Source organism: Colwellia sp. 20A7 (assembly GCF_009832865.1).
Taxonomy (GTDB): domain Bacteria; phylum Pseudomonadota; class Gammaproteobacteria; order Enterobacterales; family Alteromonadaceae; genus Colwellia.
In genome coordinates, this window is the sequence record NZ_CP047130.1 from 519,043 (window position 1) to 634,385 (window position 115,343).

The following is a 115,343-nucleotide window of genomic DNA, read 5'->3' on the forward strand; positions in this document are numbered from 1 at the left end:
AGCAATGAGTGATAATCTAGTTACCTATTTAAATGGCGCTTTAGTTGATGGCAAGATAAATCAAGCTCAGGTATTAATAAATGGAGAGCTAGGTAAATTTCCTTTTATTGATAATTCAGGCACATTTATTGTTGATGCTGAACTAGAAGAGGCAACATTCAAATTTGATGATAGTTGGCCAGCGATAAAGGATTTATCTGCAAATTTGAACTTTACTAATAATAGTATGTTAATTACTGGGCGTTCAGGTAGCCTAACCGGACTTAATGTGGCTGGAGTTCAAGTCGCTATAGATGATTTAACTCATGACAAAGTTTTAACAGTAGATACCTTAATTGAAGATTCTTCAGCCATTAATATTGCTAATTTAATGACTAAAAGCTCTCTTAAAAATAGTGTAGGTAGTGTCTTACAGCAATTAAATGTTGGTGGAAACATTAATGGTGAGTTTCATTTAGCTTTACCATTTGACGCAACTGAAAAGGTATTGGCTAGTGGTATTGTTAATTTTGTGAATAATACCGTTTCTTTACAAACGCCGAGAATGGATTTTGAGAAAGTAAATGGGCAATTAACGTTTGAAAATGATTTTATTACTACAAATAATTTGTCACTTATCTGGCGTGGTTTACCATTAGAAATAGTCGTGAACGGAATTGATAAAACAGATTATTATAATACAGATATAGCGCTTAAAGCTGATTGGCGTAACGATGCTTGGTTACAACATGTATCACCTGATTTGCAAAAGTATTTCGATGGACAATTGCAGCTTCAAGGCGATTTATCTTTGTATCAGCATCATGGTGGTGGTTTTTCTTATCAATTTAATCTTGATTCAAATTTAGAACCATTACAAATTAAGTTTCCTGAGCCCTATTATAAATTAGCTAAAACTAAGGTTCCTTTACAAATAGAAATAAAGGGGCAATTAGATGAATCAGTTTTTAACGCAACCTATGGTGATAACCTCAGTTTTTTTGGTGTTTTAGATCATAATACTAACCACTTTGCTAGAGCACATATTGTTCTTGGCAATGAAAAAATGCTCTTACCAATGAATGGTTTTCATATTACGAGCAACTTAGGTGACGTTATTGCTAGTGAATGGCAGCCCTTTATTTCTGATATTATTAGTAGTACTTCTCAAGTGAAAAAACCGCCAAATGTTGATGGTACGATTGAACCATCGGTAGGGTTATTTTCTAACCCTGAGCGTATTCGTGGAACGATAGAAAACTTAGCGGTACTAGGACAAAATCTTCATAATGTTTCTTTTAACTTATTAGATAAAACGAATTGGTGGTTATTAGAGCTTAATGCTAAAGAAACACGTAGTCAGATTAAGATTTATCCAAGCTGGCTCGAGCAAGGACTTGATATTAATGCAGACTTTCTTTATTTAACAAGTGGTACAACAATAAATACAAATGAAAAAGTAGCTCAAAAAGCAAATAGCTTAGCTATGACTGGATTAACCAGCGAAAATGTTTTTGCCAACATACCCAAGATGAATTTTGTTTGCGAACGTTGTTTAGTCGACGACTTAAATTTGGGAAGTGTTAAGTTTGATTTGATACGTACTGATGACAATGTGATTAAAATAGAAAACTTTCAAGCTAAGCGTGAACAAGCTGAATTTAGCTTATCAGGTGAATGGCAGAAGGTTGGTGACACTTCAAAAACCATGGTCTCGGGAATCTTATCGTTAAAAAATATTGAATATGAATTAGAACAGCTAGGTTATGCGTCTATTATACGTGATAGCGGTGGTAAACTTGATTTTGATTTAAATTGGCAAGGTGGTCCTCAAGATTTTGATTTAAGTCAACTTAATGGGGATCTTAAAGCTGATATAGATGATGGTTACTTAGCTGATGTGAGTGACAAGGCACGTATTTTTTCTGTATTAAGCTTACAATCTATTGTACGTAAGCTAACGTTAGATTTTAGAGATATTTTTAGTGATGGTATGTTTTATAAAGATATTGAAGGCGAATATCATATAAAAGAAGGTGTTTTATATACTGATAATACCCGTATGAATGGCTCCGCAGGGAATTTATATATTAAAGGTAATACTAGTTTTGTAAATAACACCCTTGATTATAAAATGTCTTATAAGCCTAACCTAACTTCTAGCCTACCAGTACTTGCATGGATAGCGACATTAAATCCAGTTGTATTTTTAGCAGGGGTAGCAATAGACCAAGTGATTACTTCACAAGTCGTTTCTGAATTTAACTTTGAGTTAACGGGGGATGTGAGTGATCCTAATTTTAAAGAAGTGAATCGCAAGAGTCGGGATGTCAGTGTTGGCCGTTCAAAGCCTCCAGAATTTGTGGATAATACAGATAAGGTTGAAGGTAAAACGAATACAAAGTCTTTTAAAGAACCTCAATCACCTAGCTTACTTGAGCAAGAATATAAACAAGACCCATATAATGACAATAAACCACTTGAGGAGTTAAATGATGATTAAACTCAGTGCTATTCAACTTAACTCTAAAGCAAATGTTGAACATAATTTACAAGTTATAGAGCAAGAGCTTATAAAGTTAACGAGTCAGAGTACATTAGCAACTAATCATAAGCATATTGTGGTTTTACCTGAATGTTGTTTGTTTTTTGGCGCAAAAGATAATGCTCAGTTATCACTTGCACAGGAGTCACACGCTAATAATGACCTGCAGGTTGCATTAGGTGCTTTAGCGAAAAAGTATGAAGTAACACTTATTGCTGGCTCAATTCCGTTGTTAACTGCTGAAGGCAATAAATTTACCAATAGTAGTTGTGCTTTTAATTCAAACGGAACATTAATAGGTCGTTATGATAAAATACATTTATTCGATGTAAATGTTGCAGACAGTGAAAAAACTTATTGTGAATCACGATTTACTCAAGCAGGTAATAAACTCTGTATAGTAAAAACACCTTCCGTGAATATAGGTTTAACGATATGCTTTGATCTACGTTTTCCAATACTATATCAAAAGCTAACAGTAATGGGAGCTGACATTATTACCGTACCGAGTGCTTTTACTCGTGTCACTGGTAAAGCTCATTGGCAAACCCTACTGCAAGCAAGAGCGATAGAAAATCAAGTTTATATTATTGCTGCAGGACAGGAAGGTGTACATGAAAATGGAAGAGAAACCTGGGGGCATTCAATGATTATTAGCCCTTGGGGTGAGATTTTAGCTTCCATTGAAGAAGGTGAGGGAATTATTAGTAGTGATTTCATCCCACAAGAAATTAAACGAATACGATCAAGTATGCCTTTAATGCATACTGCTGAAACCTAATGTTAAGTTGAGTGATAAATGAATAATGTTGAACAAGTTTTACTAGCTGATAGTCATATTGATGATGATATTTTATTTAAAACATTAAATAGTATGATGGGGCGTCAAGTTGATTTTGCTGACCTTTATTTCCAATCTAGTCAGCATGAATCATGGATGCTAGAAGACGGTATCGTTAAAGAAGGCTCTTATAATATTGAGCGAGGCGTTGGTGTACGTGCTATATCAGGCGAGAAAACAGGTTTTGCTTATTCTGATGATATATCACCGTTAGCCTTACAGCAGGCGGCAGATGCAGCTAAAGGTATTGCTGATGCAGGGCAAGGCGGACAAGTTCAAGCGTTTAAACGTCAGTCTCCAATTAAGGTTTATCAGTCAGTAGAACCACTAGGTAGTTTAACACAATCACAAAAAATTGATTTATTACATCAGGTCGAAGCACATGCTAGACAAGTTGATAGTCGAGTAAGTCAGGTAATAGTGAGCCTTTCAGGTGTTTATGAAAAAGTGTTAGTAGCAGCAAGTGATGGTACTTATGGCACTGATATTCGACCTTTAGTACGTTTGAATTGCTCTGTTTTAGTCGAAGATAACGGTAAACGTGAACGAGCAAGCTCTGGTGGCGGTGCTAGAACTGATTATAGTTACTTTTTTGAATCAGTATCAACGAATACAACGCAAGGAAAGCCTCGTTATTTAACTTACGCAGAAGAAGCAGTACGTCAAGCCTTGGTTAATTTGGTTGCTGTTGATGCACCTGCAGGCACTTTTCCTGTGGTACTTGGCGCAGGCTGGCCGGGTGTATTATTGCATGAAGCGGTAGGTCACGGTTTAGAAGGTGATTTTAACCGTAAAGGCTCTTCAACTTTTTCAGGTAAAGTTGGCAGTAAGGTGTGTTCAGAGCTTTGTACTATTGTTGATGATGGTACTATGGCAAATCGTCGTGGTTCAGTGAATATAGATGATGAAGGTACACCGGGACAATATAATGTCTTAATTGAAAAAGGAATTTTAAAAGGCTATATGCAAGATAAGCATAATGCTTCATTAATGGGTGTAAAACCAACAGGTAATGGCCGACGTGAATCTTATGCTCATTTACCTATGCCACGTATGACTAATACTTATATGCTAGCAGGAGAGTCTGATCCTGAAGATATTATTAAATCTGTTAAAAAAGGAATTTATGCACCTAATTTTGCTGGCGGACAAGTAGATATAACTTCAGGAAAGTTTGTATTTACTAGTTCAGAAGCTTATTTAATTGAAAATGGAGAAATTACTACACCAATCAAGGGAGCTACTTTAATTGGTAGTGGACCAGAAGCAATGAAGAATGTTTCTATGGTAGGTAATGATCTTAAACTCGATGCTGGCGTTGGTGTGTGTGGTAAAGATGGTCAAAGTTTACCTGTTGGTGTTGGACAGCCGACCTTGCGGGTTGATGGAATTACTATTGGTGGTACTCAATAGAAAAGAGCTATTAGTTACGAATTTTGAAAACCAAATATTCATCATATTTTGTTTTTGAAATTCGACCCTAATATAGCGTCTTCTTCTATCTTTTAGTCAGTTGCTTGCCGCTTTCTAATGCAACACTACTGTTAACTAGTCTCTTTTAGGTAATCAAATAAGTTTCTGTAATGCTTACCTAACTTTTCCGCTTTTTTCTCTTTAGCCGCATGGCGAACCAATTGTTTAAGTTTTTGGCGATCCATCTGTTCAAACTCTGCTAATAAACTTTCAATAGCGCCATTGCCTTGTTCTATTAATTCATCTCTTAAATTTTCTAAACGAACAAACTTAGCTGTTGCTTGTTGATGCTTATTTGCCATAACGTCAATGGCTTGATGAATAGGTTCAAGATCCGTTTCAAGTAATATTTTTGCAATATGTCGAATATGACGGCGAAGTGCTTCATGTTTGTTTCTAATTTTATCAGCAACGACCATTGCATCTTTTAAGTCGTCACTAAGTGGAATTAGGCTACGTTGATGTTTCGACATCTCCACCAAAGACTGAGCGAAATCTTGCAATCTATGCATTTCTCTCTTTATTTCTGTTTTACTTTTTAATTCTTCGTCCATTTCTGGTGTTAAGTCGTCGATATCGTTGGCTGACTGGGGCATAATGGTTACTAATGTAATTTATATAAATATTGCCTTTATTATAGCCTGATTTTAAATGCGCAAAAACTAATAAAGTAATATTTTAAATCTAAACCTTAGCTTAAATCTTAATTTAAACTCAAAACGCAGCAAATAAGTAGATAAAAACATTATGACGAAAGTAAATCAACCTATGGATCCATTAATTGAACAACTTGGCCAAGTAAAAAAACGAGTGGCTAAAGTTCTTGAACTTGCTAAATCTTTAGGCGCTGATGGTGCTGAAGTAGCTATGAGTCGTCAACAAGGGTTAAGTGTTGGTACACGTCTTGGTGAAGTTGAAAATGTAGAGTTTACTAATGACGGTGCTTTAGGCATAACTGTTTATCAACAAGGCCGTAAGGGGAGCGCATCAACGGCTGATTTATCAGAAAAGGCACTGACTCAAGCAGTTGAAGCTGCTGTTAATATTGCTAAATATACGTCTGTTGATGATTGCTCGGGTTTAGCCGATAAAGAATTGCTTGCAATGAAGCCACTGGACTTAGATTTATATTACCCTAAAGACCTAAGCACTGAACAAGCGATAGAAATAGCTAAGGAGTGTGAACGTAGTGCCTTAGATAGTGATAAACGCATAACAAATTCAGATGGTGCTAATCTAGATTGTTTTTCGGGTTTTAAAGTTTATGGCAATAGTCATGGTCAGTTGGTTGCTTACCCTAGTTCAAGACATAGCATAAGCTGTGTTGTGATTGCAGGTAGCGGTGATGACATGCAGCGTGATTATGCCTACGATGTTAATCGTGACTTTTCACTATTAGATAGCGGTGTAGATATTGGCGCAAAAGCGGCGAGCGAAGTTATATCACGCTTAAATCCACAAAAGTTATCTACTATGAAAGTTCCGGTGTTGTTTCGTTCTGATATCGCCAATACAGTTTGGGGACATTTTATTGCTGCAATTAGCGGCGGTAACTTATACCGTAAATCATCATTTTTGATGGATGCTATAGGCAAGGATGTTTTTCCTAATTTTTTATCCATTTATGAACGTCCTCATATTGCTAAAGCATTGGCTAGTAGCGCATTCGACAGTGAAGGTGTATTGACTCAAGACCGAGATATAATTACCAATGGTGAACTGCAAACATACCTTTTAACAAGTTACTCCGCACGTAAGCTAGGCTTAACGACTACCGGACATGCTGGCGGAATTCATAACTGGTTAGTAAAAGATAAAAATATAGCCTCAAAAGGCAGTAAAGCTGCAGATTTTGATGCTATGTTAAAAACGTTAGGCACAGGTTTATTAGTGACTGAGTTGATGGGACAAGGGGTAAACGTTGTTAATGGCGATTATTCTCGCGGAGCCGCAGGTTTTTGGGTAGAGAATGGTGTTATCGCTTATCCGGTAAGTGAAATTACTATTGCAGGTAACTTAGATAAAATGTTTAAAGGCATTGTTGCCGTTGGCTCTGATCTTGATAGACACGGTAGTATTAGTACTGGTTCAATATTAATTGATGAGATGCAAGTAGCTGGTCAATAACCTATAGATTGAGCTTTAAGCAGTAAGAGCCGAGTGTATTATGTTCTTACTGCTTATGATTATTACAACCAAAGTAAAAGGTTATGTCAAAAGTAGTGTAGCGGTACCTAAAAAGGCAAAAATACCAACAACATCAGTGACTGTGGTAATAATAACGCTGCCAGCAAGCGCAGGATCAATATTAAAACGCTTAAGTAATAATGGAATAGCAACACCGGCTAAACCTGCAGCGGTCATATTCATCAACATAGCGAAAGCTATTACGACTCCTAGCATTAAATCCTGTTTCCAAATAGCGACAACTGAAGCAATCAACAAAGCCCAAATTATGCCATTGAGGAAGCCGATAGCGACTTCTTTATGTAAGAGCGCGCGAGCATTGCTATTACCTACATGGCCCAATGCCATACCACGTATAACTAAGGTTAACGTTTGATTACCAGCAACGCCACCCATACTCGGCACTAACGAATTAAGTACTGCTAATATTGCTAACTGCTGAAATAGACCTTCAAACATACTAGTGACAGCTACTGCAAATAAGGCGGTAATTAAATTCACCCCTAGCCATAAAGAGCGTTGTTTTGTACTTTTTAATACTGGAGCAAATGTATCTGCTTCATCGTCTAAACCAGCCATGCTCATCATGGAATGTTCTGCATCTTCACGAATTATATCAATAACATCATCAATAGTGATACGACCGAGTAAATGGCCTTTTTTATCAATAACAGGAGCAGAAAACCAGTCATGCTTTTCAAATAATTGTGCAACATCATGCTCACTCATATTCGCTTGTACAGCTTGTATTTCCTCATCAATCAGCTTTGAAATTATAACTTCAGGGTTGGCGGTTATAATGGAGGCTAATGATACCGCGCCAATAAAGTGGTTACTTCTATCGACAACATAAAATGAATCTGTTGCTTCAGGTAGCTGACCTTTTAGGCGTAAGTAGCGTAGCACTACATCAACACTCACTTCAGGCTGTAACGTAATGGTATCAGTGTTCATGATACCGCCAGCGGTCTCTTTGTCATAAGATAAGGCGGTCTCGACGCGTGCTCTATCTTGTGAGTCCATAGAATCAAGAACTTTTCTATAAACTGTATCTGGTAGGGTACGTAATACTTCGGCTAAATCATCAACATCCATGCCTTCCGCAACAGCAGCCAATTTTTCAGGCCGCATGCTTTGTAAAATACCTTTTCGTACTTCTTCATTTAGTTCTTCAAGTACTTCACCATGGTGCTCAGCATCGATAAGTTGCCATAACACGGCTCTACTTTTAGCAGGAGATGACTCAAGGAATAGCGCTAGATCATAAGCAGACATGTCTTGTAATAATTTTCTTACATAGACAAACATACCGCTATCAAGTGCTTCATTGATTTGGTGTAGTCTTTCTTGAATGTATTCTTGTTCTATTAGGTCAGGCATAGATATCTTACTTGAACGTAGGGAATGATAAATACCAACGCTATTAAACACTTGAGAAGGGGTGTTTAATAGACTTAATATTTTTGATTGTGGCTAAGTTTATCGTAACTTAGTGCTTCTTTCAGCTTTTTTACTTATTTAACCTGAATTTGGTTTAAGATATTCTTAATTAATTGAGATTATTAAAATATTACTTTTGCTATACTCTAGCTTGATAGTGCTTCTACTTTAGAGCAGAAAGAAGTAAGGAAAATTTCGGGTCAATAGCTAGTCTATTACAAATAAATTTAATTATGAAGTCAGGAAAAACAGCTATTTGAGGAGCATTTATTAAGTCGAGTTCAGGTTATTTATTCATCTTCATCAAACTTATCTTCAATAAGCTGACTTATTGCTTCTAATGCTGCTGGTGCATCGGTTCCTTGTGCAGTGACTGTTACTCTTTTTCCTTGTCCACCAGCTAATAGCATAATGGCCATTATACTATTAGCGTCTGCTTCTTTTTCTTCAAGTGATAGCGTTATTTGGGCTGAAAACTTTTGGCACAGTACTGCTAATTTACTTGCAGCCCTCGCATGTAAGCCAAGCTTGTTAATTATAGTTAACTCTTTACTTAGAGTGAGATCGTCATTGTTATGCTTTTGAATAGACATAATAAGCTTTACTCTTTGGTTTTTTTAATGTCTCTGTGGTGAGTTTGTACATTTTTTTGTTCTTTACTAAAGTTTTTTGCTAGTAAATCAGCAATATAAACAGAGCGATGTTTGCCACCAGTACAACCAATCGCAATCGTAACATAACTACGATTATTACGTTCTAGATGCGGGAGCCAAGTCATCATAAAACTATTAATTTGCCAAATAAACTTTGTCACAATAGGTTGGCTAGAAAGAAAGTCTTTGACTGGTTGCTCTAAACCGGTAAAGGGCTTTAATTCTTTTTCCCAATGAGGATTAGGGAGAAAACGTGCATCGAAGACATAATCAGCATCAGTAGGAATGCCATGTTTAAAACCAAAAGATTCGACTACGAGTACCATATTTCCTGTTTTTTTCCCAAGAATTCGTTCTCGAACTAAGTCAGCTAATTGGTGTGGCGTTAATTGACTGGTATTAATATATAAATCTGCATTGGTAGAAATAGGCGCTAACAGCTTCTTCTCTAGTGATATTGCTTGGTCTAAAGGTATATTTTCTTTGATTAGTGGGTGTAAGCGTCTTGTTTCACTAAAGCGACGAATTAAATCATTATCGTCGGCATCTAAAAATAATGTTGTTACATCAACCGCATCGGGTAAATATTCAATGATTTCAACAATATCTTTAGGGTTATTAGGCAGATTACGAACATCTAAACTTACCGCGACATTATCATAATCATTAATTACAGTATGTGTTAATGCCGGGAGTAAATTAACAGGGATATTATCAACGCAATAATAACCTAAATCTTCTAATACCCTTAACGCAACCGATTTACCTGAGCCAGAACGGCCACTAACAATGATAAGCTTCATATTTTCAAGTTCCGCGTGAATAAGAGGGTTATTAAATTTGACTGTGCAGGAATGTATTCCAACTTATTTTTTAAGCCGTTTGTTGAATAAGATCAAACATTTCTTGTTGGTTTGTACATTTACGCACTTTTTTAGCTGTTTTACGATCACTAAATAACTTGGCGATACTCTGTAATGTTTCTAAATGCGCTTGTGTATTACCCTCTGGTACAAATAGACAAATGAATATATCAACAGGTCTATTGTCAATTGCGTCAAAATCGATGGCTTGTTCAGTAGTTAAAAATACAGCGATGGCTTTGTCTGTATTGTTTAGTCTGCCATGAGGGATAGCGATACCATTGCCAATACCCGTACTGCCCATTTTTTCTCGATTCATTAAGCTATCTAACAAATCGGTTGGGTTAGAGTCGATTAGTTCATTGGCGGCAAGTTGGCAAATTAGTTCAAGTAAACGTTTTTTACTCTGAACTGGAACTGCACATCGCGTGCAGTTCAGTGTTAATATATTTTGTAGTGTCATAATTATAATTGATAAAGCTAATGTTGTGTTATTTTGCCTTTGTATTTAAGTACTTGGCGATCTAATTTATCTACCAAAGTATCTATCGAAGTATACATATCAGCACTCGCTGCTGAAGCATGAATTTCACTGCCTTTTAAATGTATGGTTGCTTCAGCTTTCTGCTCTAACTTTTCAATTGTAAGTACAACGTGAACATTATTGATGTGATCAAAATGTCGCTCTAATTTAGCGAATTTTGTGTCAACACAATCACGTAATGATGAAGTTACTTCTACATGGTGGCCAGTAAGGTTAATTTGCATAAGTATATCCTTCTCTAGTTAAGTTCAGAAAATAAAGTCGCTGGTTATAGTAAACTCTTTCGTTGATTTGACGGTGGTATAGATAAAGACTCACGATACTTAGCTATAGTGCGCCTTGCAACGTTAATTCCTTGCTGTGCTAGTAAATCTGCCATTTTGCTATCACTAAGCGGTTTAGCTGGTGTTTCGGCTAAAATGAGTTTTTTAATTAATGAACGTATGGCTGTTGATGAACATTCACCACCATTTTCGGTACTAACATGGCTTGAAAAAAAGTATTTTAATTCAAAAATACCTCTTGGCGTATGCATGTATTTTTGTGTTGTCACTCTAGATATAGTTGATTCATGCATATCTACAGCTTCAGCGATGTCATTTAAAACCATAGGTCGCATAGCTTCTGCACCATGCTCTAAAAAGCCTTGTTGACGTTGTACAATGCAGTTAGATACTTTGAGTAATGTGTCATTACGCGATTCTAAACTTTTAATAAACCATTTAGCTTCTTGCAAGTTTGTTCGAATAAATTGGCCATCATTACTCGAAGACTTTGTCGTTTTTGTCATGGCTGCATATTGCTGATTAACTGATAACTTAGGAGCAGTATCAGGATTTAATTCCACAACCCAACGACCATTTTTCTTTTCTACTGAAACATCAGGGATAACATATTGATCATCACTTTTAACAACAACGTCACCAGGACGAGGGTTTAAACTTTGTATTAAACGCATCACTTCGCGTAATTGATCTTCCTTAAGGCGTGTTTTACGCATTAATTGACGATAGTCACGATTCCCGAGCAAGTCAATATGTTCACTGATAATTAATTTACTTTCTTTTAAGTAGGGGGTTTCAGGATCAAATTGATTTAATTGAATAATTAAACAATCAGCAATTGAGCGAGCGGCAACACCAACAGGGTCAAAGACATTAATACGTTTTAATACTGCTTCAACTTCATCAAGTTCAAGCCCTTCTATACCAACACTTTCTAAAATTTCATCACTTGATACCGTAAGGTAACCAGCTTCATCAACGGCTTCTATAATGGCGATAGCAACAGTGCGATCGGTTTCTGAAAAAGGTGTTAACTCCATTTGCCATAAAAGGTGGTCTTGTATTGAATCGATTGTTTCACCTTGATAAGTGTAATCTTCACTTGGGCTACTAATTGCACCTGTATTTGACGTGCCAGCACTGTAACTCTCTTCCCAAGTTGTATCAATATTCAGCTCTTCTGGAATGTCATTTTTTTCCATCGCCTCAGTAGTGCTTATCTCATCAATAGAGGCGGATGAATCTTCACTCCCATCACTAGTAGATTGTTCAGCAATTGTGGCTGAAAATGCTTCTTCAAGTGTATTTCCACTGTCCTCTGAATTGTTATCTGAGGCTTCTTGATCATTAATTTCAAGCAGGGGATTACTTTCAAGTACTTCTTGAATTTCTTGTTGAAGCTCTAACGTTGATAACTGCAAAAGCTTGATCGCTTGTTGCAGTTGTGGCGTCATGGTTAGTTGTTGTCCTATCCGGAGTTGCAGAGTTGGGCGCATCTACGTTGTCTTAATTCCTGTTATTATTATTTATAGTTACTCACTTAGCGTAAGTATAGTATAGGTATTTATTATATGTGTTAACTATAGCGTGAATTGCTCGCCTAGGTATACATCTCTTACCTTTTGATTAGCAAGAATTTGATTAGAATCGCCTTCTGCTATTATTTCGCCGTGACTAACAATGTAAGCATGTTCACATACATCAAGCGTTTCACGAACATTGTGATCAGTAATTAGAATACCAAGACCACGTTTTTTAAGATGAATAATTATTTTTTTAATGTCACCTACTGAAATGGGGTCTACACCTGCAAAAGGTTCATCAAGCAATATGAATTGTGGATCTGCAGCTAAAGCACGGGCGATTTCTACGCGTCTTCTCTCCCCACCGGACAAGCTCATGCCTAAATTGTCTTTAATATGGCTGATATTAAATTCCTCTAGCAGGTGCTCTAATTTCATTTGCCTTTCATTTTCATTAAGGCCTTTTCTAATTTGTAATATTGCCATAATATTTTCAGTAACGGTCAGTTTTCTAAAAATAGATGCTTCCTGAGGTAAATAGCCAATACCTCGACGTGCACGTTCATGCATAGGCGCAAGTGTAACATCTTCGTCGTTAAGTATTATTTGACCATTATCATTAGGTACTAAGCCAACAATCATGTAAAAAGACGTGGTTTTTCCTGCACCATTAGGGCCTAATAACCCCACGATTTGACCTGAACTTACGGTTAAGCTAACGTTTTTAACAACTTTTTTGCTTTTGTAAGATTTTGATAGATTTTTGGCTATCAAAATCGAGTTGTTTATTTCGCTGTTATTTTTATTGCTTGTTACTGTCATTACTTTTCTTATCTTGTTGAGCTTTTATTTGAGCTGGCTGCAAAATAGTGGTGACTGAGTCATTATCACTACTGATGGCTTCTAATTTCTCATTTAATGTATTGTAAGTGATTATTTCACCTGTCACCTTACTACCCGCTTGCTGCACTTGTGCATTACCTGAAATGGTAATGATATTTTGATCTGGTTGATAGGTTATCTCATTAGCTTGTAGGCTTATTAAGCTGCCATCTTCTAGCTGCTGTTTGAAAACAGCGGGCTCACCCTTAGCAAGATAAGTATCGTATTTTTGTTGAGTTTTCTCATCAACTTGACTATAAACTTGGACAATGTCAGCAATAATAGAGATAGAACCTTGATTTATGCTTACGTCATCTAAATAGCTTGCTATTTTGTTTTTTAAATCGGCTGATTGACGTTTCGATTTAATAGTGATTTCTTGCGTGAGGTCTTTTTTGGCTGCACTTACGGGTAACGCTAACGTGAGTAGTAGTGAGCTTAGTAATAAACCTGTGCTAATTGTTTTAATTGTCATTAAGGGATTAACCATTCTTTTTTTTGTAAATAGTACGTACATGTTCGGTTAATGTCATCTGTTTAGTGTTTAAGTCAATTATCAAACCAGAGCCATACATAGTGAAGTCTTTTCCTTGCACCATTACTGTTTGGTCTGAGCTAATAATATTAGTATTTAAATCGAGCTCTAAATATTTACAATGTATTTCTTGTATTAAACTATTCTTATCGGTTGCACTTAAGTGTACTCGATGATTTAAAATAACCCTATTATTTTTATATAGCGTTGCTTCTTGAGCGCTAAGCTTCCAAGGTGAGTTTTTTGTTAAATCATCATTAGTTAAAGCTATATTCGGTAAGTCTGTACTTGTAGTATTTGCTTTTACTGATGATGTTTGGGGATACAAAGTGTACTTAGGTAATTCAAAGTGTGTCACCTCCAGCTTGGCATAGTGCTCCATTCTGTCGGCAATAATTGCATGTGAGAGAACCCCTGAATCGGTATAAATATCGGTTTTAAGTGCTTCAGCTATAAAGTCTGGCGTGAGTTCACTGTCAATTACTTCACCTGGTATTACTTTCGATTGTCGCCACTCAATTATACCGTAAACCGTTGCGGCTAATAACAATAATAAAAAAGCTAAAAAATTTGTTCGTGTCATACACTCGTGCCTGTAGCATCATCAAGAGTACCTTGAGATTGCATTATCAAGTCGCAAACCTCTCGCACTGCACCAAAGCCACCATTAATAAAGGTTATGTAATTAGCTTTTGCTGATACAGCCGGGTGGGCATCGGATACTGAAATACCTAAACCAACGTGTAAAATACATGCTAAGTCTGGGATATCGTCTCCTATATAGGCTATTTCGTCAGGTGTTAAATTAAGTTGTTGAGCTAAGGTCATTAGTGCAGGTAATTTATCTTCCTGTCCTTGTACTATATGTTTAACATTTAAAGCTGACATTCGGTTGGCTACAATGGCCGAGCGTCGACCTGTTATTATTGCAACTTCTACACCGCTACTGCCAAGTGCTTTTATACCAAAACCGTCTTTAGTATGGAATGCTTTGAGTTCTTCTCCGTCATTACCTAAATAAATACGACCATCAGAAAAAACACCATCAACATCACAAACGAGTAATTTTATTTTTTTTGCACGCTCTAATACATCTAGTGAAACATCCCCATAAAGTGTAGTAGAATTTTTAATAGTGTTAGTGATATTTTCCATTTAAAGAACTCCTGATCTTAATAAGTCATGCATGTTCATTGCACCAATAGGTATTTGTTTTTCATCAACAATAATTAAACCATTAATCTTTTTGTCTTCCATTATATTTAACGCTTGTGCTGCTAGCATATCTGCTTGAGCCATCGTAGGCGATTTATTCATAACGGTTGTTATATTGTCCTGATGAATATCAATTTTCAGATCAAGAATTCTACGTAAATCACCATCAGTAAATAAACCAACAAGTTGTTTATTTGCATTAACAACGCCGGTCATACCTAAACCTTTGAGCGACATTTCTACTAAGGCGTCTTTGATTAATGCGTCTTCTGAGATAATTGGTATACGATCGCCTTGATGCATAATATCACTCAAGCGTAGTAATAAGCGTTTTCCTAAACTACCACCGGGGTGCGATAAAGCAAAATCATCGGCGGTAAATCCGCGGGCATTAAGTAAGGCAACGGCAATAGCATCACCCATGACTAATGTGGCGGTAGTACTTGATGTAGGAGCTAACCCTAAAGGGCAGGCTTCAGTAGAGATTTTGATGCAAATATGCGTGTCAGCTAATTTTGCTAATGTAGAGTTGGTGTTACCTGTCATAGCGATGAGTGTTGCCCCAATGCGTTTGATGACCGGGATTATTGCAAGAACTTCTCCTGTTTCACCTGAATTAGAGATAGTTAGCACCACATCATCTTTAGTGATCATACCTAGGTCCCCATGACTGGCTTCACTAGGATGAACAAAAAAAGCAGGGGTGCCAGTACTGGCTAATGTCGCTGCTATTTTACCACCAATATGGCCGGACTTTCCCATACCAATGACGATAACACGCCCCTGGCAATTAAACATTAATTGACAAGCGTATTCAAAGTTATGATCAATATATTGTAGCAACTCTTTAATTGCTTGTTGCTCAATGTTGATTACGCTTCTAGCAAGTTCTTTAAAGTTCTTCATAGTTCTGCTTAAACTAATTATGTGTGCTAGTTAATTGTTGTTTGGCTAAAGAGTAATGCTTGATAGCCAAAAAAACACACGAGTAATAATGCACCTTTTATACGAGTAAGTCTAAAACACCCAGCTTTACGACTAAAACATAATAAAAAGAGTAAGCCTGTAATTGCCAGCATGATAGGTATGTCGCGAATTGATGCCTCAGGGTTTATTGGCCCTGGTGCGATGATCCCCGCAAAAGGTAATACAGCTAAAATATTGAATAGGTTTGAACCGACAATATTGCCCATAGCTAAATCGTCTTCTTTTTTTAATATACTTGCAATACTTGCTGCTAGTTCAGGTAAGCTTGTACCAATAGCAATAATAGTTAAACCAATAACAAGGTCACTAATACCATAAGCTTTTGCAATAAATATCGATGAATCAACAAGGAAGTGAGCACTTAATACTAATAAAATAATCCCTGTTATTAACCAAAATATAGACTTAGATGTGGTAGTTGCATCAGGTATGTCTTGTTCAGCTTCAATAATTAAAGGGTCGTCGACTTTGCTAGCTTTTCTTTGTCGAATGGCCTTAATTAATAAAATGGATATAAAGCCAAAAAAACTGACCATTAAAATAATACCTTCAGTGAAACTAAAGAAATTATCAGAAATCATCCAGTAGGCTACTAAAGAAAATATAAGTAAAAGAGGTAGCTCTTGTTTAATCGTAGAAGAGGAAACAATTAAAGGCTTTATTAAAACGCTAAGACCTAATACTAATGCTATATTGGTAATATTCGAACCGACCGCGTTACCAATAGCTGTGTCTGGGCTTCCTTGTAAGGATGCTGCTGCTGCAACCATCATTTCAGGGGCTGATGAACCCATGGCAACTATCGTTAAACCAATGATCATTGGTGAAACGCCGATATTCCTAGCTAATGATGAGGCGCCTAAAACAAATTTATCTGCACTCCACACGAGTACAGTAAGGGCAATTAATAATATTCCAACGTGTTCTAACATTTATGACTCCAGTTTTGAGGTGCAAATTGTCGCTGTTTGTAGCAGAAAAAAAAAGGAATTAATTCGATTAAAGGAAAATAAGCGATATAAAGCGCTAAAAATATACCTTTTTACATTTTCTAACACTTAATGAAACTTATTCCTCACTAAATTGTGAATTTTTAGTGAAGAATTTGAGGTGGTCAGGTAAAATCATTTCTAATTAATAAGGCATAATTAATAATATGATCGAAAACGAGAAGCATGAGAATTTAGTTGATATACATAATCTAACCTTTAAACGAGGTGAACGGGTTATTTATAATGATATTAGTTTGTCTATCCCTACAGGAAAAGTTACCGCAATTATGGGGCCAAGTGGTATTGGAAAAACCACCTTGTTACGCTTAATTGGTGGGCAGATTAAACCTGAATCTGGAAAAATATTATTTGCAGGTAATGATATTCCACAGCTTTCTCGAAAAAAATTATATGAAACACGTAAACGTATGAGCATGTTATTTCAAAGTGGCGCGCTTTTTACGGATATGAGTGTTTATGACAATATTGCCTTCCCTATTCGTGAACACAGCCAATTACCTGAAGCTATTATTGAAAAAATAGTGCTCATGAAACTTGAAGCCGTCGGATTACGTGGTGCAAGAGATCTACATCCTAATGAACTTTCTGGCGGAATGGCGCGACGTGTTGCATTAGCTCGTGCTATTGCGCTTGATCCTGAATTAATTTTATATGACGAACCTTTTGCGGGACAAGATCCAATATCTATGGGCGTTATTGTTCGCCTAATTCGCTCGCTAAGTGATGCTTTAGGTTTAACATCCGTGGTTGTATCACATGACGTGCCAGAAGTGATGAGTATTGCTGATTATATTTATATTATTGCCGAGCAAAAAATTATTGGTCAAGGAACCCCTGATCAAATTAGAAATCATGACTCCTTGTTAGTTAAACAATTTGTGCAAGGCGAGGCCGATGGCCCAGTGCCTTTTCATTTTGAAGCGCCTAATTATCAAAATGAATTAATTAAAGATTCAAATGCGTTAAGCGAAAGAGGAAAACGTTGATGAATCAATTACAGCTATTAGGTCGAAATACTTTAGCGTTAATTAGCGGATTAGGGCGAGCTGTTATTGTCTTATTTTCTGCTTTATTACATATTCCTAATATTCGTAAAGGAACGCCCTTATTAATACACCAGCTTTATAGTATTGGTGTTATGTCGTTAGTTATCACGGTTGTTTCTGGTGGCTTTATTGGCATGGTCTTAGCGTTGCAAGGCTATACTATTTTGGTGAGTTATGGTGCGGAAGCAAGTCTTGGACCAATGGTTGCTCTCTCTTTATTGCGTGAACTAGGCCCTGTCGTTGCCGCATTATTATTTGCCGGCCGAGCTGGCTCAGCATTGACTGCTGAAATAGGTTTGATGAAAGCAACCGAACAGTTATCAAGTTTAGAAATGATGGCAGTTGACCCTTTACGTCGCGTGATTGCGCCACGATTTTGGGCCGGCTTTATTAGTTTACCTCTGTTAGCCGCGATATTCTCAATGGTTGGCATATTAGGAGCTCATTTAGTTGGCGTTGATTGGTTAGGTGTTGATGCCGGTACTTTTTGGTCTGTTATGCAGGCTCAAGTAGATTTTAATAAAGATATTTTAAATGGTATTATCAAAAGTGTAGTTTTTGCTTTTGTTGTTACTTGGATTGCTGTTTATAAAGGATTTGATTGTGAACCTACCTCTGAAGGTATTTCAAGGGCCACAACTTCAACTGTGGTACAATCATCGTTATTAGTATTAGCACTAGATTTTGTTTTAACGGCATTGATGTTTGCAAGGTAGTATTGATTCTGAATACCGACTTTGTTTTGTGTTTTAAGTAAATTTTAAAGGCGTTTGGTGAAAGACATGTTGTCAAAAAAAATAGAGTTAATGGTAGGCTTTTTTGTTGCTTTAGGTATTGCTGCATTACTTATGTTGGCATTAAAAGTCGCTAACAGTGGTATGTCGGGTGGAGGTGAACATTATAACCTTTTTGCCAAGTTTGATAATATCGGCGGATTAAAAATACGTTCTCCTATAAAAGTAGGTGGCGTTGTCGTTGGTCGTGTTAGTGATATATCCCTTGATGAAACAGATTATACACCTATAGTTACATTAGAAATCTACAGTAAATATAACCAATTCTCAGAAGCTACGTCAGTTGCTATTTTAACTGCAGGTTTACTGGGTGAACAATACATAGGTCTACAGCCAGGCTTTATGATTGAATCTTTAGATATTCTTCAACCAAATGATTTTATTGAAGATACCAAGCCTGCTTTAGTTTTAGAAGAATTAATAGGGCAGTTTTTATTTAGCCAAGGAAGTGGTGATTAGTAATGAAAGAGGAGAGCGTCAATAAAATGATAAATTTAAAAACCACATTATTTCTAGCGGCTATTTTATCTTGTTTATCAGTACAAAGCACTTTTGTATATGCTGCTGAACAAGCAACTAACATAGAAGATGATGAAGCAGAAGAGTCTATAGATCCGTCTCGTATTTATGTTGATAAAAAAGACCCTTATTTAATGATAAAGGAAGTTGCTGGTAATACCTTCAAACGTTTTGCTGATGAGCAACGAGCAATAAAGGCTAATCCAAATATAATTAAGAATATTGTTCGTGAAGAATTGATGCCTTACATTAACTATCAATACTCAGCATTTAAAGTTATTGGTAAGCATTTAAAGAATACTACTGAGCAAGAAAGAAAAGAGTTTGTCCCTGTGTTTAGAGAGTACTTAATCACTTCTTACGCACAAGTTTTTACTTTATATGATAATCAAGCGGTTGAATTTGCGCCGGCTAAAGATTTTTCAGATAATAAAATTGTAGCAGTAGATACGCGTATTATTATGTCAGGAAGAGATAATATTGATGTTTCATTCAAAGTAAGAAAAAATAGAAAAACAGATGAATGGAAAGCCTTTGATATGATAGCAGAAGGTGTTAGTTTACTGGACAGTAAACAGGCGGAACTCGGCGGTGTTATTCGTCAAAAAGGCTTGCCTCATGTGACAGAGCTATTAAGAGAGAAAAGCGAGCGGGATATTGTTTTTAAAGAATAATCCGCAAGTAAAAAATATTAAAATAACCTCGGTAAATGGCGACAGAATTTGTGGATAAAATTACGTTAAATATTACTAAAGATAATGGGGTGTTAGTCGGTGAGCTAACGCGACAAACAGTGATGCAAATATCTAAAAAAAGTATTAAGCAGATCATTACCCAACAATCTTCAGTGATAGACTTACAACAAGTTACTCGAATTGATACGGCAGGGCTTGCTTGGCTTTTCTATTTATTAGAACAAGCGAATAGCAGTAGATGTCAGTTATCTTTTAGTAATATTCCAGAAAAACTCAATAAATTAATTAGCTTAAGTGGTGTTGAAGGCTTTTTGCCTTTAAATACGTAGAGCTAAGAATACCAGATTAAGGAATACCCTTTGGAAGTAATAGATATAGAAAAATTGATAAATGACGCCCTAGAGCTTGATGAACTATTGGTGAAGTTTGATGGTTCACAATGTAGTGTTGTTGCCGTTGCGGATATGTTTGGTGAATTGTCTCGTGTTAAACGTCAACAAGTTGTTTTTTCAGCACTCGCTGGTGCTATTAAAGATGGCAGTATTCATGCAGTGACAGTAAAAACTTTTACTACTGCACAATGGCAACGAGATAAATTGTTCAATATGTAAGAGTACTGCCTAATGCAATTAGTCATAGTTGTATTCAAACGTAAGATCAAACAATTAAATTTTCTAGCACGCTACAGTGCCGATGAGACAAATTGTTTAATAAGTAAAGGCATGCAATACTAGTTAAGTATTTATCCATTCATTTTTTAAGTAAGAAGTAAGACATTTTGGACGCATTTAAAGTTATTGGTGGTAAGCCACTACATGGTGAAGTCACTATCTCTGGGGCTAAAAACGCCGCACTCCCTATTTTGATGTCAGCGCTGTTATCAAAAACACCTATTGTTTTTAGTAATGTACCTAAGTTAAATGATATTTTAACGACAGTAAAATTATTAGGTCAACTAGGTGCTAAGACACAATGGTTAGCTGAAGACAAATTAGAAATAGATGCGAGTAATATCACTCAGTGTTGTGCTCCTTATGATCTCGTTAAAACGATGAGAGCCTCTATTTTGGTGCTTGGTCCATTGCTTGCTCGTATGGGACATGCTGAAGTTTCATTGCCTGGAGGTTGTGCTATTGGTGCTCGTCCTGTGAATTTGCATATTCAAGGCTTAAAAGCGATGGCTGCCGATATAGACGTAGAAAATGGCTATATTGTTGCGAATAAAGAAGGTCGTTTAGTTGGCGCTAATATCTTTATGGATGTTGTTAGTGTTACCGGCACTGAAAATTTAATGATGGCTGCTGCTTTAGCTGATGGCACAACTGTTATTGAAAATGCCGCGCAAGAACCTGAAATTGTTGACCTAGCTAACTGTTTAATTAGTATGGGAGCAAAAATTTCTGGTGCAGGTACTAATACGCTAACCATTGAAGGTGTCAGCGAATTATGCGGTAGTGAATATAGTGTGATGCCTGATCGAATTGAAACTGGTACTTTTCTTGTGGCCGCTGCGGTTACTCAAGGAAAAGTAAAATGTGTAAATACAGATTCAAGTGGTTTAGAAGCCGTATTATCTAAGCTTACAGAAGCGGGTGCTACAATTACCATAGGTGAAAATAGTACAGGTGAAGAGTGGATTGAGTTAGAAATGACTCAAAAACCAAAAGCTGTGAGTGTTAAAACTGCCCCACATCCTGCATTTCCAACGGATATGCAAGCGCAATTTATGACCTTGAATGTACTAGCTCAAGGGACAGCGACGGTAATAGAAACTATTTTTGAAAATCGATTTATGCATGTACCTGAATTACAAAGAATGGGAGCAGACATCACTCTTGAAGGTAATACTGCAATTGTGAAAGGTGTTGATTCATTAAATGGTGCGCAAGTTATGGCAACAGATTTACGTGCATCTGCAAGTTTAGTGATTGCTGGTCTTGTCGCAAAAACACCGACTCAAGTTGACCGCATTTATCATATCGATCGTGGTTACTTAAAAATAGAAGACAAACTACAAGCCTTAGGTGCAGATATCACCCGTATTCATATTAATTAATTTACTGACACTACAGCAAAAACGTTATTGATTTTATTGTAGTAAAATTAAAAATATATAAAAGCCAGATTTTACGTAGAACTTTCTACTGTGAATTCTGGCTTTTGCAGTATTATAAATGGCGTAACTTCAAAAATAACCAACACATTCTGTTGTTTTACTATTAGAATGCGCCTCGAAATTTGTTTACTATAATCAAGACAGAAATACTCTGTTTGCTTTGTTGAGGTTCGCCAATGCTATTTACTGGTTCATTTAATACGGATTGCACAATTCGTCAGAAAATTCGTGAGTTTTACCGCATAGATGAAAATATTGCTGTAGACCATATTTTACCATTTGCAGAGGTAAATGTGAGTGCGCGAAGTCGTGCTTGGGAACGTGCCCGTAAAATGGTATTGCAAATTCGTCAAGACCAAGAAGGTAATGGTGCTATTGATGCACTATTAAACGAATACTCGTTATCTTCAGATGAAGGTGTTGTTTTGATGTGCTTGGCTGAAGCTCTTTTACGAGTGCCTGATAAGCATACACAAGATGTATTGATACGTGACAAAATATCACAAGGTCAATGGAGTACGCATTTAGGAACAAGTGATTCTATTTTTGTTAATGCGTCTTCTTGGGGTCTATTAATCACAGGCTCTATGGTTGATTACGCTGATAAACGTAAACAAGATAAATTTGGTTTATTGAAAAAAACTATTGGCCGTTTGGGCGAACCTGTTATTCGTAAATCGATGAACTACGCCATGAAAATTATGGGTAAGCAGTTCGTAATGGGAGAGACTATCAAGGAAGCGACTGTACGCGCTGCCACTAAAGAGCAGCAAGGCTATGTCTATTCTTACGATATGCTAGGCGAAGGTGCTCGTTCAATGGCTGATGCTGAGCGCTATTTGAAGTCATATCAAGATGCTATTGAAGAAATTGGCAAAGTTGCGCTTGCTTCAGGTAAAAATGATCCACGCCGTGTTCCTGGTATTTCAGTAAAATTATCTGCTATTCATCCTCGTTATGAGTTTACTCATCAAGCGCGTGTGATGGATGAAATTGTTCCTAAATTAAAGGCTCTTTGTTTACAAGCTAAACGCTATAATATTGGCTTAACTGTTGATGCCGAAGAATCTGAACGATTAGATATATCACTTGATATTATTGAAGCCGTTTTTACTGATACAGAGCTTGGTGATTGGCAAGGGTTTGGTATTGCATTACAAGCTTATCAAAAACGCGCAATGTTTGTTGTTGATTGGTTAAGAGAACTAACACTTAAAACAAATCGTCGTATGATGGTTCGTTTAGTTAAAGGCGCTTATTGGGATACAGAAATTAAAAATGCTCAAAAAGATGGCATGACCGATTTCCCTGTATTTACCCGTAAATCTTCGACTGATGTTTCTTATCATGCTTGTGCGAATAAGTTACTTGATTATCGTGATAGTATATACCCGCAATTCGCTACGCATAATGCCTATACAGCAGCAACAATTGTTGAACTTGCCGGTGAAGATAAAAATGGTTTTGAGTTCCAATGCTTACATGGCATGGGAGATTCTTTATATGACCAGATAGTATCTCAAGAAAGTATTCAATGCCGAATTTATGCGCCTGTTGGGCATCATGAAGACTTGTTGGCTTATTTAGTGCGTCGTCTATTAGAAAATGGGGCTAACTCTTCTTTTGTGAACGCAATTGTTGATGAATCACAACCTGTAGAGTCTTTACTTGAAGATCCCGTAGAGAAAACACAGCGCTTAAAAGATAGATACAATGGGCAAATTATGATGCCTATTGATCTTTATCGAAATGAAAATAAGAAAAAATTAAGTATCCCAATTGATAGTCGTGATAACTCAAAAGGGCTCGATCTAACTGATATTCCTACTATTACTGATTTAAAATCAGCATTAGATAATTGGTTTGTTGATAACCTGCTGAATAAGAATGATGTACCTGAAGGTGCCGAGGCGGTTAGAAACCCTGCTAATCATAGTGAAATCATAGGTTTCCATTATCTTCATACGAAAGAAGAAATGTTAACAATGATCGATCAAGCTGAGAATGCTTTTGTAACTTGGTCGCAAACACCAGTAAAAGATCGTGCAGACTTATTATGCCGTATCGCTGATATCTTAGAGCGACATATGGATGAGTTGATTGCCTTGTGTATTAAAGAAGCAGGTAAGGTTGCTCAAGATGGTATTGATGAGGTGCGTGAAGCTGTTGATTTTTGTCGATATTATGCTGCCCGTGCGATAGAGCAAAGTGAAGATGAAAGGCTTGAACCTCGTGGTGTTGTATTATGTATTAGTCCTTGGAATTTTCCTTTAGCAATATTTTTAGGGCAAGTTGCCGCCGCTATTGTTACCGGTAATACCGTATTAGCAAAATCAGCAGAACAAACGAGTCTTATTGCTTTACGTACTATTGAGTTAATGCAATCAGTGGGATTACCTCAAGATGTTGTACAGGTTGTTTTAGCTCGAGGTAGTGATGTAGGCAGCATAATAGTGCCTGATGAAAGAGTTGCTGCGATTATGTTTACAGGCTCGACTGAAACAGGAACGCGAATTTCTCAAACATTAGCAGAGCGAGGAGGCGATCAAGTTCCATTGATTGCTGAAACAGGTGGACAGAACTGTATGATAGTTGATTCTACTGCTTTACCAGAGCAAGTAGTTGATGATGTCATTTCTTCTGGTTTTCAATCAGCAGGTCAACGTTGTTCAGCTTTAAGAGTCTTGTTTTTACAAGAGGATATTGCTGATGGTGTCATTACTATGCTTAAAGGTGCTTTAGCTGAATTACATGTTGGTAATCCGGCCAAGCTAAGTACTGATGTTGGCCCGGTCATTGATCAAAAAGCACTTGATGCGCTTAATGCTCATAGTGATTATATGGAAAGTAATGGCACTCTTTTATATCAGTGCGAGTTATTTGGGGGCGATAATGGCGCAGATATTAAGCCTGAAGATGGTCACTTCTTCTTTGCACCACGCTTGTATGAAATTAGTGATATTAATGTTTTAACCAAAGAAGTTTTTGGTCCTTGTGTTCATGTTATTCGTTTTAAAGGTGAGGAAATAGAAGACGTTATTGAAAAGATTAATGGTACCGGCTTTGGTTTAACCATGGGTATTCATACGCGTATAGAGCATAGAGCGATTGAACTAGCTAAATTATCACGAGCAGGTAATGTTTATATTAATCGCAATATCATTGGTGCAATTGTAGGTGTACAACCTTTTGGTGGGCGAGGCCTTTCAGGCACAGGTCCTAAAGCTGGTGGTCCTAATTATCTTTCACGTTTAGTTGTTGAAAAAGCAACACCTGATGAGGAAAAAATTCATTTATTACCTGCGCAAGCACTTGCTTTAACCGGAGATGAAGTAACGCAATTACAAGCTGATACTTTTATGGATATAGCGGATGATGCACAGAAAAAATGGCGTTTAACTGATTTAAATACCCGTATTTCTCATGTAAGGCAATTGCTTGCAAAAATTGCGCATGTTGAAATTGTGGATGACCTAGCAGAGAACTTGAATCGCACTTTAGCTGCGGCTCGTGATCAGTTAATCAATATTGAAAAACGCATGAAGAAACCACAAGAGCTACCAGGGCCTACAGGTGAATCTAATATAATTTATTTAGAAAACCGTGGGAGCCTTATTTGTTTTGCTGACGATAATGTAAGTTTTCATTTTTGGGTAATGTCTGTTGTTACGGCATTAGCAACCGGTAATACGGTAATATCAGTGGTATCTGATTTGTATTATGAAGAAGCATTAGCTTTTAGAGATAAATTTATTTCTACTGGGGCAGATGTGGGTATTTTACAAGTTGCGAAACTACATCATTTAGAAGCTATGTTAGCTCATGATGTACTTGCGGGTGTTGTAGTTGATAGTAGCTGTGACTTAAAACATTATATGAGTGAAAAGCTTTCTCAACGTAGTGGGGCTATTTTGCCGGTTATTACTTCAGAATATTTTGATAATCTAATTCAACGTTTATTGACTGAAAAAACCATTAGTATTGATACTACCGCGTCAGGTGGTAATACATCATTAATGACTTTAGTTGAAGAGGATGACTAAGAGCGATTAACATATTAATATCTAAAAAGGCGAAACCCTATGGTTTCGCCTTTTTTATTTCTTATCCGTTTAATCTATGGCATTATTTCTTTTACTCACTATAAATTGTGGTACTTTGGATAATGACCAAAATAAAACCCTTAGATCGTGTCGATATTGCTATTCTAAAAGCACTTCAGTCAAACGGTCGTATTACCAATGTCGAATTAGCAAAAAAAGTTAATTTAAGTGCAAGTCCATGTTTAGATAGAGTTAAGCGCTTAGAAGAAGGGGGGTATATAAAACACTACGGTGCTTTTTTAAGTGCTCAAAAGCTTGGCTATGGTATGACAGCCTTTATACAAGTTACTTTAGACAGAACCACGGCAGATGTTTTTAAATTATTTAAAAAAGAAGTGGTTAAAATCAAAGAAATTGTAGAATGTCATTTAGTAGCAGGTGGCTATGATTATTTACTAAAAACACGATTTTCTGATATGGAAAGTTATCGTTTAATTTTAGAAAAAGTTGCTGGATTACCTGCAATATCACAAACTCATACCTATATGGTTACAGAACATATTAAAGAAGATAGTGGTGTACCATTTAAATAACTAACTATCAAAATTGATTTAAAAAAGGGTTACTATGAACGCATATGAATATGCACTTCAAGCAAATGGTTCTTTTGCTTTGCCTGATGCATGCTTTAAAGTTAAAGCACTCATGGAAGATGAAAACTCAGTTATTACTGATTTTGCCGATGTTATCAGTATTGATCCATCGATGACATCTAGGTTACTACAGCTTGCAAATAGCGCTATTTATAATTTCCCAGGGGAAATCAGTACAATTTCGCGGGCAATTACTATTATTGGTACGCAAGCCGTATATAATATGATGCTAGTGGATTTGGCCGGATCTGCTTTTAAACACTTTGAAAACCAAGCTATTAATTTACAACGTTTTTGGCGTATGAGTATTTATTGTGGTTTAGCTGCTAGAGGTTTAGCGATTAAAGCTGGTGTGAAAGATATTGAACGTTTATTTGTTGCGGGTCTATTACAGAATTTAGGTGAATTATTAGTTGCTAAAATTACACCTGAAGTTGCACAACACTGTGAACAATATAATCGCGATAATTTACCTTGGGTATTACAAGAATTAGCACTAGGTTATACTTATACTGATGTTTCAGCGGTGTTACTTAAAATTTGGCAGTTACCAGAAAAGATTATTATTCCTATTCGTCACTTCCATAAAGCACAAAGCCATCAAATTAATAATGATGTGAAAATCTTAAATTTGGCATCAAGACTCGCTTTACTTGATAGCCATAGCGATCTTTTTGAATTTGATGAATTGGTTGATGAGTCTTTATGCCAAAGCTTAAAATTAAGTAAAGCGGATATTGAGCAAGTGATTGAGGTAGTGTCAGAGGATGCGGGAAGTATTTTAACAGTAATGAATCCGAAGTTGTTTTCTAGATAAGTTGGCAACGATTGTTGAATAGAGCAGTGGATAAAATACTATACACTTATTGATATTGTATGCTGAGCTTAAAAGAGACAAGCGCAAGAAAGCTTGTTAGCATCGAATGGTTTTAAAAAATTAAAATAAGAATATAAAAAGTATAAAAATAAGTGAAGGACATTTATGAGTACATCTAGAGAACATTTTAGTTCCCGTATTGGCTTTATTCTTGCTGCGGCAGGCTCTGCTGTAGGTATTGGGAATTTGGTTGGCTTTCCTGTTAATGCAGCTAAAAATGGCGGAGGAGCATTTTTAATTTTGTATGCGATATTCGTTTTTTTAATTTGTTTACCTGTCATGATTGCAGAAATGGCTGTTGGTCGAAAAACAGCAAAAGAACCTGTGGGAGCATATAAATCTTTAAGTAATAATAGTACTCTGTGGGGAGCCGCAGGCTTTTTAGGTGTTCTAACGCCTTTTATGATTGCTGTATTTTATATGGTTATTACAGTATGGATATTTGGCTATATTGTTATAACGCTTTCAGGAAACTTAGACTATTTAGCGAGTGGTAATGGTTTTGGCGAATTTATTAACAGCCCATACTTATTTGTCGCTATGGCTGTTGTTGTTGCCATCGTAAACTTTATTTTGGTTGCAGGCGTTAAAGATGGTATTGAAAGAGCAGCTAAAGTATTAATGCCGACCTTGTTCTTTATGTTAATCATCATGGTTATTTTTGTTTTAACATTGGACAATGCAATAGCCGGCATTGAATTTTTCTTGATTCCTGATATCAGTAAAATAACGCCTAGTGTTATTAATGGTGCATTGTCGCAGGCATTCTTTTCACTTTCATTAGGTATGGGGATATTAATCACCTATGGCTCGTATATTGATAATAAAACCAATATTCCCAACTCAGCAAAATTAGTGGCAATTACTGATACTGGTGTAGCCTTTGTCGCGGGCTTAATGATTTTACCGGCAGTTTTTTCATTTAACCCTAATATAAACCCAAGCGAATTAAGTGATAGTTCGGTCTCATTGATCTTCACTTTCTTACCTAAAATATTCTTAGCGTTGCAAACCTCAATAGGCTATGTAGGAGCAAGCTCTGTTGCGGCGTTCTTTTTTCTATTAGTCTTTTTTGCCGCAATTACGTCATTAGTTTCTATTATCGAAGTTCCTGTCTCTTACCTGGTAACAGAAAAAAATCATAGCCGTAAAAAAGCTTTGTCTATTTTGTTGATGACAGCAGGCGTATTAACTGTTTTTGCTACTATCTCATTTGGCATGGTTACTTTCTTTACCGAGTTTACCTCCTATGCGGGAGAGAATAAGTCTTTCTTTGACATTGTTTACGATGTTTTTTATGACACAATATTACCACTTAATGGCTTCTTGCTGTGTGTATTTGTTAGCTATCGCTGGAAAGCAAAGAATTTATCTCAGCATTTAAGTATCGGTAATGATAAATATATTGGCTCTTGGGTGGAAAAATATATCAATTTTTCATTAGGAACGTTTATCCCTGCTATTGTGTTGATTATATTCATTAATACCGTTGCACAAAAGTTCTTTAGTGTGAGTCTATTTGGCTTTTAATTTAACATTTCAATCCGTAAATTTTTACAAGTAACATGTTAATCGCTGAGCCGGGCAATGGTATTATTGCTCGGCTTTATTCTTTAAAAAACACTCTACATAAATTAAGTTATTTCCTATGATTGAACACATTAACCCAGCCGACTTTACTGATTGTCAGCGCATTTTTCATGGTCGTGGGCATGCTTACGAGAACTTGTCACATGTGAATGTTGATTGGTTATCACCTGTTATATTAATAACACTATATGAGGCTGTTGATGAGTTATGGCTATTAACACAAGCAAAAGCATTACAACAATTAACAGATGAATGTCGAAGCGTACAAATACAGCGTCGGTATGAAAAATTTGCACCAACACAGGTTTTATTAGGTGAGGCGATTGATAGCACGATTGTTACTGAAAATAGCCTTTCTTATCATATCGAATTCGGCAAAGCGCAAAATAGCGGTTTATTTTTAGATATGGCTAATGGTCGTTCTTGGGTTAACCAACAGGCAGCGGGTAAAAATGTACTTAATTTATTTGCTTATACTTGTGCTTTTTCTGTAGCGGCAACTGCAGGGGGGGCAAGTAAAGTTGTCAATATTGACTTAAGTAAGTCGTCATTAAGTAAAGGTCGAGAAAATCACCAATTAAATAAGTTAGCAAAAAAAGAAGGTAAACAAGTCGTTTTTGAAGGTGTAGATATTTTTAAATCAAATAGTCGTATCAAAAAGTATGGAAAATATGACCTATTAATTTGTGATCCACCATCATTTCAAAAGGGTAGTGTTAATATTGAGCGTGATTATACCAAGATCATTCGTAGAATTCCACAATGGATGAACGAAGGTGCTCAGTTATTGTTATGTTTAAACTCTCCAGATCTTGATGAACATTTTTTAAAAAAAGAAGTAGCAGAGGCGTGCCCTGAGTGTGTGTTTGAACAACGTATAATGAACCCTGTTGTTTTTAAAGAGGCCCATGAAGGCAAAGGGCTTAAGGTCTTATTATTTTCATATCGTCCATAAGCGTATATAAAAATATACGAGTATATAACCAGTATGATAGTGTGATTTTATTCATTTAATTCTCCTTAAATAAAGGATAACTCATTAGTGTTAATGTTAATTTTTTGTAAACAAGTGTTGCAAGATATTTCGAATGGCGTTATGTTTACTTCTTTATAAATAAATTTAATGTGGATATTCAAATGAAAAAAGTTATCGGTTTATTATCAGTTGTTTTCTTACTTAGTGCTTGTTCTCCTAAAGTAGGAAGTGAAGATTGGTGTGCAGACATGAAAGAAAAAGATAAAGGTAGCTGGACAGCAACAGAAACTAAAGATTTTGCAAAGCACTGCATCTTCTAAAATAGCTTCTTATATTATTGAGGGCAATTAGTTGAAATTTAGCAGCTAATTGTTCTTATTTCTCTATTAATTCCTCTTCTACTTCTGTATTTCTTATACGAAAAAATCTTGCAAATCTTGGTATTCCTGCTTTAGTTTTACCATTATATTTATAGGTAATCGTATCGCCTATTTTAGGTGGATTAGCACGCTCATAATCACTAAACCCGGAACCAATCTTAAAAACAATACCTGTCGCTGTTCTTACTTTTATTGCACCTAGCATTCCTTGATATTTACCTTTCCCATCAATATAAGTGATAACGGTTGCTTCATCATGTTGATCTTTTTTCAGCTTCATTATGTTATTCGTTCTTCCTACATGATAATAAGCACTGCCTTTATGTATCATCAAGCCTTCACCTTGGTTGAATGTAATGCTATTAAGGGTATCATCGAGTTGCTGATTACTTGTTAATTTGAATTGCTTAATCATGTCTAAGTGTTTGGATGATGTCCTATTTGTTATGGTTTGCATCGATTTTATACGCTCAGTGAATGTTCCTGGATGTTTGGGAAGGTCAAAAATCATAAAACGCACATTACGCCAACAAGCTTCATCAATCTTAATCTTTCTTACACAGGATACTGTGCTTTGAAACTGCTCTCTACCTATCCATAGTTCGCCATCGATAGCTGTTGTGGGCCAATTTTTAGTAAACCAAGTAGGACTATGTATAATATTACCTTGGCGGGTTACTAGTTGTTGCCCGTTCCAATAACCTCGCATGCCATCTAACTTTTCAGAAATCCAGTATTGGTTGATATTTTCTACTGCTTTATAGCTTGTCGCATGCTGAATTTCAGGTTTAGAATGTGTGGGGTTGTAGGCATAAGCAGGTATAAATAAGAGTGCGTAGGAAAATAAGTATACTAAAAGTTTTGTCATTGTGAATGGCAGCATTATTAACATCCATGTTTTTTGATTTCTATTATTTATTTAATAATAGACTAAAATATAGACTATTATTAAATAAATAATTACACCACAATATTCAAGGAATGAATGTTTATGCGACAATTAAAATCCGTGTTAATAGCGAGCATTATTTTTGGCTTTTCTCCCGTCACATTAGCAAAGAAACATTGTGACCCTTTATTAGAGAAACTTCATCATATCCAGTCGTTACAACGAATTCCTTATTCAGTCAAAGAGGGAATAAGCTTACGAAAACGTGAAGATACGGCTAGGAAGCGTTGGTGGCAATGTGAAAAAGGTAGTAGTAAGAAAAAAATTAAGCAAACAAAAAAAGTAACGAAGAACAAAAACAGTACTTTAAGTTCGAAATTGAATGATGCTAGCGAAATAAAAAATAAAGGTGCTAACGTGGCAACGTCTTTTAAAAGTAGTAATGCCATCATTATAAAATCAAAATACCAAGGAGATAAACAGCAAGCATGGCTTAAATACTATCAGCAACCAGATAAGTGTATAAAGCCTAAAAGTTTACCTGCTTTTGCTGCTTGTATTGAAAACAAGCAAGCTCAACGAGAGAGTTTTGAAAACCAGTATAATAATCAATAATTTGATAAAAGAGAATATTACTTTTATAGTGTTTGCCGTTACTGTAACCCGAACTCAATTTAGTGGTAAATTCGGGAGTACATTAAACGTGACGAGGCTATCTCTGTTATAGGCGTTTTGGTTTATTGGTAATTAATTGCGATTGTTAATTTTTATAGCAATAATTTTGTTTGTTATCTTTGTATTGTGCAACCATGTCATCAATACTTGTTTGACAATATTCACGTAAGCCACTTAATAACATGTGTTTTTTACCGTGACCAACGACTTCACCTTCGCTGATTAAATCAAACTCTAACCAAGCATCACCGCGCTTTGCTTCAATAGTTAAACTGGTTTGAGCAAGTTGTAACGAAAGGCTTGTTATATCTAGTCGGTTGAGGCTTATTTTCATGCATTGATACATAACCATTGGACGTGCAGGGTTAATCATTACATTCTTTTCTGCCATTAACTTTACCAAAATGTCAGGAAAAGTATCACCAGAAAAGTCTACATAGGCTTTTGTTAATGCATTAATAAGCGATGGGCAGTGAGTTACTTCTCCACTCGCTTCTACTGTTAAATAAGTTTTATCTTTGTCATCAACTACATCAAAACAATTATTTATTTCGTTAGGGAAGGTTAGCGCGATATTATCATTTACCATCCCTGAAAAATTAAAGCTCATTTCTTTATGTAACCCTGCTTTCGCAATGATCACTGAGAATAATAAGTCACCAGGAACGCAAAAGCGTTTAGCTTCAATATTATGCAGCGGATTAAAATCATCAGCTACTTGCTTAGCAAAATCACTCGCTTGTTGGCGAGTAAAACTAATAATTTCGTTATCAATAGGGCAGTATTGCTCAATAAACATAGCTTTTTTAGGCAGATCTTTTTCAGACATTAGTAATCACTTGATTTACAAAAAACGAGGCATTCTAACAGTAATTAATAAGTTTTATCGAAAAAAAAGAAGTAATACCAACTAAGCAGACCTCTATAATTCATTCATTTGAATCACGGTAAGTACTAACTAATTGCTCTTTCTGATTCTTTGTTAACTTCTTGAGTTGATATTCTCGTTTACTTGCAATACTTTTATTTTCCGATTTTTCAATAAATACAAGTGTTACAGGGCGTTTTGCCCTAGTATATTTAGCACCAAGCTTGGTATAATTATGCTCATGCAGGCGACGGTCTATATTGGTAGTTATACCTGCATATAAGCTATTGTCATTACAACGCAAGAAATATACAAACCAAGTTTGTGCTGTATTCATGAAAATTACTAATAAAATTGATATAAACCTATGGTAAATAAAAGTGTTAGAGATATCAAATAATGTAAGTTTAGCGGATTGGGAAATAGAATTAAGTGCAATTCGTTCAATGGGCAACGGTGGACAGCGAGTAAATAAAGTTGCTACTGCTATTCACTTACGTTTCGATATCACTAAATCATCTTTACCAGCTGTTTATAAAGAGCGGCTATTAGCCTGTAAAGATAGTCGTATTTCTAAAGATGGAGTGATTATTATTAAAGCTCAATCTTTCCGCACACAAGAAATGAATAAAGAAGACGCGTTAAAGCGTTTAAAGGAATTAGTGATTGGTGCGATGACAGTACAAAAAAAACGACGTCCAACTAAACCCACAAAAGGCTCTGTTCAGCGAAGATTAACGACTAAAGCAAATAAAAAAACAGTTAAGCAGACTCGTCAGAAAGTTAAATTTTAAAGTCTCTTATTTTTAAGAGCGCTTTAATAAAAAATAATTCTAGTAGTACATAGAAAGTCCTGTATCAAAAATAATATAAGAGAGTAAAAATGCCCATTTCAGCAATAGGTGCAGTGGAAAAGCTGACTGCAAAACTTGATAGCAATAATATTGTTCAATATAAGCTCCCCTTAGCCGCTATCGATGAAAATGGAGAGCAACAGAGTATTGCCTTGAATCCGCTTATTGGTAGAAAATTAACGTTAGTTTTTCATAGCATGATCGCTTGTAAAAACTGTGGTAAAGCAACTAAAAAAAGCTACTCGCAAGGCTTTTGTTATCCTTGCATGGCTAAACTTGCCCAATGTGATATGTGTATTATGAAACCTGAAACCTGTCACCATCACTTAGGTACTTGTCGAGAGCCAGAGTGGGGAGAGAAGCATTGTATGGTCGATCATTATGTTTACTTATCAAATACTTCGGGTTTGAAGGTAGGTATCACGCGTCATACACAAATACCCACGCGTTGGATCGATCAGGGAGCAACACAAGCATTACCTCTTTTTAAAGTGAGAACTCGCTTACAGTCGGGACTTGTTGAAACTGCCTTAGCTGAATTAGTCAGTGATAAAACTAATTGGCGTGCTATGCTTAAAGGTAGTAATGAACCGATTGACTTGAAAGCACAAGCGAAAGTGTTAGTACCACAAATAGCTGATAGATTGGCTGAAATAAAGCTTAAATATGGTGAAGAATCTGTACAGCAACTAGATGAACATGTGGTTAATATCGTTTTTCCTGTGAGCCAATATTTAACGAAAATTAGTTCTTTTAACTTTGATAAAACATCAACAATATCAGGTATATTACTAGGTATTAAAGGGCAGTATTTGATTTTTGAAGAAGGCGTTATTAATATGCGTAAATTTTCATCATATCAAATAACTGCTGAGTATTGATTTGTTGCCAATTTTTTTTCAATGTGTGCTAAATTCTAACTTATACTTTATTTATTAAAAGATAAATAAAGTCATACAAATAAACTGGACCGGAAAACTTTTTATGACAGTTACTGAATATGCTAATCAAATGGATAAAATCTTTGTTTTATCTGATTCATTTATTCGTATCAAAGAACTAATTGATGATGAGTCTTCAACTATAGATGATATCAGCGATGTAATTATTATTGATCCTGCATTAACAGGAACAATTTTAAAACTTGCTAACAGCGCACTTTTTAATTATCCAGGAAAAATAGACACTATCTCTAAAGCGGTATTAGTTTTGGGGATTACTGAAGTCTATAATCTTGTGATAGCACATTTTACTACCAAAGCATTTAAATCAATGAGCACGGATTCCGTTTATTTAGATAGCTTTTGGCAAGAAAGTGTTGATTGTGCTTTGTTGATTAAATTTCTAGGATGTAGCTTAAACCTTCCTAATGGTGAACGATTATTCATTTTAGGTATGTTACATAATCTGGGTGAGTTGATAGTTAAACGAGTATCTCCTGATAAAGTGTTGCAGTGCGAAAATATTGATAATGGCAAGCTACCTTGGGATAACCAACGTGAAATTTTAGGTTTTACCTATGGGGAGTGTGGAGCTGAATTATTAAAACAGTGGCAGCTACCTTATAATATTGTGTCGCCTATTCGTAATCAAGACCAAGAAGATTTCAATATCATAAATACTGAAACTCAATTACTTTATATTTCGAAGCGAATTATGATTCATCAAAAGCTATTGAAGACGAATAGTCAAAATGAAATGATAAATGAATTACACTTACCATCTTTTGGTATCGATGATGATATGTTATGTATGGCGCTTGGTTATTGTGATTTAGAACGTTTAGGTATTTTATCAGTGTTAAGCCCATCAGCAGTGACTATTTATTAAAGGGAAGATCATAGGCTAAGTGTAGCTCTTAAAATAAGTCGTGTTAAGTCATAAAGGCGTAATAGCATGTTTACGAAGAGCGTGCTCTTGTTGTGCATAGGGGAAATAAACCAGGGCAGGTACTCGATTGAGTAATAGTTGTTTATTAACTTTGAGGGCAACGCAGGCATGAAGCCTTTTAACTAGTATGAAAAGATAGTAATTTATACTAATCTCACCAACAATGTGATCATTTCTACTTGCTAAAATCACCTACTACATCGTTATTTATTTAATAATTAGAACAACTAGCCTTTGCAGTATAGGTCTAGTTGACACAAATTTAAGACATAAAAAAAGCGAGTTATCTTTTAGATACTCGCTTTTTTTTGTGACTTTAATTAAAAATTAAAGTGCAACAATGTTCTCAGCTTGAGGGCCTTTTTGACCATCAGTAACTGTGAATTCAACTTTTTGACCTTCAGCTAAAGTTTTGAAACCTTCGCCAACGATTGCGTTGAAATGAGCAAAAACGTCTGGACCATTTTCTTGCTCGATGAAACCGAAACCTTTAGCTTCGTTAAACCATTTTACTGTACCAGTAGTTGTAGACATAAGAATATTCCTATTTGTTTATTTATGAGTAATTGAGCTCAATCAGCTTGTATTATACAAAACTGACGAAGCGGGTTTGCTAAAAAGTGTTGCTATTACTTATAAAACAGGACGAGAAATATCTATCAAGCAGAAATTTACAGCGAAATGGTGTACAAAAATATAAAACTAACTTCAAGCGACCTTAATTATAAAGCCGTACCGATTGTTGTCAATACTTATGTCGTAATACAGGCATATTTATTGATTATTAATTGCCTGACTAATGTTGATTTAATGTTTTTATGTAATGAAAGTGTTAATTATGTGTATCTTTTTATAACTTTTTTGCATGCTCATGATGTTTTTTATTACCTTTTTGTTTTAATTGAATAATAAAAACCACCTCTTGTTATTTGTTTTTTATTTCATAACTCATTGTTTGCAAGGTATTTTTATTTGATTTTTATGGTGGTTTTATTGCTAAAGGTAGAGCAGGTGACGGTAGATTTTATAATGGATTAATTTTCATCCCTTGTAAGTATTGAAACACTACATTATAAATAGGTAGTGGTTAGTATTATTTGTACTAATTAATACGGCACATGAAAAATTCAATGCGCTGTAGTATAAAAATATAAAAAATATAAAAATTAGTACTCTACTTTTACTCTTGAGTTTAAGAACAAGTAACTAATTTAAAAACAATAATCTTAGAAGGAAGTAACATGTCAACAAAATTTAGAGCCACTACACTAGCTTTAGCTGTAAGTGTAGCGTTAGGCACCGCACCCTCGTATGCAGCCGAAAAAGCTGATTCAGTAAAAGAAGAAAAAGTAGAGCGTATTGCTGTTGTTGGTTCACGTGGCGCACCTCGTTCTGTTAATGACTCACCAGTACCTATAGATATTATCGGTGGTGATGAATTAGCAAAAGGTGGTAATACGGATATGCTTGAACTATTAAAAGGAAGTGTCCCTTCTTTAAATGTTCATAGTAATCCTATATCTGATGCAGCAAGTTTAGTTAAGCCTGCAAATCTACGTGGTTTATCTTCAGACAGTACATTAATTTTAGTCAATGGTAAGCGCCGTCATCGTGCTTCTGTTATCGCGTTACTCGGCGGTGGCATAAATGATGGTGCTCAAGGTCCTGATATTTCAGTTATTCCTAGTTCTGCATTAAAACAAGTTGAAGTTTTACGCGATGGTGCTGCGGCCCAATATGGTAGTGATGCTATCGCTGGTGTAATGAACTTTGTTTTAAAAGATGATTCGGATGGTGGCAGTTTAACGGTGAGAGCTGGATCTTATTATGAAGGCGATGGTGATACGTTAGAAGTGTCAGGTAACATTGGTATGGAGCTGACCAAAGATGGCTTTATCAATGCCAGTTTCCAATATAAAAACTCTGATGCAACGAGTCGAAGCGTGCAACGTACCGATGCCGCTGCTTTCGATGCCGTTGGTGTTGAAGGTATAGAAAACCCTGCTCAAGTTTGGGGTTCGCCAAAAGTTGAAGATGACTACACCATCTTTATTAACTCAGGTTTAGATTTAGGTGATAATAAAGAAGCCTATATGTTTGGTAACTTCTCTGAACGTGATGTCCGTGGTGGTTTTTACTACCGTAACCCACATACTCGTGGCGGAGTCTATAGCAATGGGGATACCGATGAAGATGGCGATCCAAATTTATTAATTGCTGATTTGGATGGTATTGGTGTTGGTGGAAGCTGTAGTCCTGTCAACATAACGACAGACAATGTATTAACTCAAGATGACTATATTAATAATGTGGTAAATGATGCTAACTGCTTTAGCTTCAATGAAATGCTGCCGGGTGGTTTTATACCAAACTTTGGCGGTAACATTGTTGATACCTCATTAACCATGGGTACGCGTGGCGAGTTAGACAATGGCGTTATGTATGATGTGAGTGGCTCTGTTGGTATGAATGAGTCGAGCTATGTTATTTATGATACGTTAAATGCTTCTTTAGGCCCTGTTACAGGGAGAGATTTTAGTCCTGGTAAGCATAGACAATTAGAAAAAACATTTAATCTCGATTTTAATAAAGAGCTTGAACTTGATGCTATCGATTATTTAATGGTTGCTGCCGGTTATGAATGGCATGCTGAATCTTTTGAAGTGACTGCTGGGGATGTAGACTCGTATATCGCTGGTCCATACACAGATCAAGGCTTTGGTATCGGCTCTAATGGTTTTCCAGGTTTTAAACCTGAGTCAGCGGGGGTTTTTTCACGTCAAAACTTTGCATTTTATGTTGATGTTGAAGCCCAGATCACAGAAGATCTATTAATAGGTACAGCACTTCGATATGAAGATTATAGTAGTTTTGGTGACGATACTAACTATAAAGTTACCGCTCAATATAACGTAACTGAAGACTTTTCATTACGTGGCTCAATTAGTACGGGCTTCCGTGCCCCAACAGTTGGTCAAGCAAACTATTCAAATGTACAAACATCGTTAGATGGTGGTGTATTGTCGGATTCAGCATTGTTACCTGCCACTAACCCTGTTGCACAACAATTAGGTGCTACTGAGTTAACACCAGAAGAATCTGAAAGTTACACTTTAGGGGCTGTTTGGAATATTGGAGATGTGTTTATTACACTTGATTATTACAATATTCAAGTTGAAGATCGTATATCTCAATCAGATAAATATAATCTAACTGAAGATGATAAAGCAGCATTAACATTAGCGGGTGTAGCGAATGTAGATTCAATTCAACAAGTAAGCTTTTTTACAAATGATTTTGATACTACAACGCAAGGTATTGATTTAATAGCTAACTACTCTACTGAGTTACTTGAAGGTGATTCAGTGTTTAGTTTTGCCTATAACTATAACGAAACGAAAGTTGATAGCTATAGCGAAGTAACGGGCGATTTTAAAGTATCTCGTTTAGAAAATGACTTGCCTAATCACAGAGCGACTCTTACTTGGTCACAGAGTTATGATGACTTTAGTTTCTTTGTACGTGGTAACTACTACGGTGAATATCAAGGCGTTCATGTAGATTACGATGCAACAATTGGTGATGGTGATGCGGCTTTATTATTTGATGCTGAAGCAAGTTATTTCATAAATGACTCATTTACTGTTGCTGTTGGTGCGCAAAACATCTTTGATGAACAAGCAACTAAAATCAACCGCCAAGATGGTGGTGATAACAGTGCGTGGGGTGGTGTTTATTATGAAACATCTCCTTTTGGATTTAATGGTGGTTACTACTATGTAAAAGCAACGTACAACTTCTAATAGATTTAAATTAAAAGTTTTACGTTAAAACCCCAGCAATTGCTGGGGTTTTTATTGGTATTCATTTAATAAACAGAATAAAGCACAAAATATGAGTTTAATTGTTCAAGCTAACTTGCTATTGAAACAGAATCAAATCAAACAAGCTGAGTCCTTATACCGGCAATTACTAACACAAAACCCTAATAATATTGATGCATTATGGGGATTGGGTAAAGTTGCGCTAGCGCTTGATAGTTATCAGCCTAGTTATGATATTTTCAAACGATGTGTACAACTCGCGGCTAATGCCTCACCTTTGTGGTTATCATTAGCTCAATCTTGTCAAAAACTTCAACGTTTTGAAGAGGCGGAGCAAGCATTACTAAAAGCTTATGAGATTAAAAAGGAGAGTATTACAACGTTATTATCCTTAGTTATTTTTTATTGTCAGTCGAATCAGTTGGCTAAAACGAAAAAATACCTCGATGCACTCTTCTCTATAGCACCTAATAATATTCGTGTATTTTGTTTAAAAGTTCGAATAAATGTACAGGTTATACTTGATGAGCATGCACAAAGTTTTTTAGAAAAATTGACAGATAAAACAAATGATTTAACCCAGAAAGAGCAGGTGTTACTTCATTATGCCTTTGCACAGTTATATCAACAATCGTCAAATTATAAGCAAGCATTCTATCATTTTACTCAAGCAAATGAATTACAGGTGTTACAAGTATCATTCACCGTTGCCGATATGGAAGACTACTTTTCTCAACTAATAAAAGCTTTTTCATCCACTTTTATAGATAAAATAAAACAAGAACAAGCGGTGAATTTATCACGAATAAAGAAACCTCTTTTAACGCCAATATTTATTGTTGGGCAGCCACGTTCAGGCTCTACTTTGTTAGAACAAATGTTAATTAGTCATACCGATATTAGCTCTGCCGGTGAATTACCTTTTTTAGCTGGGGATATTGCTCAGGGGATTTGGCAGCTAACTAAGCAAGAATTTCCTCAAGGATGTGCACATTTAACGGTAAAGCAGCGTGAATCATTAGCTCAGCATTATTTAGCTAATATGCACACCTTGGCACCAAAAGCTAAATTCATTATTGATAAAATGCCGGCAAACTATCAATCTATTGGTTTGATTAAAATGCTTTTCCCACATGCGAAAGTTATTCATATTTCACGCGCGGTGAAGGATGTTAGTTGGTCAATATTTACTAATAACTTTGATGCTGCAGAACCTTATTTTTGTTCAATGTCAGAGATAGTTAATTACCATAAAAACTATCAGCAAGTGATGTCTCATTGGCAGCAGGTGTTACCAGAATTTATTCATAATATTAGTTATGAGGAACTTGCCGCGTCTCCTAAAGAATCACTTACTAAGCTTTTGAATTTTTGTTCATTAAGTTATCAAGAAAAGTGCTTAAGCTTTGAAAATAAGTCGCGTCATATTGATACGCTGAGTGATATACAATTACGTGATGGTTTACAGCGTAATATAGCTAGGACGTGGTTACCTTACCAAGAATACCTTCCTGTTTGTTTTAATGAATTGTGTTAATTTATGGGGCTTATTGGGAAGAAATATTAAGTGTTGATAAGTTAGAAAAATACTTCAGTGAAGTGTCTTAAAATAAAAAAGCCTGCATTATTTTCACAATGCAGGCTTTTTATTAATCAGTCTATTTTTACAATTTAAATTCTTGAACTGATTGTTGTAATTCTTCTGAAAGACGAGCTACTTCACTACTTGAGGCGGCTGTTTGTTGCGAGCCAGCAGTAGTTTGCTCAGCAATAGCAACGATTGACTCGAGGTTTTCACTAATTTCATGTGCAACGACATTTTGCTCTTCTGCCGCTGTCGCTATTTGTGAACTACGATCATAAGCTTCATGTACCGCATGCGTAATTGTTTCTAGTGCTCTATCCGCTTCTTTAGATTGCGTTACACAGTCGCTGGCTTTAGCTTTACCTGTGTCCATTACTGTTACCGCTTTTTCTGCACCTGATTGCAGAGATTCAATCATGGTGTGAATTTCTGCAGTAGATTCTTGTGTTCTACTCGCAAGCGTTCTAACTTCATCAGCAACAACAGCAAAACCTCGACCATGCTCACCGGCACGTGCAGCTTCAATAGCCGCGTTTAAAGCAAGTAAGTTAGTTTGGTCAGCAATGGCACGAATAACATCCAATATACCGCCAATAGAAGCGCTATCCTGCTGTAATTGATTAATTACATGTGCAGCAGAGTCAACTTCTCTCGCTAATTGTTCAATGGTTTCACGATTACGACCAGAAATTGTTTTAACTCGTTCTGCTTCATCATCAGCATGCTTAATTTCGTTAAGTGCATCGTTAGCGCTAGATAATACACTTTTGGCCGTACTGCTCATTTCAGTTGTTGCTGAAGCAGCTTGTTCTACTTGATTGCGTTGCTCCTCTATTGCAATGGTACTTTCTGCTGTTACAGTTGATGTTTCTTCAGCAGCTGCAGCAAGTTGTGCTGAGCGGTTTACAATACCTTCGATAAGGCTACGTAAACTATCAATAAGCACATTACAGTTTTTCGCTAAGAGCGCAAATTCGTCCTTACCCGTTTCATCTAGTTTTCGTGAAAGATCGCCAGAAGATACTATATTTAGCATATCATTTACACGACTTAGTGGACGAGTAATACTTAGTAAGGTAAAACGTGCGATAACGAAAGCAATAATAATTGACACTATTGCGATAATAGTTGTTTGTTTGTTACCACTATCTACCGAGCTTTTAACTAGTTCACTTGAAGCTAAAGTTGCTTGATTAGCTAGTTCTACCTGTGTGTCTAATATTTTATTTGCGCGAATAGTATCTTGCTCTAAAGCTTCTAACATGGCTTTAGCTTGTTTATTCGCAATTAACTGAGATTTTTTATGAAATATAGTACCAGCATCGGAAGAGAGTAATCCCTCAAGCTCACTAAAAGCGTCTGATAACTCTTCTGCAATACTCTCCATATTATTCATCGTTAGTTCAGCTATAATCTCGTTTACTGAAGATTGAGCTCCTTCTAAACTAAATGAAATTTCACTTTCTATCAGGTCAGCAGTACTGTCTGAATTGATATCTCGATACTCTAAAGACGAGGATACAATAGCATTGAATTGATTTTCTAACTGTTCACTTAAACTGATCGCGCGCTGTAATTTAGTCTCAGCTAATCGATGATCAGCTAAATCAAGTAATAATGTGACGGCATCATCAGCCTTGTCTTCTAAGTCACTGACTTTTTCTTTTAATAATATACTTTGCTCAATAGAAATTTTACGGTTGCTGAAAACTGAGAGTGCATTTTTTTCAAGACTGCTAAAGACTTGGGATACTTGATTTAAATTTCCCATTAACTCATTTTCATTTTGTACCAATGCTTTTAATTGCTCAAATTCGGGCATGAATTGCGCATTTATCGATCTATAGCGATTTAAGTTTACTGCTAATAAATCAAGATTTGTTTGATAAAAACCTCTTAGTGTCGAGCTTTCCATTTTCTCTAATGCTAAAGCTAGTTTATTACTCCCTTTTAAGGTAGGAATAGCTAATTGGTTTTGTTGTTGAGTTGAGTCGCTAATTGTATTCAAGTTAAGTAAGGAAATTACGCTGGTTAAAATCAGTAGAATTGAAATGATGGCAAAACCACCAATTATTTTCATTGCTACAGTTAAATTCATATATATCACCAATTAGTTTGAATAAAATTATTAGTTAAATACTAGTAAGTACTCTAACTAACAATGATTATGTTGTGTTATTTCATTTTATTTTTTGAGTAAATGTTAAATTAGTACGACTTCGATATAAATTTTATGGGCTGACCATCTTGTCTATATAGACCGTAACTCTTGCATATTTTTAAAAGGCATATTGATAATAAGTATCATCAATTAATTCAGTATATCAAGGTATTAAACTTTTTCACCCTTAAAATGCGTTTTATTTAGTAGATTTTAAGTGAGATTGCTCTATAAAAGTTTTTTTATCATGCCAGCGTAGCATCGTTAGATGTTTCCCCCAGACACAACCAGTATCTAATGCATAAATATTAGGAACTGAGCAGTTGCCCATAAGTGCGGCCCAGTGGCCAAAAACCCAAGTGGTTTTTTTTATTGTTGGTGATAGTTCGTACCAAGGTAATAGCATTTCTTGGTTTGTTTTAGTTGAGTCAAGTTTTGAGCTAGGTGCTAATGGAGCCGACTTATTATGAAATTCTAGTCGTTTATCTATGTAGCAATAACGCATTCTGGTAAAGGAATTTATAGTATAACGAAATCTATCTTCTTCAGTTTTCGCTTGTTGCCAATTATCAGGTTTTTCACCATACATGGCCGAAAGCCAATAATCCCTATTGGTAGCGCTAAGTTTTATTTGTGCGTAATTTGCTTGTTCTATTGCTTGTTGTAAGTTCCATTGAGGAGATATTCCCGCATGGCTCATATAAGCATCATCATTACCTATTTGCTGTAATAGAGGTTGCTGAGCTAGCCAGTTCATTAAATCATCAACATCATCAGCGGCCAGTAATTTAGCAAGCTTATCTTGTTCTTTTACTTTTTTAATGCCGGCATATACCGCAAGCAGGTGAAGATCGTGATTACCCAGAACTACTTTTGCCGATTGCTTGAGTGATTTTACGAAACGAAGGGTTGCTAAAGAATCAGGGCCTCTAGCAACAAGATCGCCAGCTAAATACAGTTGGTCAACTTCTTGATCAAAAGCGACTCTGTCTAATAGTGCTCTAAGTTCACTATAACAACCCTGAATATCGCCAACTAAGTAAATTGCCATTTAACTGTTACCCTTTAATGGTTAACTTTGTTCATTTTCTCTATTTATTGCACGTCTAGACTGTTTTTTATTACTCTTCTCAATCTCTTTTGCAGGGGGATTATCAACAATGAAGTTAGCAAGCATAATGAAATCATCAAGTGTTAAATTTTCAGGGCGTAAATTCGCATCAATATCAAGGCTGGTTAATTGTTCTACACTAATTAATTTTTTAAAGCCGTTACGTATGGTTTTTCTACGTTGATTAAAAGCGGCTAAACATACGGTGTTAAGTGCGTTGATATCCTTTACCGGATTTTCTATAGTTTTGTGCGGTATTAAGCGCACAATAGCAGAGTCAACTTTAGGTGCAGGTTTAAAAGCCTCTGGACCTATTTCCATTACTGGAATAACTTGGCATTGGTATTGTGTCATAATTGATAAACGACCATACGCTTTACAATGAGGTTCTGCAGCCATTCGCTCTACGACTTCTTTTTGTAGCATGAAGTGCATATCTTTAACCTTATCTTTAAAGGTTAAAAGGTGGAAAATTAATGGCGTAGATATATTGTAGGGTAAGTTACCAAAGATACGTAATGGGTTCTCTATCCCACTTTCATTTTGTGCTAACGCTGCAAAATCAAAATTTAATGCATCAGTTTCATAAATGGTTAAATGTGGGGCTAAAAAAGGATGATGGCGTAATCTATGCGCAAGATCTCTATCTAATTCTACTACAGATAGCTTCCCTGCTCTTTCAACTACTGGCTCTGTTAGTGCGCCAAGCCCAGGACCGATTTCAATTAAATTCTCACCAGGCTCAGGGTTAATTGCATCAATTATGTCACTGATTACGGCATCGTTATGAAGAAAGTTTTGACCAAAGCGCTTTTTAGCTTGATGACCTAAGTGGGTTTTACTGTTCATAAATATTCTCTAGTTGTCAGGCTATTTAACACGGTTTGCTACTTCGACTAAATCAATAGCAGTCTTCATTGCTTCCATCATGCTACCAGAATCAGCAAGACCAGTACCAGCAAGTTCAAGTGCAGTACCGTGATCTACTGAAGTACGAATAAAAGGTAAACCTAATGTTATATTTACCGATGAACCAAAACCTTTATACTTCAATACAGGTAAGCCTTGATCGTGGTACATAGTTAAAATTGCATCGGCATCATTTAAGTATTTTTCATGGAAAATAGTATCAGCAGGTAAAGGGCCAATAATATTCATTCCTTCTTCTCTAAGCTCAGCAAAAGCTGGTTCCATTACTTCAATTTCTTCACGGCCTAAATGTCCATCTTCACCTGCATGAGGGTTGATACCACAGACATAAATTTTTGGTGAAGCGATACCAAATTTGCTTTTTAAATCTTGATGAAGAATACGGGTAACTTTTTGTAAACGTTCAAAAGTTATTGCTTTAGATACGTAGGCTAAAGGTATATGTGTCGTTACTAAAGCAACACGTAAACCTTCCGTTGCTAGCATCATTACAACGTCAGTACAATTTGCTTGGTTGGCAAAATATTCAGTGTGACCACTAAAAGGTACGCCTGCTTTATTAATCAAACCTTTGTGAACAGGGCCAGTAACAATAGCATCAAACTCACCCGAGATATTTTTCTCGCTTGCTACTCTTAATGTTTCGACAACATAAGCGCCATTATCTGTATCTAGGGTACCTGCGATAGCAGGTGCTCCTAATGGGATGTCTACGATAGTTAAGGTGCCTTTAGCTTGAGGCACAGCTTTAGCATTAGCATCATAATCAATCAGTGTAATCGGTAAGTTTAGCTGTTGGGCACGCTCTTCCATTAATGCTTTAGATGCAATAACAACAACTTGAGCTGGCCAAGGTTGTTGAGCAATTTTAAGCACTAAGTCAGGACCAATACCAGCAGGTTCACCGGGTGTAATAGCAATGCGTTTAGTCATGCTTATTTATCCTGTTCAAAAATTTCGATGTAAGCGTCATCGCGAGTTTCTTTCATCCAACGCGCATCTTCAAGGGCAAATTTACGGCTATGAAGAATTTGATAGGCTCTGTTCTGATTCATTTGTGAAGTAGCATCAACCATACGTCGATCATTTAATTGAATGATATGCCAGCCAAATGAAGAGCGAAAAGGCTTGTGATATTCACCAGGTTGCATGGTAGCTAGCGCTTCTTTAAAGGCAGGGTCATAGCTTTTTGGATCGGCCCAACCTAGATCACCACCACGAACAGAGGTAGGACCTTCAGAAAATTCTTTAGCTGCATCAGCAAAAGTAATCTCACCCGCTTTAACTCTATCTAATAGTGCTTGTAATTGTGCTTCTGCTTTCTCTTCACTTAAAATTATAGATGGCTTTATTAATATGTGGCTAGCTTTAACTTCTTCAACTTCTACTATTTGGCGGCCACGAATATCAAGTATTTTAACAATACTAAACCCTAAACCAGTACGAATAGGGCCAACAACAGTACCTTTATCTTTCCCTGCAATTAATTCAGAGAAAAGCGTTGGCATTTCATTAATGTTTTTCCAGCCTAAATCACCACCTTCGAGTGCGTTAGCACCGCCCGATGAAGCAATAGCAATTTTCTTAAAGTCAGAGCCATTGTTTAATAATTCAATTACTTTATCGGCACGTTCTTTATTTGAATTCAACTCCGCTTGAGTAGGATCAGAAGGAAACTCTATCAAGATATGACCAAGGTTATATTCAACATCATTGGTGGTTTGTTCTTTCATCAATTCTAATAAATTAGAAACTTCTTGTGGGGAAATATAGATGCGGCGTTGCACACTATTACGGCGAACTTCACCAGAAATTAATTCAGTACGAACACTTTCACGATATTTCTCATAATCAGTACCATCGTTAATAAGTGATTGACGAAATTGAGATAAAGTAAGTTTATTTTCCTTTGCCATATTCGTGATTGTTTGATCTAATTGAGCATCACTGACTTGTACACCCATACGTTCGCCAATTTGTAAGGTTAAGTTATCGTTAATTAGCTTATCCATAACTTGTGTACGTAAAGCATTATTTGACGGTAATGCTTGATTGTTTTTTATTGCTTGCTGTTTAATATTCTCCAATAGGCTTTGAACTTCAGATTCAAGTACTACGCCACTGTTTACAATAGCAGCAACTTTGTCCAGTTGTTTTTCTTCGGCTTGTGCTATTTGTATTCCAGAGTGAAGGACGGTGGTTAATATTAACGTTTTAAGTAAAATAGTAGCTAAATTTTTCATGAATTATTACATCTTGGTTATGGTGCATTATAAATTGTAATTATGTTTAGTTTTGTAAATAGTAAGGACGTTTATAGCCAAAAATACTTGAATTAAACATGTCTTGTGTGCCGATGGTATCTTGCTTGCCATCTAGCCCCTTTATGATGAACTGTAGTTCTAAACCACTATTAAATTCATCTCGGTTTTCATTAGAAAACCCATCATTTAAGTTTGAGTTTATATATCTATGGTACGCAATTCGTATAGCCCAGCAACAACTTTCATATTGTATGCCTGTGTAGCTTTCTATACTACGCTGCTCTTTTAAATCTTGTGTAACACGTCCCACAAAAGCCCAATCTCGGTTAATAGCAACGTTTGCTAGTAATGACATTTGCTCTAAACTACTACCTGAGACATTACGAGTATACCTATGGTTCAATTGAACTGAATTATATTTATCAATTTGATAATTTACAGCCGCTTGACTCTTATTCGTGAAGTTATCAATTGTATTGTATTGTATATCGCTACTCATTTGCCACTTATGATTTAAGCGGTAAAATAAATTAGCAGCAACTGATGATTGTTGGACACTTGAATTGTTATCGCTATTGGCGAGTATCTCATCGAGGGAGTCACTAGTATTAATAGAGTCCAGATAATCTAAAGAGTTCAGAGAATTAATGAAGTTAGCAGAATTCTTACTTGATAAATATTGAATACGACCAATACTTAAACGAAAAACTTCTAAATTTGACTCATTAAGAATTCGTGTAGTAATGCCCCAAGTGTACTGATTAGCACTGGCAACTCTATCTAAACCGCTATAACTTCTATCTCTAAATAAACCATTGAAATCGTCTTGTAAGTTAGAGGTGTCATATAATCCTATATTCGATTGATCTTCTTCTGGAATATACAAATACTGAATTTGAGGCTCTATGGTTTGAGTATAATTATTGTTAAATAATGATAACGTTCTATCGAAATTAACACCGCCGTGGAAGCGTATTTTCGGTAATGTTCGGCTTACAGTTTCGGTTAACTCACTTCCCACTTGGATATTATCTTGCTGATAATACGTATGCATTAACTTAAATTCTGAATTTAAAAACCAAGCCGGCGTAGAAAAAGGAAAACTAACCCCTGCTTCAACATGGTAACGATTTGCGTTAACTTGATCACTGGTTTCGCTTTCAAAACTTGTTAACTCTGAGTACAACTCTAGCTGCCCTGATAAACCTAGTTCAGAAAATAAAGTAAAGGGCTCTTGAGCTGATATTTCTATATGAGGTAATGTTTTATAACTTGCTTGGTGATCACCTAACACTTCAAAATCTTGCAATTTCATTGTGGTTTGCCATTGTTCACCAAAATAAGATAATTCACCTATTTGATACAAGTAAGCATCATTTGAATTGTATTGATTAGAGCCAATATCAATTAGATAATTTTCATCACTAATGGTGGTGTAATCTATGTAAGCACGGAAGTTATCAGAAAATGTTCCCACATGCTGAAACCTTGCCAGGTAGCGGGCTGAATTATCTGATTTAAGTTCGTTATCTCGGTGAAGATATTCAATATCAAGATTACCGCTTTGTAGTCCAGACAAGTAACGGAATTCTGTTTTTAATTGTGTACCACGTTTTGACATATAACGAGGTGTTATAGTTGCGTCCATATTAGGAGCTATATTCCAATAATACGGCGTCTCAATTTCTATGCCAGAGTTAGTTGTGCTACCAATCTTTGGATATAAAAGGCCACTTTTTCGTTGGTCAGAAACCGGAAAAGTGAAATAAGGTAAGTATAAAACGGGTGTATCAAATAATCTGACTTGTGCATGATAAGCTTGACCTTCATTACCATCAGCAGATATTTTTATTTCAGAGGCTTTTATCTGCCAGGCTGGGTTATCTCCTATACACGTTGTATAAGTTGAACCTGCTAAGCTTAGACCTTCCTTTGAGTTTATTTGTAATTCGTTAGCACTACCATGACCTGGATTACCATAAAGTTGATAAGCAGCATCAAGCATTGTGCTTTTTTGTTCTTTTTTACTGGCGTAGAGCTTACTGGCATGAATATCAATATTTTTATTTTGATAGTGTATGTTGCCGGTTGCATTAAACGTCATTAATAAACGGTCAAAATTAAGTTCGTCAGCTTGTATCATTTGATTTTTATCAACAAGCGTAACACCGCCGCTAAAATTGGCAATTTGATCTTTTTCAATATTTGCATAATTAGACGTAATATTAATACTATCGTCAGTTATCTTGGGTCCATTGGTTACCATTGGAATATAGATAGGAATAGGGCATTGAAGCTGAAATAGCTCATCTGTTTCTGAATCTACTTCAGAATTTTTTTCAATAGTTGTTTCAGCTAACGCAGACATTGAAAATGTCATAGAGAAAGTAGCAATGAAAATAAGGGATAATTGGAGAAAATGCATTTATTTGTAAATGTTATCTTAAATATGCGCAATGAAACGTATATGATATAGGAAATATAGCCTTCTAGCTACGAGAAGCAAGCAAATAGCACATAAAGTGTAGGAGAATGATTAAAAAATGCGTATTTGGGGGAAAGTTTTAGGATTTTTATTTGGCTTTATGCTGAGCAAAAATCTATTTGGTGCGTTATTAGGTGTCTGGTTAGGACATATGTTTGATCGTGGACGCGGTTTTGATTTTGATGGTGTCACGGGTGGTAAGGAAGATGATGTTGCTCGTCAAGCTGCTTTCTTTTACACAACCTTTTCTGTTATGGGACATGTCGCTAAAGCAAAAGGTCAGGTCACTAATCATGAAATAGCTTTTGCAAGTGCTTATATGGATAAACTTAATTTATCCAATGAGTTACGTCAGCAAGCACAAGATGCATTTCGTGAGGGGAAAACCACAGGATTCCCTTTAGAAGAACGGCTAAGAAAATTTAAGCGTATTTGTGGTAATCGCCATGATTTACGATTGATGTTTTTAGAAATTCAAATTCAAGTAGCTTTTTCTGATGGCGATTTAGATGCCAAAGAGCGTGAAGTTTTACATACTACTGCTAAATTTTTAGGTTATTCAGCCCGTCAATTAGATAATTTACTTGAAATGATTATTGCCGGCGCCGCTTTTAATCAACAAGCAGGGCAGAGTTATCAGCAATTCAATGGAGAAAATGCATCAACGAATGCCGGGCAGTTAGATAATGCTTATAAAATTTTAGGGGTGAGTAAAGACGATTCTAAAGGTGATATTAAAAAAGCTTATCGTAAGCTTATGTCTCAACACCATCCGGATAAATTAATTGCTAAGGGATTGCCACCTGCAATGATGGAAGCAGCAAAAGAGAAGACTCAAGATATTCAAGCCGCATACGATTTGATTTCAAAACAATCGTAAAAAAATTTAATTACCTTGTTTATAGAAATCCCAGTGACATAAATAAGCTTTGAACCAAGTATAGGGAAATGGTTATTTAATCCTAACTTGGTTTACGCTATTTATACCAATCTCACTAACTATGTGATCATTACTACTTGCTAAAATCACCAACTACATCGTTATTTATTTAATAGTTAGAACAACTAGTTATTGAAATAAATTCCTTGTGTTTGGCGATTTTTTCTACGTATAAAATTGTTCACTTAATTAATGAAACTGATATTAGATCGCTGTTCGAGATAAGAACGGCTATACAGAGTATTAACTGTTATTGAGGGTAATTACATCGTCATACTATTGGGCGTTTGATAATAGAGGTTTTAAGCTTTTAACTTAAATCTTACCAGCCAATAGACTTCAACCAACTATTTACTTGAGTAAGTAGTTCTGTTTCTGGATAGTACCCCATAGCGCTATTGTTTAGTTGGCGCTGACGATAATAGACTTTCATTTCTTGCTTAGACAATAACAAACGTTCTTTTGCTTTATATAGCGCAAAGTGATTATCTTTTTTTAGGTATAAATCTAGTACAGGGTATTCACTCGCGGCTAATTTTTTTGCAAAGTCGGTGTTAGCTTTATCAATTAATTTTTCATTGGTTAATACATAACTACTTAATAAAATAAGTGCGTTAGGTACTTGGCTAATATTGGGTTGCTCACCGCTTTGGCTTAATAGATCGACGAGTATTGCACCATGGTTGCCTTGAGCAATAATCATTACTATACCAGGATAATCTTTCGCCATGCTGAGCACTGCATTGATCATAGTGGCAAGTTTTATTTTGTAGTCGTTAATTATAGTTTGATTTTCTTCTTGCTGAACATCCACTTTTATCGCAGAAGAAGGGTAATTTTCTGGTTTATCCGTTGGCTGAATACTAATCGTTGTCCAACCATGTTGAGGCAGCTGATTTCGTAAGAAATTTATTGCTTTAGGGTTAGTTGCTCCTTGCTGCCAGTCAGGTAATAAAATTGCAACACCTTTACTATTTACACTGGTATTTTCTGTTATTAACGTAATGTAATCATCAGTACCTGCTAATAATGGTTTTACATTTTTGGTAGGTAAATAATGTGTTAAGTCATCTTTATGTTGTTGTGAAAGAGAAATTAGCGGTAGCGTAGGAGTATCTTCGGGGGGAGTGTTTTGAGCACCTTCTGATTTAATTGAGTCTTCAGAAATTTGAGCAGCATCATCTTTTGTTTCAGTTGCAGCATCTTGCTGTGCGACAGCATTTATATTTATCCAGGTTAATAATATGATAAATATGATTAGTTTAGATAATGTTAATGATGATCGCACAGTAATCCTTAATTTTAATACTTATCGAATAATTATTGAAATATTAGTTCAAAAGCTAGCTTAGATAATGAACAATAATATATATCGGCCTAGCAGGTAAAAATATTAACATAATCTATTAATCCCTTATCCTAACCTAATGTCTAAATCTAATAACTCAAAGTCTTAAGTAAATGGGCAAGGGGCAACAAAATTGAGTAATTCTCCTGTTACAGGGTGCGCTAAGCTTAGATTTCTTGCATGTAATGTTAACCGTGAACTCGCTGCTAAAGCTTGCTCGTGAGCATACAGTCTATCACCTAAAATTGGGTGCCCTAACGCTAGCATATGCACTCTTAATTGATGAGAGCGCCCTGTAACAGGCGTTAATTCAACTAAACTACTTTCTTCATCAGAGTTTAAGTCGTTGTAACTTAATACTTGATAGTGCGTTAACGATTGCTTGCCATTTTCATGATCTACTTTCTGTTTTGGTCTATTTGGCCAATCACATATTAATGGTAAGTCAACACTGCCTTCTTGATCTTTTACGTGACCATATACACGGGCAATATAGCTCTTTTTAGTTTTTCGTTGTTCAAACTGTCGGCTAATAGAAACATGGGCAGGTTTATTTAGCGCCATAATCATAATACCAGACGTTGCCATATCTAAACGGTGAACTACGGTTGCTGTGGGAAGCACTCGTTGAACTCTATTTTGTAAGCAGTCTTGGTGTTCAGGTAAGCGTCCTGGAACGCTCAATAGCCCGCTACTTTTATTTAGTACAACAATGTCCTCATCTTGAAAAATAATATCAAGATAAGGTGTCATTGGTGGTGTATATACAAAGTCTGGATTAGCAGCCATTAATGAGTCACTACTATCATACGAACGGCTTCAAAAGTGAGCTGGGCTTTATCAATATAATGCGTTAATTGACTTTGTTGATGAGCAATAAAGTCAATTTCGGCTTGTCGAACACTTGGGTTAACGGCTTTTAATGCAGTTAATCGTTGTTGCTCTTGTTCAAGCTTAGTTTGCATATTTTCTAATGCTTTTGTTTGAATAGCTTCAATTTGTTGCTTACCATGGCTTTCGGCTTGCGTGACTAGCGGTCCAATTTGTGATTTTAACGCTTTAATTAATTGTAAGGCTATTTGTTTTTTAACGGGTGCTAATTGGTTATCTAAAACAGACTCACTTACTTTATCAGCAAGATTATTACCTGTTTTATCAACTAAAATTCGAATAGGTGTGGTTGGTAAATAACGGCCTAATTGCAAGTGTGCAGGCGCTGTCGCTTCAACAGTGAATAAACATTCTAAAAAGAAAGTACCTACAGGCAAGGCTTCATTTTTTAATAGCCCAATACTTGCATTACCAATTTCGTCGCTGAGTACTAAATCTAGTACACCCCTAACCATTGGATGATCCCAAGTCAGTAACTGGTAGTTTTCATTAATTAAGGCGGTATTACGATCAAAAGTAACAGTGGTTCCATCTTCTGGTAAGCATGGAAAATTACTATTAAGCATGTGCTCACTTTGATTCAATGCGATGGAGTTATCCGCTTTGTCATCTTGTTGTACGCCAAACACATCTAACGCTTGAAACATAAATTGCGGTAAATAAATTTGTTTGTCATTTTTCTCAATTTTTTCTACTAACTCATGAGCACGCCCTTGACCTGATGAATTCAGTTCAAGTAACTTATCACGGCCAGATTCTAACTCCGCTTTTAGCTGACAATGTTTTTTCCAACTATCACTAACGAGTTGCTCTGCTTGGCTAGACACTTGTTGGTCACTTAACGCTAATGCCAGTAATTGTTCGCCATAAGCTTCATAAACTACGCGGCCAGTAATGCAGGTATGTTCAAAGGCTTGCATTCCTTGTTGATACCAATCGAGTAACAAGTGTTGTGCAGAATCTTGAAAATAAGGAATATGCAAACGAATAATTTCGGTTTGACCTATACGATCAAGACGACCAATACGTTGCTCTAATAAGTCAGGGTTGCTCGGTAAATCAAATAAGACTAAGTGATGCGCAAACTGAAAGTTTCGTCCTTCACTGCCTATTTCAGAGCAAAGCAGCAATTGTGCGCTGTCTTCATCTTGGGCAAAATACGCAGCGGCTTTATCGCGTTCAAATATCGATAGACCTTCATGAAATACTGCTGAGCGAATACCTTCTTTAATACGAAGAGCTGCCTCTAAATCTATCGCTGTTTGTGCATGTGCACAAATCACTAATACTTTTTCTTTTTTTAACGACTGAAGCAAATCAATTAAATAATCAACACGTGGATCAAAGTCCGTCCATACTTCATTTTGATGATCTAAGCTGTATAGCATTTCAGGTGTGAAAACGAACTTGGCTTGTTTTGAGCTAGCCAATGTTTCAGGGCAACCGCTTAGCATAAATTCATTCAATGACTCTTGATATTGCTCAGGCATAATTAATGGTGCTGGGTGTGCTTCACGCGCAGGGAAACCTTTAATTGTATTACGCGAGTTTCTAAATAAAATACGACCGGTGCCGTGTCTATCAAGTAATTGAGATAGTAACTGCTTACGAACTTTTTGTTGAACATCAGCATTGCTATCGTTTAGTTGGGTTAGCTGTTGGCTAATATCTGATTCTTTTAGTAATGCCGATAAGGTACTTTCTTGTACTGAAGAAAGCTTTTCGCCTTCAACTAAGGCATTGGCTGCATCAGCTATTTCGCTATAGCGAGACTCTTCTTCTATAAACTTGTCGTAATCGAAAAATCTATCAGGATCCAGTAATCGCAAGCGAGCAAAGTGACTCTCATGACCTAATTGATCAGGTGTTGCGGTAAGTAATAATACGCCAGGGATTACTTGTGCTAATTGCTCAATACACTGATATTCGATACTTGGTTTTTCTTTGTGGTAATTTAAATGATGAGCTTCATCTACTACCATTAAATCCCAGTCTTCACTAATTAATTCGTCGTACCATTTAGGATTTTTAGTAACAAAACCTAAGTTAACTAGCACTAATTGTTCACTGCTAAATGGGTTTACATTATCTTCACCAGCGACTTCATCACACCGGTCTTCATCAAAAATGCTGAAGCTTAAATTAAAGCGACGTAGCATCTCTACTAACCATTGATGCATTAGTGACTCAGGGACTATGATCAAAATACGTTTTGCGCGTCCACTAACAAGCTGTTGATGTATTATCAAACCCGCTTCGATGGTTTTACCTAAACCTACTTCATCGGCAAGCAAAACACGAGGAGCAAAGCGGTTACCAACCTCATCAGCAATATAAAGCTGATGAGGAATAAGGCTAACGCGAGCGCCAGTTAAACCCATCAATTCAGATTGTTGCTGTTCATACTGATGGTGTAAACAGTCTTTACGCAAGCGGAACCAGTCAAGTCTATCAACTTGGCTGTTAAGTAAACGGTCGTGAGGTTTATTAAATTTTATAAAGTGATCTATCATCACCTCTTTTAATGAGGTTTCTTCGTTTAGATCATTACCTTGTTTTATGCCATGATAGGTAATAATGCCATGTTCTTCAGAGCTTGAGGTTACCTTTAATCTCCAACCTTCATGGCTTGGAATGGTGTCACCTTGGTTAAAGATAACACGAGTTAAAGGGGCATTCGCTTTGGCATATTGACGTGATTCACCAGTGGCAGTAAAGACAATTGTAACGAACCTGTGCTCTATATTTGTAACTGTCCCTAACCCTTGATCTGACTCACTGTCACTTATCCAACGCTGACCTACCTGAAATGGCATAAAAAATAACTCCAAAAACTATAAATTTAACAAAAATTACGATGCTGAATGAACAGCATGAAAAAAGGGGCTATAGTACCTTTTCGCTATTCATAATCATAGTTAGCTTTAAAAAAGTTTAGTGTTTTTTTATCGTTATTTGTTAACTAAATGTTTATTATTTGAGTGTCTATACTTATCTGAGTACTTAAATATAGGTATATAGTATTGATACTAGTGCTATTTTTATCTAAAGACTTTCTTTTATTTATTTAAAGAACCAAGTATTGCTCTAATTATGACAACCTAGTCATACCGTGTTCTATTTCTTCTTTTGCGGCTAGCACTATATGAATGAAGGCATTTACTGTTGCGTTATTACTCGTTTTTTTATATTGAATATGTAGTGGGATTTGTGTATTTACATTATCTAATTCAATAAATTTACACCCTTCACTATATAACTTACGAATACAGTAAGGGGCAATTGCAACACCTAACCCAGCCGCTACTTCAGTTACTAAGGTTTGCATATGCCTTGGTTGGCTGATTATGTTCGGTGAGAACCCTGCTTGTTTACAATGTATTATTGTTTCATCAAATAACCCGAGTGCTTCATCGCGATTAAAAAGTATAAAGTGCTCGTCTTTTAACTGTGCTAAATTGATGCTTTGGTTCTTTGCAAATTTATGGTTTTCATTAACGATAGCAACTAACTTATCAATATAAATGCAATGGCTAATAAAGTCGTCATTAATTGAATTGGGTAGCGGTCTTGAAAAAGCAATATCTATTTGTTCATTTTTCAATGCGTCAATTTGTTCTGTTGCTGTCATTTCAAATAAGGTTACATGAACATGTGGGAATTGAGACCGATAAGTAAGCACTAAGGTAGCCATGAATGATAAACAGGCGGAGCCTAAATAAGCAATATTAAGTGAACCTATTTGACCATTGTGTGCAAGTTTTACTTGGGTTTTAGCTTGCTCAGTTAAGGATAAAATGGTCATAGCATCTTTTAATAATTGCTCTCCGGCTTCAGTAATTGTTACATCACGTGAATTACGGTTAAACAAAACTACACCAAGCTCGGTTTCTAAGGTAGATATATGACGACTAATAGCAGGCTGAACCGTATGTAATTCGCGAGCAGCGTCTGAAAAACTTTTGTATTTAGCCACGGTAATAAAGCTTTTTAGTATTTTTAGTTCCATAGCTGATTCACTTTTTAGTTACTTCTTATATACAAGTGGTTTAGATTAAAATTCTATTTATACATTTTTAGTATTGATTCAATAATATATTACCATTTTTGTTATAGGTTAATAAAGCCTATTATCCATAGATAATTTATCTACCCAAGACACACCATGAACAACCCTAAAGAAAGTCAGTCATTGAGCCGATTTATATTATTGCTGATGACTACCGCAATTGCGGCTACAGCGGCAAATCTATACTACAGCCAACCAATTTTACCGCTTATTGCCGATGAGTTTAATTTAACTTACTCACAGTTAGGGAGTATTCCAGCGTTTACCCAATTTGGTTACGCTTTTGCGTTGCTATTTATCTCTCCGTTAGGTGACTCTATTGCCCGCCGGCGCTTAATTAGTATTTTGTCGTGTGTTTTAGTCCTTGCCTGTGCAGCTGCCGTAATAGCACCAAGCTTACCAATATTATTGGGCGCGGTTTTTTTAATTGGTGTTAGTGCCAATATTACCCAGCAGTTAATACCATTCGCTGCTTCTATGGTGTCGGCAGATAACAAAGGCGCAACCTTGGGCACGTTAATGATGGGGTTAACACTTGGTATTTTACTTTCAAGAACCTTAAGTGGTTTTGTTGGTGAGCAGTTTGGCTGGCGTAGTGTCTTTATTATGTCAGCAGTTTTGGCTGCTATCTTTGGTGTTTTGTTACAGTTATTTCTACCAACCAATAAACCACAAACCAATTTACGTTATTTACCACTTATTAAAAGTACTGTCGGTTTGTTTTTTCAGCATAAATCGCTACAAATTTACACCTTATCAGGCGCATTTTGGTTTGCTGCTTTTAATGTACTCTGGGCAACATTAGCTATTTATGTAAGCGACACTCCTTTTAACTACAATGCACAAGAAGCCGGGTTCTTTGGTGTTATTGCGTTAGCGGGCGTTATTGGCGCAAAATCGTCAGGTAAATGGGTTAATACATTAGGCTCTAAAAAATTAATCATGATGGTGCTGATACTTGCGGCAATAGGTTTTGCTATCACGGGTGTCTTTACAGGAAATTTAATTGCTTTAATTATCGGTATTGTTTTAATCGATTTTGCCATTTTTAGTGCACAAGTAGCCAATCAAGTACGTGTCTTTAGTATCGACCCAAGTGCACAAAGCCGAATTAATGGTATTTATATGTTAGGTTATTATCTTGGTGGCGCGCTTGGCTCTGTTGCCGGTGTTACAGCCTTTTCGCTTTATCAATGGCCTGGCGTTGTGGCGGTTAGTGTTATATTTATTGCAATTAGTGCTACTTTTAATTCGTTAGCAAAAAAATAACATTGGCTCATGTTTAAACTTTGTTAGCCGTTTGTATGAACAAGCTAAATGTTGTGAGTAATGACAACCTATTGTATACCAACAGCTTAACTATTATGGTGGGTACACTTGTTGTATTTACCTTACAGATTAACAACAGTAAAATTCACTAATAATTAAAGAGATCACTATGACAAACTCAGTAAAAATAACAGCTGGTAATATTTTTCCTGCTATTGAAGCAACATTGCTTAACGGTACGACTGTAGATATGAGTAAAGCACATAGCGGTGCTGATTGGCAGATGATTATTGTGTATAGAGGTAAGCATTGTCCACTATGTGTTCGATACTTAAATTTATTAGAAGAACAGCAAGAAGCATTAAAGGCGATTGGTGTGAGCGTATCGGCTATTTCAGCCGACTCAAAAGCTCAACTTGAAGGGACTATGGAGCAATTATCAATAACTTATCCTATTGCTTACGGTTTAACTGAGCAGCAAATGCAGCAATTAGGGCTTTATATCTCAGCTCCCCGCTCTGAGCAAGAAACTGATCATAACTTCGCTGAACCTGGACTATTTATTATTAACGATGAAGGTAATACTCAAGCAGTAAATATTTCTAACACACCATTTCTACGTCCAGAATTAGATGTTGTCGTAAGAGGTTTAACTTTTGTTCGTAACCAAGATGATTATCCAATTCGTGGCACAGTGACTTATTAATATTTCGTTAATTTGACTTGTATATTTCTAGCCTTAAAGCGCACATAAAAATTTTCCTGATGGCGTTATTTTACTCGTTATGTTGTTACAACTTTTTACAATCTCATTGCGGTAAATATGCTTTAATAGCTTATACCCATTATCAATAGGATAGAGTGATGAAAATATTAACCACAATATTATTTAGCTTGTTTATTACGTTATCATCTTCTGGCATTGCTTGTGCGGCGACATCAGAAGTGACTTGGACAGACTATGAAAAATATCGAGATATTCGACCAGGTAATGGCAGTCGAAAACACTTTCGTGAAAGCACCTTTCATAATTTAGAAAAACACATTGCTAAACTTGCTGAGAAACTTCCAGAAGGGCAAGTTTTAAAAATTGACGTGACTGATGTTGATTTAGCTGGTGATACATTGGCCGGAGGCATAGACCAAATTCGAATTGTTAAAGATATTTATTTCCCTAGAATCAACTTTTCTTATCAATTAGTGGGTGCTGATGGCAATGAAATTGACTCTGCTGAAGTGATACTTAAAGACATGAGCTTTATGATGGGAAGTCGTCTAAGGTATCGAAATGAATTGTTAGGTTATGAAAAAAACATGCTTGATGAGTGGTTTTTAGATGTATTTAAAGAGCGATTTTTGCTAGAAGAATAACCATAAAAAAAAGTTTTGAATCAATTTATGATTGAAGTCGAAGCACGTTTAAATAACTTGATTTCAAATGGGCTATTGCTTTATTACCATATAAAGCATAATAAAATTATTTTACTATTTTATAAAAATTATTTTGCTAAATTTACAAGGAAAGTTCCCTAAAGGAAGTATTAAAGGTAGATGTTGTCCTCGAATATATTTTGATCATCTAACAATATTTATTTTCTTTAAACGATCTTTCTCATCATCACCTAATATTAACTTCATATAACTAAATGAGAAACTGAATGAAAACTAAGGTCATACTCTTAACGAGCATATTAACTGCATGTTCAGGTAATATACCTGAACAGAGTGCAACTTCAATTGCTTCACAGTCACCAAATATAAACTATCCAGTAACGCACAAAGGAAATGTAGTTGATACGTACTTTGGTGCTAATGTCGCAGATCCTTATCGTTGGTTAGAAGATGACCGTAGTGAAGAAACCAGTGATTGGGTTAAAGCACAAAACGAGTTAACGTTTGATTATTTAGGAAAAATACCTTTTAGAGAGCAATTAAAATCACGTTTGGGTGAGCTTTGGAATTACGAAAAAGTAGGAGCTCCTTTTAAAGAAGGTGATTACACTTATTTTTACAAGAATGATGGTTTACAAAATCAATACGTCGTTTATCGCCAAAAAGGGGATGGTGCAGCTGAAGTATTTCTAGATCCTAATACATTTAGTGATGATGGCACTACTTCTATGGGGCAACTGAGTTTTTCTAAAGACGGTTCAATCGCGGCATATGCTATTTCAGAAGGTGGTAGCGATTGGCGTAAAATCATTATTATTGACGCAAAAACTAAGAAAGTTTTAGAAACCCCTTTAATTGATGTGAAGTTCTCCGGCATTTCTTGGTACAAAAATGAAGGTTTTTATTATTCAAGTTATGATAAGCCTACCGGAAGCGAGCTTTCAGCTAAAACAGATCAACACAAACTCTATTATCACGCTTTGGGACAAGACCAAAAAAATGACCAAGTTATTTTTGGTGCAACGAGCGAAGAAAAACATCGTTATGTTGGTGGCGATGTAACTAAAGATAATCATTACTTATTAATTTCTGGTTCAACGTCAACTTCTGGTAACAATCTTTATTTAAAAGACTTAACTAAACCTAATAGCCCTTTAATAACCATTGCGGATGATTTTCTTGGTGATACTTACTTAATTGAAAATGAAGGTGATAAGTTATTTTTAGTTACAAATATTGATGCACCTAATAAGAAAATTGTGACTGTTAATGCAAATGCCCCAGAACGTAAAAATTGGAAAGAGTTAATTCCTGAGACTGAAAATGTATTAAGTGCATCAACAGGCGGCGGTTATTTCTTTACTGAATATATGGTTGATGCTATCTCTAAAGTTTATCAATACGATTACCAAGGTAATAAAATTCGTGAGATTAAATTACCCGGCGTAGGGAGCTCAACAGAACTTTCAGGTGAAAAAGATGAGAACACTTTGTATTACTCTTTTAGTAACTACAAAACGCCGAGTACTATCTATAGCTATAATATAGAAAAAGGCGAGAGTGAGGTGTATCGCAAATCTGGTGCTCAATTTGACAGCGACGCTTTTGAATCGAAGCAGGTTTTCTATAGCTCAAAAGGTGGTACTAAAGTACCTATGATTATTACCTATAAAAAAGGTATTGAGCTAAACGGAAAAAATCCAACATTGTTATATGCCTATGGTGGTTTTAATATTAGCTTAACACCATTTTTTAGTGTTACGCGTGCGGTATGGATGGAACAAGGAGGTATATACGCTGTTGCTAACTTACGCGGTGGTGGTGAATATGGTAAAGAATGGCATGATGCAGGCACACAATTAAACAAACAAAATGTTTTTGATGATTTTATCGCGGCAGGTGAATATCTTATTAATCAAAACTATACATCGAGTGCTTATTTAGCCGTTCAAGGTGGCTCAAATGGTGGTTTGTTAGTTGGTGCAGTTATGACCCAACGACCAGATTTAATGAAAGTAGCACTACCTGCTGTCGGTGTTTTAGATATGTTGCGCTATCACACATTTACGTCGGGAGCTGGCTGGGCATACGATTATGGAACATCTGAGCAAAGCGAAGAAATGTTTAATTATTTACAAGCTTATTCTCCTGTACATAATGTAAAAGAAGGTGTTAATTATCCGGCAACATTAGTTACAACGGGTGATCATGACGACCGTGTTGTACCTGCACATTCTTTTAAGTTTGCTGCTGAATTACAAGCTAAACAAGTAGGCACTGCGCCAACCTTAATTCGCATTGAAACTAATGGCGGCCACGGTGCTGGTACACCAGTATCTAAGACAATTGATCTATATGCCGATTTATTTGCATTTACTCTGTTTAATATGGGGTTTGATAAGCTACCAGAGTAGCCTATTAACGTTTAAATTATAAATAACTAAGTATAAGGCTCAAGTATTTCTTGAGCTTTTTTATTGATAATTGTAGTGGTTTACCTGTTTATGATTATGCCATCATTTTTCGTTTAGAAAAGTATGAAAGGCACTGACAAGTGGGTCATGGCAATAATGCTCTGATTCTATTATAGATAATTGACGATTTAAATTAAGGGGCGTTTCTAGCCTCTTAAATATTCCAAGTGTTAGTTCTTCTTGTATCGACAGTAATGATAATACCCCTAAACCTAAATTAGCTTTAACGGTTTGCTTGATAGCCTCTTGTCTTGCTAAGTCCATGCTGTGGTTAATTGTACCGCCTAATTGTTGCATAGCATTAATAAATACTGCACGTGTGCCTGAACCGTGCTCTCGTAGTATCCAGCGTTGCTGTGACATTTCAGTTAAGGTTAATTTCTTTTGTTTTGCTAACACATTATCTTTGGCACAGAAAACAACGAGTTGATCATTACGCCAAGGCGATAAACTTAACGATTTATGTGAAAGCGGTGCTTCAATCAAACCTATATGAGCTTGACCGGCCAATAATTTCTCAGTTACTTGTTCCGAATTACTTATGAATAGTTTTGGCTCTACTTGAGGGTGTATTGCTATAAACTTGGCTAACAGCTGTGGCATAACATACGAACCGATAGTAACACTGGCGGCTACTTTTAATTCTCCTTGTAACTCAGTGGTTATCGGTTGTTGAATTTGATCTTGTAATACCAACATCTGCGTGGCTTTACTGAGTAACACTTGTCCATGGGCGTTAATCACTAGTTTACGCCCATGGCGAGTAAATAACGGGTAGCCTAATATGTTTTCTAATTCTTTTAATGATTGACTGGCCGCCGACTGCGTCATAGATAGCTCTTGCGCAGCTTTTGTTATGCCGTTTAGTCTTGCGGTTGTGGTAAACACTGTTAATTGTTTCAATGTTATGTTCATGTGCTGCTCTGCAATTTACTCATTTATTCTATATTAATATTTTTAATATAATACATTAAAAACATCTGTTTTATTTATTTAGATTATCCCTATATATTATGCTTAACATTAATGATTAAAGAGAATGCTATGCCGTTTTCCAAAGATAATCGAGCAAATACACTAAACGGCATTTTGTTTGTCGCATTATTAGCAATGACGGCGACCTATTTAGCCGAACTTTCCTTTTTCAAAGAGTTAGCTATTAGCCCGTTAATTATTGGTATTGTGATTGGTATATTTTACGGTAATAGCTTACGTCATAAGTTTCCTAGTGCTTGGCACGGGGGCATTTTATTTTCGACTAAAACGCTATTACGTGCCGGTATTGTTTTTTATGGTTTTCGTTTGGTATTTCAAGACGTTGTACAAGTTGGTTTTGCCGGCGTTTTACTGAGTACTATTATTGTTATAAGTACCTTTGTTTTTGGTTATTGGTTTGGCACAAAAGTATTAAAGCTAGACCGTGACACCAGTATTCTAATTAGTGCAGGAAGCTCAATTTGTGGTGCGGCGGCAGTATTGGCAACTGAGCCGGTAATTAAAGCTGAACCTTATAAAACCACTATTGCGGTGGCAACAGTAGTGATTTTTGGCACTATTGCTATGTTTATTTATCCGATGTTGTATCAACAAGGTTTTTTCGGTTTAAGTCTAAGGCTAACTGAACAAGCAATGGGTGCGTATGTTGGGGCAACATTACATGAAGTAGCTCATGTTGTTGGTGCGGGTGCTTCGATGGGTGATGATATAGCTCACACGGCTGTTATTGTAAAAATGTTACGGGTTATGCTGCTAGCACCATTCTTACTGGTGTTAGGTGTTTGGATGGCAAGTTTAGCTAAGCAGAGTAATAAAGCGCAATGTAATACTAACGATAACCCGCTAAAGAAAGGGGCTGTTACAATCCCTTGGTTTGCTCTAGGTTTCATCGGCGTGGTTGGCTTTAATTCGCTGAACCTGTTACCAATAACTTGGGTTGATAATCTTAATCAACTGGATAATTTTGCACTAACAATGGCGATGACAGCATTAGGTATAGAGACACGTTTAAGTAAATTTAAAGGCGTAGGCTTTAAGCCTATTTATCTTGCGAGTGTGCTGTTTCTATACCTAATGACTTCAGGATATTTATTATCTTACTACCTAATTAGCTAGTAGGTGTGCCTTATTAACTACTATGGGTTTGTTCAAAGCCAGCTAATACAGTAAACAATTGCTCAATTTTTTTTACTAAAGGAATTAATAATTGCGATTGTTCTTTGTTCGCTTGCCATTGTAATAAATCATCCGCTATTTCTTCCACATAAGGTTGGAAAGTATTAGCGGAACAAGTAAAGCCAGCATCTTTTTTGAAAATAGCTTCAAATCCTGCCTTTTTATGTTCACGTAAGTCAGCCAACGTAGCATCAGCGGTTAATGATTTTTTTAGAATCAAAGAAATGTTTTCAATCAATTGTTGTTCAATAGCTTTAGTAGTCATATTTTTTCTTTATTTGTCTAGTCGAGAATAACTTCTATGATCAAAAGGTGATAATAAAAGCAGGTAGTAATAGTAATTATGTCAGATTTATTGGTGTTTTGTTAGCTTGGCCTGCAATTTCACGCACCAATTTAGGCATTAAAAATCCGGGGAGGCTTGCAAGCATTTCGTTAACTATTTTAACGGCTTTGTTCTCTGTTACATCAAAGTGGGCTGCGCCTTGTACAGGATCAAAAAGGTGAAGATAATAGGGTATGATACCAATATCGAACATTTTTTCACTTAACGCGATTAACGTGTCGCTATTATCATTTACACCTTTAAGTAATACGCTTTGATTAAATAAGGGAATACGGGCTTCACGTAATGGCTCCAGTGCCTGTGCAAAATTATTATCTATTTCATTAGCATGGTTTATATGTAAAACCATGGTTGCTTTTAAGCGGGTACGGCTTAATAAATTGACTAAGCCCTTAGTTATACGGTTAGGGATAACAACAGGTAATCTTGTATGAATGCGTAGACGCTTTACATGTGCAATGGCTTCAATTTGTTCTACTAGCCATGTTAAGTGATCATCGTTGGCCATTAAAGGATCGCCACCACTAAAAATAACTTCTGAAATTTCTTGGTGTTCAGCAATATATATTAATGCTTGCTGCCACCGTTGCTTGTTAGGACTGTTATCTTGATAGGGGAAATGTCGACGAAAGCAATAGCGGCAGTTAACGGCGCAACCCGCTCTTACAATCATCAATACACGATTTTTATATTTGTGTAGTAAACCTTCTGCAACTGTATCATGCTCTTCTAAAGGGTCAGTGCTAAAACCATCAGACATAACAAATTCATCAGACAAGGGCATTACTTGTTTTAGTAAAGGATCATTAAAGTCGCTTTTTTTCATACGACTTATAAAAGGTAAGGGCACTCGAACAGGGAACAACTGTTTAGCGTTGAAGTGCTGTAAATACTCTGCACTATTTATATCAAGCAAAGTTAATAGCTTTTCAGGGTCAGTAATGACCTGGTGCAGATCTTTTTGCCATGAATTTTCATCACAAAGATGCAATTTTGGGTCAATTTGGGTTATTATCTGCGACAATTCTTATTTCAACTTATGATCTCTACCTTAGATGCTGTGTAGTATATTGGGTATGAAGGTAATGGACAATTAATTAAAGAGCACACTTATGGCTAATTTCAGTACTAACCAGTTTAAAGCTGGACTTAAAATCATGCTTGATGGCGAACCATGTAATATCCTTGAAAACGAATTGGTTAAGCCTGGTAAAGGTCAAGCATTCAACCGTGTTAAAATTCGCAAGCTAGTATCAGACAAAGTATTAGAAAAAACATTCAAATCAGGTGAGTCGGTTGAAGGCGCTGATGTAATGGATGTTGAACTTGCTTATTTATATGCTGATGGTGAGTTTTGGCATTTTATGAACAATGAAACCTTTGAACAAATTGCTGCTGATGATAAAGCTGTATCTGATACAACTAAATGGTTAGTTGAAGGTGATATTTGTACTATTACGTTGTGGAATAACTCTCCTATTTCAGTGACACCACAAAACTTTGTTGAAATTGACATTGCTGAAACAGATCCTGGCTTAAAGGGTGATACTGCGGGAACTGGCGGAAAACCAGCAACCTTATCAACCGGTGCCGTAGTTCGCGTTCCTTTATTTGTACAAATTGGTGAAAAAGTAAGAATAGATACTCGTTCTGGCGACTATGTTTCACGAGCAACAGCTAAATAATTTAACTAATATAAATGAGTTATCGACTTCGGCTTGCAGCTGCGTTATTTAAGTAACGAGCACAATATAAATATGAAAAAGTCCAAATAATATTATTTGGACTTTTTTTTACTTCGAATTTCTATAAATACTCTTTGCTTATTGGTAGGGTTAACGTTTTATCTCTGGAGTAACAGCGCCGCAGCGCCTAGTAAACCAGGTTGTGGTTCAGTGATAATATAGGTGGGACTTTGTTTAGGTATATTGGATAAGCGTCCTTTTGCTTCAAAGCGGACTCTAAAATCACTGTTTTTAATAAAGTCGATAAAGCGTGGCGCAATACCACCAGCAATATAAACTCCTCCTTGGCAATTTAATGTTAAGGCTAAGTTACCAGCGAAGCTTCCCAATACTTTGCAGAACTGCGTTAATGCTTGCTTACATACAGGACATTTGCCAGATACTGCTTGTTGGCTAATTTCAGCTGCGGAAAGGGATACTTTATCTTGTCCATTAATAGCAATAATTGCTTGATGAATTTGCTCTAAACCGTAACCAGATAATAATTGTTCGTAAGAAACTCGTGCTAAGTTCGTTTTTAAATGTTGAAGAATTTGCATATCAAGTTTATCAACGGCGGCAAAGTCTACATGACCGCCTTCTCCGCTGAAACAATGCCATTGACTCTTTCCATTTGAGGATATGGGTACTATGTGTGCAACACCTAAACCTGTACCTGGCCCGCATACAGCAATAGGCATTTGAGCTACGGTTTCACCACCGCCAATTTTAACTTTTTGGTTATCATTTAATAGCGGAATTGCCATAGCAATAGCAGTATAGTCATTGATCATCGTTAAACTATTTAGGTTAAGCGCTGCTATTAATGCTTTTTGTGAAAACTCCCACGGTAAATTCGTCATCGAAATGATATCTTTATCTGTGGGGCAAGCAATTGCTAAACAAGCATTTATGCAGGTGTCAGCAATATTTTTGTTTTTAATATATAGTGCAATAACATCGATTAAACTCGCAAATTTAGCACATTGATACGTTTCTATATCAGTATATTGAGATTCACTTTGTGCATTAGCTTGTGCTAAACGAATGTTAGTGCCACCAATATCGGCAATTAAATTAACTATTTTTTTATCATTATTATTCATGTTTACTTTTGCCTAATTATCTATGATTAACGTTAATGGTTGATATATTAATTACCACTAGTGTTTTTCAATGCTTATCTAATAATACCTATTTATTAAATTTATTTCCTATAAAGAGCTATATTACTGAGCTTAGTACAGGGGAAACTATAAGACATTTTGGGAACTTTAATGTGTCTAATAAATGAGAATACTATGTTATTGTTTGCGTGACTATGCCTAATTTTATTGGTATTAGCGTGTAATGTTCCATATAAAAGTTGTATCCATGCTTGGAAGTTTTCTTTGTTATATCCATAGAGATAATAGGGGTGATTGTGTTATTTTATAGCATGTATCAAATGTATTATTACTGTTAACTTAGGTTAACAGTATGTTAATCTAGCAAAACTATATTATATAAGTTTACCCAAGGAATTTTTAATTATGAAAGCAAGTATCATTTTATTATCTGTAGCACTAAGTAGCTTAGCCTTACCTGCTTCAGCTATTAAATTACCTGATTCGTTAACAAGTAAGTTATCAGAAAGTAATTCAGCAACAGATATGGCAAAAAATGCGCTAACAAGCTATGCCGCAACTGAGCTTGGTATGTCTGAAACAATGGTTAGTGGTGGTTTAGCATCTATTTTTAAAGTTGCACAAGATAACTTAACAACAGAAAACTTTTCAGAGTTAAGTACTGCTATACCCGATATGAGTAGCTATATCGACTTAGCACCATCATTTTCTACATCTGCTATTACTTCGCTATTAGGTGATAGTGAAGCGTCTAAAGCTGCACAAAGTGCGAATTATTTAGATTCAGCTTTTGAAAGTTTAGGTATTCCAAAAGAAAGCCTTCCGCTTATGATCAGCACAGTTACTAGTTATTTAGATAGTAACGGTTATGCTAGTGCTGCAGGAATATTGAAACAAGGCTTAAACTTTTTATAAGCTTTGTTAATCTTTTTTAGTCTACTATTTTAAAATAAAAAGCCGATAATCTTGCTATAGATTATCGGCTTTTTTTATATTATATCTGTCTTGCTCTGAATCAGTTATTATTTAGTTAGTTACTTTGACTCAACTTGATGAATATGAACATCGCGTTGTGGGAATGGAATGTTGATATTAGCGTCGTCTAATGCAGAGTAAATACTCGCATAAGCTTTATATTTTGAGTCATACAGGTTTATGGTTGGTGTCCATAAACGAATACCCAATGTAATAGCGCTGTCAGAAAATTCATCAATGCCGACTTGTAGCTTATTGCTATCGCCAATAATATCAAGTGACATAATGGTTTTTTTCAGTAACTCAGCTACTTCTAAAGGGTTATGGTCATAAGAAATACCTACCTTTAGTTCAAGTAACGAGTCATTTTTTGAATTGTGTAATATTTCGCCGACAATATGTTTGTTTGGTACTGTAATAGTAACATCGTCTTCATTTTTCAATACTGTATAAGCTAATAGTACTTCTTCAACGACACCTGTAACGCCGTGAACTGTTATAGTATCGCCGACAACAAAAGGTCTAATAATAATAATATTAAAGCCAGCTGCGTAGTTAGCTAGCAAGCCTTGTAAAGCTAAACCAGCACCTAACGAAATGGCACCAATAGCAGCTATAAATGGAGTCACACTAATACCTAGCTTACTTAGGGCGACAATGGTAATCATCACCACAATCACCATTTTTGAGGTGTTAGATAAGAATTGGCTTAGGGTTATATCTAATTTGTTTTTAAGACATAGCTTCAATACCCATTTAGATATTTTACCCGCGAGGATATAGCCAATAATAAAAACAATTAGTGCGCCAATCAGCTGGAAGCTGTAATTGGTGAAAAACTCAATAATAATGTTGTAAATATTCGCAACTTGATTTATTTCGTCTTTTAATAAATTTGTTGGGTCGAGTGTCGCAGTGACTTTTTCAGTCGTTTCGGCAAGCTGGCTGTTAAACACAAATATTCCTTAAAATATAATAGGGCAGTAATTCATCTGCATGGTATTAGCAGAATAATAACGTATTTTCACGTTAAGCTAAAAGAAAAGTGCCGCAAAATTTATTAATTGGATCAATTAAATAACTTTATTGTTAACTATTCATCTTTTTAAGGAAGTGCTTGACCATTTCTTGTTTCAAGTAAACGATACCAGTCTATATGGCTGTACTTTAATTCAAGTGATTTTTGCGCTGCTATAATACGTTCAGGGGTAGTTGAGCCAACAATAGGGCAAATATTAGCAGGGTGTTTTAATAACCAAGCTAAAACTAGTTGCCATGGTTGACAGTTATATTTTAAAGCTTGTTGTGATAGTTCTGCTTCGATACGTTGTTCATCAGCAGGCGAAAATGTATTCTCCCATGCGGGATAAGCAACACCACCAAGAGGACACCATGCAATAGGCGTTATACCTAATTGTTGGCATTGATCTAAAGTACCGTCAGATAAACTACTAATATTATGAATGTTAATTTCTATTTGATTCACCAATAATGGCTCATCTAAAGCTGATTGTAATAATGAAACTTGGGAAGGTGTGAAATTACTAACGCCAAAGTGTTTTACTTTGCCACTAGCCTTTAATTGCATAAACGTTTCAGCTACATCTTGAGCATTGAATAAATAATCAGGACGATGTAGTAAAAAGAGATCTAAATAATCAGTGTTCAGTCGTTTTAATGAATTTTCAACACTATGCACAAGGTAGTCTTGCGAAAAGTCATAACGTTGGGGACTTCGTCGAATGCCAGCCTTTGAAGTAATGATCATATTGTTACGTAAATTTGGCGACTCTTTTAGTAATTCTCCAAATAAACTTTCGCATTCACCATTACCGTAAATATCGGCATGGTCAAAGTGGTTATAGCTGTTATCAATAGCGGTATGAATAGCTAATTTACCTTTCGCTCGATCATTAGCTGAGTTGTCTCCGGCAATGCGCATGCAACCGTAAATAAGACGAGAAGAGTTTTCGGTTGATATTTGTTGAAATTTCATCTTCATTGATTGTGCATGTTGGGTGTTAAGTGTAAAAAATATCCCTTACCAGCAAAAGTTAGCTGGTAAGTGCTTTCATTGTTTTTTGCATCAACAGGGTGCTTTTCTAATAATCCTTTTTCTATCAATAAGGCGAGCATAGTATTAGAAAGTTCAGTTAACTTAGCCTTGGTATTAATTTCCATTTTAGTTGCTACACCTTTAAGTGAATATAGGGCTTGGATAATAGCAATTTCAGATTCAGAAATTAAAGGGAGTTGTCCACTGTATGGCGGATATTGATCTTCAATGAACTTTCCATGGATACTTTTATAGGATGCTTGTATTGCTTGAATATCATCATCTTTATTACCGGTTAATTGAAAAGTATGAAAAACACCGGTTTCTTTACTTTGATAATCTACTTTGGCGAGAAAAATAGGTAAATCGCAACCTTGAGCAACATGATAAAAGCCAGTCTTCCATTTTGTTACCGCACTACGTGTACCTTCTGGAGTGAAAAGGAAGAATACTCGATTTCCTTTTTGAGAATCAATAAAGGCTTTTATTTGATCAACTTGACCCTGTCCTTGTGATGTTCTATTTATTGGCATAGCACCTAACCACATTAGCCAGGTACCTAAAATAGGTGTTTTACATAGACTGTCTTTTATCGAAAAATAGATTTTTACATCTTGTAATATAGCGGCGCCAAGTGCGTAGACAAAATCCCAGTTTGAGGTGTGTGGTGCTGCTATTGCGACCCCTGCACCTTCGGGGGCTACTTTACATACTTTCCAGCCGGCTAACTTAAACCACAATTTAAATAAAGATTTTAAAAAGTATTTAGTAAATATACCGTCAAAAATGGTTTTTTCGCGAATAGATAAGGCTTTGTTAGTCATGAGTCACATCAGAAGGATGTATGAAAATAATGAATATTATTATAGCATTGATTTTTTATTTTCTAATAGATTTATACCACGGTTGAAATTACGATTATTAGCACCATATTTAGTGTCTTTATCTATTTACGTTTCATCATTAATCCTTAAGGTATTACCATGACCAATGCAGTAGAAACTAATGCTTTGCAAATAAGCTCCCTTGTAAAAACCTATAAAGGCGGTTTTCAAGCGTTAAAAGGAATTGATTTAACGGTTAAACAGGGTGACTTTTTTGCATTACTTGGCCCTAATGGCGCAGGAAAATCTACTACAATAGGTGTGATCACTTCTTTGGTTAATAAAACTCAAGGCCAAGTAAAAGTATATGGTTATGATATTGATACCGATTTAGAAAAAGCAAAATCATTTATTGGCTTAGTACCGCAAGAGTTCAATTTTAATCAGTTTGAACCACTTATTAATATTTTAGTTAATCAAGCTGGTTATTATGGTGTTGATAAAAAAACAGCTTTAGTTCGCGCTGAAAAATATTTAAAGCAATTAGAGTTATGGGATAAGCGCAACTCTGCTGGACGTGAGTTATCCGGCGGTATGAAACGACGATTAATGATTGTTCGTGCCTTAATGCATGAGCCACAAATGCTGATTTTAGATGAGCCAACCGCTGGCGTTGATATCGAAATTCGTCGAGGTATGTGGGATTTCTTACAAAAGTTAAATGCACAGGGCATCACTATTATTCTAACGACACATTATTTGGAAGAAGCTGAAAGCTTATGCCGTAATATTGCTATTATTGATGGCGGAAAAATTGTTGAGAATACAAGTATGAAAAGCTTGTTAGCACAATTAGATGGTGAAACCTTTGTGTTAGATTTATTACCCTTTCAAAGTGAGATTACACTCAAAGGAATTAGCTCTCGCAGGATTGATGAAAATACGTTAGAAATTGATTTACAGAAAACACAAAGTTTAAATTCGGTTTTTGAGCAACTATCAGCTCAGAATGTAGAAGTATTGAGCATGCGCAATAAGAGTAATCGATTAGAAGCTTTATTTGTAAACTTAATTACGAATAATGGCACCAAGAAAGAGGCTAAATAATATGAATAACTCTATTGCCTTAAAAAGCATTTTGAACAAAGAAACCCAGCGTTTCATGCGCATTTGGATACAAACCTTGGTACCACCAGCCATTACTATCAGCCTTTATTTTGTTATTTTTGGTTCCCTTATTGGATCTCGTATAGGTGATATGGGTGGCGTTGATTATATGTCATTTATTGTACCTGGTTTGATTATGATGAGTGTTATTACTAATTCATATTCTAATGTTGCATCTTCTTTCTTTAGTGCAAAATGGCAACGTAATGTTGAGGAAATGTTAGTAGCGCCTGTACCTAATTGGGTTATTGTTGCCGGATATGTTGGTGGTGGTATGGCTCGTGGAATTTTAGTTGGCTTAATTGTTACCTTAGTATCATTATTATTTGTTGATATACAAATTCACAATGTGTGGGTGATTATTGCAACGGTTACTTTAACATCGGCAACCTTTGCTTTAGGTGGCTTAATTAATGCTATTTTTGCTAGAACGTTTGATGATATATCTATTATTCCAACCTTTATTTTGACGCCATTGACATACCTTGGTGGTGTGTTTTATTCAATTAGTTTACTGCCTGAATTTTGGCAAGGTGTATCTCAGGTTAACCCAATTGTTTATATGGTTAATGCTTTTCGATATGGATTTTTAGGCATTACAGATGTAAATATAGGTACTGCCTTTGTGGTTATTGTATTTTTTATTGTTACTTTATTTAGTGTCGCGATGATATTAATTAATAAAGGTATAGGCTTAAGAAGTTAACAGAGTAATAGTTATTAACATGAATAAAATTACACGTACAAATTTAGATGAGGCCTCAGGTGATTCTAAGATCATTACCACTAACCAAAGCGGTATACATGAAAAGCTAGATGAAGTGGTGCAAAGGCATTTAACGCATCCTTTTCAAAAGCCTTATCAAGTTCATACTCAAAAGGCTTTTGATGACATTAATGAACGAGTTCAAGCTTTTCTTGCAGATAAACCTGATGGAAAAGTGATTCTTGATTCTTGCTGTGGTGTCGGACAAAGTACACGCTTATTGGCGTCATTGAACCCCGATACTTTAGTGGTTGGCGTCGATAAATCATCGAGCCGTATTGAACGTAATGTTGAAGGCTTTGATGTTGAAAATGGTTATCAAGCAGATAACTTTTACTTAGTTCGAGCCGATTTAAATGATTTTTATCGTTTGGTTGAAGCGGCTAATTGGCCGATTACTAAACATTATATTTTGTACCCAAACCCCTGGCCTAAATCAAAGCATTTACAACGTCGTTGGCATGGCAGTGCGGTATTTCCAACCTTGATTAGTCTCGGTGAGGAAATTATTTTACGCAGTAATTGGCGATTATATTTAGAAGAGTTCCAACAAGCGGCTAAGCATGTGAATTTAACTGGTCATCTTGCTGATTTAGCCAGAGATGAGCAACCATTGACTCCATTTGAAGCCAAATACCAAGCAAGTGGACAAGTTTGCTGGCAATTGTCTTTTACACGTTAAGTTTTAAATTAACTACTTTATGGTTTATTTCACTATTATTTTTATATTCCTCATAATGATTTTTTAAATTATTTCTTTAAAATCAAGTGGTTGTTTTTTGGCGCGACAATTGAATACTCTTATAAATATTAGAGTATTCAAGGGGATTGTGATGAAAGCGATGAAGAATAAAATATTAATGATAATAACGATGCTAGTAATGTTTATACAGGTTGGATTAATTTATGTGGGTACATTGATAAATTAACGCTGTAATAGTTATTGCTGGTGTGGATTATTCTTAAAAAAAGAAGACATTTAGCCATTTTTTTATTAAAGTTCACCACTTAAATATCTATACTTTTGAATGTACCCGTATGATTACGCCTAAGCGTACTGCCCAAGCTACACCTGCTGCCTTACATCGGATTTTTACCCTTGCGGAAAAACCCGACTCTACTTTAGGGCGTATTGAGCAAGAAATATCTCAAAACCTACTAGGCTTTTTGAATAGCCATATAGTGGCGAGTAAAAATGCTTTATCAGATATTGAGCAAGATTTCGTGTGTCCGCTTATTCCTGAGCAGCCTGAATTTGTTTCTGATCACATGCATCATTTATTAGATAAGTTAGTGTCACAATCAGTTCATACTGCTAGCCCTACTTTTATCGGTCATATGACTTCAGCTTTGCCTTCTTTCATTTTACCTTTATCTAAATTAATGGTTGGTCTTAATCAGAATTTAGTTAAAGTAGAAACATCTAAAGCCTTTACGCCGTTAGAGCGACAAGTCGTCGGTATGATGCATAATTTAGTGTACAAAGAGGATGAAGGTTTTTATAAGGCCTGGATGCACAGTGCTGAACATTCATTAGGTGCTTTTTGCTCTGGTGGCACTGTCGCTAATATTACAGGGCTTTGGGTAGCTCGTAATAAGTTGCTTAAGGCTGATGGTAGTTTTAAAGGAATTACTCGTTCAGGCTTATTTGCAGGCCTACAGCATTATGGCTATCAAGGTTTAGTTATTCTTGTTTCAGAGCGTGGTCATTACTCTTTGAAAAAATCAGCAGATATACTGGGTATTGGACAAGATAGTGTTATTGCCATCGAAACTGATGAAAATAATAAAATAGATTGTCAAAAGCTAGCGGAGAAATGCGAAGAACTGCAAAAGCTGAATATTAAAGTATTAGCCATCGTTGGTATTGCGGGAACAACTGAAACTGGCAACGTAGATCCTCTAAATAAAATGGCTGAAATAGCTAAAAAATATGCATGTTATTTTCATGTAGATGCAGCATGGGGAGGCGCTACGCTATTATCAAACAAGCATAGGCATATCCTTGCTGGTATTGAACATGCAGATTCAGTTACGATTGATGCACATAAGCAGATGTATGTACCGATGGGAGTAGGGATGGTGTTATTTAAAGATCCTTCTTCTGTTGAAGAAATTGAACATCATGCTGAGTATATCTTGCGAAAAGGGTCAAAAGACTTAGGTAGTCATACGTTAGAGGGCTCTCGTGCCGGAATGGCAATGCTTGTTTATTCAAGTTTACATATTATTAGCCGACCGGGTTATGAAATGTTGATTAATCAGGCTATTGAAAAAGCGGAGTATTTTGCTGAGATTATTCATCAGCATGATGACTTTGAATTGATTACAAAACCAGAGTTATGTTTATTAACTTATCGTTATGTACCTAAATCAGTACAAGTTTTGCTGTCTCAAGTTGATGATACTAAACAGAGGGATATTAATGCTATTATAGGGGAGTTGACACAGTTTATTCAAAAACGTCAACGTGAAGATGGTCACTCTTTCGTCTCTCGAACTCGAATTCAAGTTGCACGTTATGGCGGCGAAAAAGTAATTGTTTTTCGCGTTGTCTTAGCTAACCCATTAACAAGAAAAAGTAATTTACGTGATATTCTTGCAGAGCAATGTAAATTAGCTCAAGAAAGTGAAGTTTTACTACCTAAATTATTTGGTTTAGTAAAAGACAACGAATACCTTGATTGATATTTTGGGGCTGATATCGGTTGTCTTATTAAAGTAAATAACGTTATTTTTTATGATAGCTTAACTGGTAAGTTATCGATCAGTCTCGCTTTACCTAAATAGGCAGCAGCTAATATAACAATATCTTTATCATTTGGTGATGCTGGTGCTAATGTTTGTGCATGACATAAATTAATATAGTCAGTTTTTAAGCCTGCTTTATCAAGCTTTTCACTTGCTTGCATTACCAATACTGCATAGTCTCTAGCTTGATGACTAGCTCGTAACTCGTCACTTAACCACAATAAAGTTTTGTATAATGTCGGTGCTATTGCTAGCTCTTTTGGTGTTAAGTAACCATTGCGCGAGCTCATTGCTAAACCTGACTGTTCACGGATGATTTCAACAGGAATAATCTCGACAGGCATAGATAAATCTTCAACCATCGTTTGAATCACTTGTAGTTGTTGATAATCCTTAGAGCCAAAACAAGCAACATCAGGTTGAACTAAATTAAACAGTTTACAAACAACAGTGGCTACACCTCGGAAATGCCCAGGACGGCTAGCACCGCAATGCAAGTTTGAAATATTAGGCACTTCTACATAGCTATTTTCACCAAACCCTTTTGGATAGATAATGTCTGCCGTTGGTGTAAATAGTAAGTCAGTATTGACTTTAAGTAGGCTTTCTTTATCCTGGGCTAGCGTTTTAGGGTAATTATCAATATCTTCGCTTAAACCAAACTGCATTGGGTTGACAAAAATACTGACAATAACTTTGTCTGCATGTCGGTGAGCTGCTTTAACTAATGCTAGGTGACCGTCATGTAAATTACCCATTGTAGGTACGAATGCTATAGTTAAACCTTGCATACGCCACGTTTTTACTTGTTCTCGTAGATCTTTAATATTTTCAACTGTGTTCATGGTATTCTCTTAAATATCAGTATGGAAATTTTGAATTACGCTAATGTCTTTATTATAATTCTTTCTCTTTGATACCTGTCTATATCGACTAGTTATTTAAAAATATGTTCTTTACCTGGAAAATTCCCTTCAGATACTTCGCTGATATAAAGCTCAATTGCTTTTTTAATATCACCTGTTTCTTTAATGAAGTTTCGAGAGAACTTAGGCATGTAACTACAAGAAATACCTAAGGCATCATGCATTACTAATATTTGTCCATCGGTATCTTTACCAGCACCAATACCAATAGTTGGAATTGAAACAGCTTCCGAAATGGCTTTACCCAGAGGTGCAGGGATGCATTCTAATACTAATAGTTGTGCTCCGGCGGCTTCTAATGCTTGAGCATCTTCAATCATTACTTTTGCGTGTTCTTCACTACGGCCTTGTACTTTAAAACCGCCAAAAACATTGACTGATTGTGGTGTTAAGCCTAAATGAGCACAAACGGGAATACCACGTTCTACTAAAGCTTTTATAGTACTGGCTAACCAAGTGCCACCTTCCATTTTTACCATACTAGCACCAGCTTGCATTAACTTTGTTGCATTCGTTAACGCTTGCTCTGTGGTGGCGTAGGTCATAAAAGGCATATCACCAATAATGAGTGTATCTTCAACACCTCGCTTTACACATTCAGTATGGTAAACCATGTGGTCAATAGTGACAGGCAGAGTATCATCTCGGCCTTGAAGTACCATGCCTAATGAATCGCCAATTAATATAGCGTGAATTCCAGCTTGATCGAAAAGCTGAGCAAAACTTGCATCATAAGCGGTTATAGTTGAAATTTTTTCGCCTTGTTGTTTCATCTTTAACAAGGTAGATGTGGTTATTTTAGCCATATAGTTCTCAATTCATTTGTTGAGTTAATTGGTTGGGGTTGTTAGTTAAGCTGAGTCTTTACTCAATCGCGCTACTTTCGCACAAATTTTTTTTAACTGCAATGACCAGCTTGTGTTAGCTTAGTTTTATCATTGAGTTGGCAGAAATTTTTTGGCTAAGAAATGTGATTTTTTGGCCATTAGGTAGCTGTAACAAAGGGGAAATTTCAGCTAATGGTATTAAAACAAATTCACGTTCAGTCATACCGTAGTGAGGTATGATTAATCGTTCAGAATTGATAACTTGATTGCCAAATAATATGATATCTAGGTCTAGAATACGAGCACCCCAGCGGTTTTCTTTACGGACTCTGCCAAATTCATTTTCAATAGTTTGTAAAGCGTCTAATAATTCAATAGCTGATAGCGACGTTTCAAGGCACAGCACTGCATTGATATAGTCATCTTGATCTTGAGGGCCCATAGGCTTGCTAAGATATAAAGATGAAACCGAAATAACAGTGCTTCGTGTTATATTTTCTATCGCTTTAATTGCATTTTTAACTTGTTCAATTGGCTCAGATAAATTACTACCTAAACCAATGTATGCAATAGTTGATGGAGTCGTCATTAGCGTTATTATTCAACAGCAGCTGGGCTAGTGGGTTTACGTCGTTTTCTTGGTGTACGTCGTTTGGCTCCTGGTGAGGTTTTGACACCTTTAACCATTTGTTCCTGAGCCTCGTGGCTAACATTTTGAAAGTCCGTCCACCATTTTGATAACTCAGCTAGTTGAGTATTGTTTGTTTCAACTTCAGCACGTAATAATAGAAAGTCGTATCCTGCTCTAAACTTAGGGTGCTCAAAGGTTTTAAATGCTTTTTTGCCTTCTCGACGTTCTAGCTTTTCTTGTAAAATCCAGATGTCTTTCATAACACTTTGAAAACGTTTAGGAATAGCGATGCTTTGCTGTTGCTCTGGCATAATTTCACTTAAAGCTGCAAAAAATGCATCTTGAGGCGACAATTGGCTGTTAGCATTAATTTGACGAATATAGTTTTGTAATGAATACCAAAGCATAGCAGCAAATAAAAATGCCGGTGTTACACGTTGTTCATTATTAATACGATTGTCTGTATTTGTCATTGCTTGAATAATGAAGCGCTCTAGTTGTTCACTATTACCTTCTGAGGGATTATCTAATGCTAGATTAACCGCAGGGAAGAAAAAGCCAAATAATTGATATTTACGTAACTGCTTATAGTTAGCAACAGCTTTGCCAGATATAAACATTTTTAAAAACTCTTCAAACATTCTAGCCGCAGGAATATTTGCCATTAACGGTGCTAATTCTGTTATGGGTTGTTGAGTTTCTTTTGCTATTGTCATATCAAGCTTAGTAGCAAAACGTATAGCACGTAGCATGCGAACAGGGTCTTCTCTGTAACGAGTTTCCGGGTCGCCAATTAAACGAATTACCTTGTCTTTTACATCTTTTACGCCATTAGCAAAATCTAAGACTTTAAAGTCTTTAGATGAGTAGTAAAGGGCGTTGATGGTGAAATCTCTACGTTCAGCATCTTCATCAATAGTACCGTATATATTGTCACGCAATAGCATGCCATCGTCGCTTTGTTTTGATGTTTTGGTACTGTCTTTTCCTTTTTGAACTTCGCTGTCGTGGTGCCCTCGAAAGGTAGCGACCTCAATGATTTCTCGACCAAAAACTATATGTGCTAAACGAAATCTACGACCTATTAAACGGCAATTTCTAAATAAGCCTTTAATTTCGTCGGGCGTTGCATTTGTTGCAATATCAAAGTCTTTAGGTTTTAGTCCCAATAAAATATCTCGAACGCCGCCACCAACAAGGTAAGCATCAAAGCCACCTTTGTTTAGCCGATATAATACTTTAAGCGCATTTGGGCTGATTAATTGGCGAGATACTGGGTGTTGATCACGTGTAAGTACAATGGGTTGTTCAAGTGTTGTTACGTGATTTTTAACGATAGCTTTTTTACTGGTGTTTTTAGTAAAAACTTTTTTACATAAATTAATGACGCGTTTGATAATCGCAAACCTTTTATTAAGAGTAGGAAGTATATGAAAAATTATCTTGTTAGATAAGTGCAATGATATAACAAACTTGTAACAAAGAGAATGAAAAAGCAGCTGTTTTTTATTTACAGCTGCTTTCACTATCACCTCAATGCTATCTTAAGCAATAATATTAATGCTAAATGCATAGACAATAACAAGGTAGTACTTAGATATTTATTATCACTATATCAATTACTACAATAGTATTATTTGGGTCTACTAATCTCAAAGGGATTATTAATAGTAGCGTATTCGGCACCACCAAGGCGCGCTAACGGCTGGATTCTATCGGCATGTACTTTAATGCGTTGCTTTTCATCAATATCAACGACTTTATCATTAATATAAACTTGTTTAACTTCAACGAAAATTAAGCTTTGCGGTACATCACCTAATGGTTTTATTTCATATAACTCACAACCATAAGCAATGTCGCATTGTGCAATTCTTGGTAGTGAAAAATTAGCGAATTCGGTAGTTTCTATTCCCGCATCAGTAAGCTCTGATTCACCATGTGCTAATGTTTGTGCTGTTTGCGTAACTAAACTAGCGTGTTGCTCAGAAGCAATGTGAATAACCACTTTTTCATTTTTAATAATGTTAGCTAAGGTATCCTTATCATCACCGTTAGGTTTCTTTCCTACTGATAGCATTAAAATAGGAGGCGCACTAGATACTGCAGTAAAGTAAGAGAATGGCGCTAGATTAAATGAACCATTACCTGAATCAGTTAAAGCCCAAGCGATAGGGCGAGGAATAATGGTTTGTGTCATTAAGTGGTAGCGTTGGTTAGCGCTAAAGTCAGAAAAATCAAAATTCATATATGAGTCCATATTTTTATTAAGGTAAATATTAGTTTTATCGGGTGATAATTACTTGTCATTTTAGTTAAGCTCAATGTTTATTTCTTTGACCTTAGCTACTTTTTCTCTATCCCAGTGTTTAATTGCCCAATTGATAATGTCGGGAACCTTCTCGTGAACTAAATAGCGGTCAGGGTTTTGTCCTAAAAAGAGAAGGGCGGAAATTAATGCAGGTTGAGGATTGTTATTATCAATCGCTGTCGCTTTATTTTGTTTGCTCAGTTTAAAGCCTGGCTTAGTAACCGCTAGCGGAATATGACCGTACTGAGGCGCTTTTTTATTGAGTGTTGCGTACAAGGTTAGTTGTCTGGCTGTTGGTTCAAGTAAGTCACAGCCACGAATAACATGACTTATATTTTGATAAATATCATCATGAACAACAGCAAGTTGATAAGCAAATAGCTTATCTTTTCGGTGTATAATGAAGTCTTCTTCAGCTAATTTTTTATCGCAACATATATGACCTTGGAAAATATCATTAAATTGATACAGACCATATTGATTAATAAGGCGAGTCGCACTTTCTTCCTTTGAATTTTTTTGAGTACGACAATGCCCTTGATAAATACCACCAAGCTTTTTAATTTCGTTCCGTGTGCATTGACAGTAATAACTTAGCTGCTGTCGTTTTAATTCATTTAAAGTGTGTTTATATCGCGCAGTTTGTTGGCTTTGATATAGAACATCTTCATCCCAATGTAAGCCAAATGCTTCTAGTGTTGTTAAAATAGCGGTACTAGCGCCAACTTTTTCACGTGGAGGATCAATGTCTTCTATTCGAACTAACCATTTGCCTTGGTTACCGTTTGCATCAATGGTTGCTTTAGCATCTAAAAAACTAGCTAATGCTGCGATCAATGAGCCGAAGTGTAGTAAACCAGAAGGTGAGGGAGCAAAACGACCACGATAACTATCTTGCGATGATAACGATGGTCGTTTTATATCTTGAGGTTTTTTCTGTAAAACTTGCAAAACGAATGGCTTAGCCAGCCATTTGACGTTCTTTTATTTCTGCTAATGTTTTACATTCAATGCAAAGATCAGCAGTAGGTCTTGCTTCTAAACGGCGAATACCGATATCAATACCACAAGATTTACAGAAGCCAAACTCATCTTCTTCTATTAACTGCAACGTTTTCTCAATTTTCTTAATGAGTTTACGTTCACGATCTCGGGTACGCAATTCTAAGCTAAACTCTTCTTCTTGTGCTGCTCTATCAACCGGATCAGGGAAGTTCGCTGCTTCATCTTGCATATGAGTTACGGTACGGTCTACTTCTTCACGTAATTGTACACGCCACGCATCTAAAATCTTTTTAAAATGTACTTTTTGGGGCTCACCCATGTATTCTTCATTAGCTTTTTCCTGGTAAGGCTCTACGCCTGCTAATGCTAAAATACCTAATGCTTTATTTTTACCTGTTGGCATGCTGAATCTCCTAATACTACAAATACCAAGGCTGTTTGGCTCTAACACCATTTAACATTTATTCTTGGTTGTAATTGCCAATATCAATGATGTAACTTATTTAATATAGACTTAAAATATCAGGTCTATATTGTATCACATGTGATGAAAATCAATGTTTTCGATTAATAAAAGCGAAAATAAAATTATTAACCTTATTTATCAATATGTTGTTTATCTAAAAAAGTTTGAATTTAACTTAATGAAAAGCGTCGAACTTAAAGTGTTATATAGTACTTCTTTTTTGCGCAAGCATTATTAGCAAGTTTTGTTAGTGTTCGTCAATAACTATTACTGCTTAATGATTATAATTCTCTATTTAATAACCTATATAGAGATAAAAGTCCTTCATATTAATATTGTTCATTTTTTAGTTAATTAAACTATCACTTTGCAATAAGCGGTGGTATAATCTCGCGCCCATTAACTTTGAGTGTTTGACTTTTGTCAGTAGCTTAATGTATTTGGGAAGTCTTTTTAGGCAGTGACGGGTCAAATTTCTGGCCTTGAATTTTAATTTATCTTAATGATTTATATTTATTTTTCTATATCTTGGGAAGTAAGTGGTTAAAAGATAACAGCGGAGCAAAAATCAATGATCCAAATGCAATCACAGCTTAATGTTGCTGATAACAGTGGCGCTAAGCGTGTTCAATGTATAAAGGTTCTTGGTGGCTCGCACCGTCGCTATGCACGCATTGGTGATATCATCAAAGTTGCCGTAAAGGAAGCAAGTCCTCGCGGTAAAGTAAAAAAAGGTGATGTTCACACTGCGGTAGTGGTGCGCACTAAGAAAGGTGTTCGTCGTACAGATGGTTCTGCTATCCGTTTCGATGAAAACGCGGCTGTAATGCTTAATGCAAGCTTACAACCAATTGGTACTCGTATTTTTGGGCCTGTGACACGTGAACTTCGTAATGAAAAATTTATGAAGATCGTATCATTAGCACCAGAAGTACTATAAGGAGTCACGATAATGGCATCTAAGATTCGTCGTGATGATGAAGTAGTTATACTTGCAGGTAAAGACAAGGGCAAAACTGGTAAAGTTACTAAAGTTCTTGTTGAAAGCGGCAAAGTATTCGTAGAAGGCGTAAACTTAATCAAAAAACACACTAAGCCTGTACCACAGTTACAGCAGCCTGGTGGAATTATTGAGAAAGAAGCACCTTTACAAGTATCTAACGTAGCTATCCTTAACCCGAAATCGGGCAAGGCTGACCGCGTTGGTTTTAGATTTGAAGACGGTAAAAAAGTACGTTTCTTTAAATCTGATAACGAATTAATTTAATTGGAGTAAACGATGGCGAAACTGCATGATTTATATAAAGATACAGTTGTAGCTGAGTTGCAAAAGCAATTTGGTTATAAAAGTGTCATGCAAGTCCCTCGGATTGAAAAGATCACCCTTAACATGGGTGTTGGCGAAGCAATTTCTGATAAGAAAGTGCTAGAACACGCCACGAATGATCTTACTGCAATCTCAGGTCAAAAGCCGGTCACGACAGTAGCACGCAAATCAGTTGCGGGCTTCAAAATTCGTGAAGGCTATCCTATAGGCACAAAAGTAACTCTACGCGGCGAGCGTATGTGGGAATTTTTAGAGCGTTTAATCTCTATTTCTATTCCTCGTATCCGTGACTTCCGTGGCTTAAATCCTAAGTCATTTGATGGTCGTGGTAATTACAGCATGGGCGTTCGTGAGCAAATCATCTTCCCTGAAATCAATTATGATAAAATTGATAAAATTCGCGGATTAGATATCACTATTACTACTAGCGCGAAAGATAACGAAGAAGGACATGCTCTATTGTCTGCCTTCAACTTCCCGTTCAAGAAGAAGGTGTAGAGTTATGGCTAAAACGTCAATGAAAGCTCGTGAAGACAAAAGAACTAAGTTAGTAGCACAATACGCTGAAAAGCGTGCTGCGTTAAAAGCAATCATCTCTGGTGTTGATTCTTCTGAAGAAGAGCGCTGGGATGCTGTATTGAAACTTCAAAGTTTACCTCGTGATTCATCAAGTAGCCGTCAACGTAATCGTTGTAATGTTACTGGGCGTCCACATGGTTACTTACGCAAATTTGGTTTAAGCCGTATTAAATTACGCGAAACTATGATGCGTGGTGAAGTTCCAGGTCTTAAGAAAGCTAGTTGGTAATTCACGGGAGTAAATGGTTATGATGACTGATCCTATCGCGGACATGTTTACACGCATCCGCAACGGTCAATCTGCAGCAAAAGTTGCAGTACAAATGCCATCTTCAAAAGTAAAAGTTGCTATTGCAACATTACTTAAAGAAGAAGGTTACATTTCAGAGTTTTCAGTTACTGGTGATGTTAAACCAGAATTAGCTGTAACATTGAAATATTTTGAAGGTAAAGAAGTAATTGAAGTGATCAAACGTGTTTCACGTCCTGGTCTTCGCGTATACAAAAACTGTAATGAACTTCCTAAAGTTCTTGCCGGAATGGGTATTGCGATAATTTCGACTTCTAAAGGTTTGATGACGGATCGTGCTGCTCGCTCTGCGGGTATTGGCGGTGAAGTTCTTGGTTTCGTAGAGTAAGGAGAATAATATGTCTCGTGTTGCAAAAGCACCTGTCGTTGTTCCTGCTGGCGTTACCATTACGTTATCAGGTCAAGACATTACAGTTAAAGGTCCAGTAGGTGAATTATCACGTACAATTCATAATTTTGTTACGGTTTCTCAAGAAGAAAGCGAAATCAAAATTAATATTGCATGTGAAGAAAGAACTGCATGGGCTCAAGCCGGTACTGCTCGCGCTTTAATCAATAATATGGTTGAAGGTGTTAGTAAAGGTTTTGAAAAGAAATTAGTTTTACAGGGTGTTGGTTACCGTGCAAAAGCTGCTGGTAAATCTGTAGATTTATCATTAGGTTTTTCACACCCAATCAGCCACGCAATTCCTGAAGGAATTACTGTTGAAACTCCTAGCCAAACTGAAATCATACTGAAAGGTTGTGATAAGCATTTAGTTGGTCAAACCGCAGCGAACATTCGTGCATACCGTAAACCAGAGCCTTATAAAGGTAAAGGTGTACGTTATTCTGATGAACACGTTCGTCGTAAAGAAGCTAAGAAGAAGTAGGGTAATACTATGGATAAGAAAACATCTCGTTTGCGCCGCGCTAAACGCGCACGTGCAAAAATTAGCGAGTTGGGTGCGAATCGTTTAGTTATATTCCGTACTCCTCGTCACATTTACGCTCAATTGATCGCGCCAACTGGTTCTGAAGTAATCGCATCTGCGTCAACTTTAGACAAAGAAGTTAGTGCACAAATTGAAAACACAGGTAATGTTGCAGCAGCAACTGCAGTAGGTAAAGCAATAGCTGAACGTGCTGTGGCAAAAGGTATCTCTAAGATAGCTTTTGATCGCTCTGGTTTCCTTTATCATGGTCGCGTTAAAGCATTAGCAGAAGCAGCTCGCGAAGCTGGCCTTCAGTTCTAGGGGTTGATAATGGCAAATCATAATCAAGAAAACTCACAACAAAGTGATATGGCTGAAAAGCTAATCGCCGTTAACCGTGTTTCAAAAGTGGTTAAAGGTGGTCGCATATTCAGTTTTACAGCACTAACAGTAGTTGGTGACGGTAACGGTCGCGTTGGTTTTGGCTACGGTAAAGCACGTGAAGTGCCTGCTGCAATCCAAAAAGCAATGGAAAAAGCGCATCGTAACATTGTAAACGTAGACTTGAAGGGTACTACTCTTCAGCATGTCATTATTGGCAAGCATTCAGGTTCTAAAGTTTACATGCAACCAGCTTCTGAAGGTACAGGTATCATCGCCGGTGGCGCGATGCGTGCAGTACTTGAAGTTGCAGGCGTTCAGAACGTATTGTCAAAAGCATACGGTTCTACTAACCCAATTAACGTAGTTCGTGCTACTGTTTCAGCCCTGACGAATATGCATTCGCCAGAAGGTATGGCAGCTAAACGCGGTCTTAGCGTTGATGAAATACTGGGGTAATTAGACATGTCTAAAACAGTTAAAGTAACGCAAATAAAAAGTTCTATCGGTCGTTTACCGAAACATAGAGCTACATTAAAAGGCCTTGGTTTACGTCGTATCAATCATACAGTTGAGTTAGAAGATACTCCATCTGTACGTGGTATGATAAACAAGGTTATTTATATGATTAAGGTGGAGGATTAATAATGCATTTAAATACTTTATCCCCTGCACCGGGATCTAATAAAACTAAAAAACGCTGTGGTCGTGGTATCGGTTCAGGTATCGGAAAAACTGGTGGTCGTGGTCACAAAGGTCAGAAGTCTCGTTCTGGCGGTAGTGTACGTCCTGGTTTTGAAGGTGGACAAATGCCATTGAAACAACGTTTACCTAAATTTGGTTTTACTTCACGTAAATCTTTAGTTCGCGCTGAAGTTCGTTTACATGAATTAAATCTTATTAAAGGTGATGTTGTTGATATTCACGCGTTAAAAGATGCTGGTCTAATCAGCCGTAACATTGAAACAGCAAAAATTATGCTGTCTGGCGAGATTACTCGTAAGATCACTGTTCGCGGTTTAGGCGTAACTAAAGGTGCTCGTGTAGCTATTGAAGCTGCCGGTGGTAACATCGAGGAATAATACAGATTATGGCTACACCAGGAATGGACGCTTCTCAAAAGGGAAGTAAAGGCGCAGGCGGTTTGTCTGAGCTGAAACAAAGATTATGGTTCGTATTCATTGCATTAGTAGTGCTACGCTTAGGATCATTTGTACCAATCCCTGGTATTGACGCCGCTGTATTAGCTCAGTTCTTTGAACAACAAAAGGGCACCATTGTAGAGATGTTTAACATGTTCTCTGGTGGTGCACTTGAGCGAGCCTCGGTATTGGCTTTAGGTATTATGCCGTACATCTCAGCTTCAATTATTATGCAACTGTTAACTGTGGTTAGTCCAAAGTTTGCAGAGCTTAAGAAAGAAGGTGAAGCTGGACGTCGTAAGATCAGTCAATACACACGCTACGGCACATTAGTTCTAGCAACAGTACAGTCGATTGCGATTGCGAGAAGTTTACCGGATATGATGCAAGGGCTAGTAATTAATGCTGGCTTTAGTTTCTATTTTACTGCGGTAGTTAGTTTGGTTACTGGTACCATGTTTTTAATGTGGTTAGGTGAGCAAATTACTGAACGTGGTATTGGTAACGGTATTTCAATCATTATATTTGCAGGTATTGTTGCTGGCATGCCATCGGCTGTTGGTCAAACAGCTGAGATGGCGCGTCAAGGTGAATTGCACTTATTAGTATTATTGCTTATTGGCGCTGTAGTATTTGCAGTGACTTTCTTAGTAGTGTTTGTAGAGCGTGGTCAACGACGAATCGTTGTTAACTATGCTAAACGTCAGCAAGGCCGTAAGGTTTTTGCGGCGCAAAGCACGCATTTACCATTGAAAGTGAATATGGCGGGTGTTATCCCACCAATCTTCGCCTCTAGCCTTATTTTGTTCCCTGGCACGCTTGCGAGCTGGTTTGGACAAGGTGAAGGCCCTGTAGCTGATTTCTTACAAGGTGTATCTCAGGCGATGTCGCCAGGGCAACCTTTGTATGTTTTAATGTTAGCAGCAGCAATTATATTTTTCTGTTTCTTTTATACGGCATTGGTTTTCAATCCGCGTGAAACAGCAGATAACTTGAAAAAGTCAGGTGCGTTCATACCAGGGATTCGTCCGGGTGAACAAACGTCCAAATATATAGATAAAGTAATGACTCGTTTAACCCTAGCTGGTGCGATGTATATTACCTTTGTCTGTTTGGTTCCACAGTTTATGATCATAGCATGGGACGTACAGTTCTATTTTGGCGGTACATCATTATTGATTATCGTGGTTGTGATTATGGACTTTATGGCACAAGTACAAACGCATATGATGTCTCATCAATATGACAATGTACTTAAAAAAGCAAACTTAAAAGGTCACGGTCGTTAGACCGGGCTATTTTAGTTAACGGAGTATAAAATGAAAGTACGTGCATCCGTAAAAAAGATTTGTCGTAATTGTAAAGTGGTTAAGCGTAAAGGCGTTATACGCGTTCTTTGTTCTGAACCAAAGCACAAACAAAGACAAGGTTAGTCTATTTATTGAGTAATAATCGGCAAGTTTGCTTTGTCTAATTCTCAATAATAACTAGTGAAATCTTTTAGGAGTGGCATTGTGCGGATAATTCTGTATAATGCCGCTTCGATTTGCGAAAAACGAGAATGGTTGGGTATCCTAACGGGCTTTCCAACCAATGTAATTTTAATTATTTAAAGGAGATGTGTTAGTGGCCCGTATCGCTGGCATTAACATCCCTGATCGTAAGCATGCAGTAATCGCCATTACTGCGATTTACGGTATCGGCGCTACCCGTGCAAAAGCTATTTGTGCGGCAGCAGGTATCGAAGAATCAACGAAGATCAGTGAATTAGACGAAGCAAAAATTGATTTGCTACGCGCTGAAGTGGATAAATTTACCGTAGAAGGTGATTTACGCCGTGAAGTTTCAATGAACATTAAACGTCTTATGGATTTAGGTTGTTTCCGTGGCATACGCCATCGTCGCAGTCTTCCTTTACGTGGTCAACGCACTAAAACAAATGCGCGTACCCGTAAAGGTCCTCGTAAGCCAATTAAGAAGTAAGAGGGACTAGACAATGGCTAAAACACCCGTACGTACGCGTAAACGCGTAAAAAAACAAGTTGCTGATGGCATGGCTCATATTCATGCTTCTTTCAACAACACAATCGTGACTCTTACAGACCGTCAAGGTAATGCATTATCTTGGGCGACTGCTGGTGGTTCAGGTTTCCGTGGTTCACGTAAATCTACCCCTTTTGCTGCGCAAGTAGCTGCAGACCGCGCAGGCGCTACTGCAAAAGAGTTTGGTTTGAAGAATATTGAAGTGTTCGTTAAAGGTCCAGGTCCAGGTCGTGAATCTGCTATCCGTGCCTTAAATGCTGCTGGTTTTAAAATCACCAACATTACTGACGTTACACCTATTCCTCATAATGGTTGTCGTCCTCCTAAGAAACGTCGCGTTTAATCGTTTATTTAGGATAGTTGGAGAAAGAAAATGGCTAGATATTTAGGTCCTAAGTTAAAACTTAGTCGCCGCGAAGGTACAGATTTGTTCCTTAAAAGCGGTGTTAGAGCAATAGACACTAAATGTAAAATCGAAACAATACCAGGTCAACACGGCGCTCGTCGCGGTCGTTTGTCAGACTACGGTGTTCAACTTCGTGAAAAACAAAAGGTTCGTCGTATTTTTGGCGTACTTGAAAAACAATTCAGTAATTACTACAAAGAAGCGGCACGTCTAAAAGGTAATACAGGTGAAAACTTGTTACAACTTTTAGAAACACGTTTAGATAACGTAGTTTACCGTATGGGCTATGCAAGCACTCGTGCTGAAGCTCGTCAATTAGTTAGCCATAAGGCTATCGTGGTAAACGGCGTAGTAGTAAATATTCCATCTTTCACTGTTAAAGCTGAAGATGTGGTTTCTGTTCGTGAGAAGTCTAAAACTCAAGCGCGTATTATCGCTGCTTTAGATTTAGCCGACCAACGTGAAAAACCACTTTGGGTTGAAGTTGATAACAAAAAACTTGAAGGTACATTTAAACGTGTTCCTGATAGAGCTGACTTATCTGCTGAAATTAATGAACAGTTGATTGTTGAACTTTACTCTAAGTAGTAAAGTTACACTTTAAGAGAGGACATATATGCAGGGTTCTGTAACCGAATTCCTTAGACCACGCATGGTTGGTATTGAAAATATTAGCCCTCGTCGTGCTAAGGTAACTTTAGAGCCATTAGAACGTGGTTTTGGTCACACTTTAGGTAATGCGTTACGTCGTATTCTTTTATCTTCAATGCCGGGTTGTGCCGTAACTGAAGTTGAAATTGATGGCGTTTTACATGAGTACAGTAGTAAAGAAGGTGTTCAAGAGGACATCATCGAAATATTGTTAAACCTTAAAGGGCTTGCTGTTTTATTAGAAGGTAAGAATGAAGCAGTTCTAACCTTAACTAAGTCTGGTGAAGGCCCTGTAACGGCAGCTGATATTCAACATGATGGCGATGTTACAATTGTAAATCAAGATCATGTAATCTGTAATTTAACAGGTGAAGGTTCTATCAGCATGCGCATCAAAATTGAAATGGGTCGTGGTTACGTACCTGCTTCAGCGCGCCGTGATGCCGAGGAAGAAGATCGAGCTATTGGTCGTTTGTTGGTTGATGCCTCATTCAGTCCTGTAGTTAGAATTGCTTATGATGTTGATTCTGCACGTGTTGAACAACGTACAGATTTAGACAAATTAGTTTTAGATATGGAAACCAATGGTACATTGGATCCGGAAGAAGCTATCCGTCGTGCTTCAACTATTCTTGCTGAACAGCTTGATGCGTTTGTTGAACTTCGTGATATTAAAGAAGTAGAGCAAGTGGAAGAAAAACCATTGTTCGATCCAATCTTACTTCGTCCTGTTGATGATCTAGAATTAACTGTTCGTTCAGCTAACTGTTTAAAAGCAGAAGCAATTCAATATATTGGTGATTTAGTACAACGTGCTGAAGTTGAGCTTCTTAAAACGCCTAATTTAGGTAAGAAGTCATTAACTGAAATCAAAGACGTGTTAGCATCTCGTGGTCTATCTCTAGGCATGCGCCTAGAAAACTGGCCACCAGAAAGCATTGTTGACAACGACTAGTTCGATCATCGTTTTTTTAATAGTTTTTTAAGAAGGATTAACACATGCGTCATCGTCAAAGTGGTCGCCAGTTAAACCGTAATAGCAGTCATCGCCAAGCGATGTTCCGCAATATGGCAAGCTCTTTAGTTAAGCACGGCGTTATCAAAACGACTGTAGCTAAAGCTAAAGAACTACGTCGCGTTGTAGAGCCTTTGATTACATTGGCTAAAACCGACAGTGTTGCAAATCGTCGTTTAGCATTTGCTCGTACACAAGACAAAGAAGTAGTAGGTATTTTATTTAACGAACTTGGTGCACGTTACCAAGAACGTCCAGGTGGTTACACTCGCATTTTAAAATGTGGTTTCCGTACTGGTGATAAAGCTCCTATGGCTTATGTTGAATTAGTAGACCGCCCAGCAGTTGAAGACGCTGTTGAAGAAGTTGAAGAATCAGCAGAAGCTTAAGCATTAGTTTAAGTTTCATTCTTTTATAAGAATTAAAAACCGAGCCTTGGCTCGGTTTTTTGTTTCTTGACGTTCGCTATATTTCCCCGTATAAAATACCTTACTTTTTAGCTTATACTAATTGAAGTGATTAATAACATCATTTAGTACTAATATGTGAGCCCAGTATACATGTCATCTCGAAATCCAATTATTGCTGTAACTGGCTCCTCTGGTGCAGGCACTTCTACAACAACTGCTGCATTTGAACATATGTTTAGAACCTTAGGCATTAACTCTGTCAATGTTGAAGGGGACAGTTTTCATCGCTTTTCACGCCCAGAAATGGACCTTGAAAAACGCAAAGCGAAAGAAACCCATTCTAATATCAGTTATTTTGGTGATTTAGCCAATGACTTTGGCGCACTTGAGAAGTTATTTCGTAATTATGGTGAGACAGGTCGTGGGATGACACGACGTTACCTTCATACTTTCGACGAAGCTGTGCCTTATAATCAAATGCCTGGTACTTTTACTCCTTGGGACGAGATAGGTGAGGGAACAGACTTACTCTTCTATGAAGGGCTTCATGGCGGTGTAGTTACACCTGATAACAATGTTGCTAAGCACGTAGATTTACTTATCGGTATGGTGCCTATTGTTAACCTAGAGTGGATTCAAAAAATTGTTCGTGATACGAAGAAACGAGGTCATACTCGTGAAGCCGTTACCGCTAGTATAGTGCGGAGTATGGAAGACTATATATCTTTTATTACACCACAGTTTTCACGTACGCATATTAACTTTCAACGTGTCCCAACGGTAGATACTTCAAACCCTTTCAGTGCAAAAGGTATTCCGAGTTTAGATGAAAGCTTTGTTGTTATACGTTTTCGTGAAATGAAGAATGTCGATTTTCAGTATTATCTACGAATGATAGATGGCTCTTTTATGTCAAGAGTCAGTACATTAGTAGTACCTGGTGGTAAAATGGGGCTAGCTATGGAGTTAATTTTGACGCCATTAATTCGAGATCTAATGGAAAGAAAAACACAAGCTAACAAACAACTCGATTGGATGAGTGATCTATAGGTGGTGTCGTTCGCCTCTAATATACTCTGAAGACTTAATTTAATATAAAATTAATTTGCTGATAAGAATGCAACTGAAGTTAATCTCACATCTTGTGGTTTTCTACGTTTTCCGAGAGTAATTTATTAATTTCAGTATCGAATAAATTTTTGATTAACATTGCAAATTCTTTTATAAACCTAGCTTGCTGTTCTGTTACAGGGTTATTGACTGCTCCAGATAAAACCTCTTCGAGATCATACACAATAGAATCAACTTCACGAATAATGGCATTACGTTGGTTGAAAGATAAGTTTTTATTTTGACCACATACAGCTATTATTTGCTCACTTAATTCAAGCTCAATTACCGCCATAATGGTCTCAGAATTAGTACTCTTAGTCAGTTTATTTTCGAATAAACTTAAGTGCTCTGTTAGATACTCAATTAAATGGATGTAACCTTCATTGTCTGTAACCATAATAATGCTATTAACCTTTATAGTGATAACTATAACTGTACAATTTTTTTATTGTATAAATCAATTGTTAAACTGTTTTTGATTTTTTTTATAGGTAAATAAAAAAGTAATCCACTGAAAATTATAGATAATTTTTTCAAAAAAAAATCATGCTCTAATGTCTTTTTTGTAAATATTTAGATACGATTAATTGTAAACAAATGTAATCTATATGTTTGAGTCGTGTATATTTAGCATCTGTTTTAATTTAGGGTGCCGGTTGCTCCCCAATAAAAAAGGCAAATGAATTAGTCATTTGCGATGAAAAAATAATAATTATATAGAAGGAATTGACATGAATCTGAATAAATCACTCGTTGCACGTTTTGTTAGCTTAGCATTAAGTACAACGACAACGGTTAGTTTAGCAACCACGCTTAGTACACCTGAAAAAATAAAATCACCTCAAAATACGCTTACACAAACTTATGATAATAGGGTTTCTATTAGCGGTATGACAAATCAGTTCGACGCACAATTAGGTAAAACAACCTTTCAATGGGCAACTAAAAAAGCGCTGAAACCTAATGTCAGCGCAATTGCGCCAGAGCATCAAAATACATTTGCAGCTGATTTTTATTTAAACCAATTAACTGGCGCTAAAAAAACAGCAAAGGTTTAGTAGATACTACTTTATTAAATATTCATGACCTAGGCCGTGGAGCTAAAGTTGCGAAATATAAAGAAGAAGTTGCCGGAATTGAAGTTTTCAATAGTGAATAGTGAATATAACATCATGATGGATCGTGATTTTAACCTAGTCGCATCATCAGGTTATTTACTTGGACAAAAAGCAACAAAGCTACTTTAGCTGCTATAAAAGATATGGATAAGGCTTTTGGCAGTTCTATTAAGTCAATTAATGCAGTATTTGTAGCACAAGGTGGTGATATTGACTCAGTAAACCTTGTGGCTAAGGTATCAAATGATAAGTATGATAAATACGAAGTTACTAATACCTCTAACGCTAAGATCATTATAGGTGAACCTCGTGCTAAAAAAGTTTTCTTTGAAGCTAAAGGTGAATTAGTCGCAGCACATTACGTAGAAGTAGAAACGGGTGATTTTGATAGTAATAATTCAGAATACTTTAGTTATGTAGTATCGGCGGAAACAGGAAAAATACTATTTAAAAAGAATTTAACAAGTCATGCTGCTGATTTTAACTATCGTATTTATGCTGATGGCGATGGCAAACCATGGGATAGCCCACATGGTAATGTTATGCCTGCTCCATTAGGTAGTGATCCTGAAACTACTGCTGGTAATAACGTTACTGCTTATGTTGATGCTATCGCACCTCAAGGCTTTACTAATGGCGATTACATGGCAGAAGTGACTAGTGCCAATACTTTTGATTATATGTATGATGATACAGAGGCCGAGAATTCTGTTAATAATCGTAAAGCCGCAATTGTAAATTTATTTTTAATGAATAACTATTTACATGATGATTATTATGATCATGGCTTTGATGAAGAATCGGGTAATGCCCAAGTATTAAATTATGGCCGTGGTGGTGTTGAAGGTGATGCCCTTAATGTAGAAGTTCAAGATAACTCTGGCTTTGATAATGCCAACATGTCAACGCCAGCGGATGGTTACTCTCCACGTATGCAAATGTATCTTTGGAATACAACTCCTGTCGTAAACGGTGTGGATTATGGTGTAACTGTTACTTCGCATTCAAGTATTGGTTTACTTGCTAATGTTCAATTTCCAAGTTTTGGTCCTGATATTTTTTCTGTGTCGGGAGATTTAGTCATTATTGATGATGGCACAGATCCTAGTCGTGATGGTTGTGCAGAAACCGTTAATAGTGATGCTATTGCTGGCAATATTGCTGTTATAGATCGTGGTGCTTGTAACTTTGCCGATAAAGTTAAAAATGCTCAAAACGCTGGTGCGATTGCTGTGCTTGTGGCTAACAATGCTGATGGTGATGAACCGGCTCCAATGGGAGGAAGTGATGAAACTGTTAGCATTCCAAGTATGGGTATTTCACAAAATGAAGGCGCTACAATTTATTCATTACTAAATACTGGTCAAACGGTCTCTGTTGATATATTCAAGAAAGACTTATCACAAGTCTTTAAGGGGAGTTCTTGGGATAATGCTATTGTTGCTCATGAATGGGGCCATTATATTAGTAATCGCCTAGTGGGTAATGGTTCTGGTTTAAGTAGTAACCAAGCAACGTCAATGGGTGAAGGTTTTGGTGATTTCCATGCTTTATTATTTGCTTCTGATGCAGATGACAACTTAGTAGTAGGAAATGAAAATTATGCTGGTGGTTACGGTGATACAACTTATGTTGCTAGTTTTGTAGCTGGTATTCGTCAATATCCTTATTCAACAAATATGGAGATTAACCCATCTACATTCGCTGATGTTGAAGTGGATCCTGAAGTACATGGCTCCGGTGCAGTATATGCTGCTATGTTGTGGGATTCATTTATTGCGATGGTTAATGATGATCGCCATACTTTTGTTGAAGCTAAAGATTTAATGAAAGATTATCTTGTTGCTGGTTATAAGATGATGCCTTTGGCACCTACTTTTACTGAAGGTCGTGATGCCTTGTTAGCCGCTGCTTATGCTAATGATCCAGAAGATTATAAACTAATTCTTTCTGCCTTTGCCCGTCGAGGTATGGGATTAGGTGCAATATCGCCAAGCCGTTTTTCAACTGATCATACTGGTGTAGTTGAATCATATAAAACTGACTTAGATACTTTTTATGTAACAGAGCACAAAGTAAATGCCAATTATGAAGGGCTAATTTCTGGTTATTGTTCTAATGATAATATTTTAGATAAAGGTGAAACAGGTACTGTTAGTTTTACAATCCAAAATGGTGGTAATTCAGACTTAACTGACATTACAGGTAAAGTTATTGTTGAAAGTGGTCATGATGTAACATTTGCTAATGAAGGTGTTGTGACGTTAGGTGATATAGCAATATTCGGATCAGCTACGAGCGCACCTATTGAATTTACGCTTAATGAAGCAAATACTGGTGATGAATTAGTCCTTAAATTTATCCCTGATCTTCTTGATGGTGCTGAAGCATCTGAATACCTATTATCAACAACAGTTAATGTAGATTTTGAAACTCGCGAGTTAGTAGGAACTTCACAAACAGAAGACTTTAATACCTTATCTCGTTTACATGACTTTACCGAAACAGTTATCGCTGGTGGCGATCTTGCTATTGGTACTTGGGGTCTAGATCAATGGGATGAAACTGATGGAATGATTTCGGCTACAGCGAATAGTTTTACCTCAGATGTCGCATATCAAACACGTGCTATGTCAGTTGGCTATGATGGCGAATATACGGTTAGCTTCTGGCATCTATATAATTTAGAAGAAGAATTCGATGGTGCAGTAATTGAGATAAGAGTTAATGGTGGTGACTGGGCTGATGTTACTGCAATGGGAGGTGAATTTTTAGGTGATGGTTATACTGATATAGGTCTTGAAGATACAGAAGCCGCTATTGCTGGACGTGCTATGTTTTCAGGAGCTAACCATGGCACCGAAACCATTAATTTTGATGAGGTCTTAAATGGTAACCAAGTAGAATTCCGTTTCCGTGTAGCAACAGATTCTGCGTTTATTCCTGAGCCTTTTTCTGGCTTTGATGCGGGTTGGTATATTGATGATATGACATTTACCAATATTCAAAACAGTATATTCTCAAATGTTGTAGCAGGCGATACTTTTGCATGTGATAACCGTTTACCTCTAGTAATCGTTTCAGATAGTGTTTTATCTCAAACGGTAAATGAAGGTACTAATGTTTCATTAACCGCGCAAGCTAGCGATTCAAATGGTGATACGTTAACGTATTCGTGGGTAGAAACTTCAAATACTGGTGTCGTTATTATTGGAGCTGATAGTGCAAGTGCTAGCTTTACTGCACCTGAAGTTACTTCTGGTTCAAGTCAGGTAGAATTAACATTAACAGTAAGTGATGGTATTGATTCTGTAATGAATGATATTACTGTAATTGTTAATGATGTTGCTACTCCTGTAACTGAGTCTACAAAGTCTTCTAGTGGTGGTTCTACTTCATTGTTGACATTATTGTTACTACCTTTAGCATTACTACGTCGTCGTAAGTTCTAGGTATTAGTTAGTAAGCTAAATTTAGAAGCCAGCGTTTAGCTGGCTTTTTTATAGAGGAATGTATCGAATGAAAAAAAACAGCATATTAATGGTTCTATTTTGTACTAATTTTTTAATTATTTCATGTTCTCAATCGAACGATGAGAGCAGGCGTAACGACGAGCTTTCTGAGCAGAAAGAGGTCAAATTAAATCATGATACAGATATCAAGAAACGTGTTGAGTCATTAACAATGTCATCAGTAAAAGATTCAGCGATGAAAAACACCAAAGAGCCGATAAGAACAAATAAGAAAACACTTTTCTTTAATGGTGAAAAATACCTTTTTAGTGGTGGTAAGCTTAAAAAAGGTAGCGAGGTTCGTAGTATTTCCTCATCAGAAAAAGCCAGTATTCGCGGAACATTTGTGGTAGTTTCAAAAATAGAAAACATAACGAATGTATCAATTAAAAATAAGTTAAAAATAGCAAAAGATACTTATAGACTTACGCCTAGCAAGACCGATGATCTTATGGCTGTTTATAAAGAGTTGATGTTAAATGATTCTATAACTAAGGTGGAATTGGAGTTAGTTTATAGTGGTAAAAGAAATAATGCAGCAGAGTATTAACTATATTCATTGATCATTATAATCAGTGCCAACACAATGTTAGTGCTGGCATTTCTACTGTTTATTTTATTGTTACTTAAACGGCATTAGTGCTTTCAAAGATTTTATCCGCAGACGCAGCAACAAAACCCGTGTAAAGCTCGCCATCAGCTTTTGGATAACGTTTAGCAAATTCGTAGAAGCAGCTAGGGATCTCCATACTTGTATCGCTAAACTCAACTAAGGCTTTATCTGCTAATGTTGATGACTGTTCTAACATAACAGTTGCATCACCTTTAATTTCACCACCAGTGGTGTTTAATTTATATCCTGCTGCTTTCAATGTGTCATTAACAGCAATAATACAATCATAACCTTTAAGGTGATTAATACTAACGGTAAAGTGATTAGCTCGATAACCCCACGCAGCTAGCCAAGCAGCGTATTCACTTTCAGCTAGTAATATTTTATAGTCAGTTGAACTTATCTTCCATGGACGTCCAGAGTATAAAAAGTTTTCTTGTTCGCTAATGTTCTCTGGTAAATTATCCACCAATGAATGAATGATCTTTTGAATGGCTTCTGGAAATTCTTTAACGCGTAGTTCACTGATAAATACTTTAGGCATAGTGCTATCACTATGCTCAAAATGCTTAGCTGTTAATTTCTTAGCAGCAAAATCGTATTGACCACATTCTGTATAACCAATAGCTAATAAATGATTAGCAAGTTTGCTTAAATTAACTTTCTCGATATCAAAAGTACGGTAAGCAACATGATCGTTGATTACGTCTTTACCATCACCTAATAACTGGTGGATTTTATCTGCAGAAGGTGTTACAGCGATATACTGTAGCCAAATATTATTAAAGAGTTTAGTTACTGGAGCTGTCATTATTTTTCCTTTTTTTATCTGGGTAATTAATATAAATTAAACAAAAAAGGTAGTCGTAACAGTTAAAATTTTCAGAAGAAAATCAGGTGATAACTGACGCTACCACCTAAAATTATAGTTGATCGATACTCTTAAAAAAGCAGGGGCGAACCCCTTCTTCTCTTTTATTGGCAAAAATATAAGTATCTTTAAGTTTCATTAGTAAGTTCTTGCTAAAGTTTGATACCAGGGCTTAATGTTGCAGGTAAGCTAACTTTTTCAGCTTCCACTGAGGCAACCGGGTAAGCGCAATAGTCTGCAGCATAAAAAGCACTTGCTCTATGGTTACCACTAGCGCCAATACCACCAAAAGGTGCAGCACTGCTGGCGCCTGTGATTGGTTTATTCCAGTTAACAATACCTGCTCTGATACGAGTAAAGAAGTGATTGTATAATGCTTCACTATCACTTAATAAACCTGCAGATAAACCAAAACCAGTATTATTGCCTTCGTTGATTGCTTCATCAAAATCGGTATAGCGGTAAACTTTTAGTAAAGGACCAAAGTATTCTTCATCTGGCACTTCAGCAACTATATCTGTTACATCAATGATGCCAGGAGAAATAAAACCAGTGTTAGCTTCTAAATGCTTCAATTCAAGTAATGACGTTGCACCCAAATCAAGTAATTTTTGCTGAGCATCCACTAAACCTAAAGCGGCTTTTTCAGAAATCATTGAGCCAATGAAAGGTTGCTCATTATCATCATAATAACCAATCGTTAATGCTTTAGTCGCTTCAATTAGCTTAGCCATAATCGCATCGCCTTGTTCGCCTTGTTCGATGAACAAACGACGAGCACAGGTACAACGTTGACCTGTAGTGACGAAGGCAGATTGAATGATATCGTGTACAACAGCGGTTATATCGCTAACATCTTTCACGATAAGTGGATTATTTCCACCCATCTCTAATGCTAAAATCTTACCCGGCTGACCACCAAATTGTTCATGTAATAAATGACCAGTGGTAGAGCTACCCGTAAAGAAAAGCCCATCGATCATTTTATTGCTCGCTAGTGCTTTACCTGTTTCTATCTCGCCTTGTACAAGGTTAATAACGCCAGCAGGAAGGCCTGCCGCTTGCCATAACTTGATCACTTCTTCAGCTACTTTAGGTGTTAATTCGCTTGGTTTAAATACTACTGTATTACCGGCAATAAGCGCAGGAACAATATGGCCATTTGGCAGGTGACCTGGGAAATTATAAGGGCCAAAGACTGCAACAACACCGTGAGGTTTATGGCGAATAAAGGCTTTAGCACCAGGCATAGGGTTTTCAACAGTCCCTGTGCGTTCATTATACGCATTAAGAGAAATGTTTATTTTACCTACCATAGCACCAACTTCACCTAAGGTTTCCCAGCGAGGCTTACCTGTTTCTAAAGCGATAGTGTTGGCTAACTGTTCTTTGTTCTCTGTTAGGAGCTCTGCAAATTTAGTGATGATAGCGACACGCTCATCAAAGCTGATAGTAGACCAACTTTCAAAAGCAACACGCGCACTACTAATTGCTTGTTCAACTTGTGCAGGTGATGCAGTTTTTCCTTGCCAGATAACTTCATTTCTAGCCGGATTTAGTGAGGTGACATCATGACCTAAGCCTGGTTGCCATTGACCATTAATAAATTGAACGTTTGACATATTTATTCCTATTTTAAAGTAGGGTATTAATTAGGTAGAAGACGAACCCAGTCATCTTTCTGTACTTGTAACGCTTGAGCAACCTTATTGGTGATAACTACCTGATTAGCTGTTTCACGTAGTATTAATTTAACTTGTGTCGCTCTAAAGTTTTCAACTTGTGTGTTGCAAACAATATATTTTTGGTTACTTTCTTCTCCGCAGTTGTCGTCAATAAGTACTTGGTATTTATTACTTTCACGAATAGCTCTTATTTGGCTTCGCTCAGCTTCTACTGTTGGACCAGCATCAAAAATATCAACATAACCACGGCGAGAAAATCCTTCCGCTTCAAGTAAGCGTAAAGCAGGAACGGTATTATCATGTACCTTATTAATAACCTTTTGCGCTTCTTTACTAAGTAAGTTGACATAAACAGGATATTTAGGCATTAATTCAGCAATAAAGCCTTTATTGCCTATACCTGTTAAGTAGTCAGCTTTGGTAAATTCAATAGATAAAAAGTGTTCTTCAAGCCAGCTATAGAATGGCGATTGGCCATTTTCATCACTAACTCCTCGCATTTCGGCAATGATACAGTCAGAAAAACGCTCTTTATGTTCAGCAATGAATAAAAATCGACAGCGAGATAAAAATCGACCATTGCTGTTTTTTCTATGGCTTTCTTGTAAGAACAGTGTACAAATTTCAGTTGCACCAGAGTAATCGTTGCAAAGTGCAAGTGTTTCAACGGTATTGTGGATATTTAGCTCACGTGAACTATGGACAACTTTGCCCAAATGATAATGATAAAAGGCATTATCTAAGCCAACAGCCGCTTCAATTCCCGCAGTACCAACAACTTGCCCTGTTTCAATATCTTCCATCACAAATAAGTAGCCTTGGCTACCAGGTTGGTTTACTTGAGTTTTAAAAGACTCTTCTGAGTGACTAATACGTTTTCTAAGTATTTCTTCATTAACTGGCAATGAAGTAAAACCATGGCCAGACTCAATAGCTATACGATGTAAGTCGTCATAATCAGTCATTTTAATAGGACGGATGATAATCATAAGTAATTCTCGATGATTAAAAGAAGTGCTTGCTAGCCTTAAGTAAGGTAGCAAGCGTATTGAATAGCTATGTGAATTATGAAGTTATTTTGGCGATGGCTTTTTCAAAACGCGCTAAACCTTCAACTATATCTTCATCAGGAATAATCAGTGAAGGGGCAAAACGAACAATACTAGCGCCTGCAACTAAAGTCATAACACCTTCAGCCATAGCGGCAACTAAAAATTCTTTTGCTTTACCTTGATACTCGTCATTTAATACAGCACCAATTAATAACCCTTTACCACGAATTTCTTTAAATACGTTGTATTTAGTATTAATTGCTTGTAAACCGTCAACGAAAATTTTTGCTTTCGCTTTTACGCCATTAAGTACTTCTGGTGTATTAATTACATCAATTACAGCTTCACTCACTGCACAAGCTAATGGGTTACCACCATAAGTACTACCATGAGTACCTATTTTTAAATGCTTAGCAATGTCAGTAGTTGTTAACATAGCACCAATAGGGAAACCGCCGCCTAAACCTTTGGCTGTGGTTAATATATCAGGTGTTACACCAAGATCCATGTAAGCATAAAGTGAACCTAAACGGCCAGCTCCTGTTTGTACTTCATCAAAAATCAATAATGCATTATGTTTATCACATAATTCACGTACACCTTTGATGAATTCATCAGTAGGAGAAACAATACCACCTTCACCTTGTAATGGTTCGATCATTATGGCGCAAGTTTTGTCAGAAATAAGGGCTTTTACGCTGTCTAAATCATTATATTCTGCGTGTACAATATCTCCTGGTTTTGGACCAAAACCATCAGAATATGCTGCTTGGCCACCTACCGTTACGGTGAAGAAAGTCCGTCCGTGGAAACCTTGGTTAAAAGCTATGATTTGAGTTTTATCGCTACCGTGAACATCAATAGCCCAACGGCGTGCTAATTTTAAAGCCGCTTCATTTGACTCAGCACCAGAATTTGCAAAGTATACTTTTTCTGCAAATGTGCTATCAACTAGCTTTTTCGCTAAACGTAATGCTGGTTCATTAGTCATTACATTGGATAAATGCCAAATTTTTTCACTTTGCTCTTGTATTGCACCAACAAGCGCAGGATGACAATGACCTAAACAATTTACTGCGATACCACCAGCAAAATCAACATATTCATTGTCTTGTTGATCCCATACTCGAGAGCCTTGACCGCGTACTGGTATAACAGCTGAAGGTGCGTAGTTAGGCACCATGACATCATCAAATAACTCGCGACTAACAGAAAACTGTTCTGACATTTTTAACTCCTCAAAATTGGATGGGTAACTCGTTTGTTTAGCACTCATTTTAGTATATAAGTAAACTGATTTTTTGTGCTAATAATATTGTTCAGTGTTTCAAAAACAGAAGGTTATTATGACAGGAAAAATTATCGCTGTCTTGCTAGTGAATACCGCAAGCCATTAAAAACAAAGGCCTACCGTGTTTTATTCAAATATAATGAATATTTATTGCATGAAATAAAACGATTAAAAGATAGCTTTGTATAAGGCAGGGAGTTGACTTACTAAAAATGGATTATTAATGTTTTTAATAAATAATCAAAAATAAATTAGTAAAAAAGAGAAGGAACTAGTTAAATTTTAACTTTATATGGTCAATATCACTTTTTTTAAGCAAGGAAAGCTCAGTTTTATTGAGTTTTACAGACTCAAAAAGCGCTAAAGCTTCTTCCGTATTTATTAAATTATCTTTGGCGAGGTTACGGTAACAAACATACGCTTTAGCCTTAGTCACTATTTGTGCAATTGGGCACATTTTATCAATGGTGTCAGTATAAGCTAAGTCAAACATTGGCTCAGTGATTGGTAAGCGATCAAAGTTCATAAATTCCACTAATTCAGCGGATAGCTTACTACTACGTAAAACTAATTGTTCAAGCAACAATTCAGGCGGGTTTTCAATTTTAACGAGAATATCATGCAAGGGTTTATCTTTAGCATCAAAAGCGTCTCGTAATTCTTGTTTGTACATTCGGTTGTAAGTATTTAAAAAGCAGCGAGTTATGGCTAATTGACCAAGGTTGGACAACATACCGGTAGCGAAGGCAATATAGGTATTAGCGCCAGAGTGCTCAGCAAGAACGCTTGAAGCTAATGCGAGCGATAAACTATCATTCCATAACTTGCGTTTCATTAAATTAAAAGGGGCAGTGCTTTTTGGTAACCAATGCTTCAAAATAAACGTAGGCATGACTAGTTTTAAATTATCTAAGCCTATGTAACTAAGCGCAAGCTTAGCATCACTAACTTGTACATCGGCTCGTTTTCGATATTGAGGCTTATTAACTAAACTTATTAAGTCACCTGCAAGCCAAGGCAGTGAGGTAGCTAGAGGCTTGATTTTATTAATAGAGGTAGAGCGTAAAGAAAGTAGTTCTAAGATTGTTGGTGCTTCTTCTTCAATATTGAGCACACTGGTATACAAGTAGGCTTTATTATCAAACTCTTCATTTACTTGTTTATTTACTTGTGCAAAAAATGTCGCCATAACTTGTTGGCGAAAATGTTCTTTGCCATGATCCGCGACCATCTTTTCTTGCCGCGCAGTTTCTTCTACCGATAATAACTTTCTACGGCGATTTTTTTGCTCACTACCTTGAGATTCGACGAGATTGACTTTACCTCGACGTTGCTCAGCAAAACTTTTACTTATAGATAAACTAATCGCTTGTTGGTATATAGTAGAAGTTATGTCGTTGTTTTCAAAGAAGTGCATAAGGCTTGATTCATGTATAACAAGTTACTCTTTTACTTTAAAAGAGTATAACGTAAGGGTTGATTCTAAGGTGATTGGTTTGTGTTATCAAAGTATTAATGCGATAAAAAAAATTTCTTTAATTTTTAGAGCTAATCTTGTGAAGAGTACATTGTTAAAAAATTCTTCAAAAGAGCTTGGCCTTGCTCTGTTAGAATTGATTCGGGATGAAATTGAACACTACATAAGGCAAGTTCTTTATGTTGTAACGCCATTATTTCATCATTATTGCCTTGTTCATCAAGACTCCAAGCGGTAACTACTAATTCACTAGGTAAAGAAGCTTGATCAACTATCAGTGAGTGATATCGAGTGACTTGCAAAGAGGGTTTGAGCTGTTCAAATAAACCAGTAGCATTATGACTAATAATACTTGTTTTACCATGCATCAATTTTTTTGCTTTTACTATTTTAGCGCCATAATGTTGGGCAATGCATTGATGGCCTAAACAAACACCGAGTAAAGGAATTTTACCCGCAAAATTTTCTACTACCGCTAATGATATGCCTGCATTGTCTGGATCGCAGGGGCCTGGAGAGATAACTAAATAATCAGGTTTGAGGCGAGTAATTTCCTCTATACTAATTTCATCATGGCGAAAAACTTTGACTTCTTGCCCTAATGCTTGGAAGTAATGCACTAAATTAAAAGTAAATGAGTCGTAATTATCTATCATTAATAACAAAATGGATGAGCCTAGCCATGAAAACCGGGGCTATTCTAATATTTTTAACTAGAAGTTGGAAGTGAGAAAGTTGTACAAGGCTATCTTTATCTATTGTTTGTAAATAAGGCTTTGATGCTACTCAAAACCTTATTTTGGCTTATTTGTGCTTAATTTTGCACAGTCTTTCTTAGCAGAGTTATTAAATGCTAGTTTATATAACGCTGAATAGGATATTAGGAATGCTTAACTACAACATCACTCATAGCGATTGATGAGCAACATAAAATATAACCTTCTTGATGTTCTTGTGCAGTTAAGCCACCACTATCATCCATTAAGGTTTGTCTTACTTCCCCACTGATAAGTTTTGCTCTACAGCGACCACACATGCCAGCGCGACATGAGTAAGGTAAAATAAGTCCAGCATCTTCACCATGCTCTAGTAGTGTTTTTGCTTTCTCGTTGGTTACTTGGTCTAAAGCAGATACTTTGATGCTTTTGTTCCATTTTTCAAAGGCAATGGTTAATTTTTTGTTTGCGGGAGGAGTAACAATATCGTTAGTGGTATCATCTTTTGGTAAATCATCTATCGGCAAATTATCTATCTCCTGTGTGGCTTTAGGACTAATGAATGTTGGCGGATTTTGTGTGCTTAAAACGGTTAATGTATCACCTTGGCTTATGGTCCCTTTATTAAGTGCTATTAAATTTTGACCAAATAACACCTCACCATTATCATCTCGTCTAAATGATTTTAACATTTTTAATGGTTGTTGCTGTGGGTGTTTCTCACCATTTGTTGGATTAATTGTAGTAAATATACAGCGTTCACAAGGTTTACTTACTTTAAATTCTACTTCACCAATACGAATATGTTGCCAACCATCTTCAGCAAAAGGAAGGCAGTCATCAACGACAATATTTGGACGAAATTGTGCCATGGAAACATCTTGTTGTAAGCTATTATGCGGGTTAGCTAGCAGCCGTTCATTAAGTTCGTTTAATGATGCTTGGGAAATAAGTAGCAGAGGGTAGCCATCAGCAAAAGCGACTTTTCTTGATTCATCCGTATTAGGCTTTTTTTCTCGGTGAGAATTTTGGCCAAAATACAATAGTTCACAAGGTCGTTGTAAGTAATCACTAAACCAGTTACTCGCTTTTTGCGAGCAAAACTGTCCATTAACCTCATCACCCCAAACCGTCACTTTATGATATTGGTCGGTAAATTCTTTATACGATAATGTTAGCACTTCCATATTAGGTGCTGACAAGACTAATCCTTGACTGGTCATTGTTGTTTGTACCAAACATAACTTTGGCTCTGTTCTCGCTGTGATAAATTGTCCTGAAGGATCGCAAACAATAAAGCGTCTATCAAAGGCTAATCCAAGCTCATGAACCTTTGAATTAGGTAAACTTATACCTGCTGTCGATTTAATAGGGTAAATATGAATACTGCTAACTTTTGTCATTTCTGTATATTGTCCGATATTTTTTTACTTGTCATAAGTGGATACGTTATATTAACCCTTATAATCTTTCACCTACTTTCAGTACTTTTTTTGGCTCATGACAAATAAAATTCAACATATACACATTCTTGGTATTTGCGGCACCTTTATGGGCGGCATTGCAGCATTAGCGAAAGAGCTGGGTTTTCGCGTAACAGGATGCGATGCTCAGGTTTACCCACCAATGAGTACACAACTAGAAAAACTTGGCATTGAATTAATGCAAGGCTATAAAACAGAGCATTTTGATGATGAGCCAGATTTGGTCATCATTGGTAATGCTATGTCTCGTGGTAATGTGATGGTGGAGTATATACTTGACCGAAATATTCCCTATATTTCAGGTCCTCAATGGTTATTAGAAAATGTTTTGAAAAACTGTTGGGTACTTGCTGTCTCTGGTACACATGGTAAAACAACAACGAGTAGCATGCTTACTTGGATTTTAGAGTACGCACAATTATCGCCAGGTTTTCTTATTGGTGGTGTACCTCAAAATTTTGATTGTTCAGCGCGATTAGGCAATGCACCTTTTTTTGTTATTGAAGCCGATGAATACGATACCGCCTTTTTTGATAAACGCTCTAAATTTGTGCATTATCGTCCAAGAACATTAGTTATCAATAATTTAGAGTTTGATCATGGCGATATCTTTAATGATTTATCTGATATTCAACGCCAATTTCATCACCTTATCCGAATGGTGCCTAGCAATGGTTTAATTTTATCACCAAAGAATGAAGGCGCGATTAACGAAACATTAGCAATGGGCTGCTGGACCCCAACAGAGAAAAGCGACAGTGATAAAGGTTGGCAAGCTAATAAAATAGTTGCTGATGGGAGTGAATTTATTGTTACTTTTAATGGTAAAGAACAGGGCATTGTTAAGTGGGGACTCATTGGCGACTTTAATATTGATAATGCATTAATGGCTATTGCTGCAGCCAGACATGCTGGAGTACCAAGTCATATTGCTATTGAAGCTTTAGCCGAGTTTGTTAATACTAAACGACGTTTAGAATTACGGGGCACAGTAAATCAAATTAAAGTTTATGATGATTTTGCTCACCATCCAACAGCGATTGCTAAAACCCTTGCCGGCGTTAGAGCGCAAGTTGATAGTAATAATGTTCCAGGCCGTGTTATTGCAGTATTAGAGCCTCGTTCTAATACGATGAAATCTGGTGTACACCAAGACACCTTGCCTGGTTCATTAGCTCAAGCGGATCAAGTGTTTTTATTTCAAGGTGAACAAGTCAGGTGGTCAGTCAGTGATTTAATTAGTAACTGTCAACAGCCTTGTATTGTCGAAGATGATATTAATCAGTTAGTGAATGAAATTACGAATTATGCGCAAGCTGGGGATAGTATTGTTGTGATGAGTAATGGTTCATTCTGTTCTATTCACGAAAAATTACTTCAACGTCTTCACTTGAAATAGGTCACGTTACTCCCTTTGCTAAGCAAGTGACTTGTTTGGTGATTATCATTTAAAGTTAAGATTGATTGTATTATATTGTATGCAATCAAGCTTAGCTTGAAGCTATTCCACTATGATCTGAAACTATATTATATATATATGGTTTTGGCACATAAAAATAATCGAATAAAGGACTGTAGTATGTCGAAATACCTTCAGAAAATCATTACTGCCGGAATGATGTTAACAATGTCAGCATCTATAGTGAGCGTTAATGCCCAGACGAAAGAACTTAAAGAAGAAAAGGCCACTTGGTCGGTCAACTCACCACAAGGCGTATTTAAAAATGCGAGCATAGATGTTACTTCTGGTACATGGATGAATGTTGATGTTAGTCCAGACGGAACTACGCTACTTTTTGATTTACTTGGTGATATTTATACCATGCCCATTTCTGGTGGTGAAGCGACACCATTAATGACGGATATAGCATGGCAAATGCAGCCAAAGTTTAGTCCAGATGGTAAGCATATAGCGTTTACTTCCGATGAGGATGGTGGCGACAATTTATGGATTATGAACCGTGATGGTAGTAATGGCAAAGCTGTTTCAACAGAGCAATTTCGTTTATTAAATAGTCCTGCATGGTCTCCTGACGGTAATTACTTAATTGGCAGAAAACATTATTCAAGTACTCGTTCTTTAGGGGCAGGTGAGGTTTGGCTTTATCACAAAGCCGGCGGAAGCGGTGTAATGCTAACTAAAAGAGCTAATGAACAAAAAGATTTAGGTGAACCTGCTTACTCTGCGGATGGTAAGTATGTTTACTTCTCTCAAGATGCGACACCGGGCAAGACTTTCCATTATTCAAAAGATTCAGTGAAAGGTATATATAAAATAAAACGCTTGGAATTAGCCACAGGCGAAATTGATACCATTATTAGTGGTAAGGGGGGCGCTATTCGTCCAACCCCGTCACCTGATGGAAAATACCTGGCCTTTATTAGCCGTGATGATTTCTCTTCAAACCTATATTTATACGATTTAACCAGTGGTAAAGAAACAAAGATCTATGAAGATTTAGAACGTGATCTACAAGAAACATGGGCGATTCATGGTGTTTATCCTAATATTGCTTGGACGCCGAAGAGCGACAGTTTAGTTTTTTGGAATGGCGGAAAAATAAACCGTTTAGATATTACTTCTAAAAAATCATCGGTCATTGATTTTCATGTGAAAACTGTTAAAAAAATTCAACAATCATTGCAATTTAAGCAGAATTTACCACAAGATAAATTCAACGTAAAAATGCTTCGTGATGTTGAAATATCGCCAGATGGCGATAAGGTTGTCTTTGAATCTATGGGGCATATATATACGCGTAATATTAATAACGGTAAAGCGCAAGGTAAGGCGAAACGATTAACTAAACAACAAAGCCATTATGAATTAAACCCAAGCTTTTCTCGTGATGGTAAAAATATTGTTTATGCTACATGGAATGACGATAAACAAGGCCAGATTCGTGTTGTTTCGAGTAGAGGGGGTAAAGGCAAATCGTTATTAAATGAGCCAGGGAAATACATTGAGCCAACTGTTTCTCCTGACGGAAAAACAGTGGTATACCGTAAAATATCAGGCGGCTATATTACTCAGCCAACTTGGGATCTTAATACGGGAATTTATGCGATATCAGCCAAGGGTGAGCGCAAAGATCGTAAACCTGTTCTCATTACTAAAGATGGCATACAGCCCCATTTCGGCAGCAGCAATAATAATATTTACGTAATGCGCAATGGTGAAAAACCGCAATTAGCGTATGTGAGTCTTGATGGAAAAGAAGACAGAGCTCTTTATCAAGGAGAGTTTGCTACTGAGTATAACGTATCACCTAACGGTAAATATTTAGCTTTTGCAGAACGTTTTAAAGTATTTGTAACCCCTTTTGTTGAACGTGGTGATGTTATTACTATTGGTCCTAAAGGAGGTAATTTCCCTGTTAAACAATTATCAATGCGTGCAGGTGAAGGGATTAATTGGAATAGTGATTCAGATGAACTGTACTGGAGTTTAGGTGCTAATTTATTTCAAGCGAATATTACTGATCTTTTTGCAATAACTGATGCTGTGGATAAGAAAGAAAGTATTGATGACACGTCTAAAGAGGCATTAGCAACAGAAGTAACTAAAACTTACCTTGGCTACACTAGTGCTGTTGACAAGCCTTCAGGTATAGTTGCTTTTGTGGGTGGTAAAGTGATTACCATGGAAGGCGATAAAGTTATCGAGAATGGTACTGTTTTGGTTGAAGGTAATATAATCAAAGCGATAGGTAGTAAGTCAGATGTTACTATTCCTTCTTCAGCTATTGTTATCGATATAACTGGCAAGAGTATTATGCCAGGGCTCATTGATGCACATGCACATGGTCCACAAGGTAACAATCAAATAATTCCTCAACAGAACTGGAAAAACTATGCCGGTTTAGCTTTGGGAGTTACCAGTATTCATGATCCATCTAATGACACTAACGAATTTTTCGCTGCGAGTGAAATGCAAAAAGCAGGAAAAATTGTTGCGGCGCGTTTATTTTCAACAGGAAAAATCCTTTATGGCGCCAATGCTGCTGGATATACGGCACATGTGGATAGTTTAGATGATGCTAAGTTTCATGTTGAGCGCTTAAAAGAAGCGGGCGCTTTTAGTGTAAAAAGCTACAATCAACCACGCAGAAATCAACGTCAGCAATTTATTCAAGCGGCACGAGAGTTGAATATGTTGGTAGTTCCTGAAGGTGGATCTTTATTACAGCATAATTTAACTATGTTAGTTGATGGTCATACAACCTTAGAGCATTCAATTCCTGTGGCTAATATTTACGACGACGTGAAGCAGTTATGGTCGCAATCTGAAATGGCATATACGCCTACGCTTGTCGTTGCCTATGGCGGAATTTGGGGAGAGAACTACTGGTATGATAAAACTGATGTTTGGTTACATCCTCGTTTAAGTAAGTATGTACCAAGTGAGTTTTTACAACCTAGAGCGATGCGTAGACCAAAAGCGCCATTGCATCACTATAATCACTTTAGTGTTGCTAAGGTGGCTAAAGAATTACAAGACTTAGGCATTAAAGTTAATTCAGGTGGTCATGGACAACGTGAAGGACTGGCGATGCACTGGGAAATGTGGATGATGGCGCAAGGTGGAATGACACCATTACAAGCATTAAAAACAGCGACTATATCCTCAGCGCAAACGTTAGGCTTAGATGACCAGCTTGGCTCAATTAAAACAGGTAAGTTAGCCGATTTAATTGTTGTTGATGGTGATGTTAGTCAAGATATACGACAAAGTGATAAAGTAATTTATACTATGCTTAATGGTCGTTTATACAATGCTGAAACTATGGATGAAGTAGGGCATTATGATAATAAGCGTGCTAAGTTCTATTTCGAGAATTAACCAAGCGATATGACGACAAGTAATAAGAGTTATCTTTTTATTACAGTGTTATATGCCTGTTTATAAAGTAAATATATACCTGCTAAACAGGCATAATAAGTTCATTTTCTTAGATTAGCATAATAAGTTCATTTTCTTAGATTAGAGTAGATTCGTTTAAATTAAATGGTTAGCTTTTATAATTATACCAATCTCACTAGCTATGTGATCATTTCTACTTGCTAAAATCACCAACTACATCGTTATTTATTTAATAATTAGAACAACTAGTTATTGCAATAAATGCCTTGTATTTGGCAATTTTTTCTACGTATAAAATTGTTCACTTAATTAATGAAACTGGTATTAACCATTTTTTCACTTAAATTTTTTCATTTAAAGGATAGCGAGTGAATTTAAGTCGCTAAGGTAAGAAAAACGATAGAAGATTTATAGGGGGTGAAACTGAGTACAAGGGGATATTTATTAATAGATAATAACTCTCAATGAAATAGTGCTATGGCTAAAATAATTGGCTACTACGGTTATTCACACTGAAGCAAAAGCACCCTCAAACAAAAGCACCCTCAAGCGAATGCAGTGACTAACCCTTATTGCGCTGTTCTACTAATAAATACTCTTTAATGTTTTTGGGCTTCCCCCAAGTTATTAAATTTTATTTTATTCAATATCTAATGGCTCGGGTGATAAAATAATACCGGTGTTATCAGCATAGATATGATCATCAGGCAATATAGTCACACCACCAAAGTTAATCGCAATATCAATTTCACCAAACTCATTATCGTTGGCGCCAACAGGAATTGAAACTAGCCCTTGAATACCGATATCTATTTCTTCAATCGCGTCAACATCACGAACACTTCCATAACAAACAATACCTTCCCAGCCATTGTTTGCAGCAGTTTCTGCGATATCTAAGTCAATTAATGCGCGTCTAGTTGAACCACCACCGTCAATGACTAGTACCTTGTTTGTACCTTCGGTCATGACTGTTTGTTTGATTAGTCCAACGCCTTCGAAGCACTTTATGGTGACTACCTTGCCACCAAAAGAATGTCGGCCACCATAGTTGCTAAAAATAGGATCGATAACGTCAATTAAGTCAGCATAGATATCACACAGTTGCGAAGTATCACATTCCATAACAATAGCCTTAAGTTTTAGAGATAATATCTATTAGTATAACCTGCTGAAGTTAAAATAAAATAGCTACTTGTATTTTGGGCTAAAACTCTCTTTAATAGATCATTCATTATCACTAATAATCGATTTATTAATGCTTGTAACTACAGACTCATTTACATTTTTATTTGCTATGCAAGCAATTGTGTTTGCTATTTTGTCATTAGTATTTTTAGTGTACTTTCGATCTTTTCAGCGTGAATATATCAAGTACTGGCTATTTAGTTTAGTTTCGCTAAGTGGTTATTATGCTATTAGCGCGTTACTTCCTATTACTGATATATATATAAATAATAACAATTTATTACTATTCTATGAGCAAATTCAACAGACTACTTTATACCTATTTTTAGTTTTTTTATTGCTTGGCCTCTATAGCGCAAAAATAACGTTAGCAAAGCGTTTTGTTAATCTTGTTGTGCTGTTAACTATTATTGTAAGCTCTAGCGCATCAATTCTTTATTTATTTAGCGAAAATAGTGCGACTATTTATTTTGAGGTTAAAGCACAAGTACAAAGCTTTATTTTCATTATTAGCTTCTTAAGTGCAAGTTGTTATCTTTTTATTGATAAAAAACCACACTTTTCTAGCAAACTTTTATTTGCATTTCTTCTCATCTCAGGCATTCGCTATCTAGCTTATGTACCCATGACGATTATGGCCTTAACGGATGAGTGGATTAACCAATTTACGTTACTTCTCACTTATTTTGATATTGGTGCTCACAGTATTTTAGGGTTTATATTACTTATTTGGACACAAGGAGACGAGCGCAATATCTCGAAACAGTCTATTATTCGTGAACAGTATTTAGGAAAGCATGACGTCTTAACGGGGGCGTTAAATCGCACCGAAGTGATGAAAAAATTAACGGAGGCAATTACTATTGCTAAACAACAATCATGTAAACTTGCTGTGTTTTTAATTGATATTAAACAGTTTAAATTTATTAATGATACTTATGGTTTGAACGTAGGTGATTGCATACTTAAAGAAGTAGCAAATCGCTTAAATAACAGTCTTTTGAAACCAAAGGCTGTAGGGCGTTTAAGTGGTGATTCTTTTATGTTTGTTATTGAATACTATAATGAACCGTCAGTTGCTCGGGTGCCTGAGCATCTTCATCAAATTATTAGCCGCCCTTATCAATATCATGATCAAGAAGCACATATTCAAGCGAGTATTGGATATACTTCTTTTCCTGAATATGGTGAAAATGCTGAAGAACTACTACAAAATGCAAACCTAGCTTTGCATCATGCAGAAACTAATAATATATCTACCATCATTTTTGAATCAGGCATGCAAGCAGGTGGACGACGTTTATTATTAAAAGAAAAAGAGCTTAAAAATGCCATTATTAACGATGAATTCGTTCTGTTTTATCAACCACAATTAAACCTATTAACAAATCGCCTAGAAGGGGTTGAGGCTTTAGTACGTTGGCAGCACCCTACCAAAGGTTTATTACTACCGGGTGAATTTTTAGGTGATATAGATACTTTGCTTATGAATAGTCAGTTTGATAACTATGTTTTAAGCAAGGCTTGTAGTGCGAATGCACGGTGGTATGAAAAATATAAACGCAGGGTAACAATTGCCGTTAATATTACTGCTGTTGAATTTCAGGACCCTCAATTTGTCAGTAATATTCAAACTTTATTACGCGATAATAATTTGTCTCCGAAGTATTTAGAGTTAGAGATTACTGAAAATGTAGTGATGACAGATATTGATACTGCCATGAACACGATTACGTCATTACAAAGTATGGGTATCAAAGTATCAATTGATGATTTTGGTACAGGGTATTCATCTTTAGCCTATTTACGCCAATTACCCATAGATAAAATTAAAATAGATCGTAGCTTTATCACTGAAGTTGCAACCAATGACTCTGATCTAACTATTGTTAAATCAATGATAAAACTCTCGCATGGTTTAGGGAAGCGTGTGCTTGCAGAAGGTGTTGAAAATAAAGATCAACTTAACGTATTACGAAATATGGGTTGTGATGCTGTTCAAGGATACCTTATTGATAAACCATTGCCGGAAGAAAAATTTGTTACTTATTTGACTAAACAAAATAAAACCACAAAAACCTAGTTATATTTATTGTTATCTTTAGGCGTTTTTACTACTTAACTTATTGTTTACATGGATTTTATAATTTAGGCGCTGTTTTAGTTTTTTTAGTTTGTATCCGCTCTTTCGTGACTTCATCGAGCTTAATCATGTAAGAGTTTCTACCTATACCATAGAACTCTTCATCAGTAAAAATAATGGTATTCTCGTCAGAAAAAGTCACTGCTTCTTTTTGCGTGACTATACCCAAATCAATTTTATAGGCATCACCTGAGAAAAAATCATCACCTTGCCAATTTTCAAATAACCATAGACGTTCAGAGTCTAATAGTACTAATTTACTTCTATCAGGGCTTAGTGCTGCAGAAGTTATCCAGCAGAGTTTTTGATGTGTTGTACAAGTATTAAAGTTACTAATAAAACTGGCTTGATAATTATCAGCATGATCACCAATTTTATATAAGTTAGTATCA

The 115,343-nt window shown here is 36.4% G+C and carries 110 protein-coding genes (2 of these 110 only partly in view); 59 read left to right on the forward strand and 51 right to left on the reverse strand.

Features of this window, described 5'->3' with window-relative positions:
* The 3 genes in view from GQS55_RS02215 to tldD are tightly spaced (at most 18 nt apart) and all read left to right on the forward strand, a layout consistent with a single transcriptional unit that may run on beyond the window.
* Positions 1–2,482, forward strand: the 3' portion of a protein-coding gene (locus GQS55_RS02215; RefSeq protein WP_159817556.1) for a YhdP family protein. 1,556 nt of this gene lie to the left of the window's left edge; 2,482 of the gene's 4,038 nt are visible here — the last part of the coding sequence; its start codon lies beyond the left edge, outside the window; it ends in the stop codon at positions 2,480–2,482.
* Complete coding sequence (locus tag GQS55_RS02220; protein ID WP_328698887.1) at positions 2,472–3,305, forward strand: carbon-nitrogen hydrolase family protein; 834 nt, start codon at positions 2,472–2,474, stop codon at positions 3,303–3,305. Before GQS55_RS02215 ends, GQS55_RS02220 begins: the two co-directional genes overlap by 11 nt.
* 18 nt (positions 3,306–3,323) lie before the next feature.
* On the forward strand, positions 3,324–4,778 hold the full coding sequence (gene tldD / locus GQS55_RS02225) for a metalloprotease TldD (protein WP_159817558.1): 1,455 nt from the start codon (positions 3,324–3,326) through the stop codon (positions 4,776–4,778).
* Positions 4,779–4,909: 131 nt separating this feature from the next.
* Here tldD and yjgA read toward each other — a convergent pair whose 3' ends face one another.
* Positions 4,910–5,434 carry a ribosome biogenesis factor YjgA gene (gene yjgA / locus GQS55_RS02230; protein ID WP_159817560.1) on the reverse strand — a complete coding sequence of 175 codons (525 nt, stop codon included), beginning with the start codon at positions 5,432–5,434 and terminating at the stop codon, positions 4,910–4,912.
* A gap of 151 nt (positions 5,435–5,585) precedes the next feature.
* Here yjgA and pmbA point away from each other — a divergent pair, with 151 nt between their 5' ends.
* Entirely contained in the window at positions 5,586–6,965 is a 1,380-nt protein-coding gene (pmbA, locus tag GQS55_RS02235) for a metalloprotease PmbA (protein ID WP_159817562.1), read from the forward strand.
* Between the two features lie 81 nt (positions 6,966–7,046).
* Here pmbA and mgtE read toward each other — a convergent pair whose 3' ends face one another.
* The 12 genes from mgtE to GQS55_RS02295 form a co-directional block, all read right to left on the reverse strand.
* Entirely contained in the window at positions 7,047–8,405 is a 1,359-nt protein-coding gene (mgtE, locus tag GQS55_RS02240; protein ID WP_159817564.1) for a magnesium transporter, read from the reverse strand.
* 350 nt (positions 8,406–8,755) lie between these two features.
* Positions 8,756–9,058 (reverse strand): HPr family phosphocarrier protein, encoded by a 303-nt coding sequence (locus GQS55_RS02245; RefSeq protein WP_159817566.1) that lies wholly within the window; start codon positions 9,056–9,058, stop codon positions 8,756–8,758.
* An 8-nt stretch (positions 9,059–9,066) separates the two neighbouring features.
* A complete protein-coding gene (gene rapZ / locus GQS55_RS02250; protein ID WP_159817568.1) occupies positions 9,067–9,921 on the reverse strand; it encodes an RNase adapter RapZ in 855 nt (284 codons plus the stop codon).
* Positions 9,922–9,991: 70 nt separating this feature from the next.
* Entirely contained in the window at positions 9,992–10,444 is a 453-nt protein-coding gene (gene ptsN, locus GQS55_RS02255) for a PTS IIA-like nitrogen regulatory protein PtsN (RefSeq protein ID WP_159817570.1), read from the reverse strand.
* Positions 10,445–10,461: 17 nt separating this feature from the next.
* Positions 10,462–10,749: a ribosome hibernation promoting factor gene (gene hpf, locus GQS55_RS02260; RefSeq protein ID WP_159817572.1), complete on the reverse strand. Its 288-nt coding sequence runs from the start codon at positions 10,747–10,749 to the stop codon at positions 10,462–10,464.
* A gap of 44 nt (positions 10,750–10,793) precedes the next feature.
* A complete protein-coding gene (locus GQS55_RS02265) occupies positions 10,794–12,305 on the reverse strand; it encodes an RNA polymerase factor sigma-54 (RefSeq protein WP_159817574.1) in 1,512 nt (503 codons plus the stop codon).
* Positions 12,306–12,389: 84 nt separating this feature from the next.
* Positions 12,390–13,154, reverse strand: a complete 765-nt coding sequence (lptB, locus tag GQS55_RS02270) for an LPS export ABC transporter ATP-binding protein (protein WP_159817576.1) — start codon at positions 13,152–13,154, stop codon at positions 12,390–12,392.
* Complete coding sequence (lptA, locus tag GQS55_RS02275; protein ID WP_159817578.1) at positions 13,135–13,689, reverse strand: lipopolysaccharide transport periplasmic protein LptA; 555 nt, start codon at positions 13,687–13,689, stop codon at positions 13,135–13,137. The genes lptB and lptA overlap by 20 nt, the downstream gene beginning before the upstream one ends.
* A gap of 7 nt (positions 13,690–13,696) precedes the next feature.
* Positions 13,697–14,332 (reverse strand): LPS export ABC transporter periplasmic protein LptC, encoded by a 636-nt coding sequence (lptC, locus tag GQS55_RS02280; RefSeq protein WP_159817580.1) that lies wholly within the window; start codon positions 14,330–14,332, stop codon positions 13,697–13,699.
* Positions 14,329–14,904, reverse strand: a complete 576-nt coding sequence (gene kdsC, locus GQS55_RS02285; protein WP_159817582.1) for a 3-deoxy-manno-octulosonate-8-phosphatase KdsC — start codon at positions 14,902–14,904, stop codon at positions 14,329–14,331. The genes lptC and kdsC overlap by 4 nt, the downstream gene beginning before the upstream one ends.
* Entirely contained in the window at positions 14,905–15,870 is a 966-nt protein-coding gene (locus GQS55_RS02290; RefSeq protein WP_159817584.1) for a KpsF/GutQ family sugar-phosphate isomerase, read from the reverse strand.
* 26 nt (positions 15,871–15,896) lie between these two features.
* A complete protein-coding gene (locus GQS55_RS02295) occupies positions 15,897–16,883 on the reverse strand; it encodes a calcium/sodium antiporter (RefSeq protein WP_159817586.1) in 987 nt (328 codons plus the stop codon).
* Positions 16,884–17,107: 224 nt separating this feature from the next.
* Between GQS55_RS02295 and mlaF the strand changes: the two genes are divergently transcribed.
* From mlaF to GQS55_RS02360, 13 genes are all read left to right on the forward strand, one after another.
* Positions 17,108–17,950, forward strand: a complete 843-nt coding sequence (gene mlaF / locus GQS55_RS02300) for a phospholipid ABC transporter ATP-binding protein MlaF (RefSeq protein ID WP_159817588.1) — start codon at positions 17,108–17,110, stop codon at positions 17,948–17,950.
* Positions 17,950–18,726, forward strand: coding sequence for a lipid asymmetry maintenance ABC transporter permease subunit MlaE (gene mlaE, locus GQS55_RS02305; protein WP_159817590.1), 777 nt, complete (start codon positions 17,950–17,952; stop codon positions 18,724–18,726). Before mlaF ends, mlaE begins: the two co-directional genes overlap by 1 nt.
* Before the next feature lie 66 nt (positions 18,727–18,792).
* Entirely contained in the window at positions 18,793–19,263 is a 471-nt protein-coding gene (gene mlaD, locus GQS55_RS02310; RefSeq protein ID WP_159817592.1) for an outer membrane lipid asymmetry maintenance protein MlaD, read from the forward strand.
* Between the two features lie 26 nt (positions 19,264–19,289).
* The gene (locus GQS55_RS02315; RefSeq protein WP_159817595.1) at positions 19,290–19,997 is read left to right on the forward strand and encodes an MlaC/ttg2D family ABC transporter substrate-binding protein; all 708 of its coding nucleotides are present in this window, start codon (positions 19,290–19,292) and stop codon (positions 19,995–19,997) included.
* Positions 19,998–20,032: 35 nt separating this feature from the next.
* Positions 20,033–20,347, forward strand: coding sequence for an STAS domain-containing protein (locus tag GQS55_RS02320; protein ID WP_159817597.1), 315 nt, complete (start codon positions 20,033–20,035; stop codon positions 20,345–20,347).
* Positions 20,348–20,377: 30 nt separating this feature from the next.
* Positions 20,378–20,629 (forward strand): BolA family protein, encoded by a 252-nt coding sequence (locus GQS55_RS02325; protein ID WP_159817599.1) that lies wholly within the window; start codon positions 20,378–20,380, stop codon positions 20,627–20,629.
* Between the two features lie 167 nt (positions 20,630–20,796).
* Positions 20,797–22,074 (forward strand): UDP-N-acetylglucosamine 1-carboxyvinyltransferase, encoded by a 1,278-nt coding sequence (gene murA, locus GQS55_RS02330; RefSeq protein ID WP_159817601.1) that lies wholly within the window; start codon positions 20,797–20,799, stop codon positions 22,072–22,074.
* 236 nt (positions 22,075–22,310) lie between these two features.
* Positions 22,311–26,177 carry a bifunctional proline dehydrogenase/L-glutamate gamma-semialdehyde dehydrogenase PutA gene (gene putA, locus GQS55_RS02335; RefSeq protein WP_159817603.1) on the forward strand — a complete coding sequence of 1,289 codons (3,867 nt, stop codon included), beginning with the start codon at positions 22,311–22,313 and terminating at the stop codon, positions 26,175–26,177.
* A gap of 122 nt (positions 26,178–26,299) precedes the next feature.
* The gene (locus GQS55_RS02340) at positions 26,300–26,770 is read left to right on the forward strand and encodes a winged helix-turn-helix transcriptional regulator (RefSeq protein WP_159817605.1); all 471 of its coding nucleotides are present in this window, start codon (positions 26,300–26,302) and stop codon (positions 26,768–26,770) included.
* A gap of 34 nt (positions 26,771–26,804) precedes the next feature.
* Positions 26,805–27,647: an HDOD domain-containing protein gene (locus GQS55_RS02345; RefSeq protein WP_159817607.1), complete on the forward strand. Its 843-nt coding sequence runs from the start codon at positions 26,805–26,807 to the stop codon at positions 27,645–27,647.
* A gap of 165 nt (positions 27,648–27,812) precedes the next feature.
* Positions 27,813–29,237 (forward strand): sodium-dependent transporter, encoded by a 1,425-nt coding sequence (locus GQS55_RS02350; RefSeq protein ID WP_159817609.1) that lies wholly within the window; start codon positions 27,813–27,815, stop codon positions 29,235–29,237.
* Positions 29,238–29,355: 118 nt separating this feature from the next.
* Positions 29,356–30,252 carry a class I SAM-dependent methyltransferase gene (locus tag GQS55_RS02355; protein ID WP_159817611.1) on the forward strand — a complete coding sequence of 299 codons (897 nt, stop codon included), beginning with the start codon at positions 29,356–29,358 and terminating at the stop codon, positions 30,250–30,252.
* Positions 30,253–30,434: 182 nt separating this feature from the next.
* Positions 30,435–30,593 (forward strand): DUF3012 domain-containing protein, encoded by a 159-nt coding sequence (locus GQS55_RS02360; protein WP_159817613.1) that lies wholly within the window; start codon positions 30,435–30,437, stop codon positions 30,591–30,593.
* 55 nt (positions 30,594–30,648) lie between these two features.
* Here GQS55_RS02360 and GQS55_RS02365 read toward each other — a convergent pair whose 3' ends face one another.
* Complete coding sequence (locus tag GQS55_RS02365) at positions 30,649–31,536, reverse strand: DNA ligase (RefSeq protein ID WP_159817615.1); 888 nt, start codon at positions 31,534–31,536, stop codon at positions 30,649–30,651.
* 108 nt (positions 31,537–31,644) lie between these two features.
* On the opposite strand from GQS55_RS02365, the gene GQS55_RS02370 reads away from it, so the two are divergent.
* Positions 31,645–32,157 (forward strand): hypothetical protein, encoded by a 513-nt coding sequence (locus tag GQS55_RS02370; protein WP_236559738.1) that lies wholly within the window; start codon positions 31,645–31,647, stop codon positions 32,155–32,157.
* Between the two features lie 145 nt (positions 32,158–32,302).
* Here GQS55_RS02370 and GQS55_RS02375 read toward each other — a convergent pair whose 3' ends face one another.
* Together GQS55_RS02375 and GQS55_RS02380 are read right to left on the reverse strand one after the other, a co-directional pair.
* The gene (locus GQS55_RS02375; protein WP_236559739.1) at positions 32,303–33,046 is read right to left on the reverse strand and encodes a DUF3581 family protein; all 744 of its coding nucleotides are present in this window, start codon (positions 33,044–33,046) and stop codon (positions 32,303–32,305) included.
* Between the two features lie 100 nt (positions 33,047–33,146).
* Positions 33,147–33,422: a GIY-YIG nuclease family protein gene (locus GQS55_RS02380; protein WP_159817619.1), complete on the reverse strand. Its 276-nt coding sequence runs from the start codon at positions 33,420–33,422 to the stop codon at positions 33,147–33,149.
* 43 nt (positions 33,423–33,465) lie between these two features.
* On the opposite strand from GQS55_RS02380, the gene arfB reads away from it, so the two are divergent.
* The 3 genes from arfB (at position 33,466) to GQS55_RS02395 (ending at position 35,769) form a co-directional block, all read left to right on the forward strand.
* Positions 33,466–33,879 carry an alternative ribosome rescue aminoacyl-tRNA hydrolase ArfB gene (arfB, locus tag GQS55_RS02385; RefSeq protein ID WP_159817621.1) on the forward strand — a complete coding sequence of 138 codons (414 nt, stop codon included), beginning with the start codon at positions 33,466–33,468 and terminating at the stop codon, positions 33,877–33,879.
* A gap of 89 nt (positions 33,880–33,968) precedes the next feature.
* Complete coding sequence (locus tag GQS55_RS02390) at positions 33,969–34,820, forward strand: DUF2797 domain-containing protein (protein WP_159817623.1); 852 nt, start codon at positions 33,969–33,971, stop codon at positions 34,818–34,820.
* A 103-nt stretch (positions 34,821–34,923) separates the two neighbouring features.
* Positions 34,924–35,769, forward strand: a complete 846-nt coding sequence (locus GQS55_RS02395) for an HDOD domain-containing protein (RefSeq protein WP_159817625.1) — start codon at positions 34,924–34,926, stop codon at positions 35,767–35,769.
* A gap of 387 nt (positions 35,770–36,156) precedes the next feature.
* Here GQS55_RS02395 and GQS55_RS02400 read toward each other — a convergent pair whose 3' ends face one another.
* The gene (locus GQS55_RS02400; protein WP_033092258.1) at positions 36,157–36,363 is read right to left on the reverse strand and encodes a cold-shock protein; all 207 of its coding nucleotides are present in this window, start codon (positions 36,361–36,363) and stop codon (positions 36,157–36,159) included.
* A gap of 707 nt (positions 36,364–37,070) precedes the next feature.
* Here GQS55_RS02400 and GQS55_RS02405 point away from each other — a divergent pair.
* Both GQS55_RS02405 and GQS55_RS02410 read left to right on the forward strand, forming a co-directional pair.
* On the forward strand, positions 37,071–39,632 hold the full coding sequence (locus tag GQS55_RS02405) for a TonB-dependent receptor plug domain-containing protein (protein WP_159817627.1): 2,562 nt from the start codon (positions 37,071–37,073) through the stop codon (positions 39,630–39,632).
* A 91-nt stretch (positions 39,633–39,723) separates the two neighbouring features.
* Positions 39,724–41,190: a tetratricopeptide repeat-containing sulfotransferase family protein gene (locus tag GQS55_RS02410; protein ID WP_159817629.1), complete on the forward strand. Its 1,467-nt coding sequence runs from the start codon at positions 39,724–39,726 to the stop codon at positions 41,188–41,190.
* Between the two features lie 127 nt (positions 41,191–41,317).
* On the opposite strand, the gene GQS55_RS02415 is transcribed toward GQS55_RS02410, so the two are convergent.
* From GQS55_RS02415 to GQS55_RS02440, 6 genes are all read right to left on the reverse strand, one after another.
* Positions 41,318–43,336 (reverse strand): HAMP domain-containing methyl-accepting chemotaxis protein, encoded by a 2,019-nt coding sequence (locus GQS55_RS02415; protein ID WP_159817631.1) that lies wholly within the window; start codon positions 43,334–43,336, stop codon positions 41,318–41,320.
* Positions 43,337–43,598: 262 nt separating this feature from the next.
* Positions 43,599–44,450, reverse strand: coding sequence for a symmetrical bis(5'-nucleosyl)-tetraphosphatase (locus GQS55_RS02420; protein ID WP_159817633.1), 852 nt, complete (start codon positions 44,448–44,450; stop codon positions 43,599–43,601).
* A 21-nt stretch (positions 44,451–44,471) separates the two neighbouring features.
* A complete protein-coding gene (rsmA, locus tag GQS55_RS02425; RefSeq protein ID WP_159817635.1) occupies positions 44,472–45,359 on the reverse strand; it encodes a 16S rRNA (adenine(1518)-N(6)/adenine(1519)-N(6))-dimethyltransferase RsmA in 888 nt (295 codons plus the stop codon).
* 21 nt (positions 45,360–45,380) lie between these two features.
* The gene (gene pdxA, locus GQS55_RS02430; RefSeq protein ID WP_159817637.1) at positions 45,381–46,373 is read right to left on the reverse strand and encodes a 4-hydroxythreonine-4-phosphate dehydrogenase PdxA; all 993 of its coding nucleotides are present in this window, start codon (positions 46,371–46,373) and stop codon (positions 45,381–45,383) included.
* A 2-nt stretch (positions 46,374–46,375) separates the two neighbouring features.
* Positions 46,376–47,683 carry a peptidylprolyl isomerase SurA gene (gene surA, locus GQS55_RS02435; protein WP_159817639.1) on the reverse strand — a complete coding sequence of 436 codons (1,308 nt, stop codon included), beginning with the start codon at positions 47,681–47,683 and terminating at the stop codon, positions 46,376–46,378.
* Between the two features lie 46 nt (positions 47,684–47,729).
* Positions 47,730–50,129 carry an LPS-assembly protein LptD gene (locus GQS55_RS02440; protein WP_236559740.1) on the reverse strand — a complete coding sequence of 800 codons (2,400 nt, stop codon included), beginning with the start codon at positions 50,127–50,129 and terminating at the stop codon, positions 47,730–47,732.
* 118 nt (positions 50,130–50,247) lie between these two features.
* Here GQS55_RS02440 and djlA point away from each other — a divergent pair, with 118 nt between their 5' ends.
* Positions 50,248–51,069: a co-chaperone DjlA gene (gene djlA / locus GQS55_RS02445; protein WP_159817641.1), complete on the forward strand. Its 822-nt coding sequence runs from the start codon at positions 50,248–50,250 to the stop codon at positions 51,067–51,069.
* 382 nt (positions 51,070–51,451) lie between these two features.
* Here the strand turns inward: djlA and GQS55_RS02450 are convergent, their stop codons facing one another.
* From GQS55_RS02450 to GQS55_RS02465, 4 genes are all read right to left on the reverse strand, one after another.
* Positions 51,452–52,417: a DUF3530 family protein gene (locus GQS55_RS02450; protein WP_236559741.1), complete on the reverse strand. Its 966-nt coding sequence runs from the start codon at positions 52,415–52,417 to the stop codon at positions 51,452–51,454.
* A gap of 165 nt (positions 52,418–52,582) precedes the next feature.
* Complete coding sequence (rluA, locus tag GQS55_RS02455) at positions 52,583–53,266, reverse strand: bifunctional tRNA pseudouridine(32) synthase/23S rRNA pseudouridine(746) synthase RluA (RefSeq protein ID WP_159817643.1); 684 nt, start codon at positions 53,264–53,266, stop codon at positions 52,583–52,585.
* Entirely contained in the window at positions 53,266–56,184 is a 2,919-nt protein-coding gene (gene rapA, locus GQS55_RS02460; RefSeq protein ID WP_159817645.1) for an RNA polymerase-associated protein RapA, read from the reverse strand. Before rapA ends, rluA begins: the two co-directional genes overlap by 1 nt.
* A 275-nt stretch (positions 56,185–56,459) precedes the next feature.
* Positions 56,460–57,377 carry a LysR family transcriptional regulator gene (locus tag GQS55_RS02465; RefSeq protein WP_159817647.1) on the reverse strand — a complete coding sequence of 306 codons (918 nt, stop codon included), beginning with the start codon at positions 57,375–57,377 and terminating at the stop codon, positions 56,460–56,462.
* A 156-nt stretch (positions 57,378–57,533) separates the two neighbouring features.
* Here GQS55_RS02465 and GQS55_RS02470 point away from each other — a divergent pair, with 156 nt between their 5' ends.
* The 4 genes from GQS55_RS02470 to GQS55_RS02485 all read left to right on the forward strand — a co-directional run bounded on the left by GQS55_RS02470 (position 57,534) and on the right by GQS55_RS02485 (position 62,512).
* Positions 57,534–58,706 carry an MFS transporter gene (locus tag GQS55_RS02470; RefSeq protein WP_159817649.1) on the forward strand — a complete coding sequence of 391 codons (1,173 nt, stop codon included), beginning with the start codon at positions 57,534–57,536 and terminating at the stop codon, positions 58,704–58,706.
* A 169-nt stretch (positions 58,707–58,875) separates the two neighbouring features.
* Complete coding sequence (locus GQS55_RS02475; RefSeq protein ID WP_159817651.1) at positions 58,876–59,412, forward strand: redoxin domain-containing protein; 537 nt, start codon at positions 58,876–58,878, stop codon at positions 59,410–59,412.
* 158 nt (positions 59,413–59,570) lie between these two features.
* Positions 59,571–60,077 (forward strand): DUF3016 domain-containing protein, encoded by a 507-nt coding sequence (locus tag GQS55_RS02480; RefSeq protein WP_159817653.1) that lies wholly within the window; start codon positions 59,571–59,573, stop codon positions 60,075–60,077.
* A gap of 287 nt (positions 60,078–60,364) precedes the next feature.
* Positions 60,365–62,512 carry a prolyl oligopeptidase family serine peptidase gene (locus tag GQS55_RS02485; RefSeq protein WP_159817655.1) on the forward strand — a complete coding sequence of 716 codons (2,148 nt, stop codon included), beginning with the start codon at positions 60,365–60,367 and terminating at the stop codon, positions 62,510–62,512.
* Between the two features lie 102 nt (positions 62,513–62,614).
* On the opposite strand, the gene GQS55_RS02490 is transcribed toward GQS55_RS02485, so the two are convergent.
* Positions 62,615–63,487 (reverse strand): LysR substrate-binding domain-containing protein, encoded by an 873-nt coding sequence (locus tag GQS55_RS02490; RefSeq protein ID WP_159817657.1) that lies wholly within the window; start codon positions 63,485–63,487, stop codon positions 62,615–62,617.
* 129 nt (positions 63,488–63,616) lie between these two features.
* Here GQS55_RS02490 and GQS55_RS02495 point away from each other — a divergent pair, with 129 nt between their 5' ends.
* A complete protein-coding gene (locus GQS55_RS02495; RefSeq protein ID WP_159817659.1) occupies positions 63,617–64,684 on the forward strand; it encodes a YeiH family protein in 1,068 nt (355 codons plus the stop codon).
* 13 nt (positions 64,685–64,697) lie between these two features.
* Here GQS55_RS02495 and GQS55_RS02500 read toward each other — a convergent pair whose 3' ends face one another.
* Together GQS55_RS02500 and epmB are read right to left on the reverse strand one after the other, a co-directional pair.
* Positions 64,698–65,009 (reverse strand): hypothetical protein, encoded by a 312-nt coding sequence (locus GQS55_RS02500; protein WP_159817661.1) that lies wholly within the window; start codon positions 65,007–65,009, stop codon positions 64,698–64,700.
* 76 nt (positions 65,010–65,085) lie between these two features.
* Positions 65,086–66,114: an EF-P beta-lysylation protein EpmB gene (gene epmB / locus GQS55_RS02505; RefSeq protein ID WP_159817663.1), complete on the reverse strand. Its 1,029-nt coding sequence runs from the start codon at positions 66,112–66,114 to the stop codon at positions 65,086–65,088.
* Between the two features lie 88 nt (positions 66,115–66,202).
* On the opposite strand from epmB, the gene efp reads away from it, so the two are divergent.
* On the forward strand, positions 66,203–66,775 hold the full coding sequence (gene efp, locus GQS55_RS02510) for an elongation factor P (RefSeq protein ID WP_159817665.1): 573 nt from the start codon (positions 66,203–66,205) through the stop codon (positions 66,773–66,775).
* Positions 66,776–66,933: 158 nt separating this feature from the next.
* Here efp and GQS55_RS02515 read toward each other — a convergent pair whose 3' ends face one another.
* Positions 66,934–67,920 carry a glucokinase gene (locus GQS55_RS02515; protein ID WP_159817667.1) on the reverse strand — a complete coding sequence of 329 codons (987 nt, stop codon included), beginning with the start codon at positions 67,918–67,920 and terminating at the stop codon, positions 66,934–66,936.
* A 426-nt stretch (positions 67,921–68,346) separates the two neighbouring features.
* Between GQS55_RS02515 and GQS55_RS02520 the strand changes: the two genes are divergently transcribed.
* Positions 68,347–68,856, forward strand: a complete 510-nt coding sequence (locus GQS55_RS02520) for a DUF2780 domain-containing protein (RefSeq protein WP_159817669.1) — start codon at positions 68,347–68,349, stop codon at positions 68,854–68,856.
* Between the two features lie 119 nt (positions 68,857–68,975).
* Here the strand turns inward: GQS55_RS02520 and GQS55_RS02525 are convergent, their stop codons facing one another.
* The 3 genes from GQS55_RS02525 to GQS55_RS02535 all read right to left on the reverse strand — a co-directional run bounded on the left by GQS55_RS02525 (position 68,976) and on the right by GQS55_RS02535 (position 71,796).
* Positions 68,976–69,872, reverse strand: coding sequence for a mechanosensitive ion channel family protein (locus tag GQS55_RS02525; protein ID WP_159817671.1), 897 nt, complete (start codon positions 69,870–69,872; stop codon positions 68,976–68,978).
* Between the two features lie 149 nt (positions 69,873–70,021).
* Positions 70,022–70,918: an aldo/keto reductase gene (locus tag GQS55_RS02530; RefSeq protein ID WP_159817673.1), complete on the reverse strand. Its 897-nt coding sequence runs from the start codon at positions 70,916–70,918 to the stop codon at positions 70,022–70,024.
* On the reverse strand, positions 70,915–71,796 hold the full coding sequence (locus tag GQS55_RS02535; protein WP_159817675.1) for a 1-acyl-sn-glycerol-3-phosphate acyltransferase: 882 nt from the start codon (positions 71,794–71,796) through the stop codon (positions 70,915–70,917). Before GQS55_RS02535 ends, GQS55_RS02530 begins: the two co-directional genes overlap by 4 nt.
* Before the next feature lie 159 nt (positions 71,797–71,955).
* Here GQS55_RS02535 and GQS55_RS02540 point away from each other — a divergent pair, with 159 nt between their 5' ends.
* From GQS55_RS02540 to panP, 4 genes are all read left to right on the forward strand, one after another.
* Positions 71,956–72,903, forward strand: coding sequence for an ABC transporter ATP-binding protein (locus GQS55_RS02540; RefSeq protein ID WP_159817677.1), 948 nt, complete (start codon positions 71,956–71,958; stop codon positions 72,901–72,903).
* A 1-nt stretch (position 72,904) separates the two neighbouring features.
* Positions 72,905–73,669 (forward strand): ABC transporter permease, encoded by a 765-nt coding sequence (locus tag GQS55_RS02545; RefSeq protein ID WP_159817679.1) that lies wholly within the window; start codon positions 72,905–72,907, stop codon positions 73,667–73,669.
* A gap of 19 nt (positions 73,670–73,688) precedes the next feature.
* Positions 73,689–74,411, forward strand: coding sequence for a tRNA (guanine(46)-N(7))-methyltransferase TrmB (gene trmB, locus GQS55_RS02550; protein ID WP_159817681.1), 723 nt, complete (start codon positions 73,689–73,691; stop codon positions 74,409–74,411).
* Positions 74,412–74,767: 356 nt separating this feature from the next.
* Positions 74,768–76,417, forward strand: a complete 1,650-nt coding sequence (panP, locus tag GQS55_RS02555; RefSeq protein WP_159817683.1) for a pyridoxal-dependent aspartate 1-decarboxylase PanP — start codon at positions 74,768–74,770, stop codon at positions 76,415–76,417.
* Positions 76,418–76,467: 50 nt separating this feature from the next.
* Here the strand turns inward: panP and panC are convergent, their stop codons facing one another.
* From panC to dksA, 7 genes are all read right to left on the reverse strand, one after another.
* Positions 76,468–77,325: a pantoate--beta-alanine ligase gene (panC, locus tag GQS55_RS02560; RefSeq protein WP_159817685.1), complete on the reverse strand. Its 858-nt coding sequence runs from the start codon at positions 77,323–77,325 to the stop codon at positions 76,468–76,470.
* A gap of 92 nt (positions 77,326–77,417) precedes the next feature.
* Positions 77,418–78,212 (reverse strand): 3-methyl-2-oxobutanoate hydroxymethyltransferase, encoded by a 795-nt coding sequence (panB, locus tag GQS55_RS02565; RefSeq protein ID WP_159817687.1) that lies wholly within the window; start codon positions 78,210–78,212, stop codon positions 77,418–77,420.
* Between the two features lie 115 nt (positions 78,213–78,327).
* A complete protein-coding gene (folK, locus tag GQS55_RS02570) occupies positions 78,328–78,822 on the reverse strand; it encodes a 2-amino-4-hydroxy-6-hydroxymethyldihydropteridine diphosphokinase (RefSeq protein WP_159817689.1) in 495 nt (164 codons plus the stop codon).
* 8 nt (positions 78,823–78,830) lie between these two features.
* The gene (gene pcnB / locus GQS55_RS02575) at positions 78,831–80,294 is read right to left on the reverse strand and encodes a polynucleotide adenylyltransferase PcnB (RefSeq protein WP_442872186.1); all 1,464 of its coding nucleotides are present in this window, start codon (positions 80,292–80,294) and stop codon (positions 78,831–78,833) included.
* A 203-nt stretch (positions 80,295–80,497) separates the two neighbouring features.
* Complete coding sequence (locus tag GQS55_RS02580) at positions 80,498–81,112, reverse strand: flavin reductase family protein (protein WP_159817691.1); 615 nt, start codon at positions 81,110–81,112, stop codon at positions 80,498–80,500.
* Between the two features lie 63 nt (positions 81,113–81,175).
* On the reverse strand, positions 81,176–82,126 hold the full coding sequence (gluQRS, locus tag GQS55_RS02585; protein ID WP_442872169.1) for a tRNA glutamyl-Q(34) synthetase GluQRS: 951 nt from the start codon (positions 82,124–82,126) through the stop codon (positions 81,176–81,178).
* 10 nt (positions 82,127–82,136) lie between these two features.
* Positions 82,137–82,583, reverse strand: coding sequence for an RNA polymerase-binding protein DksA (dksA, locus tag GQS55_RS02590; protein WP_159817693.1), 447 nt, complete (start codon positions 82,581–82,583; stop codon positions 82,137–82,139).
* Between the two features lie 634 nt (positions 82,584–83,217).
* Here dksA and rplN point away from each other — a divergent pair.
* From rplN to GQS55_RS02680, 18 genes are all read left to right on the forward strand, one after another.
* Positions 83,218–83,586, forward strand: coding sequence for a 50S ribosomal protein L14 (rplN, locus tag GQS55_RS02595; protein WP_159817695.1), 369 nt, complete (start codon positions 83,218–83,220; stop codon positions 83,584–83,586).
* A 12-nt stretch (positions 83,587–83,598) separates the two neighbouring features.
* Positions 83,599–83,913, forward strand: coding sequence for a 50S ribosomal protein L24 (gene rplX / locus GQS55_RS02600; RefSeq protein WP_159817697.1), 315 nt, complete (start codon positions 83,599–83,601; stop codon positions 83,911–83,913).
* Between the two features lie 12 nt (positions 83,914–83,925).
* Positions 83,926–84,471: a 50S ribosomal protein L5 gene (gene rplE / locus GQS55_RS02605; RefSeq protein ID WP_159817699.1), complete on the forward strand. Its 546-nt coding sequence runs from the start codon at positions 83,926–83,928 to the stop codon at positions 84,469–84,471.
* A 4-nt stretch (positions 84,472–84,475) separates the two neighbouring features.
* Positions 84,476–84,781 (forward strand): 30S ribosomal protein S14, encoded by a 306-nt coding sequence (gene rpsN / locus GQS55_RS02610; protein ID WP_159817701.1) that lies wholly within the window; start codon positions 84,476–84,478, stop codon positions 84,779–84,781.
* Between the two features lie 19 nt (positions 84,782–84,800).
* Positions 84,801–85,190 carry a 30S ribosomal protein S8 gene (rpsH, locus tag GQS55_RS02615; protein WP_442872170.1) on the forward strand — a complete coding sequence of 130 codons (390 nt, stop codon included), beginning with the start codon at positions 84,801–84,803 and terminating at the stop codon, positions 85,188–85,190.
* Between the two features lie 10 nt (positions 85,191–85,200).
* Complete coding sequence (gene rplF / locus GQS55_RS02620; protein ID WP_159817705.1) at positions 85,201–85,734, forward strand: 50S ribosomal protein L6; 534 nt, start codon at positions 85,201–85,203, stop codon at positions 85,732–85,734.
* A gap of 9 nt (positions 85,735–85,743) precedes the next feature.
* Positions 85,744–86,097 (forward strand): 50S ribosomal protein L18, encoded by a 354-nt coding sequence (gene rplR / locus GQS55_RS02625; RefSeq protein ID WP_159817707.1) that lies wholly within the window; start codon positions 85,744–85,746, stop codon positions 86,095–86,097.
* Between the two features lie 9 nt (positions 86,098–86,106).
* On the forward strand, positions 86,107–86,616 hold the full coding sequence (gene rpsE, locus GQS55_RS02630; protein ID WP_159817709.1) for a 30S ribosomal protein S5: 510 nt from the start codon (positions 86,107–86,109) through the stop codon (positions 86,614–86,616).
* A gap of 6 nt (positions 86,617–86,622) precedes the next feature.
* The gene (gene rpmD, locus GQS55_RS02635; protein WP_159817711.1) at positions 86,623–86,802 is read left to right on the forward strand and encodes a 50S ribosomal protein L30; all 180 of its coding nucleotides are present in this window, start codon (positions 86,623–86,625) and stop codon (positions 86,800–86,802) included.
* Between the two features lie 2 nt (positions 86,803–86,804).
* Complete coding sequence (gene rplO, locus GQS55_RS02640; protein ID WP_159817713.1) at positions 86,805–87,239, forward strand: 50S ribosomal protein L15; 435 nt, start codon at positions 86,805–86,807, stop codon at positions 87,237–87,239.
* Between the two features lie 8 nt (positions 87,240–87,247).
* A complete protein-coding gene (gene secY / locus GQS55_RS02645; protein ID WP_159817715.1) occupies positions 87,248–88,588 on the forward strand; it encodes a preprotein translocase subunit SecY in 1,341 nt (446 codons plus the stop codon).
* 30 nt (positions 88,589–88,618) lie between these two features.
* The gene (gene rpmJ / locus GQS55_RS02650) at positions 88,619–88,732 is read left to right on the forward strand and encodes a 50S ribosomal protein L36 (RefSeq protein WP_130603190.1); all 114 of its coding nucleotides are present in this window, start codon (positions 88,619–88,621) and stop codon (positions 88,730–88,732) included.
* 193 nt (positions 88,733–88,925) lie between these two features.
* Positions 88,926–89,282 (forward strand): 30S ribosomal protein S13, encoded by a 357-nt coding sequence (rpsM, locus tag GQS55_RS02655; RefSeq protein ID WP_159817717.1) that lies wholly within the window; start codon positions 88,926–88,928, stop codon positions 89,280–89,282.
* A gap of 13 nt (positions 89,283–89,295) precedes the next feature.
* Entirely contained in the window at positions 89,296–89,685 is a 390-nt protein-coding gene (gene rpsK, locus GQS55_RS02660) for a 30S ribosomal protein S11 (RefSeq protein WP_159817719.1), read from the forward strand.
* A gap of 30 nt (positions 89,686–89,715) precedes the next feature.
* Positions 89,716–90,336: a 30S ribosomal protein S4 gene (gene rpsD / locus GQS55_RS02665; RefSeq protein WP_159817721.1), complete on the forward strand. Its 621-nt coding sequence runs from the start codon at positions 89,716–89,718 to the stop codon at positions 90,334–90,336.
* A gap of 28 nt (positions 90,337–90,364) precedes the next feature.
* Entirely contained in the window at positions 90,365–91,354 is a 990-nt protein-coding gene (locus GQS55_RS02670) for a DNA-directed RNA polymerase subunit alpha (RefSeq protein ID WP_159817723.1), read from the forward strand.
* 44 nt (positions 91,355–91,398) lie between these two features.
* Positions 91,399–91,803 (forward strand): 50S ribosomal protein L17, encoded by a 405-nt coding sequence (gene rplQ, locus GQS55_RS02675; RefSeq protein WP_159817725.1) that lies wholly within the window; start codon positions 91,399–91,401, stop codon positions 91,801–91,803.
* Between the two features lie 171 nt (positions 91,804–91,974).
* Positions 91,975–92,874, forward strand: coding sequence for a phosphoribulokinase (locus GQS55_RS02680; protein WP_159817727.1), 900 nt, complete (start codon positions 91,975–91,977; stop codon positions 92,872–92,874).
* Between the two features lie 85 nt (positions 92,875–92,959).
* On the opposite strand, the gene GQS55_RS02685 is transcribed toward GQS55_RS02680, so the two are convergent.
* The gene (locus tag GQS55_RS02685) at positions 92,960–93,334 is read right to left on the reverse strand and encodes a DUF3802 family protein (protein ID WP_159817729.1); all 375 of its coding nucleotides are present in this window, start codon (positions 93,332–93,334) and stop codon (positions 92,960–92,962) included.
* A gap of 334 nt (positions 93,335–93,668) precedes the next feature.
* Between GQS55_RS02685 and GQS55_RS02690 the strand changes: the two genes are divergently transcribed.
* The 3 genes from GQS55_RS02690 (at position 93,669) to GQS55_RS02700 (ending at position 98,117) form a co-directional block, all read left to right on the forward strand.
* Positions 93,669–93,995 carry a hypothetical protein gene (locus GQS55_RS02690; RefSeq protein ID WP_159817731.1) on the forward strand — a complete coding sequence of 109 codons (327 nt, stop codon included), beginning with the start codon at positions 93,669–93,671 and terminating at the stop codon, positions 93,993–93,995.
* 203 nt (positions 93,996–94,198) lie between these two features.
* The gene (locus GQS55_RS02695; RefSeq protein WP_159817733.1) at positions 94,199–97,507 is read left to right on the forward strand and encodes a M36 family metallopeptidase; all 3,309 of its coding nucleotides are present in this window, start codon (positions 94,199–94,201) and stop codon (positions 97,505–97,507) included.
* A 67-nt stretch (positions 97,508–97,574) separates the two neighbouring features.
* Positions 97,575–98,117, forward strand: a complete 543-nt coding sequence (locus tag GQS55_RS02700; protein ID WP_159817735.1) for a hypothetical protein — start codon at positions 97,575–97,577, stop codon at positions 98,115–98,117.
* Between the two features lie 76 nt (positions 98,118–98,193).
* On the opposite strand, the gene GQS55_RS02705 is transcribed toward GQS55_RS02700, so the two are convergent.
* From GQS55_RS02705 to GQS55_RS02735, 7 genes are all read right to left on the reverse strand, one after another.
* The gene (locus tag GQS55_RS02705) at positions 98,194–98,991 is read right to left on the reverse strand and encodes a DUF1338 domain-containing protein (RefSeq protein WP_159817737.1); all 798 of its coding nucleotides are present in this window, start codon (positions 98,989–98,991) and stop codon (positions 98,194–98,196) included.
* Between the two features lie 212 nt (positions 98,992–99,203).
* A complete protein-coding gene (astD, locus tag GQS55_RS02710; protein ID WP_159817739.1) occupies positions 99,204–100,673 on the reverse strand; it encodes a succinylglutamate-semialdehyde dehydrogenase in 1,470 nt (489 codons plus the stop codon).
* A gap of 26 nt (positions 100,674–100,699) precedes the next feature.
* Positions 100,700–101,725 (reverse strand): arginine N-succinyltransferase, encoded by a 1,026-nt coding sequence (astA, locus tag GQS55_RS02715; protein ID WP_159817741.1) that lies wholly within the window; start codon positions 101,723–101,725, stop codon positions 100,700–100,702.
* Between the two features lie 76 nt (positions 101,726–101,801).
* Positions 101,802–103,016, reverse strand: a complete 1,215-nt coding sequence (locus GQS55_RS02720; protein WP_159817743.1) for an aspartate aminotransferase family protein — start codon at positions 103,014–103,016, stop codon at positions 101,802–101,804.
* 334 nt (positions 103,017–103,350) lie between these two features.
* A complete protein-coding gene (locus tag GQS55_RS02725) occupies positions 103,351–104,496 on the reverse strand; it encodes an HDOD domain-containing protein (protein ID WP_159817745.1) in 1,146 nt (381 codons plus the stop codon).
* A gap of 131 nt (positions 104,497–104,627) precedes the next feature.
* Positions 104,628–105,221, reverse strand: coding sequence for an anthranilate synthase component II (locus tag GQS55_RS02730; RefSeq protein WP_159817747.1), 594 nt, complete (start codon positions 105,219–105,221; stop codon positions 104,628–104,630).
* A gap of 215 nt (positions 105,222–105,436) precedes the next feature.
* On the reverse strand, positions 105,437–106,675 hold the full coding sequence (locus GQS55_RS02735) for a YcbX family protein (protein WP_159817749.1): 1,239 nt from the start codon (positions 106,673–106,675) through the stop codon (positions 105,437–105,439).
* 97 nt (positions 106,676–106,772) lie between these two features.
* Between GQS55_RS02735 and mpl the strand changes: the two genes are divergently transcribed.
* A complete protein-coding gene (gene mpl, locus GQS55_RS02740; RefSeq protein WP_159817751.1) occupies positions 106,773–108,155 on the forward strand; it encodes a UDP-N-acetylmuramate:L-alanyl-gamma-D-glutamyl-meso-diaminopimelate ligase in 1,383 nt (460 codons plus the stop codon).
* 180 nt (positions 108,156–108,335) lie between these two features.
* On the forward strand, positions 108,336–111,599 hold the full coding sequence (locus GQS55_RS02745) for an amidohydrolase family protein (protein WP_159817753.1): 3,264 nt from the start codon (positions 108,336–108,338) through the stop codon (positions 111,597–111,599).
* A 660-nt stretch (positions 111,600–112,259) separates the two neighbouring features.
* On the opposite strand, the gene rraA is transcribed toward GQS55_RS02745, so the two are convergent.
* Complete coding sequence (rraA, locus tag GQS55_RS02750) at positions 112,260–112,745, reverse strand: ribonuclease E activity regulator RraA (RefSeq protein WP_159817755.1); 486 nt, start codon at positions 112,743–112,745, stop codon at positions 112,260–112,262.
* Between the two features lie 133 nt (positions 112,746–112,878).
* On the opposite strand from rraA, the gene GQS55_RS02755 reads away from it, so the two are divergent.
* Positions 112,879–114,891, forward strand: coding sequence for a putative bifunctional diguanylate cyclase/phosphodiesterase (locus tag GQS55_RS02755; protein ID WP_159817757.1), 2,013 nt, complete (start codon positions 112,879–112,881; stop codon positions 114,889–114,891).
* A gap of 58 nt (positions 114,892–114,949) precedes the next feature.
* On the opposite strand, the gene GQS55_RS02760 is transcribed toward GQS55_RS02755, so the two are convergent.
* Positions 114,950–115,343, reverse strand: partial view of a hypothetical protein gene (locus GQS55_RS02760; protein WP_159817759.1) — the 3' end only. The gene runs 539 nt beyond the window's last position; only the last 394 of its 933 coding nucleotides appear in the window; its start codon lies beyond the right edge, outside the window — the gene reads right to left on this strand; it ends in the stop codon at positions 114,950–114,952.

Bases quoted from the DNA above. Each gene is read 5' to 3' on its own strand.
- GQS55_RS02220 (WP_328698887.1), top strand. From the start codon at position 2,472: ATGATGATTAAACTCAGTGCTATTCAACTTAACTCTAAAGCAAATGTT.
- tldD (WP_159817558.1), top strand. From the start codon at position 3,324: ATGAATAATGTTGAACAAGTTTTACTAGCTGATAGTCATATTGATGAT.
- yjgA (WP_159817560.1), bottom strand. From the start codon at position 5,434: ATGCCCCAGTCAGCCAACGATATCGACGACTTAACACCAGAAATGGAC.
- pmbA (WP_159817562.1), top strand. From the start codon at position 5,586: ATGACGAAAGTAAATCAACCTATGGATCCATTAATTGAACAACTTGGC.
- mgtE (WP_159817564.1), bottom strand. From the start codon at position 8,405: ATGCCTGACCTAATAGAACAAGAATACATTCAAGAAAGACTACACCAA.
- GQS55_RS02245 (WP_159817566.1), bottom strand. From the start codon at position 9,058: ATGTCTATTCAAAAGCATAACAATGACGATCTCACTCTAAGTAAAGAG.
- rapZ (WP_159817568.1), bottom strand. From the start codon at position 9,921: ATGAAGCTTATCATTGTTAGTGGCCGTTCTGGCTCAGGTAAATCGGTT.
- ptsN (WP_159817570.1), bottom strand. From the start codon at position 10,444: ATGACACTACAAAATATATTAACACTGAACTGCACGCGATGTGCAGTT.
- hpf (WP_159817572.1), bottom strand. From the start codon at position 10,749: ATGCAAATTAACCTTACTGGCCACCATGTAGAAGTAACTTCATCATTA.
- GQS55_RS02265 (WP_159817574.1), bottom strand. From the start codon at position 12,305: ATGCGCCCAACTCTGCAACTCCGGATAGGACAACAACTAACCATGACG.
- lptB (WP_159817576.1), bottom strand. From the start codon at position 13,154: ATGACAGTAACAAGCAATAAAAATAACAGCGAAATAAACAACTCGATT.
- lptA (WP_159817578.1), bottom strand. From the start codon at position 13,689: ATGACAATTAAAACAATTAGCACAGGTTTATTACTAAGCTCACTACTA.
- lptC (WP_159817580.1), bottom strand. From the start codon at position 14,332: ATGACACGAACAAATTTTTTAGCTTTTTTATTATTGTTATTAGCCGCA.
- kdsC (WP_159817582.1), bottom strand. From the start codon at position 14,904: ATGGAAAATATCACTAACACTATTAAAAATTCTACTACACTTTATGGG.
- GQS55_RS02290 (WP_159817584.1), bottom strand. From the start codon at position 15,870: ATGAAGAACTTTAAAGAACTTGCTAGAAGCGTAATCAACATTGAGCAA.
- GQS55_RS02295 (WP_159817586.1), bottom strand. From the start codon at position 16,883: ATGTTAGAACACGTTGGAATATTATTAATTGCCCTTACTGTACTCGTG.
- mlaF (WP_159817588.1), top strand. From the start codon at position 17,108: ATGATCGAAAACGAGAAGCATGAGAATTTAGTTGATATACATAATCTA.
- mlaE (WP_159817590.1), top strand. From the start codon at position 17,950: ATGAATCAATTACAGCTATTAGGTCGAAATACTTTAGCGTTAATTAGC.
- mlaD (WP_159817592.1), top strand. From the start codon at position 18,793: ATGTTGTCAAAAAAAATAGAGTTAATGGTAGGCTTTTTTGTTGCTTTA.
- GQS55_RS02315 (WP_159817595.1), top strand. From the start codon at position 19,290: ATGATAAATTTAAAAACCACATTATTTCTAGCGGCTATTTTATCTTGT.
- GQS55_RS02320 (WP_159817597.1), top strand. From the start codon at position 20,033: ATGGCGACAGAATTTGTGGATAAAATTACGTTAAATATTACTAAAGAT.
- putA (WP_159817603.1), top strand. From the start codon at position 22,311: ATGCTATTTACTGGTTCATTTAATACGGATTGCACAATTCGTCAGAAA.
- GQS55_RS02340 (WP_159817605.1), top strand. From the start codon at position 26,300: ATGACCAAAATAAAACCCTTAGATCGTGTCGATATTGCTATTCTAAAA.
- GQS55_RS02345 (WP_159817607.1), top strand. From the start codon at position 26,805: ATGAACGCATATGAATATGCACTTCAAGCAAATGGTTCTTTTGCTTTG.
- GQS55_RS02350 (WP_159817609.1), top strand. From the start codon at position 27,813: ATGAGTACATCTAGAGAACATTTTAGTTCCCGTATTGGCTTTATTCTT.
- GQS55_RS02355 (WP_159817611.1), top strand. From the start codon at position 29,356: ATGATTGAACACATTAACCCAGCCGACTTTACTGATTGTCAGCGCATT.
- GQS55_RS02360 (WP_159817613.1), top strand. From the start codon at position 30,435: ATGAAAAAAGTTATCGGTTTATTATCAGTTGTTTTCTTACTTAGTGCT.
- GQS55_RS02365 (WP_159817615.1), bottom strand. From the start codon at position 31,536: ATGCTGCCATTCACAATGACAAAACTTTTAGTATACTTATTTTCCTAC.
- GQS55_RS02370 (WP_236559738.1), top strand. From the start codon at position 31,645: ATGCGACAATTAAAATCCGTGTTAATAGCGAGCATTATTTTTGGCTTT.
- GQS55_RS02375 (WP_236559739.1), bottom strand. From the start codon at position 33,046: ATGTCTGAAAAAGATCTGCCTAAAAAAGCTATGTTTATTGAGCAATAC.
- GQS55_RS02380 (WP_159817619.1), bottom strand. From the start codon at position 33,422: ATGAATACAGCACAAACTTGGTTTGTATATTTCTTGCGTTGTAATGAC.
- GQS55_RS02390 (WP_159817623.1), top strand. From the start codon at position 33,969: ATGCCCATTTCAGCAATAGGTGCAGTGGAAAAGCTGACTGCAAAACTT.
- GQS55_RS02395 (WP_159817625.1), top strand. From the start codon at position 34,924: ATGACAGTTACTGAATATGCTAATCAAATGGATAAAATCTTTGTTTTA.
- GQS55_RS02400 (WP_033092258.1), bottom strand. From the start codon at position 36,363: ATGTCTACAACTACTGGTACAGTAAAATGGTTTAACGAAGCTAAAGGT.
- GQS55_RS02405 (WP_159817627.1), top strand. From the start codon at position 37,071: ATGTCAACAAAATTTAGAGCCACTACACTAGCTTTAGCTGTAAGTGTA.
- GQS55_RS02410 (WP_159817629.1), top strand. From the start codon at position 39,724: ATGAGTTTAATTGTTCAAGCTAACTTGCTATTGAAACAGAATCAAATC.
- GQS55_RS02415 (WP_159817631.1), bottom strand. From the start codon at position 43,336: ATGAATTTAACTGTAGCAATGAAAATAATTGGTGGTTTTGCCATCATT.
- GQS55_RS02420 (WP_159817633.1), bottom strand. From the start codon at position 44,450: ATGGCAATTTACTTAGTTGGCGATATTCAGGGTTGTTATAGTGAACTT.
- rsmA (WP_159817635.1), bottom strand. From the start codon at position 45,359: ATGAACAGTAAAACCCACTTAGGTCATCAAGCTAAAAAGCGCTTTGGT.
- pdxA (WP_159817637.1), bottom strand. From the start codon at position 46,373: ATGACTAAACGCATTGCTATTACACCCGGTGAACCTGCTGGTATTGGT.
- surA (WP_159817639.1), bottom strand. From the start codon at position 47,683: ATGAAAAATTTAGCTACTATTTTACTTAAAACGTTAATATTAACCACC.
- GQS55_RS02440 (WP_236559740.1), bottom strand. From the start codon at position 50,129: ATGCATTTTCTCCAATTATCCCTTATTTTCATTGCTACTTTCTCTATG.
- djlA (WP_159817641.1), top strand. From the start codon at position 50,248: ATGCGTATTTGGGGGAAAGTTTTAGGATTTTTATTTGGCTTTATGCTG.
- rluA (WP_159817643.1), bottom strand. From the start codon at position 53,266: ATGGCTGCTAATCCAGACTTTGTATATACACCACCAATGACACCTTAT.
- rapA (WP_159817645.1), bottom strand. From the start codon at position 56,184: ATGCCATTTCAGGTAGGTCAGCGTTGGATAAGTGACAGTGAGTCAGAT.
- GQS55_RS02465 (WP_159817647.1), bottom strand. From the start codon at position 57,377: ATGGAACTAAAAATACTAAAAAGCTTTATTACCGTGGCTAAATACAAA.
- GQS55_RS02470 (WP_159817649.1), top strand. From the start codon at position 57,534: ATGAACAACCCTAAAGAAAGTCAGTCATTGAGCCGATTTATATTATTG.
- GQS55_RS02475 (WP_159817651.1), top strand. From the start codon at position 58,876: ATGACAAACTCAGTAAAAATAACAGCTGGTAATATTTTTCCTGCTATT.
- GQS55_RS02480 (WP_159817653.1), top strand. From the start codon at position 59,571: ATGAAAATATTAACCACAATATTATTTAGCTTGTTTATTACGTTATCA.
- GQS55_RS02485 (WP_159817655.1), top strand. From the start codon at position 60,365: ATGAAAACTAAGGTCATACTCTTAACGAGCATATTAACTGCATGTTCA.
- GQS55_RS02490 (WP_159817657.1), bottom strand. From the start codon at position 63,487: ATGAACATAACATTGAAACAATTAACAGTGTTTACCACAACCGCAAGA.
- GQS55_RS02495 (WP_159817659.1), top strand. From the start codon at position 63,617: ATGCCGTTTTCCAAAGATAATCGAGCAAATACACTAAACGGCATTTTG.
- GQS55_RS02500 (WP_159817661.1), bottom strand. From the start codon at position 65,009: ATGACTACTAAAGCTATTGAACAACAATTGATTGAAAACATTTCTTTG.
- efp (WP_159817665.1), top strand. From the start codon at position 66,203: ATGGCTAATTTCAGTACTAACCAGTTTAAAGCTGGACTTAAAATCATG.
- GQS55_RS02515 (WP_159817667.1), bottom strand. From the start codon at position 67,920: ATGAATAATAATGATAAAAAAATAGTTAATTTAATTGCCGATATTGGT.
- GQS55_RS02520 (WP_159817669.1), top strand. From the start codon at position 68,347: ATGAAAGCAAGTATCATTTTATTATCTGTAGCACTAAGTAGCTTAGCC.
- GQS55_RS02530 (WP_159817673.1), bottom strand. From the start codon at position 70,918: ATGAAGATGAAATTTCAACAAATATCAACCGAAAACTCTTCTCGTCTT.
- GQS55_RS02535 (WP_159817675.1), bottom strand. From the start codon at position 71,796: ATGACTAACAAAGCCTTATCTATTCGCGAAAAAACCATTTTTGACGGT.
- GQS55_RS02540 (WP_159817677.1), top strand. From the start codon at position 71,956: ATGACCAATGCAGTAGAAACTAATGCTTTGCAAATAAGCTCCCTTGTA.
- GQS55_RS02545 (WP_159817679.1), top strand. From the start codon at position 72,905: ATGAATAACTCTATTGCCTTAAAAAGCATTTTGAACAAAGAAACCCAG.
- trmB (WP_159817681.1), top strand. From the start codon at position 73,689: ATGAATAAAATTACACGTACAAATTTAGATGAGGCCTCAGGTGATTCT.
- panP (WP_159817683.1), top strand. From the start codon at position 74,768: ATGATTACGCCTAAGCGTACTGCCCAAGCTACACCTGCTGCCTTACAT.
- panC (WP_159817685.1), bottom strand. From the start codon at position 77,325: ATGAACACAGTTGAAAATATTAAAGATCTACGAGAACAAGTAAAAACG.
- panB (WP_159817687.1), bottom strand. From the start codon at position 78,212: ATGGCTAAAATAACCACATCTACCTTGTTAAAGATGAAACAACAAGGC.
- folK (WP_159817689.1), bottom strand. From the start codon at position 78,822: ATGACGACTCCATCAACTATTGCATACATTGGTTTAGGTAGTAATTTA.
- GQS55_RS02580 (WP_159817691.1), bottom strand. From the start codon at position 81,112: ATGAATTTTGATTTTTCTGACTTTAGCGCTAACCAACGCTACCACTTA.
- dksA (WP_159817693.1), bottom strand. From the start codon at position 82,583: ATGCCAACAGGTAAAAATAAAGCATTAGGTATTTTAGCATTAGCAGGC.
- rplN (WP_159817695.1), top strand. From the start codon at position 83,218: ATGATCCAAATGCAATCACAGCTTAATGTTGCTGATAACAGTGGCGCT.
- rplX (WP_159817697.1), top strand. From the start codon at position 83,599: ATGGCATCTAAGATTCGTCGTGATGATGAAGTAGTTATACTTGCAGGT.
- rplE (WP_159817699.1), top strand. From the start codon at position 83,926: ATGGCGAAACTGCATGATTTATATAAAGATACAGTTGTAGCTGAGTTG.
- rpsN (WP_159817701.1), top strand. From the start codon at position 84,476: ATGGCTAAAACGTCAATGAAAGCTCGTGAAGACAAAAGAACTAAGTTA.
- rpsH (WP_442872170.1), top strand. From the start codon at position 84,801: ATGATGACTGATCCTATCGCGGACATGTTTACACGCATCCGCAACGGT.
- rplF (WP_159817705.1), top strand. From the start codon at position 85,201: ATGTCTCGTGTTGCAAAAGCACCTGTCGTTGTTCCTGCTGGCGTTACC.
- rplR (WP_159817707.1), top strand. From the start codon at position 85,744: ATGGATAAGAAAACATCTCGTTTGCGCCGCGCTAAACGCGCACGTGCA.
- rpsE (WP_159817709.1), top strand. From the start codon at position 86,107: ATGGCAAATCATAATCAAGAAAACTCACAACAAAGTGATATGGCTGAA.
- rpmD (WP_159817711.1), top strand. From the start codon at position 86,623: ATGTCTAAAACAGTTAAAGTAACGCAAATAAAAAGTTCTATCGGTCGT.
- rplO (WP_159817713.1), top strand. From the start codon at position 86,805: ATGCATTTAAATACTTTATCCCCTGCACCGGGATCTAATAAAACTAAA.
- secY (WP_159817715.1), top strand. From the start codon at position 87,248: ATGGCTACACCAGGAATGGACGCTTCTCAAAAGGGAAGTAAAGGCGCA.
- rpmJ (WP_130603190.1), top strand. From the start codon at position 88,619: ATGAAAGTACGTGCATCCGTAAAAAAGATTTGTCGTAATTGTAAAGTG.
- rpsK (WP_159817719.1), top strand. From the start codon at position 89,296: ATGGCTAAAACACCCGTACGTACGCGTAAACGCGTAAAAAAACAAGTT.
- rpsD (WP_159817721.1), top strand. From the start codon at position 89,716: ATGGCTAGATATTTAGGTCCTAAGTTAAAACTTAGTCGCCGCGAAGGT.
- GQS55_RS02670 (WP_159817723.1), top strand. From the start codon at position 90,365: ATGCAGGGTTCTGTAACCGAATTCCTTAGACCACGCATGGTTGGTATT.
- rplQ (WP_159817725.1), top strand. From the start codon at position 91,399: ATGCGTCATCGTCAAAGTGGTCGCCAGTTAAACCGTAATAGCAGTCAT.
- GQS55_RS02680 (WP_159817727.1), top strand. From the start codon at position 91,975: ATGTCATCTCGAAATCCAATTATTGCTGTAACTGGCTCCTCTGGTGCA.
- GQS55_RS02685 (WP_159817729.1), bottom strand. From the start codon at position 93,334: ATGGTTACAGACAATGAAGGTTACATCCATTTAATTGAGTATCTAACA.
- GQS55_RS02690 (WP_159817731.1), top strand. From the start codon at position 93,669: ATGAATCTGAATAAATCACTCGTTGCACGTTTTGTTAGCTTAGCATTA.
- GQS55_RS02695 (WP_159817733.1), top strand. From the start codon at position 94,199: ATGGATAAGGCTTTTGGCAGTTCTATTAAGTCAATTAATGCAGTATTT.
- GQS55_RS02700 (WP_159817735.1), top strand. From the start codon at position 97,575: ATGAAAAAAAACAGCATATTAATGGTTCTATTTTGTACTAATTTTTTA.
- GQS55_RS02705 (WP_159817737.1), bottom strand. From the start codon at position 98,991: ATGACAGCTCCAGTAACTAAACTCTTTAATAATATTTGGCTACAGTAT.
- astD (WP_159817739.1), bottom strand. From the start codon at position 100,673: ATGTCAAACGTTCAATTTATTAATGGTCAATGGCAACCAGGCTTAGGT.
- astA (WP_159817741.1), bottom strand. From the start codon at position 101,725: ATGATTATCATCCGTCCTATTAAAATGACTGATTATGACGACTTACAT.
- GQS55_RS02720 (WP_159817743.1), bottom strand. From the start codon at position 103,016: ATGTCAGAACAGTTTTCTGTTAGTCGCGAGTTATTTGATGATGTCATG.
- GQS55_RS02725 (WP_159817745.1), bottom strand. From the start codon at position 104,496: ATGCACTTCTTTGAAAACAACGACATAACTTCTACTATATACCAACAA.
- GQS55_RS02735 (WP_159817749.1), bottom strand. From the start codon at position 106,675: ATGACAAAAGTTAGCAGTATTCATATTTACCCTATTAAATCGACAGCA.
- mpl (WP_159817751.1), top strand. From the start codon at position 106,773: ATGACAAATAAAATTCAACATATACACATTCTTGGTATTTGCGGCACC.
- GQS55_RS02745 (WP_159817753.1), top strand. From the start codon at position 108,336: ATGTCGAAATACCTTCAGAAAATCATTACTGCCGGAATGATGTTAACA.
- rraA (WP_159817755.1), bottom strand. From the start codon at position 112,745: ATGGAATGTGATACTTCGCAACTGTGTGATATCTATGCTGACTTAATT.
- GQS55_RS02755 (WP_159817757.1), top strand. From the start codon at position 112,879: ATGCTTGTAACTACAGACTCATTTACATTTTTATTTGCTATGCAAGCA.